Consider the following 115,343-nt stretch of genomic DNA (forward strand, 5'->3'; position numbering starts at 1 on the left):
CGCTGTGCTTAAAGCATGCCAAACAGAACGGTGTTCATTTTATGACGGGCGACCTCTACGTACATTTGCCTGCTGTTCGCCGCTTTATTGCTTGCGCTCGTACGATGCTGGCTGTGCAGCCTGCCTTGTACATCGAGGCTGCTTGCGCTACACAGGTGTCCTTCCCGCTCATGCACATTTTACAGGAAGCTCTCCCTTCTATTCGTCCGTGGAAAATCAGTCATGTCATCAAGGATGAGGGGCCGTTTCAAGTGTTGATCGGACAGCTAGGCAAAATTCCGATTACGCTACGCGCCCACAATGAAGTCGATCCGGATGATCCAGACAACCATCTGCATTTGCTGCATCGTTTGACGATTGGTGTAGCTGGCGGGAGCTTGTCGCTTACAGACACGCATGGTCCCGTCGTATGGCAGCCGCGTCTGCACGTACCGGATCTTCCTGACATTCATGGTGAGCTGACAGTGTCTCCACCTGCACACATGCTGGAAAACAGTACACACATACTGGGACCACAGGAGACGCCGACCTATCGGGACATTCTTACGAAGCAGTGGCCGCAAGCTATCGGACGAGATTTACTCATCATGCGAGATAGGATCATGGGGCAGGTCGATAAGGCTGCGATGGAAACGCGCGCGCAGCAGGAGCTATTGTGCTCACGACAGTGGCAAGAATGGACGCAGGCATTGGGATATCCCGTGTTGCGCTCCCATGGCAGTCATGAGCCGTTGACGTTAGCGTCCCTCGAACAAGCAGCCTGGAGCATTCCGGACGACGAATTCCACGACACTGCCTCACCTAATGATGCGACTTTGGCGGAAAATAACGATGCCTTTGCATGCACGGCGTCTGCCGAGAGCGAGCTAAAAGGGATCGATGCCGTGCAGGTAAATACGTGCATTGAGCGCCTGGATGCAGCAGCGGTGGCCTCCATGCTGCTTGCACTGCAATCCCAAGGGGCACTGACAGCGGGACAGCATTCCTATACAGCGTCAGACATTTTCACTGCTGCAAACGTAGCAAAACGTCATCAACCAGTCATCAAGCGCTGGCTGCACATCTTGACGGATCGTGGCTACCTGAAATGTACCACTGACGAGTATCAATGCGGCATTCAGATGACGCGAGAGGAAGTAGAACGACGGTGGGATTTAGCCAAAAACGCTTGGAATGGCAAGCTGGGCTCACCACTCGTCATGGACTATCTCAAGGACAATGCGGATCGGCTGCCACAGCTGATGGATGATACCCAGCAAGCTGCTTTGCTGCTATTTCCTGAGGGTCGCATGCATGTTGCCAATGCGCTTTATCGGGACACCCTTGTGGCGCGTTATTTGAACAAGTCGGTCGCAGAAGCAGTAGCGCGGATCGCGTCTACGATCTACTCGCTTCGTATCCTGGAGGTAGGAGCTGGGACTGGAGCAACGAGTGATGTGGTTGTGGACCGCCTGAGGGCGTCTGTTTCCAAAGGACTGAATGTGGAGTATGTGTACACGGATGTGTCCCACTTTTTCTTATCCTCTGCACGGGAACGCTACAAAGAGTGCCCGTGGATGAAATATCAGGTAGTTGATATCGACAAAGATTTGTTTGCACAAGGTCTCACAGAAGGCAGCTTCGATATCGTAATTGCGGCAGGGATGTTGAACAACGCGCGGGACACGGATGAAGTCATCCAAGGGCTGTTGAAGACCCTTGCTCCGGGAGGCTGGATGATTATTACGGAGCCAACTCGAGAATTCGTAGAAATGCTCATCTCCCAAGCTTTCATGATGACTCCACCAGTAGATGATAGGAAAAATACGCAATCGACCTTCATGACTGTCCAGCAGTGGCTCGATGTGTTTCAGCGAGCAGGCGTCAAGGAGCTTGCGGTTTTGCCTAAGGAGTCTCACTCATTGGCACCACTTGGACAAAAGCTGTTTCTCATCAAGAACAACAGCGATGTTGGCGTAAGTCAGCAGCTTTCCCCAACCGAAAACGAAATGGCCAAGCTCATTTAAATAGGAGAGTGTGCAAATGCCCCAAAACCTCAAGACGAATAGCGTCGAGCTCTTGATGCGCCTACGCAGAGATGGAATTTTTTTATGGGAGGAAAATGGGAGCCTGCGTTACAGAGCCCCAAGAGGAACGCTTGCAGCCGATGACTTACAGGCGTTAAAAGAACAGAAAGCAGACATTCTTGCTCTTTTGCGAGCCGAATCCCAACCGGTGAAGGTGGTACCAGATCCAGCAGCGCGATTTGTGCCTTTTCCCCTGACAGATGTGCAGTCTGCTTATTTGCTGGGCCGGTATGAGCTGTTTGGCTACGGTGGCGTGGCGTGCCATATCTACATGGAGCTGGACTATCCCGAGCTTGATCCGAAACGGGCGGAGGATGCGTGGAACCTGCTCATTGCAAGACATGACATGCTGCGCGCAACCATTGATCAGAACGGTCAGCAGCGCATTCTGGAGAAGGTTCCGCGTTTGACGATTACCTATACAGATACAAGTGACATGGATGAGCAAGAGGCAGGAACAAGGCTCGATGACATACGCGAAGCGATGGGACATCGCGTGTATGATACAGCCAAATGGCCGCTGTTTGATATCGGCTTGACGAAAACGAGCGACAGGGCTGTACTCCATGTATCGATGGAATTTCTCATTGCGGATTGGGCGAGTATTTGGCTCTTGCTGGGTGAGTTTGAGGCCCTTTACAAAGAACCGGGAAAAACATTGCCCACGTTGCCGATTACGTTTCGTGATTACGTATTTGCCGAACGCAGCCTAAGAGAGACTACCGCGTATGGCAGAGACAAAGCGTACTGGCAGCAACGGATCGATGCATTGCCACAGGCTCCAGACCTGCCAATGGCGAGACAGCAGACCCAGAATGGAGACGCACGCTTTCGTCGTCGCTTCATTCGGTTAGATAATGCTTCGTGGGATGCCTTCAAGCGGCGTGCCCAGCAGCGAGGATTGACGCCAACCTCCGCAGTGATGACAGCCTTTGCCTCTGTGATCGAGCGCTGGAGTCGAAACCGTGCGTTTTGCCTGAATTTGACGTTGCTGAACAGACAGCCGCTGCATGAGCGAGTCCATGAGATTGTCGGGGATTTCACATCCGTCAATTTGCTTGCGGTTGATTGGGGATTGGAGCGTTCTTTTCAGGGGCGGGCGAAAACCATTCAAAAGCAATTGTTTGAAGATTTGGATCACCGTTTGTTTTCTGGCGTGGAGGTCATGCGCGAGCTAGCGCGCAGGCGCGGGCGTGAAGCCGCTCTGATGCCAATCGTATTTACGAGCGCGATTGGGTTAGTGGAACCAGCGGAAGGCGGTCAGCTACAGGGTAAAATTGCTGGGCATGGCATCAGTCAAACACCGCAGGTTTTCATCGATTGCCAAGCCATGGACAGCTCGGCAGGCTTGCAGGTGAACTGGGATGTGCGGGAGGGTGTTTTCCCTCTGCATGTCGTTGACGACATGTTTGATACTTTTGCAAAATTACTGCAATCTTTGGCGGGCAGTGAGCAAGTGTGGGAGGGAGCTGACGAAATTGCGTTGCCAGACTGGCAGCGAGAAGAGCGTCAGCAGGTGAATGCGACCACCGCAGCTTTACCAGAGTACGCCTTGCATCAGCCAATCGTCACGCAAGCAATGACGACGCCAGATCGTCTAGCCGTGATTGACAGTGAAGGACAGATTTCCTATGCAGAACTGGTGAAACGAGCTGCCGCAGTAGCAGGGAAGCTGAAAGAGCTGGGCTGCCGCGAGCAAGACCGCGTGGCCATCGTGATGGAAAAAGGCGCGCATCAAGTCACAGCCGTACTCGGTACATTGTTTGCCGGAGCCGTCTATGTACCTATTGATCCGAAGCAACCCGAGGTGCGGCGACTGGCCATGATGGAACAGGCGGACATCCGTTATGCCTTGACGGTATCTGCCAACCAGTTGCAATGGTCAGACTCTATTCAAAAGATTGCAGTAGATCAAGTAAGCCCACAGCATGAACCATTGATACTGCCTGACCTAAACCCGGATTTGCCTGCGTACATCATCTATACGTCTGGCTCCACGGGACAGCCCAAAGGGGTCGTCATCAGCCACCGTGCAGCAGCGAATACAATCGAGGACATGCTTCGCCGTTTTGCGATCACGGAAAATGACCGCGTACTTGGCCTTGCCCAGCTGAGCTTTGATTTATCTGTCTACGATATTTTTGCCACGCTCTCTGTTGGTGGTGCGGTTGTGTATCCTCATCCCGATCGTCAAACGGACCCGTCCCATTGGAGTGAGCTGATAGCCGGGCATGACATTACCGTGTGGAATTCCGTGCCGGCCCTGATGCAGATGCTGGTCGCGTATTTGGATTCTACGCCAACTGTCAAAGTTGACAGGCTGCGACTAGCCTTGCTTTCCGGTGACTGGATTCCGTTGACGCTGCCTGATCGGATGCAAAAATATCTGCCTTCTGCACAGATCGTCAGTCTCGGCGGTGCCACGGAAGCATCGATCTGGTCAAATTACCATCTGTACAACGGACTGGAAGCAGACTGGAACAGTATTCCGTATGGCCGCCCGCTCGCCAATCAAGGCTTCCGCGTCCTCGATTCACAGATGCGCGATTGCCCAGTGTGGGTGATCGGGGATCTGTATATTACCGGAGCTGGCTTGGCGGAGGGCTATGTGGGAGATCAAAGGCTCACGGAGGAAAGGTTCTTCTCTCATCCTATGGATGGAGAGAGACTGTACCGAACGGGTGATTTGGGCCGCTACACACCCAGGGGCGAAATCGAGTTTATTGGTCGCGAAGACAATCAGGTCAAAATCAGAGGGCATCGGATCGAGCTAGGTGAAATTGAATCGGCCCTGCTCAAACATCCTGCTGTCGCCGCAGCTGGTGTCGTGCTGGATGGAGCGAGTGACGAGCCTGTTTTGCTTGGGATTGTGGAGGGCGCCCGCAGGATGGACCTTGACCTTGAAGCGGAAAGAGCAGAATTCGCGATGCTCGTAAATGGGATCGGTGAAGAAACGGGCATTGAGGTCAATCAGCGTATTGTTATGCTTTTGCAACAGATTGCGCGACAGCATACGAGCAAGCCTCTACGGATATTGCAAGTCGGCCCAGGGAACGGGGCATTGACAGAGCATGTCTCGCAAGCGTTGGAAGGCTATGATGCAGAGTATATAAGTATGGAAACAGTAGAAGAAGAGTATCGGGCACAAGGACTGGCACCGAACTCGTTCGATGTGGTGTTCGCTGCGGGAGCGATAGATAGCTCCGACATGGGCAAGCTGAAAGAGCTGATTTGCCCGGGTGGGTGGCTCATTCTTGCCAAGTGGACAGAGCCGTCATGGATAAGTGAGTTGCAGAAGGAAGAAGACGGTCTTTTGTTCGTTTTGCAGAATGAGGGAGAGAGTCATCTGCTCGCTCATCGCGTGAAGCTGGACAGGGTGAGGGTCAGTGGCGCAGAGCTGGAAAAATTCCTTTCCCTACACCTGCCTGCCTATATGCTGCCTGCTCATCTGCAAGTCGTAGATGCATTGCCGCTTACCGGAAATGGAAAAATAGATCGCCGCGAGCTGGCAAAATGGCGCCTTGCATCGTCGTTCGGACAAAATGCTGCTATGGACGCTACAGAGGTGGCTGAATCTGATCCATTGGAAGCGCAGCTTGCTCACGTCTGGGCAGAAGCATTGGGAGTCTCAAGAATCGGTCGAACACAAAGCTTTTATGAGTACGGTGCAGATTCCCTCATCATGGCGCAGGTTGCCGGAAAGCTGCGCGACAAGCTGGCGGAGGACTCGACGCACGCTGCCATCCCGTTTGATATCTTGCTCCGGCAAATGCTCAACTTCCCGACCGTGGAAGCACTGGCTGGTTTCATACACATGCGCAATCAGGAGATGCAGCAGAGTGAGGAAGTCGCATTTCTGAAAAAACGTAACAAGTCGAGCAATGCCGTGCTGATTCCATATGGCGGTGACGAATCTGGGCCGCTGCGGGTTGTGTTCCATGCCGTTTTGGGGACGATGGACAGTTTTCGTCCATTGATTGAACAGCTCAAAGCCCAACAGACAGGAAGCATCGTCGGGATCGCTATTGACGATAGTGAGCGTTATTGCGAGCTAGAGCCGTCCGAGCTGATAGAAACCGTGGCAGATGATTATGCCGAATGCTTGATCGACATTTTGCGTGAAGCAGAGCAAAGGCCTGTACAGCTTATCGGCTATTCCTTGGGCGGATTGATTGCCATTGAAGTGGCGAGAAGACTCGGGGAGCAGGGCGTCTCTATTCTGGACCTGGTCTTGATCGACATTCCTCCGATCCTGACAGAAGTGAGCGACGATCTCTTGATTGAGGCACTGTTTGTTCCGAACCTGAACATCACGCAGGAACAGGCTGGTTTTGGAAAAGTGGATGAGCACGAATTCGCCCGGGCGATTTTGCAGCTTGTAGAAAAATACGGGGATTGCATCCCACAAGGCTCAGCGTGCACCATCGGTGGAGACGAGGGGCTAGACCAGGTGGGAGAGATGTTCCGCAAATTATCCGCGTTTGACAGAAGAGAACGCTTCACTGCTTATGTTCATGCGCTAGGCAAAGCATCAGGGGAACAGATGCCAGTGGAAATGGCAGAGGGCTTGTGCAAAGTGTTTGGGCAGAGCTTTAAAGCAGCTCGCTATACTCCTTTGCCATATATGGGAGACATTCGCTTCCTGCTGGCTCGTGAGCCGTTTCAATTTTTGCCAAGCACGAGCGAAGAGACCATCGCTTTTTGGCAAGATATATGTATTGGAGAAATGGAAGTGACAGAAATCGCCGGCAACCATTATAGCTGCATGGTAGGAGAGAATACGGTCAAGCTGGCGGAGCTGTTAGCAGTACCACTCGGCACCAAATAACTTCTTCGTTTAGCAATCAAGACAGCGGTAGACAAGGACGACAAAATAACGTCCTTTGTCTGCCGCTGCTCTTTTTCCTCACCGCAAGAATCACTCCTAAAAAATAGAAACCCTCATTTGTTCATCACGTATTACTACAGTGAAACCCAGCCCTAACAAAGTGAGGTGTCGTACATTGGCAATAGAGATATCGAAAGTAAGTACTTCAAGAGGGAAGGTACAATATCATTGTAGCGGAAACGGCAAACCCAATATCGTTCTCATTAACGGTGGTTCAGGACCCATAGAAGGCTGGATGAAAATACTATCGGATCTTTCAGAGACTTCATCTGTCTTTTCCTATAATCGTCTTGGTGTTTCGGGGAGTGATAAGCCGCAAGAACCCCAAGATGGACTTACGATTGTAGAAACGTTACGGGAGACATTAAAGATAGTAGGTTTTGAACCCCCATTTTTGCTAGTCGGACACTCATTAGGGGGATTATATGCAAATTTATATGCCCGGCTTTACCCCAACGAAGTAGCTGGCGTTGTCTTTTTAGAATCCAGCCATCCGAAAGATATCGGTCTTGAAAAATATCAAGGTAAGGTAGTCAAAACAATAAACAAAATGCTCTCCATGTTTGATTCCTTGTCTCCCCATAAACGATTCAATGAAGTTCATTTTGTCAAAAAAACAGTGGAACAAATCCATGCAATCGAATATTTTCCCGACATACCTGTTTACGTGATTACAGGTGGAAAAGAAAATCGCATGATGCCAGAGGAAGTACGCAAAAAACGAATCGAGCATCAGTTGGAACTGCTTTCATTATCTAGCAACAGTAAACATATCCTCGCTGAAAAAAGTGGGCATTTTCCTCAATTTACCGAGCCAAGAGCCGTCATTGATACGATCAAAGACTGTGTTGAACAAATACAACCAAAAATGTTGTAGCCCACCTGCCAAGCCGCGCTTTGCTACTCATTTGTCAGCCAGTTATTACATATCCTTTGTAGCAAATGTGTAACGGAGCTTTTCTCCTATTCATGATATCCTGAAGATAGCAGCAATTCCGATCACGCAGAAAGGAAGAGGTCCATGTCAGCTGAGAAAGAGTCCCGACTCTGCCAACGCTCCAAACAGATTCATAACCGAACGTTTGTCGTGACCTGCAAAGAGTTTTTGGTGAAGCAAGCAGACTTTCTGTTGGACGTATTCGCCGATGTAGAAAACGAGAATGGTCCTATCAAGAACGGTGCGAAAATTCAGGTAGGCTGGACCATTCTGCTGGTTTTCGAACGGGATGGGTATTTGGAGATCGTGGCACCCGATTACGACGCGAATCCCTTTTCTGAAACAACTTCTGACCTGTCTGTGTCCTTGGTCGTGCAAATGGCGCAAAACAACTGTTTGCAAACCGTGCGAGCAGAAGGGGATGCTGCTTTGTTCCAAGACAAAATTGTGGTGGCAAAAGGTGCATTTGAACAAGAACACGTCTATTTGCAGCGTGCAGAAGATGTTCGAAAAGGTGACTCCGGGTGGTATCTCGGGCCTGTGGAAGGCGAAGTAGACAGTGACCAGCTAGAATCATACTACGTTTACCAACTGCTAAAGCTACGTCCGTCTCTTTTGCAAGCATTGGCTCTGCCACGAGGCTACATTGTCGTTTTCCAAGGAGATCAAATCGAAGCAGTCTTGGACGAGCACGATGAAAATGTATGGCCGACACTCCATTAGCGGCTACTATTTAACGCCGCCGATACTTTATTCACGAGCTGATCCGCTTGCCGTGTCGTTTCGGGCAAACGATAGTTGGGAGAGAGCTTGGTGATCCATGCGCATGCAGTTGGCAAAGAGATTCCGTGTCCGATTGAGACGAATATTGGTTTGATATTCGGTTGTGTGCGCAAGACTCCGCCGATGATCTCACCTTGATCAATCAAAGGGGAATACACGCCTCTTTCCTGTGCTGGTTCTTCGTATTCTCCTAGCAGTCTCGTTTTTCCACAGCCAATGGTAGGAATGTCAAACAGGACGCCCAAATGACTGGCTAGTCCGAATCTTCGGGGGTGAGCGATTCCTTGCCCATCACAGACGACGAGCTGCGGTGTTGTTTTTAGCTCCTTGAATGCACGTACCAGTGGAGGCAGCTCTCGAAAAGAGAACAAGCCAGGAATATACGGGAATTCGACGGTGTCTTGAATGACGACAGACTCTACGACTTGCAGGGAATTGGCGTCGAGAATCACGACACCAGCGACTAACAAATCAGACTCGGCATGATAGGCGACATCTACTCCGGCGACGAAGCTTACGTCCGCTAGTTGATCTTCTTTTTTCACTTGCTGGGATAGTTGTCGCTGTAAGTTGATGGCCTCTTGCTCATCAATGTTCCAAGGATGTTGGATAATCGGCTCCATCTGGTTACCTCCGGATGATAGAAGATTTGTTCATTATATCCAATGAAACCATTGCGCTCCAAGTCTTAGGAACAATCCTGAGAAAATACGTTGACTTCTCGGATGAAAAGCACTATTTTGTAACCGACCGAATGATCATGTTTGAGATGGAACGAGGAGGGCTCGTCGTGAAAATCGCAGTAGTAGGAAGCATCAATATGGATCTCGTAACCCATGTACATCATTTGCCCAAAGCAGGAGAAACGATCGCAAGCCATCACTTCGAGCTGATCCCGGGTGGAAAGGGAGCAAATCAGGCAGTAGCAGCGTCTCGCCTGGGGGCGCATGTCTCCATGATTGGAATGGTAGGAGAGGATGAGAACGGCCGGGTCATGCTGGGAGGGCTAACGGATGCGCACGTTCACATAGAGGGGATCAAATGCTCGGGTACGACAGGCATGGCTTTTATCAATGTCAGTGATGATGGAGAAAATAACATCGTGCTCGTTCCTGGAGCGAATGCGCTCGTTAGCACCGAGCATATTGCAGACAATCTGTCTATTTTAAAGGACAGCGACATCGTATTGCTCCAACTGGAAATCCCGATGCATGTCGTGGAATACACAGTCAAAGAGGCTGCTCGACTCGGCAAGCTGGTCATTTTAAATCCGGCACCTGCACGCGAGCTATCCAGTGAGTTATTAACCCATGTACATACCTTAACCCCAAATGAAACAGAGCTTTCTATTCTCACAGGAATGCCTGTATCTACGATAGACGAAGTGCATGCCGCAGCCCAAAAGCTTTTGTCTGGGGGACCAAAGCGCGTCATCGTGACGTTGGGGGAAAAGGGCGCTCTCATAGTAACCGCCGATGAGGCGACCCATATCCCGGCTTTCCGCGTAGAGCCAGTGGATACAACTGCGGCAGGCGATTCCTTTACAGCAGCTTTTGCGGTTGGGATCACACAAGGAATGACAGAAACGGAAGCGGCCACTTTCGCCAGCAAAGTAGCAGCGATTGTCGTGACAAGGAACGGTGCTCAACCATCCCTGCCTACTTTCGATGAAGTACAAGCATACTCTTTTTAATGATGGAGAGGGATGGAGAAGATTTAGAGACGATATAATCAATGATCAAGCCTATTTTGAGAGGTGATTTTCAAAATGGGCTTTTTCTATAGGCATGGTTTACAGTTGCGGATATTTCATTTATTGACCGGACGGTACATAATGTGTAAGATTTCCATAACAGTTGGAAACGAAAGGAGGATTCCGTTGAGCAAACGCGGCAGACCTCGTGATTTTGATTACACTTCGATTGTAGATGTGGCCATGAAAACATTTTGGTCAAAAGGCTACAATGGTTGTTCGACGCATGATTTATGCAGCGATACTGGACTAGGTAAAGGCAGCTTGTACAATACGTTTGGCAGCAAACAGGACCTTTATCTAGCGGTGGTGGAACACTATCACGATACTGGGATTCGTGAACAGCGGGCATTATTGGAAAGTCCGGGTTCCGTGAAAGAACGGTTGCAAAATTTTTTAGCTTGGGCATTAGTGGAAGACTTTGAATCAACGAATCCAAAGGGATGTTTGCTGATCAATGCGGGATTGGAACGGGCAAAAGACGATCCCAAGATTGAAGAAATAGTCTCCAGACATGTTGAGCTTCTAAAGCAAACCGTGGAAAAAGTGATGGAGGAAGGCTTGCGAACGGGCGAAATCTCCAAAAAACGATCTGCTTTGGATTTGGCTAGCCTATTTTTAAGCAGTTACTACGGCTTCCGTGTGTTGAATACATCCACACAGAATCGGAGATTGGCTGAACAAATCATGAATGGCACCATGGAATCTATCTTCGGCGCGTAATGCGCTCTTTTTTTGAGTTATTTTTGTACCGATTGTTACAATAATGAGTAAGGAGTGTTCCTTCATGCCGTCAATGATTTATTTGTTAGCGGTAGCGATTTTTGCGATGACGACTTCTGAATTTATGGTGGCCGGGATGATGAATGAGCTTGCCGATGATTTCGGTGTATCGATCCCCTCCATCGGGTATTTCATTACGGCGTATGCGGGTGCAATGGTGATAGGAGGTCCCATCCTAACAGCAACTCTTTTGCATATTCGCCGAAAGCAAGGGCTGCTTTCTTTGGTTGCCGTCTTCTTTCTTGGCCAATCGCTGGGAGCAATGGCTTGGAGTTACGAGTCGATGATGCTTGCACGTATCATAACGGGTATTGCTTCATCCGCAGCGTTTGGCATCTCCGTCAGTATTTCAGCTAGCTTGGTTCCCCCTCATTCACGAGGAAAGGCAGCTTCGATTGTTTTGGCAGGCCTAATGATTGCCACTGTCATCGGACTCCCTCTGACAACCGTGATTGCACAATATTTCGGCTGGAGAATGAGCTTTTGGGCTGTTGCAGTAGTCGTATTGCTATCGGGGATTTTGATTCAATGGTTGCTCCCTTCCTCCGCACAAAAGGACCAGATGAACGGAAAGGATGAGCTTTCAAGTTTTCAAAATCCGCACCTTTGGGCCGCGTATGCAACGAGTATGCTGATCATTGGCGGTACCTTCGCAGCGTTTAGTTATTTTACTCCGATTCTTACGGATGTAACGGCATTTTCGGATGCGAGTATCCCGTATTTGCTCGCCCTTTATGGGATAGCGACCGTGATCGGAAATATCGTGATTGGCAGACTTGCTGATCGTTTTACCATGCGAATCCTTGTAACGGGATTAAGCATACTCTTAGCGGCATTGGTTCTGTTTGCCGTAGGCGCCGAAAATCAATGGATTGCTGTGCTGTCCATTGTTCTGATTGGCTTGACGGGTGTAGCGATGAATCCGGCCATGATCGCACGAGTGATGAATACAGCAGGCAGTGGGACGATGGTAAACACTGTGCATACTTCCTTTATTACATTGGGTGTTGCCATTGGTTCTTCCTTAGGCGGGATCGGGATCAGTAGTGGCTATGGGCTTGTTTCACCATTGTGGGTAGGCGCTTGTTTAGCTGTTATAGGGTTACTTTCAATCGTTCCCTATCTGCAAAAGAGCAAAGTGTAAAAAACCATACAATCCCTCTTGAAAGTCAAAGAAGGTCAAACTATAATAAGGTCAACGAAGGTCAGGAAAGGTCAAAGATCTTCTGAATTCCAAAACAACGCTTTTGGGGGGATTGAATATGCATTGTGAAATCTGCAAACAACGAGAAGCAACTGTGACTGTTCATATACGCTTACAAAATCAGCAACAAAAATACGATCTGTGCCAGGATTGCAAAACAAAGCTGACCAACAAAATGGGAGTGGGCATGGGCTTTAGCCCTTTCTCCTCCTTCTCAGGACTGGATGAGTTCCTGCAAGGCTTTGCCCAAGGCCGGGTGAACCCGGGCAAATCTTCCGGCCAACCTCAGCCACAAGCACCAGAGCGTGGTGGAGGCATCCTCGATGACCTGGGTCGTAATCTAAACGATGCGGCACGTGCCGGACTGATAGACCCTGTGATTGGACGCGAACAGGAAATTGAGCGTGTCATTGAGATTTTGAACCGACGGAACAAAAACAATCCGGTTCTGATCGGGGAGCCAGGGGTCGGGAAGACGGCGATTGCGGAGGGCCTCGCCCTGCGTATTACGGAAGGGCAAGTACCGACCAAGCTGAAAAACAAGCAGGTGTACATTTTAGATGTCGCCTCTCTAGTTGCAGGGACGGGAATTCGCGGACAGTTCGAGGAAAAAATGAAGCAAGTGATTGCCGAGCTGCAAAAACGCAAAAACGTCATCCTGTTTGTGGATGAGATTCATCTCTTGGTGGGAGCAGGCTCTGCGGAAGGATCCATGGATGCAGGGAACATCCTGAAGCCTGCACTGGCTCGCGGTGAGTTGCAGCTGATTGGGGCAACTACGTTAAAAGAGTATCGCGTGATTGAAAAAGACGCTGCTCTGGAGCGCCGCCTACAGCCAGTCATGGTCAAGGAACCAACCGTAGAACAAGCGATCGAGATTTTAAAGGGATTGCGTCCAAAATACGAAGCATTCCACCAAGTCGTTTACTCGGATGATGTCATCCGTGCCTCCGTGGAACACTCCCATCGTTACATCCAGGATCGATTCTTGCCTGACAAGGCGATTGATCTCATGGATGAAGTGGGCTCGCGCTTGAACCTGAGATCCTCCGCAGTTGATACGGTAGGGCTACATGAGCGGCTGGCGCAAATCAATCAGGAGAAAAAGGAAGCGACAGAGCAAGAGGCATACGAACGAGCTGCCCGTTTGAGAGACGAGGAAGCGGGCATTTTAGAGAAGCTGGATCAGATCGAGGGCAAGGAACAACGCGTACAGGTTGACGTCACGGACATCCAAGCCTTGATCGAGCAAAAGACTGGGATTCCTGTTACCAAGCTGCAAAGTGATGAGCAGATGAAAATGAAAAACCTAGCAGCTCATTTGGAAGCAAAAGTCATTGGTCAATCCGAGGCGGTCACACAAGTAGCGAAGGCGATTCGTCGCAGTCGTGCAGGTCTGAAACCGAAAAACAGACCGATTGCTTCCTTCCTGTTCGTCGGTCCGACAGGCGTAGGGAAGACAGAGCTGTCCAAAGCATTAGCAGAGGAGCTGTTTGGTACTCGTGATTCCATGATCCGCCTCGATATGAGTGAGTACATGGAGAAGCACTCGGTATCCAAATTGATCGGTTCTCCTCCTGGTTACGTCGGTCATGAAGAAGCAGGTCAGCTGACAGAGCGCGTACGCCGCAACCCGTACAGCATTATCCTGCTGGATGAGATCGAAAAAGCACACCCGGACGTGATGCACATGTTCCTACAAATTCTGGAGGATGGTCGTCTGACAGACAGTCAGGGTCGTACGGTGAATTTTAAGGAGACAGTCATCATTGCGACGAGCAATGCCGGTGTGAGCGAGCGTAAAATCTCCGTTGGCTTTGGAGCAAAAGCGCCCGAGCCTGCCACTGTGCTGGATTCTTTGGGAGCGTACTTCAAGCCGGAGTTCCTGAATCGCTTCGACTCAATCATTTCCTTTGCCCATCTGGAAAAACAGGATTTGGTCAAAATCGTCGATCTGCTACTGCAAGATGTAAGGGGCAATCTGTCTGAGCAAGGAATGGAGATCAGCGTGACAGATGCCGCAAAAGAAAAGCTGGCTGAGCTGGGCTACAACCCTTCCTTCGGGGCACGTCCATTGCGTCGCGTGATTCAGCAATATGTCGAAGATGGCATTGCGGATCTGGTGATGGAAGAGGACAATGTGACATCGATGCTGATTGATGTAGAAGATGAAGGAATTCGTGTCAAAAAAATATAACCAATCGTAAAAAAAAGAAACCCCATATGTTTGGGGTTTCTTTGCTATTTATTCATGACTTTCTCATTGATGCCATTGCTGACGCCCGCGTTTTCCATTTTCAGCTGACGGCGCTTGGTGACAATTTTCTTCACCCATAACCCGACCAAGATGAGCGGCACCACGGTGAGAAAGATATAGAGAGAAACGTCATGGACCATATTTTCCGCCATTTTGCCGTAAAAATAAAACAAAAATCCAACTGCGTAAAATTTGACTGCCCGTCCAATTGCCGCATACCCAAGCAATTTCCACAATGGGAAGTTCAAGCAACCCGACATGATTGTAAAAACTTTAAACGGAATGGGTGTAAACGAACCGATGAAGATCGCGACTTCGCCTTTCTTTTGAAACATCACTGTGGCAGAATCAATCCATTCCTTCTTGAGGATTTTGTACAGAACGGATTTGCCTAGTACTTTACCGATAAAATAACCGACGGGTGTCCCTATCAGACAAGCGATGTAGCCTACCGTTGCAATCCACAATGCCTGCGAAGGGTCAACGAGGCTGAGTGGCACTTGAAGAAAGAAGGCAGGAACGGGAAAGATGACTGCGTCTGCAAAAGAATGGATGAACATTCCCAAATAGCCGTATTCCATTAAGAAATCTAAAATGTTCTGAAACATCTATTTCTCCTTTGTCATTCTATCGTTAACTGCCAGTCATCAACTTTGGAGGCCTTTGTGCGCTTTATCGGAATATTCAGCATCACGCCGAGTAAGCCCAACAAAATACATGTGTCTAGATGCGATTCTACTTCAAACTGGCCGACTATGGAACGAATTTTTTTGAATTGGGATTCACTTACTATACAACGATATACCGCATTCGATGCATTTTGAAACCATTTTTTTTGCATATTTTTTTTACAAAGCCGCCATCATTCTGCTAAACCATATTCCTGTATTTGTAATACGTTGTAAATCGTTAATAGGTTACGTAAACAATCATTTCACATCCGCCTGGGCTTTGGATCAACTCAACAGCTCTATTATGGAGATTTTTTGGTTGTCCAAAAACGCACTCTCGCCGGATTTTATCTACGACTTAAGGCGGAGAGGTTATCGGTGAATACGGCGTAACACATCCATCAACACCTCAATCCCTTGCTCAATCACTGCTTCCTTGGCATAGGACACATTCAGCTTCAACATATTTTCTTCCGGAAAGCCCATCAAGTAATTTTTGTCAGTAGCATCCACGAGGATCGAGCGTTTTTTGAGCTGGCTGATAACAGCAGGGACCGGGATGGAATCGTTCAAAACAATGTGCGTATGAATCCCCGGATACGCAAAGGGCTGAAAGGTGAACAGATGCTCTTCATTCGCCGCAAAATGGTTCAAGGACGCCATCAGCAGGTTGGATCGCCGTTGATAGGAACTGCGTATTTTTTGCTTGTGACGCTCGAACATTCCGCTTTTTAGGTAAATTTCCAACGCAGCTTGAGATAGCATGGAGCTGTCGATATCCATGAGTCGCTTGTGCTGGTTGAAGGAATCCTTTAGCGCGTCAGGTATAACGGCCACACCCAAACGCAGCCCGGGAAAAATAATTTTGGAATAGCTTTTTAAATAGATGGTGCGAGAAAAGCGATCGTAGGTAAAGAGGGGATCAGCTTTGCTGTCATGCTCTAGGTCTGCCATGTAATCGTCTTCTACAATATAGACGTCGTACTGTTGGGCAAGCTCTACAATGCGCTGTTTATCCTTTCGGCTGTACGACGTACCGAGCGGACTATGATAGCGAGGCATCGTATAGAAAAACTTGATCTCTCCCGTTCGGAAAATAGACTCCAGCTCTTCTAAATCGATTCCTTGGGCAGTGCGTTTGATCCCGACGACAGGATGCTTGCGTACTTGCAAGCTTTCAATGAAAAGATGGTAGCTGGGCTGCTCAATCAGAACCGTTTCCTTGCCATTTGGAAAAGGAAGACTGCACAGCAAGGATAGAGCTTGTTGGACACCGGAGGTAATGAAAATATTACCCGGGTCCGTAAAAACCTGATGGTTCCCAAGCAGCTTGGCGATGACGGCAATGAGCGACGGCAAGCCTTGTGTGGTTCCATATATGAAAAGGTCGTTTTTATAGGTTTCAATTGCTTTATTGATGCAGTGTTGAAAATCGACATAAGGAAAGAGGTCAGGATCGGGAGCAGAGGTCGCAAAATCGATCATGGACGTATCTGCGGGTTGGATCTTCCTTTGTTTTTTCACGACGTAGTAGCCGCTTCGGTCGACCGAGTAGATGAGGTGACGCTTTTCGAGCTCATCCAAAGTGCGGATTACAGTGCTCTTGCTGCATTGGTAGCGAGAGGCGAGCTCCCGAATGGAGGGAAGCCGGTCTCCGTCTCGATAGGAGAGGCTTTCAATCAATGTTTCAAGTTCATTTTGAAGCTGCAAATATTTGTGCATCCAAAAAACATTCCCTTACAGCCGGATTTGTATCGGTACAGTTACTCCTTTTTTGCATTGTAGCACGATTAATCCCCCATTACTATTAACCTAAGACGGCCGTCTGTAAAAAGTCCCCAGTAGGAGAGATACATACGATGAAAGACGAACAAAAAGCGATTCTTGCGGCATTATTGAATGCAGGGATAACCGGCTTGTCGTTCTTGTTTCTGAAAATGGCACTCGCTGTAACCAATCCGGTTGATACTTTGGCACACCGTTTTACCGTGGCATTTATCGCTGCATCCATACCGATCGTGTTTGGGTGGATCAAGCTGTCCATCAAACCAAAAGACATGCTCACGATTATACCGCTAGCCATGCTGTACCCTATTCTGTTCTTTACCCTTCAGGCGTTTGGACTGGTGTATACCACTTCGTCTGAAGCGGGGATTATTCAAGCAACCGTTCCGATTTTTACTATGATCATGGCGGCATTCTTTTTGGGAGAGTCTTCTACGTGGCTGCAAAAGCTGTCCACGCTTTTATCCGTAGGAGGTGTCGTGTACATTTTTGCAATGAAGGGGCTCAGTGTAAGCTCAGGCTCAGGGAGCAGTATCGGTACCATTCTCATCCTGTTATCCGCGTTTTCTTTGGCGGGGTATAGTGTTCTGGCTAGGAAAATGACAAAGTCCTTTCATTATATAGACATGACGTATATGGTGGCGTTACTCGGATTTTTGTTTTTTAACGGCTGGTCAGTCATTCGCCATAGTGCAGAGGGGACCTTGTCGACGTATTTTGCCCCTTTCGCCAGCTCGGCGTTTATCATCTCGATTGTATTTTTGGGGATACTGTCCTCGCTCATGACGTCTTTTATGACCAACTTTGCCTTGTCCAAGATGGAAGCATCCAAACTTAGCGTGTTTAACAATTTGTCTACACTGGTTACCATCGTGGCAGGCGTCATCTTTTTGCAGGAACAACTGGCATACTACCATCTTATTGGCGCGGTGATGATTATTATCGGAGTGATTGGGACGAATTTCCTAGGGGCAAAAGCGAAAAAACAGAATCGCACGCCTCAACCGAAATCCACCTCTGTGTGAGAAAATAAAATGGATACGCAACAGAGCGAATGTTTATTCATTGGCTCTGTTTGTTTTTGTGGAGGAATCGCTCTTACTTGCTGGTCGCAAAAAAATCATTCCAGACTTGGTGAAACTGTTTACAAATCGTATCATACACGATATAGTTACCTAGATTGTGAGTATAATGACATATGGTGAGATGACGGAATGAAAAAAATTATACATCTGGATTCAATTGAAAAGAGATTTGCAGATACTGTCGTCGTCCCCTCTTTTTCTCTCTCCATTGAAGAAGGGGAGTTTTTGACGTTACTCGGCCCGAGTGGCTGTGGGAAAACGACACTGCTGCGAATGATTGCTGGCTTTGAGCAGCCAACGACTGGGGAAATTTTCCTGGACGAAAAGCCACTGAAGGCTGTGGCGCCGTATCAGCGCGATATGAACATGGTGTTCCAGCAATATGCTTTGTTTCCACACATGACCGTGGAGCAAAACATCCTGTTTGGTTTGAAAATGAAAAAAGTAAACGCAGCTGAACAACAAAAGCGTTTGGAGGAAGTACTTCAGTACGTCCAACTGACAGAATTGCGGAAGCGCATGCCAAAGCAGCTGTCTGGCGGACAACAGCAACGCGTAGCAATCGCACGGGCGATTATTAACAACCCACGCGTTCTGCTTCTGGACGAGCCTCTAGGTGCTTTGGACTACCAATTGCGAAAAAGCTTGCAGCTCGAACTGAAAAACTTGCAGAAAAACTTAGGGATAACGTTCATTTACGTCACCCATGACCAAGAAGAAGCGATGGCAATGTCCGATCGCATCGCGGTTATGAACAAGGGACGAATTGAACAGATTGCTTCTCCAGCAGAGATTTACAACTCCCCGCAAACCTTGTTTGTGGCTACCTTTATTGGGGAAAACAACATTTTCCGGGAAAGCGGAACGAATGCAGCCGTACGTCCAGAAAAGATCAAGTTGTACCCGGTTGACTCCGATAAGGACAAGCACAAGAAGCTGGGCACCATTGCTGACGCGGTGTTCCTCGGCAATTTGCGTAAGGTATTTATCCGCCTCGAGGGGCAGGAAATGACCGTAATGGCACACCAGTACGCAGGTGACGGTCTGGACTGGCAGGTGGGAGATCAAGTGGCCATTGGCTGGGCACAGACGGACGAGGTGATTCTTCCTTGTTAAACAAGAAGCCGGTAAAACTGCTCGCGCTTCCCGCCCTTTTGTGGATGGGTGCGCTTTTCGTCCTGCCTATGCTTATGATCGCTATACTGTCTTTCCTCAAAAGAGGCACATACGGGCAAGTTGTCTATGAGTTTACGCTGAACAATTACATCCGTATTTTCGATCCGCTGTATGGCCAAATTTTTTGGGATACGCTGGTCGTAGCGGTTTTAACAACTGTATTTTCGATCTTGTGCGGCTATCCGTTAGCGTATTACATTTCACGACTGGAAAAATCGACGCAGCAAATATGGCTTTTGCTCGTGATGATTCCGTTTTGGATCAACTTCTTGGTCCGTTCCTATGCGTGGGTAATCATCCTGCGTTCGCAAGGTGTAATCAATACGTTCCTGCAATCGCTGGGCATTATTTCGGAGCCGCTGCCGCTTCTGTACAATTCGGGTTCTGTCCTGCTCGGGATGGTGTACACACTCTTGCCGTTCATGGTACTGCCGATTTATGTGTCGCTGGAGCAGATGGATCGTCGTAAGCTGGAAGCAGCGTATGATCTGGGCGCAACGCCTTGGAAAGCTTTCTGGCATGTGACTCTGCCGATGACCAAGACGGGTGTCGTCACTGGGTCGATCCTTGTATTTGTTTCTTCCATCGGGATGTTCGTCGTTCCGGATGTCATGGGAGGAGCGAAATCGGCTCTGATCGGAAACGTCATTCAAAATCAATTTTTGTCTGCGCGTGACTGGCCGTTTGGTTCTGCCTTGTCCATCGTGCTGATGCTATTGTCCATGCTGTTGATTCTTCTTTATTTCCGCGCTACCAAAGCGAGTGAGACAAAGGAGGAATCAGCATGAAAACATTACGTCGAAACGCACTATCTGGATACTCGTGGCTGATGCTGGTCTTTTTGTATCTGCCCATTTTGATCCTTGTCCTTTATTCGTTCAATGATTCACGGATCAACGCTACGTGGACTGGTTTTACGTGGAAGTGGTACGTTTCTTTGTTTGAAAACAGGCAGGTCATGCAAGCGCTGATGAACAGTTTGACGATTGGGGTTATCAGCAGCGTTATTGCAACGGTTTTGGGTACGGCTGCCGCTCTGGCGGTCAAGCATTATTCGATTCGTTGGAGCAACATCTTCAACGGGCTGATGTACTTGCCGATCGTCATCCCGGAGATCATGATGGGATTGGCTTTACTCGTGCTGTTTAGCCAGGTACAGATGGAACTAGGGAAAGTGACCCTGATCCTGGCTCACGTTACGTTTAGCATGCCGTATGTGATGGTCATTATCTCTGGCCGTTTGGCTGATATGGGCAAAGAATTGGAAGAAGCGTCTCAAGATTTGGGAGCAACTCCTTGGGAGACATTGCGCTATGTGACGCTGCCTCTGATCATGCCAGGGATCATCGCAGGCTTCCTGATGGCGTTTACCCTGTCGCTGGACGATTTCATTATTTCGTTCTTTGTGGCTGGTCCGAATTCGACCACATTGCCACTCTACATTTACGGGTTGGTCAAGCGAGGCGTTTCGCCAGAAGTGAATGCACTCTCGACACTTTTGATCGTGAGTACAGTGCTGTTGGTTGTGGTGGCAGAGATTTTCCGCCGCAAAGACTCGAAAAATAATCAATCCATCTTTTAGATACATCATGGAGTTTTCATAAAAGCAATCCGATAACTGATTTGGAGGTTGAGAGGAAAAAATGAAACGTTTCAAGTCCTTGATGATCGGCGCTTTGACCGCCGTACTTGCGGTGACTGCTGTAGGCTGCTCATCGTCATCTGAGCAAGAGCAACAAGTATTGAATATTTATAGCTGGGCAGACAACTTCGACCCAGACGTCATCAAAGATTTTGAGCAAAAATTCAACGTCAAGGTTAACTATGATGTATACGGCAGCAACGAAGAAATGCTGGCAAAAATTCAAGCGGGTGCATCCGGCTACGACCTGATTCAACCTTCCGACTACATGGTAGGCACTATGATTCAGCTGGGCCTCCTGGAAGAGTTGAGCAAAGCCAACATCCCGAACATGGGCAATATCGTGTCTACGTTCAAGACACCTCCTTATGACAAAGAAAACAAGTATTCACTCGTATATACATGGGGAATTACCGGGATCGCTTACAACAAGAAATATGTAAAAGAAACCCCGACAAGCTGGAACGATCTATGGAATGAAGCTTACAAGGGCCGTGTCATCATGCTGAACGACCCGCGTGAGGTTATGGGAATGGCATTGATCAAGAATGGCTTCTCCAATAGCACGAAGAACACAGAGGAACTGGAAAAGTCCTTTGCTGATTTGAAAAAGGTAGTACCGAATGTTGTTGCTTTTGACACAGACAACATCAAGCAAAAGATGATTGCTGAGGAAGCATGGATTGGAACGGTTTGGTCCGGTGACGCCGCTTTCATTCACGCACAAAATCCAGATGTGGAGTACGTCATTCCGAAAGAGGGCGCAACGATCTGGGCAGACACGCTGGCAATTCCAAAAGGCGCTAAGAACAAGGAAATGGCTGAGAAGTTCATCAACTACTTGATGGACCCAGAGGTCAGTGTGAAAAACTACGAGTCTATTGGCTACAGCAATCCGAACGAAAAAGCATACCCACTGCACAGTGAAGAATATCGTTCCAATAAGATGGTCTTCCTGGATACAGCAGACATTGCACGTGCAGAGTGGCTGGTGGATGTAGGAGAAACCTTGCAGCAATACGACCGCTACTGGACTGAAATGAAGAGCGGCAGATAAATAGTGGTGAACGAACCGAGATGGAGTATTCCGTCTCGGTTTTTTGTTTTCATTTTGTCTGGGAGCGTACTCTTCGGCTGGAAAGGGGAATAGAGAAAGGACATTGGAAAAATAATAAGGGGACACCATATATTGGGGTAAACATAAGATGACAACCAACATGATTTCTGAATCCGTTAGCGAGACGCGAGAAAGATTATGGGATCACATGCGAAATCCGCGATTGGTGTTTCGTAATTTTTCTTGTGGAACCAATAGCTTGTTGTTAGCCTACCTCCCCTATCTAGTGGATACGGTCATTCTCCAGCAGGTGTTGCTTCCCTATTTGGAAAGACTACCTGACGAAAAGATCGTTCCTGATACGATTTTGGGGAATGTTCCTGTTGCTCATGTCACCCAAACCTTGGATTACAGGGAAGTCAGCGATTATCTCGTGAGGGGATGGATTTACCTTCAAATAGAAGGAACGGCGTGCGGGATTCTTCTCTACGTAGCAAGAATACCGAGTCGTTCTTTGGGAGAGGCTCAGGTCGAAACCCAGATATTCGGTCCCCAGGTTTCTTTTACGGAAGCCTTGGAAACCAACTTAGGGATGCTACAGGGATATCTGTCGACTGATTTGCTTACCAACGTATCCATTACGATTGGGAAGCGCAGCATGACAAATGTGGAAATATGTTACATGGAGGAACTGGCTGCTCCTGAAAATGTTCAAACCGTCATTCAACGTATAAGCGATCTAGATATAGACGGTGTGATTGACAGTGGAAAATTGGTTCAACTGATTGATGACAATACGTTCTCTATTTTTCCGCAGTTAATCCTAACAGAACGACCTGATCATGTAAGTGAAGCCCTGTTGGAAGGAAAGGTTGTTGTGTTTGTGGAGGGGAGCCCGTTTGCTATCGTCGGTCCCAGTTCCTTCGTTGACTTTTTCAAGTCCAATGAAGATCTCTATGTCCGGTGGCAAATGGCTTCCTTCATCCGATTGTTACGTTTCTCGGCCCTTTTTGTCTCTTTGTTTTTTACAGCTACTTATGTGGCTGCACTTACGTTCCATTATGAAATGATTCCCTCTGCTCTCCTTGTATCGCTAGTAAAGTCTCGTTCCAAGGTGCCTTTTCCCCCATTGTTTGAAGCTTTGCTGCTTGAGATGATTATTGAATTCCTGCGGGAGGCTGGAGCAAGACTTCCTTTCAAAGTTGGGCAAACGATAGGGATCGTCGGCGGTATCGTAATTGGACAGGCAGCCGTTGCAGCGGGTTTTACCAGTAACATCTTGATCATGATTGTGGCACTCAGTGCATTAGCTTCGTTTACTTTTCCTTCCTACATGATGAGTACGGCAGTACGCATCCTCCGCTTTCCGATTATCCTGTTAGCTGGAATTTGGGGAGGCTTTGGTATTATGCTTGGCGCGTCTTTTCTATTGATACACATCCTACGTCAATCAAGTCTGGGACGTCCGTTTTTTCTACCCTTCTTCCCTTTTCGCTTGCAGGATTTTAAAAACAGTCTGATCCGGTTTCCTTTTGACTCTCTCGGCAAGCGTCCGGTTATGACACGTTCTCCTGACGATACCCGTGCGCCTGATGAAGTCGGGAAAAAGAGACCAGTTCAGTAGTTAGGTGTTGAATGTGAATGTCACTGTCCACTTTTCGTCGGAACAGCCATATGGCTATCAGCGTATCGCTTGCGCTATTTATGGTTCATGGCAATCAGGTTGGAATCGGCATAGCTGGCGTACAACGGTTTATTTATGATAGGGTGCAACAAGACGCTTGGATTGCGGTCATAATAGCAGGCATTATGACACATATAGCAGCGTGGTTCATGCTAAAAATCTTAGCGAAATTCAAAGACATGGATTTGTATGACATTCATCAAAGTGTATTTGGAAAATGGCCGGCTCGCGTTCTCAATTTCATCTTTATCGTATATATCATGGGGTCTGCCTTAACAATCTTGAGAGGGTACATCGAGATCATTCAGTCATGGATGTTTCCAGAAGTGCCTTCTTGGATATTAAATGCCGCCTTGCTTTGCCTGACCGTTTATGGAGTGACGGGTGGCATTCGGGTGTTGGCTGGCATTAGCTTTTTTTCTGTTGGATTGACGATTTGGCAGCTGCTGCTCATGGCTTATCCCATGCAATACGCCGATTTTCATTTATTGCAGCCAGTATTTCATCATGATATTGGAGAGTTATTGGACGGTGCGAAGAAGATGTCTTTTTCTACTATCGGATTTGAGATTATTTTGTTCATCTATCCGTTTGTGAAGGAAAAGAAAATACTACCGCGGTATGTACATGGTGGGTTGTTTATGACTACCTGCTTGTATGTTGTCGTCATGTTGGTTACACTCTTGTACTTTCAAGGCGAACAGCTTCAGCATCTGATCTGGGCAACGTTCATGATGATGAAAATTGTAGAGTTTCCGTTTTTGGAGCGTTTTGAGTTTGTGTCCATTTCACTGTGGATGCTCGTCATGCTGGATAATTTGCTGATGGACTTGTGGATAGCCATGCGGGGGGTTCACCATATTAGTGGGGTCAAGGAAAGAATGGCCCTTTTCGGGATTGTTGGTGTCATGTTTTTTGCTAGCAACTTTTTGGAAACACGCCAGTCGATTAATCTCATCACGGATATTTTCGGAGGAGTAGGTTTCTATATCATTTTTGTTTATCCGATTGTGCTTTATGTAGTGATTCGGCTGTTTCGGAAAGGAGCAGTCCGGACATGAAAAGGTTACGGTTGCTTGTTCACTACTTATTAGTGGTCGTGTTATTGAACGGCTGTGGGGAGCAACATGTATTAGAAAAATTGGGACTGGCGGTTGCAGTGGGATACGATCTTAGTAAAGATGGACAGCTGTTAGGTACCACGGTATTTTATCAAATTGACCCGGAGGCACGTGAGTTAGTCACTGTGATTTCGGGCACAGCGCATACAAGCAAAGGACTCACCCTGTCACAGAACAGGGAGTCTTCCAAAAAAATTGTAGGCGGTCAAATTCGCGTCGTGGTCTATCACGATGAGTTAGCGCGCAAAGGGATCCTTTCTCTTGTGGAAAACTTAACGCGAGATGCCTCCATTGGAAGCAATGTATATCTAACAGTATCCAAAGGACGAGCTTATGATATTTTGACACATCGGTATCCCGAGAATAGCAACATTGGAATTTACCTGTACCAAGCCATACGACAGAACGTCGAAGGAGAGAATATGATCTCCTCGAAACTTCATGAGTTCATGAAAGATTATTATGCAGTCGGGAAAGATCCTGTGATGCCTTATATCGAAAGAGTAAAGAATGAATTGCATATTAATCAAATTGGTTTATTTCGAGATCAAAAACTGGTGGCAGAGATTACAACAAGGGAAGGATTTTTCCTCAAGGTATTACGTGAGCGTTACAATAAGGGAGAATTGGAAATAAACATTTCCCTCGATAAAAAGCGTCTTTTTACTGTCATTGAACATATCTCAAGCAAAAAGCAAATTAAAGTGCTGGATTTGGAGAAACCAAGATTTTCTGTGAAAGTCAAGATGACAGCGCAGATTCAGGAAATGGCTGAAAAAATTGATTTATCAAAGCCTGAGCAGTTGAAAAAGGTACAAAAAGCAATCGAATTGGCGGTAAAAAAAGAGACGGAACATTTACTGGAAAAGTTAAGAAAACACGATGTAGACCCGGTAGGATTTGGAGAAATCTACAATATAGCCAGTCAAAAGAGCGGGAAAAAGAAATTGAGTAAAGATGAATGTCGGGAAATCATGAAAAGGGCGAAATATGAGGTGGATGTCGAGATCAAGGTTTTACGTACAGGCGTCATTGGGTAAAAGGAACAAAAATACATAGCGCGGGATTATCCCGATTTTCTACAAATCGCCGATGTATTGACCGAACGGATTACAGGCGCCAAAAAAGTCATCCTGCCTGACTCAGCCCATATCCCACCGATGGATCAACCAGAGGTATTTAACAAACTCGTCCTGGAATTTCTCGCACAAAGCATTGTAAGATCATTCTAATACAGTTTGAAAAGGCATGGATCGGAGAGAATTACCGCTCATGCCTTTTTTTGTTTTCAACACTTTGCCACATCAGATAGCCCGATGGAGCCATATAGATTCTCGTACTATTTTGATAGGATTAAGGTCGAAATAAGGAAGCAGGTGATAGGGTGACATACAACATCAGACATTATGCGGTTGTGTTTTTGCTTGCCTTCTTACTTGTACTGACAACGGGTATGACAACTGCTTACGCCCATGCTGGCTTGATGAGCAGCTCACCGCAAGATGGTGAGGTACTGAAGGCGAATCCAGGACAAATATCTGCGCGGTTTACCGAAACATTGGAGCCAGATCTTGTTAACGTGCGTCTATTTGACTGGGATGGCAAGGAAATAAAAGTGGAGCGGCCGACATTGCAGCCGGGTGATGCCTCGCAGCTGAATGCGAAACTGCCAACCGATTTGGCTGAAGGGACGTATTCGGTTATCGTGTCTGTCGTTTCCGAGGATGGACATCCGATCGAAGAGAAGCTCACGTTTTCCATCGGACAAAAAAGTGCAGTCGTGGTTCCGCCAAATGAGCAAAAAGCAGATTCAAGCTACTTGATCATGTACCGCTATTTGGCTCAAGGAATTATTCTCGTAGGTGGCGGCTTGTATCTGGTAGCGTGGGCAGCACAGCGTCATAGCTTGCCTTCACTTGCCCAGCTCATCGGGATTGGCAGACAAATTGGATGGAGTTTGGCGATCATCGGACTTATATTTTTGTGGTTCTTGTATGACGAATCGTTAACCGCTGTATCACTTACGCAAGCACTGTGGCAGATGGACGGGAACTTGCTCAGTCAGTCTCCGTTTGCGATTATGCTTCTGGTGTCCTTTGTATTACTGTTATTGATCGCGATCCCCAATATGGTGTCCGGCTGGTATGTGGGAATCTGGATTCTTTTGATCAGCGCACAAGCTTTTGGTGGTCATGCATGGGGCATTGCCCCTGTCTGGCTGTCCATTTTGCTGAGACTGTTGCATGTATTGACGGTCGCAGTGTGGATAGGAGCACTTGTCTACTTGCTACTTACAGTCAAAGTGGCTGAAAGAGGACAGGAGTCGTTCAAGAGGTTCTTTTTGCAGACAGTTGCTGTGGCGGCAGTGCTTGCTGTCGTGACGGGTGTTGTTATGCTCAGCGTGCAGACGGATCTCATGAATATTTTCCAGAGTACAACGGCATGGAGCTATCTGTTATACGGAAAAATAGCAAGTGTCTGCCTCATGCTTCTTCTAGCCTTTCGGCAAACAAGGCGCTGGCGGACGAAAAATTCCTTGCAGCCTGCTTACTTGCGTTGGGAGATTGTATTCGGGATTATCGCTGTTCTGGCTGGACTTTGGATGAGCCAAATCAACTACCCGACTGCGACGACAAATAATCAGGCCGTGATTCAAACAGATTCAAACTAGGGAGGATTTCATACGATGAAAATGAAAAAATGGATGAGCAGTGTACTGGTAGCAGGTGCAGTTTTGACGTTGGCGACAGCAGCACAAGCACATGTGAACGTATATCCGAAAGAGGCTACTACAGGCTCCTATGAAAAATACACCGTGCGTGTTCCAGTAGAAAAAGACGTCAACACGACAAAAGTGAAGCTGGAATTCCCGGCAAATGTGAAGGTAAATTCCGTACAACCGATTCCGGGCTGGACCTACGAGTTCGAAAAAGATAAAGACGGTGTGAACACAGCACTTGTGTGGACAGCAACAGAAGGTGGAATCAAGGCGCATGAGTTCCAAGAGTTCACGTTTGTTGGGGCAAACCCGAAAGAAGAGGGCCAATTGGCTTGGAAGGCTTATCAGACCTATGCAAATGGTGAGGTTGTGGAATGGACAGGGGACAAGGATTCCAAAACGCCAGCGTCTGTCACTACCATTAAGACTGGTGTAGGCGAAGCAGGGCATGAGCATGGACAAGAACAAAAGCCGGCAACCGCTCCTGCCGGGGAAGCGGCGAGTGCAGGCAGCAACAATACCTTGCCATTGGTACTTTCTGGTTTGGCGTTGCTGATCTCCATCGTTGGTCTTTTTAGAAAAAAAGCGTAAGTGCTTCATAATCAAGCTGTGCAGTGTGTCCAATCATGCTGCACAGCTTTTTTCCATTGTGTGGCAATTAAAATAATTCTATAATAGCTATAATTACTTTCGGAGGTGTATATCACATGTTAAAAACACTATTCAGAGCAAGCAAGTACACAGGAAGGAAAAATAAGAACGGCAGCATGACGCGTACGCATTTTGCACAGTAGAGGATTGTAGAGTAACGATCCGTATGTGAAAACGGAACGCGTCATCTGCCTAAAAAAAGGTGGATACTGCTTCCATGTTCATGAATGCGACAAAAGTATATATGATCAAAAGTTTTTTGACTTCCCTGGCCAATACGACCATGTTCACGACCTATGCGCTTTACTACATTGTGACACTGGGCTTTAACCCGTTTGAATTGCTATTGATCGGGACGGTATTGGAGTTATCCGTGTTGGTGTTTGAAGGGATAACAGGTGTAGTGGCGGATACGTACAGTCGCCGTCGCTCTGTCATTATCGGGATGTTTTTGCTGGGAATCGGATTTGCGATGCAGGGGATCGTTCCCACGCTTGATGCTTGGGTACCGTTGATTTCTGTCTTCGGCTTGGTGCTGTTTTCGCAAATCATCAGTGGTCTGGGGTATACGTTTATCAGTGGAGCGGATACTGCATGGATTGTGGATGAGGTCGGAGAAGAGAAGATCGGTACGATTTTCATGAAGGCTAAGCGCTACTCCTTGTTTGGAAATCTGCTCGGGATCGCACTTAGTGTGGCGTTGGCAACACTCGCTCCCAATTTGCCTTACCTCATAGGTGGCCTCATGTATCTGGGGCTTGGTGTCTTTCTGTTTCTGTTCATGAAGGAGACCGGTTTTGTTCCTCGTGAGCGTGAGCAAGGTGCATCCCACGTGAAGGAAATGATTCAGACGTGGACTTCGGGCGCCAAAGTGATTCGTAGTCAGCCGATTCTCATGCTGATCTTGTTCGTGACGCTATTTACGGGTGCAGCTTCTGAAGGGTATGACCGTTTGTGGGAAGCGCATTTGATCGGAGAAATTGGCTTTCCAGAGCTCGCTGCTATTTCGTTGCCAATGTGGTTCGGGATCATTGCCGCACTCGCTAGCTTACTTGGCATCATCGTCGTAGGTATTGTGGAAAAAAGGCTGGATGTGAACAATGAGCGGGTTGTCCTTGTGGGGATGTTCACGTTGACGGGGCTCAAAATTGCAGCGATGATTGCTTTTGCCTTTTCCCCGAGCTTTGGCTGGGCGTTAGTAGCATTGCTGTTGATCGGTGTGATCCAGTCATTAAGCAGTCCGCTGTATGATACGTGGCTGAATCTGAACATTGAGAGCAGTGTGCGAGCGACGGTTTTGTCGATGATGGGCCAGTCCAATGCCTTGGGACAAACGGCAGGTGGTCCGGCTGTCGGATGGATCGGGACCTGTTTTTCGATTCGCGCTTCGTTGGTTGCGGCGGCCATCTTGTTGGCACCGATTTTGATTGTGTTCGGACGTGCGCTTAGAAGGCGCTGAGTTGTAACAAGCATAAGGCATGTGTCCATTTTTAGGGCGCATGCCTTTTTTGTTGAGGCAATAGCTGGGTGGCGAAGCGCAACGTGACTGAGGACTTTTTTGGTATAATCAAGAAAAAATAAACCTTCAAAATAGAGATAGGTGTGGAGCATCGTATGGAAGAAAAATTAACAGTCATTAAAGTTTTTGCTGGCACAAGTTCACAGGGAACAGTTTTAGAAGAGCTTCCTGCAGAATACCTAAGCGATCAAATCTTCAAATTATGTGCATCTCCAGGGCTAGCTCTCGGTCTTGCGAAAGGAGATACAATAAAACTCGATCCCAACGGCGATTTTGAATTAATAAAGCATGGTGGAAATTTCTGTATTCAAATTTACAAAGAGCAGCCTATCAAAGAAAAGATAGAAGCAGTTGAATCTTTAGTCAAAAAAGAACTTTCAGGCTCTCTAGATGGATTTTATAATGGTTCACTCGCGTTTACTGCTCCAATCAGTAATGGATTTGATGCAACCAATCATACGTTCAATAAAATTAGAGACGTACTAGAAGCAGAGTACTATTACTCTAATATTTACAAGAATCCATATGATTTTGAAGATGAAGAGTTAGTTAGTTGGGCGGAAGATCTGGATTAATCGTCTGAAAACGTCAGTTCTTCAGCAATCTGCACTATCTCTGGGATGGGGACTAGTATGTGTTTATGGGTCTCTTTTTCTTTTGTAAAGGGGAACTTGCGAACGAATGTTCTCTTTTGGTATGATGATCTCAACAACATGAAGACACATTTTGTGGTGGTGACAGCCTGATGATTCAGGAGCTGAGAAGGTACGCAACCCAGCAGCAAGCAGTGGAGATCATCTATTTGAAGAAGGATGGAGAGGCTAGCAGGCGTACGATCCGTGTGGTGAATATCGATGAGAACAAAGGGAGCTTGAAAGCATACTGTTATATGAGGAAGGCGTATCGTGCGTTTGCGTTGGATAACATTTTGGCGATCGCACCTGTGTCTGGACATTTTGCCGGATGAAAAAGAATCACACCCCACGCCCCCAGCCTATTCCAGACATACTATGTTATACTAAATAGGTAAACAACTTCAAAAAAGAGGAAGGGCGGGGACAAACAATGGAGTTCTTCATTGTCATCGTCATCATGTTTTTGATCGTAGTATTTGTCTTAGCGTCCAAAGCTGCAAAAGGCGGAAGTGGGCGCTCTCATTCCTCTTCAGACAGCGGGGGCGGAGCCTTCTATGTCGACAGCAATCACAATCACCATCATCGAAATCACGACTCAGGCGATCGTTGGGATAGTTATGACAGCGGAAGCGATAGCGGTAGTGGTGGAGACAGTGGTGGTGGCGGAGATAGCGGAGGCGGCGGCGGGGGAGATTGACTCTGTTGCATTTTGTTTCATTATGGTACAATAATTGGGAAATATGATTCCAAACCTGAATGGTAGGTTTGCTAAAGGAGAGATGTTTTATGGTAGTCATCAAATTTGTTCAGAGTGTCGTAGTCGGGGTCACAGGAATCCTCCTTTCAAGCGAACAGTAATACCGTTCACCAAATGAGGATTCGACTGTGACTGGTTCAGGCTGATAGCCGTATATTTAACCAATTGCAGGGGGAATCCGCAGTGAATCAACTAACCAATCAACAAGTATTGCAATCTATGGGCTGGAATGAGTATTTTGCTAATCATTTTGCCCCTTATGCCGAGCAAGGCTACAGTGTGGGACGTATCACACTCGAACATAAACGTATTTATCGTCTGTGGAGTGAGCATGGCGAACTCTTGGGCGAAGTAACGGGCAAGCTTCGTTATGAAGCCATCGGACGAGAAGATTTTCCAGCTGTCGGGGACTGGGTAGTAATCAGTGCTCGTCCAGAGGAAAAGAAAGCCTCCATCCACGGACTTCTTCCACGTAAGAGCAAATTTTCCCGTAAAGTAGCTGGGGATACTGTGGAAGAGCAGATTGTGGCGGCTAACGTCGATACCGTTTTCCTTGTGAATTCCTTAAATAATGATTTAAATCTGCGCAGGATAGAGCGCTATCTCATTCTTGCGTGGGAAAGTGGAGCCAATCCAGTGATTGTGCTTTCCAAAGCTGATTTGTGTGACGATCTGGATACATGTATGGCAGAGATAGAATCAGTCGCAATCGGAGTGCCTGTTCACGTAGTCAGTGCTGAGCAGGGAGAAGGACTGGATCAGCTCGCGCCTTATCTGAGCGAGGGCCAGACGATTGCCTTGATGGGTTCCTCTGGTGTTGGCAAATCCACGTTGATCAATAAATTGAGCGGAGCAGAGATGCAAAAAGTCAGTGGCGTGCGTGAAGGTGATGACCGTGGTCGCCATACGACGACACATCGCGAACTGTTCCGATTGCCGAGTGGTGCTCTGATGATCGATACCCCGGGCATGAGGGAGCTGCAGCTCTGGGAGGCAGATGAAGGCTTCCGCGGTGCCTTTGACGATATCGAGTCCATTGCGGAAACATGCCGTTTCAATGATTGTAAGCATATGCGTGAGCCTGGCTGTGCTGTTCAAGCTGCCATCCAATCTGGATCATTGGAAAAAGCACGCTTTGACAGTTACCTGAAGCTTCAACGCGAATTGGCACATTTGGCGCGTAAAGAAGACGCAAGGCTTGCTGCCGCTGAAAGGGATAAATGGAAAAAGATCAACGTTCAAATGCGGGAGAAAAAACCGAAGCGATAAACACGAGAGCCCTTGAGAAATCAGGGCTCTTTCTTTTATATGGACAAGTAAGCGCTTCCCTTTACTTTCAAAAATTAACGCTTGCTCACAACGCGGGAATTGTGATAGATTTGGTCAATACTCGTTATTACACTTCGAAATAAATAGATAGGTAGCTCGTATAATTTTGGGAATAAGGCCCATCCGTTTCTACCAGGTGACCGTAAATCACCTGACTACGAGTGAAAGTGCGTCTAGGGTTCCGTCTCTTTCCTATTCCAATAATAGGGTTAGAAGATAGCTGGTCCGAGCGACGCAGGCACGATTGATGTGTCACACCTAAGGGATAAAAGCCCAGAGGGACAGTTTCACTTGGCGTTGGTTTGTTACGTAGCCCGCTTGTGACACTGTCCGCTCTGGGCTTTCTATATTTCAGCAGGCCACAGGCATAAAAAAGTGGCCGGAACCATATCCGAGGAGGAAGAATTGATGAAAGAATTACAAGAGCGCATCGTACAGGACGGCAAGGTACTGTCGGCATCCGTTTTGAAGGTGGATGCGTTTTTGAACCACCAGGTAGATCCACAATTGACGATGAAGATCGGACAGCGTTTTGCCGAGCTGTTCGCTGGTGAAAAAATCACAAAAGTCGTGACGATTGAGGCAAGTGGAATTCATTTTGCTATGGCGACTTCCTTTGCGTTGGGTGTTCCCTTTATCTATGCGAAAAAGAAAAAAGCTGTCACGTTGACAGAGGAAGTATACTCTGCTCCTGTTCATTCCTTTACCCGTCAGGAAACGTATCAAATCAGTGTTTCCCGTCAATATTTGTCCAAAGAAGACCGCGTATTGATTGTCGATGACTTCTTGGCTACCGGAGCTGCTCTGGTGGGACTTACGAATATTGTCAAAGATGCCGGTGCTCATCTCGTCGGGGTTGGCGCTGTTATTGAAAAAAGCTTCCAGGAAGGCCGTGGTCTCTTGGAGCAAGCTGGCGTACGAATCGAATCATTGGCACGTATTGAATCGATGTCACCAGAAGGCATTCACTTTATTGAAGAAGAGCCTGCACGCGTATAATCAAAAAATTAATAGGAGGTAAGGGTTCACTCATGCTAGCCAAACATAAGATTGTTACTTTGGGCTTACAGCACATTCTTGCCATGTATGCAGGAGCCGTCGTCGTACCGTTGATTATCGGTGGTGCTTTGAATCTGACTCCTACGCAAATCGCTTATTTGATTGCTGCCGACCTTTTCACATGCGGAATCGCGACGCTCTTGCAAGTCCTTGGCACGCGTTATACAGGGATTCGCCTTCCCGTTGTGCTAGGCTGTACGTTTACAGCAGTAGGACCGATTATCGCGATTGCTTCTACGAGTAATCTAGCCACCGCTTACGGTGCCATCATTATATCGGGTATATTCGTTGTTTTGGCAGCTCCACTGTTTGGCAAGCTGCTGCGCTTTTTCCCAACCGTGGTACAAGGTTCAGTCGTTACGATCATTGGACTGTCGCTCATTCCCGTTGCGATGAACAATGCGGCTGGCGGACAAGGCATGCCGGACTTTGGACAACCGCACAATTTGCTTTTGGCTTTAGGAACGTTGGTTATCATTTTGCTTATTAATCGTTTCTTTACCGGATTTATTCGTGCGATTTCCGTATTGCTCGGTTTGATTGTCGGTACGGCTGTAGCTTACATGATGGGGATGGTCAGCTTCGCGAGTGTAGCGGAAGCCTCTTGGTTTAGCGTGGTTGAACCATTTTACTTCGGTACACCACAGTTCAGTATTGTGGCCATTGTAACCATGATTCTCGTCAACATCATCAGCATGGCTGAGTCCACAGGTGTTTACTTTGCGCTCGGTAAAGTGACCGATACAAAAGTAACGGATCAAGATGTAGTCAAAGGATTGCGCGGGGAAGGGGTCGCAATTGTACTGGGCGGCATTTTCAACGCATTCCCTTACACGGCTTTTTCGCAAAACGTTGGACTGGTTTCCTTGACTGGCATTAAATCGCGTGACGTGATGATTGGTGCCGGTGGAATCCTGGTAGTTCTCGGATTACTGCCGAAGCTGGCTGCTTTGACAACAGTTATTCCTAACGCGGTATTGGGTGGAGCGATGATTGCCATGTTCGGGATGGTAGTTGCATCTGGTATCAATATTCTCTCGCAGGTTGATTTGAATAAAAACGAAAATCTGTTGATCGCTGCTTGCAGTATCGCTGTTGGACTAGGCTCTGCTGCAGTTCCAGCGATGTTTGATCAACTGCCTACTTTGGCAAAAATGATGCTGCAAAATGGTATCGTGACAGGTTCTTTGACGGCCGTCATCTTGAATATCTTGCTCGTTCATACGAATAAAAAAGTATCTCAGACTGCTCCGGCAAATGTAACTGTTTCGGAAGCGTCTTAACCTTATCAAACAATGAACCGCCACTTCCTGATTAGATAGGAGGTGGCGGTTTTTGCGTTGGAAATGTGGCTGTAGTGGAGAGAAGAATATTTCCAGTCTAGGCTCCAGGCTCCGTCCCGCTGGGGGTCAAGACTGCCCGCTCCGAAGGGACTCGCGGGGAAACGCAAAAGTGGTAGCCGCTTCGTAGCGCGAGCACGGTTGCGTTTCTGTTGCCCGCGAATCCCTTCTCCGCTCGGTAGGACTCCACAAGTCGCTACGTCTGGAAATATTCTTCTCTGGCGTATCTGATCACATTCTTCAATCTTTTAAGGCATTAATAAATCGGATAAAAGGAAAGCTCGTAGAGGAAACAGGAGAAAAAAGCGAACAAGGTTTTTTCCCGTGACACGGTTGCGTTTCTATTGCCCACGAATTGCTGCGAAGCTGAGTCGGACTCGACATGTCGCTACGTCTGTTTTCATTCCTTAAAAGCCCCTTGAAAAAACCACTGGCTCGCCAGGAAACAGGAGAAATAAGCGAAGATCTTTGGGACACCAGCCGAGGCGCAATGGAAAAAGAGAAACACGCCCTTAAGCGTCCACCTCTGAGAAGCCTCCCTGAACCTCTACTTTGGACGCGATTTCGCTTTTTCCATGGAGCCGTGCAGTCCATCCCCCTAGCAGGTGGCCCAAGAAGCTGGAGCGTTTTCTCCTGTTTCCTCCCACCACGACAGCTCGAACAAGAGCTTTTAAAAAAGGCTTCCCCGCAATGACAAGCGTCCAACAGTGCTGGCCAAGTTTTACATACGATGACCATGTAAAACAAACTACCTCCAGAAAGGAAGGGGTGCCATGGCAACCTTTCAGGAAGCACTCCTGGCCAAGAAGCATTTGGTCAATAGGTGGAAGCGAATGCCGGGCGTAATTGGCATCGGGATTGGCTACGCAAACGGGAAAAACAAAAAAGGCGGCGCCTGCATAGTGATGTATACCGTCAATGCGAGTGCCGCCGTGAAGAAGAGCTGCCCGAGTTGCGTCCTTGTCAAAAGACAGGTGGCGACAGCCCATGTATCCGTTCCTGTTCGAACGGTCACCTCTGGACAGTGCCATTGTCATCCTGCTGTACGTCCCTCTGCAACGAATTATCGCAGCAGAATCAGACCTGTGATCGCTGGATATAGCATCGGCTACCCAGGGGCGTCCGGAACGGCTGGGTTAATCGTTGCCCGAGGAGGCCAACGGTTCGTGTTGAGCAACAATCACGTACTGAATCGTAACAATACGAGCGGCTATACCGAGACCATCCAGCCTGGAGGAGCAGACGGCGGCCGTTCAGGAAGAGACCGAATCGGACGATTGTATCGCTATATTCGGCTTCGAAAAAATGCAGGCAATCGAATGGATGCAGCGATTAGTATCCCTACTTCGAATCGACTCCTTGCCCCTCGTTATGCAACAGTGGGCAGAGTACCAGGTGTGATTCGTTCGTATGGCATCGGGCGCAGATTGAAAAAAGTGGGCCGTTCATCAGGGCTGGCATGGGGAACGGTTGAATCCATCCACACCGATATTGATGTCAGTTACGGGAACTACGGAGGACTGGGGACCATCCGTTTTCAGAATCAGACGGTCATTAGAAGTCCGGTTCCCATCTCCTTGCCTGGAGATTCTGGCTCTGTTTGGCTGACTGCGGGCAACTATGCGGCAGCTGTGAATTTCGCTGGTTCAGCCAATGGCAGACTCTCGATTTCGTATCCGGTTGTCTGGGCATTGCAAGCGTTTGGCGTCGGGGTAGCAAGAGCAGCCGGGACAACTGGCAGGCCAGTTGCCAAAGCCAAAAGAGTCAGGAGAAACAACGCTCGTACGAGACCACTTTCTGCCACTGAGTTAAACCGTGTCCAAACAAAAAAAGCTGCCTCCAAAAGGCAGCCGGGCAAGAAAAAGACGAATAGATAATAACATTAGGAAACTTCTTCGGCTAACTGATCCAGTACGTGGAGAATTCGTTGTGAGATATCTTCTAGCGTATCAAACGCAGCTTCTGCTTCCTCTAGTTTTCCTTGCTTGACGAAGTGGTAAATCCGTCGAACAGTTTCGTGGAACTGTCGATGAGGCGCATCTAATTGCTTGAAAGAAGGCAAGGTGCTCAATGATGGATTGTTCAGGGCTTCGACATACCAAATCCCCAAGCGGCATTGATGATGGTCGACGAGTTCTTTTTCATCAATGTGGTGATACCCAAGCATGAAGTTGTACAGCCACCATCTCCATAAGAGATGGTCAGTTTTGACGATTCGCAAGTAATGCTTGGTCTTTAAGTGGCTCGTTTGCGTGATGCTCAGCTTGTGCAGGCTGTTAATGCCAGCGCCAACATCATAGACGTTTTTACCTGCATTCGAGACGTGCGAAGAGACTTGCTCCATATTCGTCTGGACTTGCGATATGCGCATTGAAATATCATCTGTGGCAGCAGACTGCTCTTGTGCCAATGCTGCGATGTGTCCGGTGGAATGCCCGACAGTCTCAATATTTTGCACAATATCTCCTAATATCCCAATCGCATCACGTGTCTGAATCACTTTATCGCTAAAATGGTCGCTCATGAGAGTGGCCGTTTCTTTTACCTGGACAGCTTCATTCTGGACATTGTTGATTGTGACTGTAATGCTTTGAACGGATTGCTTGGTCTGTTCGGCGAGCTTTCGCACTTCATCTGCTACGATAGCAAAGCCGCGTCCGTGTTCGTTGGCTCGCGCTGCCTCAATCGACGCATTCAACGCAAGAAGATTGGTTTGATCGGCAATATTGCGTATGACTTGGACGACCTGGGAAACTTCTGCAATGGACGTCATTAATTGAGAAATTTTTGTTTGCATCTCTTGGAATTCATCTGCCATGGAAAGAAAGCTGGTCAATGACTCTTGGATAATATCTTTGCCCATCGTCGCTTGCTCAATAGTAGTGGAAGCACTCTCTGCGACAGAGACGGCTGATTGAGCCACTTTTTGCACAGATTCGCTTAGTTGTTCGGCAGCAGATCCCACATTGCCAGCTTCCTCAGTCGTATCCTCAAGCGTGTCCAGCACATGCTTGAATTTATCGATCTGAATCACTAATTCCAGAACTTCGCCCAGGCGATCAATGACTTTGTAATCATTATCCTCCTGATACGATTGGAGGACGATTTGCGAATCAAGCGTGATGATCTTCATGAGTGCCAACAGGACGGATGATAGTTCTTGAGGACGTTTCGAATAGGTGTTGACGATTGCGGGAATCAAATATTCATAGACCCGCAAGTAAGAGCCCGTATACCATTCTGGCGCAAGTCCAATTTTGCTGTGGACCTCTCCAATTTTCTTACGCCCGGCTACATAGGCGTCGTCTAGCTTGCCATGTGGAAGCGATTGCAAATAGTGACGAAAGGACACGGCCAATCGATCAACCGTCGTATGCGTTTCGATGATCTGCACAAGATGGGAGTATTCGCGAAGCATGTGGTAATGACGCTCTGTAATAGCCTCTAGGTGTTCTGTTAGGAGTGGTTCAATTTGTTTCAACCGATCAAGGTCTGTCTGACTCATTTGCAAAAAATGAACTTTCCCCTGTAGCTGATCGGGCATTTGGATATCGCTCTTTTGAATTGAGGCGGAAACGGTTTGAGCGCCACGCTTACCAAACATAAAATCCCTCCATATTTTACGAAAAACGGGCCTATTCATAAAAGAAATAGGCCATAAGTGCTTTTTAGATTATAGCACTGACGTATGGAGCTGAATCTTTGGAACTATTGTGATTTTGTGAAAAGTATATTAAGAAATGGGTAACGTCATCGATTATTCAAAAAAGGTCATATGATGCTTTTCGTCCCGGTAATAAGCAAGACGGTCCTGGAGAGTGCCTGTATGTAATTCGAACTTATGCCCATCAGGGTCAGTGAAATAAATGGAGCGTTTATCCCGTTCCGAACGATCCCGTCCATGCAAAATGGTAACGCCATGCTTTTCTAAATGAGCATGCCACTCATCAAATGACTCTTCTGTGATGGTGAAGGCCATGTGTGTATAGGAGTGAGCAATTTCATGGCGTGGGATGTCTGGTTCCTCATTCAGCGCCAACCAGTAGCCATTCAGGTCAAAGTAAGCCAGCTTGCGACCTCGTACTAGTGGTTTAGCATGTAGGACATCCCGGTAAAAACAAAAAGATTTCTCCAGATCTGAGACAGAGAAAAGCAAATGATTCAATCCTTGAAGTTGCGGCAATACGTCCCCCACCTTTTTTTAGCAATAAGTTTGCAGCTATTGCTATTGTATGGGGAAAACAGGCAAACCACCAGTCTACCCCCGGGTCTGCCTGCCATTTGTTTAGGATTGGCTTTGTTGAGCTTGTGCTTGGGTTTGCAGCGTGGATTGGACTTGGGACACCATCGTTTGCGCTTGGGCAATTTCCTGAGACGCTTGCTTCAAGGCTTCTTCGGCGAGCTGTGGATTGGCTGCAGATTGCTCGATTGCTTGCGTAATCATATTTTTTGCCAGCGTGGTGGCTACCTCTGCTTTTTTAAGCGAGTCGGTGTTAATTTGGCTAGGCATGATGTACCTCCTGCGGATTTCGATGATGGGAACACCGTATTAATTTGCCCCGCACGCAACGGTTTATGTATAGGGATACGCGTCCAACCGTTTTCCTCCCGCGATGCATAGTCTGACAGGGGGAGGGACGTCATATGAAAAAGCAATGGGTGCAAGTCATTCGATTGGCAGAGCAGGCTTTCTTTACGATTATCTTTTCCGCGCATAAGCGGGTGGGGGATCGCGGAATCATCTTGCCGAAGCGGTTTAATTCCAAGTTGAAAATTCGCCGTTTCTTGCAAAAATTCATGACCCCTTGTCTGGCAAATCGAGTGATCGGCAATCTTGATTTGCGGCGAATAAATGGACGACTCGCGATCCCTGTAGGGGATACGATAGGGGCGCCACCGATTGTAAAATCAAAGGTCCTGTCTTCGGGTAGTAGATGTGCGACGCTTGTGGTATGGTTTGCCTTCGATCCAAGTGATCGATTTTTCCGTGTGTACCAGTTGAAAAAGCTTCCGAATGGGCGCTGGATCGTTGTCGGGCGTCATCCGCTGGACTATCCGTTTAATCTTCCGCAGGATTTCCTAAAACGACAAATACCATGTGGAAAAATATGTACAACATGGAGAGGGGAGGTAAAAACTAGGAAAAAATGACTATATTCCAAAAAAATCCGGTATTGCTATTGGTTCAATTTGCCTGTATAGTATGTAAGTGTTGCAATACTTATCGGAAATTGTCGAATGAGAGAAGGTCCGATTTTGCTGGCAATCGGGAAGTAGCTCAGCTTGGTAGAGTACTTGGCTTGGGACCAAGGGGTCGCAGGTTCGAATCCTGTCTTCCCGACCATGTTTTATTTTGAATAGGCCGGTATGGCGGAATTGGCAGACGCGCGCGACTCAAAATCGTGAGGGAAACCGTGGGGGTTCAAGTCCCTCTACCGGCACCAGCAATCTATACATATGGTTTTCGTTATAAGGTGGGGAACAGTGAGTAGGCCTGTTTCTCACTTTTTTTTGTTCTTAAAATCATCGTCCATTATACCGACAATAGTTAGGGAAGATCGCATGGAAGCAGCAGGACAAACAAAGCCTGCCAAAGGAGAGGACGACAGTGATTAAGGTAATGATAGTGGAAGATGAGAAACCCATCCTTGATCTCATGAAGCATGTAATCGGACAAAACGATCACTATACCATCGTCGGAGCTTTCACACATCCACTGGAGGCGTTAGCTAGTCTATCCGATCTGTGTCCTGATGTTGCATTTTTAGATGTCGAGATGCCGAAAATGAATGGACTTGAGCTTGGATCCAAAATAAATGAGCTGTCTGAGCATACAAAGATTGTTTTTACGACAGCGTATAAACAGTATGCACTGGATGCGTTTAAGGTGTATGCGTTTGACTATATTTTAAAACCAGTAACGCCTGCGGCCATTGAACGAGTGACGAATCGGTTAGTGAAACAGCTGCAAATGAAAGCACCGATGAAACAAGTCGAAAAGAACGTGTCCATCCAATGCTTCGGTGGTTTGGATGTTCGTAATGGAAGTGGTGAAGTGGTTCGTTGGCCGACGAAAAAGAGTGAGGAGTTGTTCGCCTACTTTCTCTGCCATCCCAAGCAGGATATCAGCAAGTGGCATCTGACAGATCTGTTATGGCCGGAGATGGACGAGAGCAGAGCTACGCATAACCTGCACAATACCATGTACCGACTGAAGAAAATCATGAAGGAGCAGGAACTCTGCATCGATATACAAAAAACGGGTGAAGGCTATCTATTTCACCCGATGGATCAGACGTACGATTTATTGGCATTCCAGCAATTCGATCTCTCTTCGTTAAAGGATAGGAAAAGCGCAGGAGGAGCCGAAAACTTGTGTGCAATGTACAAGGGGGCCCTTTTTGATCGCAAGGATTTCTTGTGGAAAGCCCCTCTGGAAGAACGGTACCGGAAAAAGTATACGGAGCTGATGTGCAAACTGGTATCGCTCGACATTGCCTCAGAGGAGTTACCAAGGGCCGTGCGCAGGCTAGAAGAGTACTTGGCGGTGTACCCTTTGCACGAGGAAATGAATGTCGCTTTGATGGATATATACGCAAGAAGCGAGCAAAAACAGAAAATCGTCCAGCACTACGCCAGGTTCGCTGATGCCTATCGGCAAGAGTGGGAAACGGATCCACCCGAGGAGATAAGTCGGTGGGTATCGCGCGTAATGGGACAGTGAGACAGGAAGACATGATTCTTCCTGTCTTTTTTTGCCCTCGTAACGTAAGACATCTGATCGTGTGAGAAGTTTGGGAGAAAGAATTGCTATCATTCCAAGAAAAAGGAAGAAGGCGAGTTTCATGCAGTTCACCATTTTGTCTGTGGGAAAACTCAAAAATGATGTCCTGCCACGTGTGGAAGCGTACAGCAAACGATTGGCCGTCTATTGCAGGATGAACATCGTCGAAATTCCAGAAGGAGCCTGCAAGGAAAGCATGAGCAGCTCTGAGATCGAACAAGTGAGGCTCTCGGAAGGACGAAACATTCTCGCACAAGTCAAACAAGAGCAGTATGTCATTGCCCTCACTGGAGAAGGAGAGCTGTGGACCCCGAAGAGGTTGTCTGTGCAGGTAGAAGATTTGTCAGCGGAAGGGCGAAACGAGATTCTCTTTGTCATTGGTGGCTCATTTGGTTTATCAGAGGAAGTATTGGTCAGGGCAAATGAGCGGCTGGCATTCCCGAAGAAGGCGTATCCGCATCAGTTGACGCGTTTAGTCGTATTGGAGCGCTTGTACAGAGCGTTGCGAATCAGTTTGGGAGAGCCGCTGTGATAGTCTAGTTCAACAAGAAGATGATAATCGGAAAAAGGAGTCTCGAACTATGAGGCTCCTTTTTCTTTGTACGTAATAACATTGTGAGATTTTTGTGAGGGGGAAATGGTACTCTTAGAACAAGAAGATCGTACATATTCGAGCTCTGTCGGGGAAGGGGATACATTTTTGGAGCGAAGGAATTTCCTGATGACTGCCGGGATTGGATTGGTTTTTTTACTTTCCATAGCGGTATTTATCGGGATCTATATACAAACTTTTCCTAGTCGGGACATGCCTATGGCGAAGCGGGGAGTGCTCGATTTGTCGAGCTGGGATTTTCAAAGCCAAGGCATAGTCAATTTAGATGGGGAATGGGAGATATATCCAGGTGAATTGCTTTCACCTGAAGATTTTCGACGAGGGCAACATGCAAATGTCTCATATCTGGTCGTGCCTGGAACGTGGAAGGGAGACAGTGTCATCGATAGTATCGACCGGAAAGGTGCTGCAACCTATCGATTACATGTAAAGCTTCCAGAAGACGGGCAAATCTACGGATTGAAAACAAAGAGCATTCGGATGTCCCACCGATTATTCCTAAACGGAAACGAAGAAGGTGCGAGTGGACATCCTGCCGTAGTGAGTGAAGCCCATCAACCAGGGAATACGCCATATACCGTGTTTTTTTCCGGAGATGACAAGGATCTGGAGATTGTCATTCAAGTGGCGAATTTCATGTTTTTCACCGGGGGGATTGCGAGTTCGATCCAACTGGGCTTGGATGAGGATATTGCCATTCTAAACAGCACCCTGCTCGGCACGGATATTGCTTTTGTGGTAACACTGGGGATCATGGCTGCGTACCATCTTAGCTTTTATTTTCTCCGCATGAGGGAGAGAACCTATTTGTTCAGCGGCAGCTATATGATTGTTCTTGGCATTTATCACATGGTTTTTGGTGAGAAGATGCTGCTGCAGCTTTTTTCTTCGATTCCTTTCACAGTTGCGTACAAGGCACAAGATGCCTCCCTATTTGCGAGCACAATCTTGCTCGCCCTATTTTTCTGTTCCATTGATACGAGGGTTCTATCCCGCAACTGGCTGGTGAAGCTGACAGCACCCATTTTTCTCTACATCCTTGTCATTCTCGTCTTGCCCTACTCCTTCTATACGAATCTGAAAGGGCCTCTCTTGATTTATGTGCAAATCATTCATTTCTTCATAATGGGTAGGCTGATTTATTTATCTGGCAAGAGTCAGAGGGACTCGTCCGACCGAAAAGAATTGCTGCTTTTCATTGGGGCGAGTATTTCCATGTCGGTCAGTCTCATTGATGGTCTTCTATACGCTGAAAACATCGTGCCCACTGATCTTGCGGGAAAAATCGGCATCCTCTATTTCATTACCTTCATCAACATTCTTTTGGCAGTTCGATTCACGAATGCGTATGAAAAAACAGAAGTTCTATCCCATCAATTGAAGATTTCCAATCAGATCAAAGATGAATTTTTGACGCATACTTCGCATGAGATGAAGACACCGCTGCACGGGATTATCAATATCACGTCCCATTTGCTAGAAGATGAGAGTCATATGTTGTCCTCCAAACAAAAACAAAATCTTTGGCTCGTCAAGGATACATCGATCAAGCTATCCATGCTGGTTGGTGATTTACTCGATGTTACTCGCCTAAAGCACGGGGAGCTGCGCCTCCATTTTTCGATTGTGGATATCAAGGTCATCACCCAAATTGTCTTTGACGTACTGCAATTCGAACTGCTGGGGAAAGATGTCCGGCTGGAAAATCAGGTCCCCGCTAACATTTGGGTGTATGCAGATGAGAATCGGCTTCGTCAAATCATGTATAATCTCGTACACAATGCTATCAAGCATACGAATGTAGGCTCGATTAAGGTAACAGCGGGCGTGGTGGGGGGGCAGGTTCGTATTTCCGTTGAGGACACGGGGATAGGAATTTCACCGATTAAGCATGAAGCCATTTTTGATTATTTTGAGCAGGTGGATCAGCTATTGCCACAGGATGGGTATACAGGCATGGGTGTAGGCTTATACATCAATCGCAAGCTGGTTGAACTCATGGGAGGGGAAATTTGGGTAGAGAGCTCGGAGCTTGGCAAAGGCACCCGTATGACATTTACGCTGGAGACGGGGCATCAGCAGATGGTCACGCAGGAGCTTGCCGCAACGGCTCAGGAGAGACATCGGGAGGCCAGTGAACAGATTCCCCTCAACATTTTGGATGATCACCAATACACCATCATGATTGTCGATGACGAGGCATCCAACATTCACACCTTACTGAACATCCTTTCTAAGCATCGCTATAATGTGATTTCGGCTTTTTCGGCAAAAGAAGCCATGAAGAAAATCAAGGAGCATCCACAACCTGATCTCGTCATACTGGATGTGATGATGCCAGGAGTATCGGGGATTGAGCTGTGCCAGCTGTTGCGAACGCAGTATTCGATTCTCGACTTGCCGATCCTGTTTGCTTCGGTCAGAGATACCCCTCAAGACATTGCACTCGGCTATAGAGCAGGGGCGAACGACTATGTGACCAAACCGTTTGATGCGGAGACACTCATTGCCCGCGTGCAGACACTGATCTCGATGAAAACCTCCATTCAGGAGGCAATTCGCAATGAACATGCGTTTCATCAGGCTCAAATCAAGCCGCATTTTCTCTACAACGCTTTAAGCAGTGTCATTTCTTTCTGTTATACCGATGGGGAAAAGGCAGCGTATCTCATCACCATGCTCAGCCAGTATTTGCGCTACATTTTGGATATGGATCGAACGACGCTGTTCGTTCCGTTATTTCGGGAAATGGAGCTCATCCATGCTTATGTAGAGATCGAAAAGGCTCGTTTTGGGGAAGGCTTCGACTTTGTGTGTCACGTGGATGAAGGGATTCTTGACAAAGAGATTCCTTCCTTAAGCATCCAACCGTTCGTAGAGAATGCGATCCGACATGGATTGTTCGAAAAGGACGAAAAAGGTCACGTGACGCTTACAATTGTGGACGGAGGTCATTACATCAAGGTCATGATCGAAGACGATGGGGTCGGTATTGCAGATGATCTCCTGTATCAAATGTCAAAAGGCGAGAATCAAAAAGGAAGCATCGGCATCCAAAACATCCGCAGACGATTGGATACCATTCCTGGTGCTACCTTGAGTATCACCTCTGAAATGGGAAAAGGGACCAAAGTCGTCATGTATATACCTACTTCTGAGGGGATGCATGCTACAATAGCGTAGTATAGAAGGAAAAGGAGGCGAGAACGTTGAGGCTTGCAGGAAAACAAGTGGTTTGCTTCGTTGAAAGTGAATTTGAGGATCTCGAGCTCTGGTATCCGGTGATGAGACTGCGAGAGGAAGGCGCTACCGTCCATTTCGTCGGCCCGAAGGCGAATCACGTCTACATAGGGAAGTACGGTGTACCGTGTGAGGCTGACAAAGCGATGGCAGAGGTCAATCCTGCCGACTATGCAGGTGTACTCGTTCCAGGAGGGTGGGCACCTGATAAGTTGCGCCGCTATCCGGAAGTGCTGTCGTTTGTGATTGCGATGCACGAGGCGAAAAAACCGATTGGCCATATTTGCCATGCGGGGTGGGTGCTTGCTTCCGCAAAAATTTTGCGCGGGGTAACCACGACATCGACGCCAGGCATTAAAGATGATATGGAGAATGCAGGCGCGATTTGGGTAGATGAAGAGGTCGTAGTAGACGGTCACATTGTTGGTTCACGTAGACCGCCTGATCTGCCTGCGTATGCCAAAGCGTTTGCTGATTTGCTGGCACAACAAGAATAAAAGAAGGAATAAAGGGCTTGCTCGAAATACTGAGTAAGCCCCTTTTTTGACGTTGATAGAAGTTTTGTTACGAATTGGAGTCATTCCGTTTCTTCCAGGGAGGATCGCCTATCTCGTGAATTTTGTTATTGATTTTAAAAAAAAGAAAGGGAATCAAAAACGCCAAGACCGTCCCTGTGAAGGTCAAATACGGAGGGACTACGCCTAAAAATTTAAACATGGGATCACCTGTTGTTTTGGCGTTCGGTACGGTTGATTGCACCGATATTGCGTAGATAGACCTTTGCTTGAACCGTTATCTCACTTTTTTCATACAGACGCTGTCCTTTTTCCCAATCCTGCCGAATCTTTTTCCATAGCGAAAAATGATGCTGCTTCAGATAACTGCCAAGCTTGATGACATCCACTTTCATCTGCTTATGGACCTTCCTGATGGTGTCATTACTCATTCGCTCGATTTCTTCGGCAAACACTTTTTCAAGCTTCTCCATTGCCGTGCTATTTAAGGAATCCATTATGGCGTAAGACTCGGCCAATGTGCCTTCACATTCGATTTTTATCGTGAATTTCATGTGCTGCTGATCGCGTAAATCTTTTTCAATGCTATGTTTGATTCCTTGGATGTTCATCGAGACAAGGTTGTTTTTAAACTTGCCTTTTACCATCCCTCCGCTAACTTTTCCCGTGAGAAAATTCAGTCCCTCCGTCTCTTCTTCCCCGAGAAAACCTATCATCTGATTGTCATGGGTAAAAACAGCGGCGCCTGCTAATTTTACCTCCTGCTCATGGGGTCTGATGCGCGGAACCACAAAACTGTACGGACTGAGAAGCTCCTCGTGGACATCTCCTAATCGGACCTCTGGAAGCATGCGGGAATTTTTATTGACGTTTTCTCCAATCGAATTGACGTAAATAGCGGGCAGCTTCTCTGTTTTCGGTTTGACTTCCAATACTTCTTTGGCAGGACCATTTGAGATAAATACCTTGCTACTTCGTCTGGAATCCGGATCACGCAGATAGAAATCGAGTGCTCTGGCAAAACCGTTTTTCGTACGGGCGACGTCTTCGGAGACGATCAGGATTTTCATATGCTGATAAAACGGGGTTCTGCTGGTCCGGGTAGCCAATTCGCGAGAAATCTCGAAAAGAGAATTCCCCTCGGATATGAGGTTGTGGTAAGCCTCATTGGCTGTGTTTTGACCACCGCCGCTTCCTTGGCCGATCAATCCGCCGGGGACGACGAATTGATGTGTGACGAGAAAGCGTTCTTTTACTTGAGGTTTGTCTGGAGCCTCTTGTTTGGCTTGCTGCTCGGCTTCTTTCGTACGAGGTTTATCAATCGCTACGCCTACCACAAATCCTCGTTCCTCAATTTGAACCTGATCCCAGCAGCCAGCCAGCAGTGTGGAAAGAAGCAAGCCGATGCTACAGACAATGAGTCGTCTATTCATTGCTTTTGACACCTCGCAAAACGGCGATTACGAGCAGCAATATGGGACATAAATAGACGACAGCGATCCCGAAATAGGTGACACTGTCAGCGAACGTAAAGAAGTCGACCAGGTTTTGTGGAAGCATCGCGACAAAATAAATGACGGGAGAGAGGATCAGGACCCACACGGTTTTGTGCACATTAAAAAACATGGACGACAAGTTCAGCACCGTAATATCGAGCCACATTGCACAAGTGTTGAAGATCGTCATGATCCAGATGGTAAAGAAGATGGATTCCACCCGTTCAAAAAAGCCCCCAGGGATTTCTACCTCTTTTGCCAGCTCAATGGTTGGATAGGTCAAATTCGTTGCAACGTCAGCAGAGAATACACCGATGATGAACATGTAGATGGTCGTGTAGAGCAGAATAGGGATCGAAAGACCTAACGTAACAGCCCGTGTACCTTCTTGGGGATTTTTCATCAACATGGCATAGAAAAGAATGATTTCAAAGCCGGAATAAGACAGCCCGACATCTTTGGAACCTGCCAAGAGAGAGCGCCAGTCCGAAGAGAAGAAGGGACGTATATTTTCGACCTCAAATAACTGAGTCGTAAAAAGCAAGACAATGAACATGACGACAAGAACCACAGGCAAAAACAGCAAGTTGAGCCGCAGCATGGCAATACGTGATCCAACGACGGAATATTGAACGATCAAGAGAAAGGAGAGCGTGATCATTTCCACCGGAGTATTGTAGAACAGGTACTGCTTGGCGATGTTTCCGATTGCCCTGATTTCAAACGAGACAAATAGCATCGTGTAAATACAGACGAGAAAGGTCAAGATGTAGGCGATCGGTTTGCTCGCAATGATGGAGCTGTATTCAAAGAAGGTTTTTCTCGGAAACCGAGCCGCCAGCTTGGCAAGCAGCCAGCCAATCAGACACGCACAAAGACCGCTGATCACGACGGAAATCCATCCATCGAATGCTCCGGTCGCCTTGGCTAAGGAGCGGGGAAAAGTCAGGATGCCGACGCCGATTGTGACTGAGGCAATGTTAATCCCCATATGATTTTTGCTGATCATTTTCTCCGCCAAGGTTTGTGCACTCACTTACGACCCTCCTGTATTCATTCGGTTTTCATCTTTTGTGTGAAGGGCATCTGGTCGGGTTTTCAAAAAGGTAACAGGTGCGCGCAAAATCATATCCTTCCAATCCCTCGGCATATGTGGAGCAAGAGGCGCCAAATAAGGGTACCCGATGCTGGTCAGATTGGATAAATGAATCATGATGGCAATCAAGCTTAACACCACGCCATATATACCAAAAATGGCTGCCATAAGCATGGCGAAAAAACGAATCATTCGAAAGGCGATGGCAAGGTGATAAGAAGGGATGGCAAAAGAAGCGATGGCAGTGAGGGCGACGACGATGACCATGACAGGACTGACGATGCCCGCAGAAACCGCTGCGTCACCAATGACGAGACCGCCGACGATGCCGATGGTCTGGCCGATCGGTTTCGGTAAGCGTATTCCGGCTTCCTGCAACAGCTCCATCGTCGTCACCATCATGATCGCTTCTACGAAGGCCGGAAACGGAACCCCATCACGTGTGGCTGCAATCGAGAAGGCGAGATCAGACGGGATCAAGCCAGGGTGAAAGGTGACGAGAGCGATATAGAAAGCGGGCGAATAGACGGCCAGAAAAGCTGCCAAATACCGCAACAGCCTAGCTAATGAACCGACAATCCAACGCTCGTAGTAATCCTCTGGTGAATGCAGGAGCAAGCCAATCGTCACAGGCAAAATGAGCACCATGGGAGTGCTGTCCACCAATATCGCGATGCGCCCTTGAAACAATGCTCCACTGACTTTGTCGGGACGCTCCGTATTATGAATCTGCGGAAAAGGCGACAGAAAATCATCTTCAATCCATTGCTCGATAAAACCGGACTCTTCTATCTCGTCAACATCGATCGTAGAGATTCGCCGTCTCACTTCATCCAGTAGTTCTGGATCAACGATGTTTTCAATGTAGGCGATGATCACATCTGTTCGGCTGCGTCTGCCTATGATGGACCCTTCAAAGCGCAAGTTCGGGTCTTTGATACGTCTGCGTATATGAACGGTGTTGTCTCGGATACTCTCCGTAAAGCCGTCCCGCGGACCTCGCACCAAGCCTTCGGAGACCGGCTCTTCAATGGAGCGAGTTTTCCATCCCTTGCTGTCGACAATAATGACTTCGGTCGATCCATCTACAAAAATGGCTGTGTCCCCGGAAAGAATGCCTTCGAGTATTTTTGTCAAATCTGTTGCTTTCGATATTTCAACGACAGAAAGGACTTCCTCATATAGCATCTGGACAATCTCATCTGGTTCAGTCGGTACTACTTTGGAAGCAGTCGAGATCATCAACTGGATTTGTCCGAGGACTTGCGTATCCAGCATATCGCAGTTCGCCAATCCATCAATCGCAATAACGGCACAGGAATGTTTAGTGTTGCCGATCGTAAAGGAACGAATTAATAAGTCGTGTGGGCTGCCCAGCACGGTCTTGAACGTCTCCATATTTTGCTGCAAACTGGTCGATAGCGTAAGCGTAGGATCATTTCGCTGCTGCAAACGCTGTGCGATAAGAGAGGGAGTTTTCTTTTGGCGACGCTGGGACAAAAATCTGCGCATCATTTGAAGTTCCTCCCGTTCAGAATGCGAATATCATGTTAGTGCGATTTTTTCCAGATGGGAGGAAAATTATGCGGAAGAATAGGCGAATGCTAAATCTTTCATAGTTTTGAATTGAACTCATCTGTGACCTATGTTACATTCGGCATGGTAGAATAGAGAGTAGTAAAAGGAAGTTCATGAACAGGTATTAGTAGAGAGAGTAGGAATGATGGAGAAGGGTGGAATAGAAGTGCTTGACAGTCAAGTATTGATCCGGGAAACGGACTTTTCCCGACTGGCACATATATGGGAAGAACTCGCGGAAGTAATGAAATCGCAGGGAGACGAAACCACGTCACACAAGCTCATTCAACTGGCCGCGAAAACAAAGCGCGCTGAGTTGAATATTGCGTTTTGCGGACATTTTTCCGCTGGAAAATCAACGATGATTAACACGCTTCTGGGTGTCAATTTGCTGCCGTCCAATCCGATTCCGACTAGTGCGAATGTCGTCAAGATTCGCGGCGGAGAAAAAGCGGCTCGCGTCTTCACCATGAACAACGGAGTCCTTACATTTGATCCAGATACGGAGATGGAGAAACTCAAGCAGTTTGCTGTTGACGGAGATACGGTAGAATCCGTAGAGGTTTCCTATCCGGGAACATTCCTTGACGAATACGCCAGCGTGCTCGATACCCCGGGCATTGACTCCACGGATGCGGCACACAAAATCGCTACAGAATCTGCGCTGCATTTGGCTGACGTCGTCATTTATATGATGGATTATAACCATGTTCAAGCCGAAGAGAACTTCAACTTTACGAAGACCTTGAAGGACCGTGGCAAGCCAGTCTATCTGGTTGTGAACATGATTGATAAACATATTGATTTCGAATTGGATTTTGATAGCTATAAGGAAAGTGTCGAGGAGGCATTCGCGACCTGGAACATTCATCCGGATGGTATTTTTTACACGTCGCTTGCGGAGCCAGATCATCCTGAGAACATGTATGCGGAATTTAAGGGCATGCTTGCACAGTTGATCGCTGATCGTGAAAAGCTGGTCGACACGAGCGTTCGCAGTGCTGCCGAGCATTTGATTGACGAACACATCCAAGTAGTAAGAACAAGCCAGGCAGATCAACGCCAGCAGTGGGAAGCCCAGCTGGATGGTCTGGAAGTAGAAGGCATCGACAGTCGTAATGCAGCGGCTGTGCAGAAAGCGCTTGAGCAGGAGGAAGCCACAGCAACGGCTCTAGAGCAGCGTGCTGAGGATGCCCGAATGCAGATGGAAAAAGAGCTGAGTGTACTTTTGGACAACGCTCGTTTGACTTATTTCAGCACGAACGAAGCAGCACGAAGCTATTTGGAGAGCCGCAAGCCGGGCTTCAAGGTGGGATTGTTGTTTGCAGGCAAGAAGACAGAGGAAGAACGCGCACGTCGCGAAGAAGCCCTTCTCGTCGAGTTCCGCGAAAAAGTGGCGGGAAATCTCGACTTCCATTTCAAAGAATGGCTCGGCAAGCAGCCGCAAGTGTTTGATTTGCGGAGCGAAGAATATCACGCCAGCGTTCACGCGACCAAGATCGAGATTACGGGCGAGTTCCTGAGCAAGCACATCAAAGAGGGTGCGGCTTCGAGTGAGTACGTCCTGAACTACTGTGCGGATATTTCCAGCGGGATGAAGCTGGAGTACAGACGCGTGGGCCTGTCCTTCATTGCACAAGTGGTTGAAATGATCAAAGAGCAGGTGCGTGTAGAAAGTGCAGCTCAAGGTGAGCGCCTTGGCGTATTACGTGAAATGGCAGCGCTGCATCAAAAGCTGACAGGACTGGCAGCGAGAGAAGAAGAAACCAAGGGTCGTCTGTTGGCGATTATGCGTGGAGGAGAACAAGTAGCATGAATCAACTACGAGACAAACTAATTGCGGCAGCAGAGCGTCTGCGACGCGCAAGTGAAGAAGTCGTTTCCGTACCAGGGATGCAAGCACAGGCACAGGCGATGCTGGATCGAGCAGATCGCCTGACTGCCAATCGTTTTACCGTTGCACTGTTTGGTGCTTTTAGCGCAGGAAAATCCTCGTTTGCCAACGCCTTGATGGGCGATCTTGTGCTGCCTGTATCGCCGAATCCGACGACAGCGGCGATCAACAAAATTATGCCGCCTACGGATGAACGCCCGCATGGAACTGTGCGTGTCGTTTTGAAGGAGCGCGAAGCAATCGAGCAGGATGTTATCCGTTCACTCGCTGTGTTTGGACTGATTGCATCTGATCTGGATGGGGCATTGGCTGAGCTGGGCAAGATCGACGTCGCACAAATCCCGCCTACGGCAAAACCGCACTACACCTTTTTGAAAGCTGTTACAAAAGGATTGCCAGAAATGGCAGCTCATTTGGGTGGAGAACTGCTGGTGGATATGCAGGCGTTCAAAGGCTTTGTAGCCAAGGAAGAAAAAGCTTGTTTTGCGGAATACATCGAGCTGTTCTATTCCTGCCCACTGACTGACCAGGGCATCGTACTTGTCGATACGCCTGGTGCGGATTCCATCAACGCACGACACACAGGCGTGGCGTTTGAATACATGAAAAACGCGGATGCGGTCCTGTTCGTGACGTATTACAACCACGCCTTTGCACAGGCTGACCGCGAATTTTTGCTGCAAATGGGGCGCGTCAAGGATACGTTTGAAATGGACAAAATGTTCTTTATCGTCAATGCTTGTGACCTCGCAGCAAACGATGAGGAATTGCAGGGTGTCCTTACCCACGTAGAGAAAAACCTCCTCTCGTGCGGCATTCGCCTCCCACGTATTTATCCAGTGTCCAGCCAGACTGCTCTGTTGGCACGGATGCATGAAAAAGGCAAGCTGGCAGCTTCTGCCGAGAAAGTATACCGCCAGCGCACGAATACGGCTGAAGGCGAGCCGCTGATGCCGGCAGATGAAGCATTCAAGTTCTCGGGAATGGCGTCGTTTGAAGCAGAGTTCCTCCGTTTTACGATTGAAGAGCTGACGCAAATTGCTGTGAATGCTGCAATCGGTGAAATCCGTCGCGCCCATGATACCATGACAGAATTCATGCGTATGGCACAGTCCGGAGAAGAAGAGCGTCAATTGCGCAAAGAAGCAGCAAGCAACGCCAAGACACAGGCTCTGTCAGCTGTTGAAGCAATGTCTACCGCTTCGTTCGAGCGCGACTTGGCAAAAGAGCGCGAGGAGCTGCTCTACTACGTTCGCCAGCGCTTGTTCTTCCGTTTCAATGAACTGTTCAATTTCGCTTTTAACCCAGCTGTCATTAAGGACGATGGACGCAACATGAAGCAAGCCCTGCAAGGATGCTTGACTGATCTTCTGCGTTCGATCAGCTACGACTTGGCGCAGGAGCTGAGAGCGACTACCCTTCGCTTGGAGAAATTCACGAACAAGCAGGGGACAACACTTGTTGCGGCGTGGCAAAAAGATGCACAAGGCTACGCTGCAGGGTTGACATTGGCGCCTTATCAGCAGCGGCAGGTGGAAACACTGTCCTTTGCTAACGAACTGCCAGTAGCTGAATCTGCATTTGCATCTGCGATTTCCTTGTTCAAAAACACCAAAGACTTTTTCGAGCAGGATGGCAAAGGGAAAATGCGTGAAGAACTGGAAAAGCGCATGCAAGAACCAGTGAGCGGGTATGTAGAAATCGGAAACAAGCAGTTGGATGAGCAGTTTTCTACGCTGTTCCAAGAGCTGGTGACAAGTGAGCGTAATCGCGTCATCGACCAGATCAACGAGTACTTCACAGGCCTGTTTGCGGCTCTTGAGATGAACATCGATCTCGACGAGCTGGCGGCAAAAGTGAGTCGTGTGGCGGCTGAGTTGGAGTAATAGATTTTTCAACAAGTAAAAAGGGCAGTCCCTACGTCTTGTTTAGACCAGGGATTGCCCTTTGTTATTTCCGATTCTCCCATTCCTCGCGCAAAATCCCCATCTTAATCGCATCGTAATATTCACCGCGAACAATCCTTGCTTTACGTACTCGCGCTTCTTCCACCATTCCCATGTGAGCAGCCAGCTTGATCATCCGTTCGTTGCCAGACCACGTACCAATGCCTAAACGGACAGTATCCATGTGGGTAAACAAGTAGTCGATCCACATCCGAAACGCTTCCCGGCCATAACCATTCTGCCAGTAACGGGAGTCGTAAATGACGATTCCGATTTCGCACCAGTTCGTCTCCTCGGATACCCAGTAGCGACCGACACTACCTATTAACTCGGCGTCAATCTCAATCATCAGCTCGGTTCTTGGTGCATCTGTCCCGACGAGAGCGAGAGACTCCTGGTAGCGTGGGAGAGCACGATACTCTTCTTTTGTGTACGGATCAAGAGGTTTATAGGGGCCATTCCAATTGAGATGTTCACGATCTTCTGCTTCGTATTTCCAATAGTAGATCGTATCGATATCTTCTGCTCGAATATCTCGCAAAATGACCTTTTCTCCTTGCAAATGAATACGCATGACTTGTTCTCCTTTCGTGTGGGTGAATCTGGTACAATCATTGTAAAAGAGAACTGCTCCTATATACAGTGACAGTTTGAGAGAGATAGATGGGCACAGATTGGAGGGCCGCTGATGGAGTACATGCCGATTATGGATGCACAGAGCAAAGAACCTCTGTATCAGCAGCTATACAAGCAATTGAGCAAACGGATTGCATCAGGAGAGATACCGTCCGGAACCAAGATGCCGTCGATCCGTCAGTTGATGAAAGCAAGTGGCGTCGGAAAAAATACGATTGAGGCAGCCTATCAGCAACTGCTCGCAGAAGGCTACATCGTGAGCCGGGAGCGGAGCGGCTTTTTTGCTGCTGAGATCGAGAGATGGTCAGAGCCAGTGGATCAGGATGAGGAGAGTGCCTTGTACTCGTCCATCTTGAAAAAGAAAAAAGGGGAGCATCTCACCTGTCGCTACAACTTTCACGGCTCTGTCATCGATACGAAGTCGTTTCCTTACGCTACATGGCGCTCCTGCATGCTGGAAGCGCTGGATGTCTATCCGGAGGACTTTTCTTTTTACGGGGATAATCAAGGAGAGTGGGAGCTGAGAGAGGAGCTCAGTAAATATTTGCGAAGAGCACGTACGCTCATTTGTCGGCCTGAGCAAATCATCATCGGTACCGGATTACAGCAGGCTCTCAGCTTTTTATGTCTGCTCTTGGCAGATCGGCATCGTGTGGTTGCAATCGAGGAGCCTGGCTATGCAGATGCACGGATCGTCTTTTCCCATCACGGTTATGAGGTCGTGTCAATCCCGCTTGGGGAAGATGGGCTGTCCATAGAAGCCTTGGAGAAAAGCAACGCAACGGTCGTGTACACGACGCCTGCCCATCAATTTCCGTATGGGATGGTCATGCCAATCGGTCAGCGTCAACAATTGCTGCAATGGGCAAAGAGAAAGAACGGAATCATCATCGAAAATGATTACGATGGCGAATTCCGCTACAATGTCCACCCTACACCATCTCTGCAAGGAATGGATCGGGACGGATGTGTGGTTTATATCGGCAATTTTTCCAAAGCATTTTCTCCAGCACTTCGCTTGGATTACACGGTACTTCCGAGGCAATTGCTCGGGCGATATTTGGAAGCATTCCAGGCGTATCCTTCTCCGGTTTCCCGCCATTTGCAACGGAGCATGCAGTTGTTCATGCAAAAGGGCTACTGGGAAAAGCATGTCCGAAAAATGCGCACCGTCTATCACCGCAAGCATGATGCATTGCTTCGGGCGATACAGACCTACATGCCCCAGGAAGTCCGAGTATTGGGACAGTCAGCAGGGCTGCATATTTTGCTGGAGGTAGATACTTCCCGAACGGAGAAAGAGCTGATCGAGCTGGCGCGTGCGGCTGATGTTCGCGTTTATCCGAGCGGCCATAACTGGGCCAATGATCCGACGAATGCACGGCCGCGCATCATCGTTGGATTTGGTGGAGTGGAGGAACAAGACATTGCGATAGGAATCAGTCGTTTGGCAGAAGCTTGGTTTTCGTTATAATCTGCGCATTTGCCGAATCTTCTCGTTCTTATCCTTGTCATCACCTTCTTCTTCCTCTGACTCTTTCTTTTCGATCTTTTGTTCATGAAATTCAACTGGCGTTTGCCCAAATACGCGATCTAGCGGGGTGTAGTATTGCTCGACTGGTTTCTTTTGGACAAAAAAGCGGTAGCAAGCCATCCCGAGCATGCCAAAAATCAAAAGGGATACACCAATAATCAAGCCGGACATCATCATCAGTTTTTGTCCCTCCTTTTTGTGAGGTTATGGATGATTTACGATGAGGGTCTCAAATAGTTTCAACAGAAAAAAGCAGCCTATGGCGCGGGACAGGGCAGTTGTCCAGCGCATAGGCTGCTTGGCTTTTGTCGGCAAGGATTATTTCATGCTTTTTTGGTACTCATCAAACTGAGCGGTTACCTCATTCGAAGGCTTGCTGGTCAAATGGCTGACAACCACGATGGCGAGCAGGCTAATGGCAAAGCCGGGAACCATCTCATAAAGGAAGTCCTTCAGCACATCAAAACGAGTCCAGATGATAACGGTAAGCGCGCCAGCGACCATTCCCGCGAGAGCACCCCATTTGTTCATGCGCTTCCAATAGAGGGAGAGCAGAATGACAGGCCCAAATGAAGCACCGAACCCGGCCCACGCATATCCGACGAGATCGAGGATCGTGTCATTTTTATTCAAGGCGAGCAAAAAGGCGACGACAGATACAAGCAATACGGACAAGCGGCCAATCGTGACCAGCTCTTTGTCAGTGGCAGAACGCTTGAAAAAGGTTTTGTAAATATCCTCGGTCAAGGAGCTGGAAGTGACGAGCAGCTGAGAGGAAATCGTACTCATGATCGCTGCCAAAATCGCCGCCAGCAAAAAGCCGGTAATGAGTGGATGGAACAGGATCGTACCCAACTGTATGAAGATCGTCTCAGGATCGCTCAACGTCCAGCCTTGCTTGGAGTACAGGGCGATACCGACCAGACCTGTCAGCATGGCGCCAGCGACGGAGAAAATCATCCAGCCCATACCGATGCTGCGTGCTTTTTTGATCTCACTCGTGGACGTGATCGCCATAAAGCGAACGATAATGTGCGGTTGTCCGAAATAACCGAGCCCCCATGCAAACAAGGAAATGATACCGAGCAGGCTCGTCCCTTTAAAAATATCGAGCAAAGAGGGATCGACAGCGTGGATCTCCGTAAACGTTTCTCCCAATCCACCTGCTGTAAGAACGGTCACGAGCGGAACGAGAATGAGCGCGATGACCATAATGAGTCCTTGTACAGCGTCCGTCCAGCTTACAGCGAGGAAGCCGCCAAACAATGTGTAAGCAATGGTGACCAATCCGACAATCCATAGTCCGGTTTGATAGCTCAGGTGGAAGGTGTTTTCAAACAACACGCCTCCAGAAACGAGACCGGAAGAGACGTAAAAAGTAAAAAAGATCATAATAACAAGTGCCGAGACAAGACGAAGCATCCGAGACCCGTCCCCGAAACGATTTTCCAAAAAAGCGGGAATCGTAATCGAGTTGTTGGCAACCTCCGTATACGAACGAAGGCGGGGAGCGACATACAGCCAGTTGGCATAAGCTCCGAGAGTTAGACCGATGGCAATCCAGGATGCGCTAAGACCTTGGGCAAACATGGCACCTGGCAGCCCCATCATTAACCAGCCACTCATGTCGGATGCACCTGCACTGAGAGCGGTTACAGTTGGACCGAGCGACCGACCGCCGAGCATGTAGTCTGTCAGATTAGAGGTACGCTTGTAGGCATAATAGCCGATCAAGAGCATACCTGCCATGTACACAATAATAGATGCGAGTAGCATATTCATGGGCATCACCTCGTTGTGTTTAGTATTTATGAATTTTATATGAACATCTTACACGTTATCATGCCCAATTATAAAAATCTATAAGGAAACACAGAAAATTTTGTAGAGCCTCAATAAAAAGTTTTTTAATAACACGAAAAAGCCCGCGATGATTGATCGCAGGCTTTTCTTGAAACATTTTCCAAATTACTGAACTTGAACCTGACCGTTTCCGTCGAGTGTTACTTTGAATTCCTTTACGACAGTAGGCTCCGCACCTTGGTTGTTCAAATCGTGCTTAAGCACTTTGAAAGTACCATCGGCAGAGAGCGTGCCTGTATATTCAACACCAAACATGTCAGATTTGTAAAAGCTGAAGTTCGCTAGCTCGGTCTTTTGCAATTCTTCTACGAGCAACTGACCATCTCCACTGAACATGGCATTACGCAATGCTTCAGAGGATTCGTATTTTTGTTGGAGGTATGCTTGCAGCTGTTTGGCGACTTCAGACTCCGCCAGTTGCTTGCCGGCTTCCAGAACTTGTTGGCCCGCTTCGACAGCCTGTTTGCCTGTCTCAATCGCTTGTTGACCTGTTTCTACTGCTTGCTGAGCGGTTTGGACCCCTTCGGATATTTCCGAGCAGGCAGTGAGCAGCAGCGCGCATGCAATAATCAATGCTTTTTTCATGTGATTCACTCCTTTCTGGCGTGACGATTCATACTTTATTTATTTTACCGTATATCCACTGACTTCGCATCCGCATATGATGAGGTAAGCGTAAGAGCTGCATTGATTACAGGGAGGAAACACAATGATTCAAGGGAAAGTAAAATGGTTCAGCAAAGAAAAGGGCTATGGGTTTATTGAGCGCGATGGAGGACCAGATGTATTCGTACACTATTCTGCGATCACGGGGTCAGGTTACCGGAATTTGGAGGAAGGCGAGCAGGTGGTTTTTGAGATTGTGAATGGACAGCGGGGACTGCAAGCAGCCAATGTAGCGAAGAAAATCGTGTAAAAGAGGTATCATCTTCTAAAAACACATGACGAAGGAATTCCTTCGATTTCAAAAACGCCGTCATACCTGTACAAGGCAGACGGCGTCTTATTTATGTCACGTAGCTTTCGGGATTGTGATCAAAGGTTGTTGTAGAGAAAGACTGACAAAGCTATAACCAGAGCGATTGTAATGATGCCGTAAATGATCAACAGATTGCGGGAACGTTGTTTAAAGTCCCGCACTTTAGATTCGGATGGGTTAATTCCGATTTTTATCGTAACGACGAGACCTATAAGAACAAGTACAATAATAGCAATAATGAAAGGCAAAATACTCATAACAGCCAGTCCTTTCTGTATGGCACAGTCATCCTGCTGGATATACACGAGGATGCATACGGTAGCTTACCTCGATCATATACCGACCGCACAAAAATGTTGCCATCCACTTGGGGATTATTTTGCCCATCCACTTGCCATGAATGCATCCGCTAAGCGCGCAACTGCCTCAGGGATCTGATCGAGGGTAGCTCTGCCAAAGGTGAAGCGGACATATCCTTGCTCTGCCCCGAAAAGATGTCCTGGAACGAAGACAACTCCCCGTTTGACTGATTCTGTGAGAAGAGTTTCGCCGCTCCATTCCCCTTTGAATTTACACCACAGGTGAATTCCTCCTTCTGAACCGACCATTTCTACTTGATCACCGAACTTGTCTTGAAGAGAAGAAACAAGCTGATCGTGCCGTAAGGACAGCTCTGTTCGCAAAAGGTCGATATGACTCGCAAACTGAGGCGATCCGAGAAAGCGATTCGCTAGCCATTGCGGAAAAATGCTGTGTCCAAAATCAAACTGCTGTTTCGCATCTGCCAGTCTTTCCATGACAGTAGGGGGCCCGACGATCCAGCCGATCCGCAGACCTGAGGCGACAATTTTGGTCAAAGAGCTGATGTAGAGTACTGTTCCGTGTTGATCCAGCGATTTTAAGGTTGGGACGGGTTCTCTCGAAAAACTGGTCAAGCTGTATGGATCATCCTCGATGATCGGAATCCCGTTTTCATAGGAGAACGCGAGCAATTCCTGACGCCGCTCCAATGAAAGCAGTGTCCCTGTCGGGTTTTGATAATTCGGATTGAGAAAAACCATTTTGATGCGGTGCTGTCGGTGCAGCTGGGCCAAGTGCTTCGGGTCGATTCCGTTCCGGTCGACAGGCAGCGAGAACGTACGCAAGCCAGCGGAATGAAAAAGCGGCAAGGAATAACAGTAAGACGGCTCCTCAATGGCAACCGCATCCCCTGGCTTTAACAGACATTGAACGACGAGATGAAGAGCCTGCTGCGCGCCTGATGTGATCAGGATCGAGGTAGCAGGTGCTGCGATGCTTCGCCATGTTTTCATATGGAGACTCAATGTCTCTCGCAAAGCCCAATTGCCCTGCGGATGCTCATAGCCGAGATGAGCCGGGAAGTCATCGGGGGTCATGAGCTGCTGAAGCGATTGATTGGGGATGAGATCGATCGAGAGCTCGCCACTCGCCAAATCGATTAACTCATTTTCCTGTGTTTCACGGCGGATTTTGCGAATCAACGGTAAATTCGGACGAAACGACCCTGACTCCGTCAAATGACGCCAGTTCGGAACGCGGGTCCGTGCCAGTCCCCAAATATCTTGGCTGACGATGGTGCCACTTCCTTGTATGCGCTCGATCATACCTGCTGCTTGCAGCTCATCGTATGCAGCGACGACAGTAGAACGGTTGACGTTCAGTTCTTTGGCCAGCGTGCGCTCCGAGGGCAAATAGCTACCAGGACCGAATTCACCACTGCTGATTCTTTGCTCGATTTGCTCTGCTATTTGTTTATATAAGGGCTTTGTAGCCACAGAAGATATGCCATCCATACGAATCCCGCTTTCTACATTTATCCATTTATTATATCATGACATTCCGATCTTTCATTTTTGTCTGGGTCAGGTAAAATAGATGAGATGGAAGGAGAGATGGACGATGAAACAATACCTGGATTTGTGCCAGCGCATTTTAGATGAGGGTGCCACAAAAGAGGATCGGACAGGCACCGGAACGACCAGTGTTTTTGGGCATCAGATGCGTTTTGACCTGAGTGAAGGTTTTCCAATGGTCACGACGAAAAAGCTGCATATGAAATCGATCATCCACGAATTGCTCTGGTTTTTATCGGGCGATACCAATGTCCGCTACTTGCAGGAAAACGGCGTGCGGATCTGGAACGAATGGGCCGACGAAAACGGAGATTTGGGCCCGGTATACGGAAGCCAATGGCGCTCCTTTACTGGACGCGACGGCAAAACAGTGGACCAGATTCAATGGGTCATTGATGAGATCAAACGCAATCCGGACTCTCGCCGCTTGATCGTTAGCGCGTGGAATCCGGCTGAATTGGACAAGATGGCATTGCCGCCTTGTCACCTGTTGTTCCAGTTTTACGTAGCGAATGGCAAGTTATCCTGCCAGCTGTATCAGCGCAGTGGCGACACGTTTTTGGGTGTGCCGTTTAATATCGCTTCCTACGCTTTGCTGACGCATATGGTGGCGCATGTCACCGGACTTGAAGTGGGCGATTTTGTTCATACGATCGGTGATGCTCATCTGTATCTCAACCATATCGAGCAGGTCAAGCTGCAGCTCACTCGCGAGCCGAAACCACTGCCGAAGCTCGTGCTTAATCCAGAAGTGACTTCGATTTTTGACTTCAAATACGAAGATATTGAAATCGTCGGCTACGAATCACACCCGCACATCAAAGGCGAGGTGGCCGTATGATCAGCCTGATTGTTGCCTATGCCCGTAACCAAGTCATCGGAAAAGATGGCGACATGCCGTGGCACCTTCCTGCCGACTTGAAAAATGTGAAGGAATTAACGACAGGCAAAACGATCGTGATGGGACGCAAAACGTTTGAATCGATCGGCAAGCCGCTGCCTAACCGCAGAAATGTCGTCCTGACACGCAGTCAGGATTTTCACCCTGAAGGTGTAGATGTCGTCCATACGAAGGACGAAGTGCTCGCAATGGGTGATGTCATCATCTTTGGTGGCTCGGAAATTTATCGTCAGTTCCTCGATGTCGTGGATCGTCTGTACATTACGGAGATCGATTTGGAAACAGAGGGCGATACGTTTTTCCCAGCATGGGATCGTGATGCGTACACTTTGGTGGACAAGCGTGAGGGTATCGTGGATGAGAAGAACGTTTATCCGCATGCGTTTTACGTGTATGAGCGAAAAAATAGCTGATTGTGGAAAATGCCTCGTTGCTGAGGCATTTTTTTTGTTCTTTTTTCACCTCTTTTGCTAGGTCGCTCGTCATGTGAATACTCGACATATGTATGGAACCACATGCATATAAACGATAGAAAACAGCAGGGACGAACCCAAGGAGGTGATCGGGATGAAGGTAGACTTTCACGTCCATCTGGAGGAAGGGCCGTATTCGCTGGACTGGTTGCTCAAGCAAGCGGAATCATTGCGCCCCCTCGTGGAGCATGCCGAAGTGAAGGGGAGCCGAAAATGGGCAAGTATGCTGACCAATGGGTTGGCAGAACGCCTTCAACAAGGCCCGTATTCACGAGATTGGCTGGAATTGTATCGATTACGTGCCAAACAGGCGGGGATTCAGCAAGTTTGCGTGGTCGAGCACTTATACCGTTTTCTAGACTATCGGTCGTACTACGAACAGCATGTGCACATCGGCTCTGATCGCTTGGGGACCGCGCAGCGCAAATGGCTGAGTCAGGTCGCAAATGACTCACTGGACAGCTTTGTTGTTTTCCTGCAAAAAGAGCGGCTTCGTTGGGCGGAGGATGGGATTGAGCTGCGTGTGGGGATTGAACTGGATTATTTTTCAGGTGGAGAAGAGACGCTGCGGCATGTCATCAATCAATATCCTTGGGATGTGTGCATAGGGGCCGTGCATTTTCTGGAAGGCTGGGGCTATCCGATCCACGATGCACGAGAACGCTTTGGAAGACAGGAGCTAATCGGATTGTACAGCCTTTATTTTGATAAGCTGGAGCAGGCGATCGAATCGCAATTATTCGATGTCATTGCCCATATCGATGGCATCAAAGCGTTTGGTGTGCGACCGGATGAAACTGCCCTATTGCCGTATTATCAGCGTGTGGCCCGCGCTCTTGGACGCAGCGGAATTGCGACAGAAATCAATACAGGCTACGGTCTGGCGAGTCAGCTCCGGGAATTTTCGCCCAGCTATCGTTTTTTGGAAATTTTGTTCCAGAATGAGGTGCCCATCACATTGGCGTCTAGCGCTACTGCCCCTGATCAAGTCGGTCAGCAGTTGGACGAGGCTCGAGCCCAGTTGAAACGGGTAGGCTATACGAGCTTTGCGGTCTTTGAGAAGCGAAAACGCAGCATGCTCGCTCTGGATTAGTCAAGCTCCCCATTTGGTCCATGATTCTGCTATGATGGGAGAAGAATGGGCATTCAGGGGGAGGAGTAAGAACCATGGCCTTGCAGGAACAATTAAAAGAGCTACTCAAAGAGATGGAGCCGCAAATCATTAGCTGGAGGCGTCATCTACACCAGCATCCCGAGCTTTCCTTTCAAGAGGAGAAGACCCCAGCCCTCATTGCCGAAATATTAAGAGGACTTCACTTTGATGAGGTTCGCACAGGCGTGGGCGGTAGAGGAGTCATCGGCGTTTTGCGCGGAGGGCGCCCGGGTAAGGTCGTCGCGTTGCGTGCGGATTTTGACGCACTGCCGATTCAAGATCAAAAAGAAGTGCCGTATAAATCTACCGTCCCTGGCGTCATGCATGCGTGTGGTCATGATGCGCACACTTCCCAGCTATTAGGACTCGCTTCTGTTTTGGCAGCACATCGTGAGCAGTTTGCCGGTGAAATTCGCTTTGTCTTTCAGCATGCGGAAGAGGAAAATCCGGGCGGAGCTACCCAAATGGTTCAGGATGGTGCAGTAGATGGCGTCGATGCGATCTTTGGCGTTCATCTCTGGTCGATGTTCCCTGTGGGGAAGGTATACATTAGCGCAGGTCCCCTGATGGCGAATACGGACGACTTTTCCATCGAGATCAAAGGAAAAGGGGGACACGGTGCTGTTCCAGAAGAAACCGTCGACTCCATTGTGATCGGTTCACAAATCGTCGGTCATCTCCAAACGATTGCCAGCCGCAACGTCAGCCCGTTAGAAAGTGTGGTCGTGACCGTGGGGACGTTCCACGGCGGAGACAGTACGAACATCATCGCAGATAGCTGTCGTTTGACAGGGACTGTCCGCACCTTTTTGCCAGACGTCCGCGATCGTGCGGAGCAGCGCCTGACAGAAATTGCGGAGGGGACAGCTGCCATGATGGGAGGCAGCGCTACAGTTGTCTACGATCGAGGGTATCCAGCCGTCATTAACCATGAAAAAGAAGCAACGATCGCACAGGAAGCAGCCATTGCTGCATTCGGAGTTGGTCGCGTGGAATCGATGAAGCCGTTGATGGGTGGCGAGGACTTTTCGTACTACTTGGAAAAGGTGCCCGGCGCTTACCTGTTCGTAGGAGCAGGCAATCCAGAAAAACTGGCGACATATCCCCATCATCATCCACGTTTTGATATCGACGAGGATGCCATGTTAATCGCAGGCGAGCTCTTGGGACGAACAGCCCTGCACTATTTGGAAACACATCAACGATAAGAAAATTCATGAAAGATGCGCTTTTGCCTACATAGGACAAAGGCGCTTTTTTTGCTTTCAACCATAAGCTATACGAGGCTAGCTAGAAAATCGAACAAGGGAGGGAGTGGCCTTTCGGTGAGAAAACGGATAGGCGTACTGACCTACCGAGGAGAATCAGGCTTTGTCGAGCCCGGCTTTTTACGAAGGCTGGTTGAGGAAGGGAGAGAATTGGGGGCAGAGGTTTTTTTGTTTAGCCCACAAGATGTCCAGTTTGCAGAAAAGCGGATCAACGGTTTTGTACCAGATGGCACGAAGTGGAGACGAGAGCGTTTTGCCTGGCCCGATATCGTCATCGACCGTTATCGCTACTATCCATTGCCCAAGCATCGTGCCTATTTGCCATTTCGCAAGCAAGACTTGTTTCGTTATGCGAATAACCGCTTCTCGAACAAATATGCCGTACATCAGATTTTGATACAAGATCCTGAGCTACAGCGCTGGCTTCCCGAAACACTCCCCTACGACAGAAAAACGCTTGATGCGATGCTTGCCGATCATCGTCTGGTTTACTTCAAGCCGACAAACGGCACAGGTGGCAGAAGCATACTGCGTGTAGAGAAACGAGCAGGTCGCTACCTTTTGCATGGCAGGACCAAGAAGCAAGCCAAAAGCTGCGAAAAACTGGCGACGCTCACAGAGGTGTGCGAGCGGCTGGAGCATTGGATGAAGAATGAGAAGAGCGGAAACGAGCAGTTTTTTCTTCAACAGGGGCTACGGTTGTCATTGGTTCCCAAGCGAACAGTAGATGCTCGCATGCTTGTGCAAAAGGACGGGAAGGGTCAGTGGTGTTTGACCGGGATGGGCATTCGTGTTGGGCCGATACAATCGTCCACCTCGAATTTGCATGGGGGAGGAACCGCTTTGCCTGCGGTTTCCTTTTTGGTCCAACGATTTGGTCAGGAAATGGCAGAGCGGATTGTGCTGGAATGCAAGGAGCTCGCGATCAAGACTGTCACACGCATTGAAGAGCATTTCGGCCTGATGATGGAGTTTGGCTTTGATCTGGGGATTGATATTCACGGGAATGTTTGGATTATCGAAATCAATCCGAAGCCAGGCAGAGAAATTTTCAAGCAGTTGCGTCAGCACCAGCGATATAAGATGGCGGTTCGACGGCCGTTGGAGTACGCGTTGTATCTCGTTAATAAGAGCAATCTGACCGAATGAGGGATCTTCCATAGAGGAAGGTCTCTTTTTTTGGTATTTCCGTTTCTTTTCAGAGGGGGACACGGCATAATAATAAAAAAATGCACAAGAGGTGAAACGCACATGCAAAAACAATCATTTTCCATCGAACTCGACGAGGAGTTGACACTGCGAGGAGACATTCATACGGAGGAAGCGGCAGGTACAGCACAGCCACTGCTACTGTTTTGCCATGGTTTTAAAGGCTTCAAGGATTGGGGAAGTTTTCCCTATGTAGCCGATGAGCTGGCCAAGCAAGGCATTACCACGATTCGCTTTAATTTTAGCTGCAATGGTGTAGGGGAGAGCTTGACGGAGTTCGACGAGCTGGAGAAATTCGGGCGCAATACGTATGCGCGTGAACTGGCTGATTTGCAAGCGCTGACGGAACGGATTTTGTCAGGCGAGCTTCCTGTACCTGATTATGTGGACAAAACGAAGCTGTACGTATTGGGACACAGCAAGGGCGGCGGTGACGCGATTCTATTCGGAGCGAACAACCTGCATGTGGCAGGGATTGTGACTTGGAACGGAATTGCTCATGTCGACTTGTTCGACGAGAAGCTGCGCCAACAAATAGAAGAGACAGGCGTCGGATACATAGCGAATGCGCGGACTGGTCAAGATATGCCAATCACGAGAGTCGTGATCGAGGATGTGGATAACAATCGCCAGAAATACAATATTTTGGAACTGGTTTCTGCGATGGAGCAACCACTGTGCATCATCACAGGTGAAAAAGATTATGTCCGTCTGGTAGAGGGTGCAAAAAGAATTCATCAGGCTGCCAAAAACAGCGAGCTGCACTGGATAGAAGGCGGAGATCATACATTTAACACGCGTCATCCGTTTGCGGGTACATCGGCTCCATTGGAAGCAGCGATCAAGCAAACCGTCGCATTTGTCCGCACCCCACGGACATAGAAAAAACCTCTATTTTCCTGCGTTTTCTTTCCATTTGGGCTGTGGTATACTGGGAATCGTCTAACGGTTAGAATGATGTGATTATTCAGAAAAATAACGGAACAGGTGGAGAAGAAACATGAATAGCAAGGTGTATCTGTATGATACGACCCTGCGAGATGGTACGCAGGGAGAGGGGATCAGCCTGTCGGTAGAAGACAAGATAAAGATCGCACTGCGGCTGGACCAGTTTGGTATTGATTTTATTGAAGGCGGTTGGCCGGGCAGCAATCCAAAGGACATGGCTTTTTTTGAGCGTATCCGGGAGATTTCGCTGCAGCACGCAAAGGTAACGGCTTTTGGCAGTACCTGTAGACCGAATGTAGCTGCTTCCGATGATGACAATCTGCAAGCGTTGATCTTAAGCGGAGCCTCGGCAGCGGCGATCTTCGGGAAATCCTGGGACTTGCACGTGACGGATGCTCTCAAGACGACATTGGAAGAAAACGTGCGCATGGTCGCTGATTCGGTCGCATTTTTAAAAGAGAACGGACTGACGACTCTCTTTTTGGCAGAGCATTTCTTCGATGGGTACAAGGCGAATCCGCGCTACGCATTGCGAGTGCTGGAAGCGGCAGAAGAAGCTGGAGCTGACTGGATCGTTCTCTGTGATACAAATGGCGGGACACTGCCGCATGAAGTCTATGATATTGTCAAAACGACTGTGGGCCATCTGCGGACGCCTGTAGGCATTCATCCGCATAATGACAGCGGAGTGGCAGTTGCCAATGCACTAGCTGCGATTCAGGCGGGCGCACAGCAAGTACAAGGAACCATTAATGGCATCGGTGAGCGCTGTGGGAACGTCAACCTGATCTCAGTGGTTCCGAATTTGCAGCTCAAGCTCGGCCATCACTGTGTGAGCACTGATCAATTGCAGGAGCTGACACAGCTCTCGCGCTATGTAGCGGAAATTGCCAACATGACGATGCCGAACAACCAGCCGTTTGTCGGGTACAGTGCTTTTGCTCACAAGGGTGGTATTCACGTAAGCGCCGTTATGCGCGATCCGAAAACGTACGAGCACATTGAGCCGGAAAACATCGGCAACAAACGTCGCGTACTCGTTTCTGAGCTCGCTGGCCAAAGCAATTTGCTCGCCAAAATGGAAGAGCTGGAGATCGATCTTTCGTTGGATCGCGAAAAGGCGAGAGAAATCATTACACACATCAAAGAGCGCGAATTCCAAGGCTATCAATACGAGGGAGCAGAGGCTTCGCTCACGCTGATGCTGTTGGAAGCCTCCGGCAAGCTGAAAAACCTGTTCAATCTAGACTCCTTCAAGATCATGCTGGAAAAGGCAGCCGTCCAATCGATCACGTCGGAGGCGACTGTGAAGCTGCGTGTAAACGGGGAATCTGTCCATACGGCTGCTGATGGCAATGGTCCGGTGAATGCGCTGGACAATGCGATGCGAAAAGCGTTGGAAAGCTACTACCCGTGCATTGCAAAAATGCAGCTGGAAGATTACAAGGTGCGTGTCTTGGACGAAAACGGCGCGACTGCCGCAAAAGTACGCGTCCTGATCGAATCCTCGAGCAACGGCGAAAAGTGGAGCACAGTCGGCGTCTCCACCAACGTCATCGAAGCAAGCTGGGAAGCGCTGGCAGACAGTATCCGTTACTTGCTTTGGAAAGAAGGCTGCGAGGAAGTGGGAAGCCTTGCTTCCTCCGGGACGCGCGTAGGGATTGTGAATCATTAGCAAAGTGAACCAGCCCAGGCAGATGCCGTCGGGCTGGTTTTCCTTTGGTGTACAAGTTTTAGAAAGCACCATTGTGTGACTGATGTACTTGCGACCTGTTGACTAAGCCATACAGATAAAGCAACTAACTCCTGTGCTTGATAGTTACTCTGTCGCTGAACGAATCCTTTTTCTGTGGTTAGGTGTTCTAGAACATGAGGAGACATTAGCGTTGTAGCGGTGCCTCATATAGCCGTTTAATAATTATTTCTGTTACCTTTATACATCTAAGCTGTTGATGATAGCTAATATTTGATGATCTGTCCATTTGCCATTAATCTTTATATTTTCTTTCGCTATACCTTCTTTTTTAAACCCTACTTTTTCTAATACACGAATAGATGCTAAATTGTCAGGCATAGCTCCTGCTTCAATTCTATGTAGTTTTAATTCTCTAAAAGCAAAGTCTACAACAAGTTGAAGAGCTTCTGTTGTATAGCCCTTTGAATTATACTCCTTATCTAAAGTAAATCCCGTATAACAGCTTTGGAAGTTTCCCCTAGCAATTTGAGTTAATGAAATGTCTCCGATAAGTTTATCAGTTGCTTTTAAAAAGATTCCAAAAGCATATACTTGCCCTTCATCTGTCTTTTTTAATACCTGTTCAATGCGTATTTTTTGATGTTCTTCTGTATAAAAGGCTTCTGGGAGTAATGGGCAAACTCGTTGAAAAAAATCGCGATTTCTAGTATGTAATTTAGCTAACTCGCTGGCGTCAGAAATCTTGTAAAGTCGAAGATATATTTGTTCTCCTACTAGTTTCATAAAACCCCTCCGATATCCTTTTACTACAATTTTATCATGGTTAATGAAATGTATTCATTTCAAGTTAACATAATGGCACAATATCAGTAGTCAACAATGGATAGAATTTTCGTTATGGGGGGATTTTGATTTTTTAGGTTGATAGGCATGTGGTGGTACCCCTTCCCTGAGAAACTACCGCCCGTAGGGTGGCTTTGGCTCGACGGTCCCCTATTGGAAGTGGAGACGGACAGTCAATCCACCATGTTGACCCAAACCAGAAAAACCTTCGGTCACGGTTGTGCAGAAGAAACCGGACGATCAATCAGCTGCCGTAGCTTCGTTTCCGTGGCAGAATTTGGGTCAGGCGTGTAAATGCTACACCGCAAATCTGCGCTCCCGGAGACTTGCAGCGAAGTCAGATGAAAGAGCATTTTCCCTGCCTTTGCATGACGGAATTCCAGTAAAACCTCCGGGGCTGAGCTGACACGGCTCTGCTCCCAAAGGTCGTGAAAGTCGGGATGAACCTGCCGCATCTCACTTAAAAACTGCTCGTACCACTCATCCTCTACATACTGACCGTAATTGGCGCGAAAAATCGCAAGAAAGCCGCTGACGAAATGCTCCCAGTTGACGGCCAGCCGTCGTAATTCCTTTCGCGTAAACACCAGGCGGATCAAATTGCGCTCTTCATAAGGGATTTGTTCGAAATCGAGAAAGACATGTGCGGCTGCCTCGTTCCAGCCCACAATATGACTGCGCCGATCTGAAATGATGGTTGGACACGAGCGCAACTCTTTTAAGATTCGTTTCAGGGCAGGATTGATCTTCGGCGGTTCATCTTTTTGCACGTTTTGCCCGATTCCCGTGCCTGTCTCTAGTGCCAGCGCATACAAATATTTGCGCTCATCGACGGTAAGCTGCAAGGCTCTCGCTACCGCATCTAGAACAGAAGGAGAGACCTTGATGTCGCGGCCCTGTTCCAGCCATGTATACCAGGTGGAGCTAACCCCCGCGAGCTGAGCAACTTCTTCTCTTCGTAGTCCGGGGGTTCTTCTGCGCGTCCCAGGAGCCAGCCCGACCGATTGTGGCAGGATTTTGGCGCGCTGCGCTTTTAAAAAAGTAGACAGTGCCTGCAAACGCGTTTGCTGATTCATGGTACACTCTCCATTTCCTCAACTGGTTAAGTTTGTTAGACTAGTACTCATTATACTAGGATAAACAACAACTTGTAATAGGATAACGCATGTGACAAGATGATTTCCATAAGGCACTCGAATTGGAGGCTATTCATGGAAAAAGTCGTTGTCACAGGTATGGGAGTGATCTCCCCGATAGGGAACACAGTGAATCAGTTTTGGAACAGTCTCGTGCAAGGGAAGTCTGGTATCTCGCCTATTGATACTTTTGATACAGCACGCAATAAAACGAAAATCGCAGGTTTGGTGCGAGATTTTGATCCGGTGGAGCGTTTTGGGCGCAAAGAAGCGCGGCGAATGGATCGCTTTTGCCAGTTTGCCCTTGCTGCTGTAGAAGAAGCACTAGAGGATGCAGAGCTTCGGTTGGACGAGTTGGACCGCGAGCGAATCGGGGTATATGTAGGCTCTGGCATTGGTGGGGTAGCGACACTGCTTGAGCAGCATGATGTCCTACGTGAGCGAGGTCCTGAGCGGATTAGCCCGACGCTGGTTCCTATGCTCATCTCTAATATGGCAGCAGCGATGATCAGCATCAAGTACGGTCTATACGGTCCGACAATGTCCCCTGTTACGGCTTGCTCGATTGGGAATACGTCCATCGGTGAGGCTTTCCGGCTCATTCGGTCGGGCGGAGCGGATATCGTCATCGCTGGTGGTTCTGAGGCAGCAGTCACGGACATTTCTCTCGCTAGCTTCAGCAACGCGACGGCATTGTCAACGAGAAATGATGATCCAGCAGGAGCGAGTCGGCCTTTTGATGCCCAGCGGGATGGATTTGTGATGGCAGAGGGTGCCGGGATTGTGATTTTGGAATCAGAATCACACGCCAAGAAAAGAAACGCCCGTATGTATGCCGAGGTGATCGGCTACGGGGCAAGCTCTGACGCCTATCATATGGTAGCGACACATCCAGAAGGAATCGGTCCCTACCGTGCGATGAAATGGGCTCTCCAGGAAGCAGGGGTGCAAACGACAGACGTGGATGTTATCAGTGCGCACGCGACCAGCACAGAAATCGGAGACTGTTCCGAGACACTGGCAATCAAAAAGCTGTTTGGCGAGCATGCGTACCGTGTACCGATCACCGCCAACAAATCGATGACGGGTCATATGTTTGGTGCAGCTGGGGGGGCGGAGGCGATCGCCCTGATTAAGAGCCTACAAGAAGGAATCATTCCCCCGACGATCAATCAGGAGGAGCAAGACCCGGACTGCGATCTGGACTATGTGCCAAATACAGCACGTAAAGCCGCGCTCGACATCGGCATGTCCAATTCCTTTGGCTTTGGCGGTCATAATGCAGTCATCGTGTTGAAAAAAGTGTAACGAATAGAGTCTGTTTCCGTAGTCTCCGGTAGACTATGAGAGCAGGCTTTTTTCATTTCGGTAAAAAATGTGAAACGTTTTACAGTCCTGATTTCTCTAACTGGGGAGAAAAGGAGGGGAGAAGATTGAACAAAAAGCTTGGTCTCGTTGCACGCGCCAAGACCGGTGATTCAGAGGCATTCCAAATGCTCATGCACCAGGAAAAAGCATATCTGTACAAGATGGCTTTCGTCTACACGCGCAACGAAGAGGATGCGCTGGAGGTTTTTCAAGAAACGGTCTATAAGGCTTTGATCTCCATTTCAACCGTAAAGGACGATCAATATTTTACGACATGGCTGACGCGAATTTTGATTAACACGGCGATTGCCTATTTGGCTAAAAAGCGAAAGGTGATTTCGCTGAGTAAAGACATGATCGAAAATATGCGAGATACAGAAGGTGTAAGGCTGGAAGAACGAATAGACCTTTTGGAAGCAATGGAAGAGCTCGAAGAAAAGTATGTAACGGTTCTCTTGCTGCGATTTTATAAAGACTATTCTGTAAAGCAAATCGCTGCCTTGCTAGATTGCCCGGAAGGCACCGTGAAAACGAACATACACAGAGGTCTAACTCTATTAAGGAAGAAGCTGAAAGGGGAGTATTTCCATGAGAGAAAAAATTCATGCCTATAAAGAGCAAGTAGATCGCATTCCGGTCCCTACAGAGAAGCTGGACGACATTATCACCAAAACGGTTCGAGAAGCATCGCCACAAAGAAAACGCCTAAACAAAAGGAAGCTGGTGTATAGCACAGGGGCTGCAGTCGTTGCTGTAGGTATCTTGTTTAGTTCAGCGACTGTCTCACCCGCTATGGCGAACCTCGTCTCCAAGGTGCCTTTGATCGGATCGATATTCGCTACTTACGGTGACAGCGGATTGAAGCAAGCGAGTGAAAAAGGCTTAACGACTGTCATCGGCGAGTCGCAGGACGTGGGTGGCAATGCGATTACCGTCAATGAAGTCTACTATGATGGGACACGCTTTACGATTGGGTACACATTAGAAACGAAGGAAGCAGTCGGAGAGCATTATTTAGGCTCCTCACCAGATTTGACAGTGAACGGGGAAGCGTTTGGATACGCAGGAAGCAGCAAGCAAACACAAATCACTCCGACGCTTGCGACCGGAATTGTCGATATCGACGCAATTAATGGCTTGCCTCAAGAGTTCAAGCTAGGGTTGAGCTTTCAGGGGGAGGACGGTAAGAAGTGGAGCTTCTCCCTACCAATCAGTGAACGTACAGATACGAAACGCATTCCGATTAATCACCAGCAACAAGCTGGAGGCATTGACCTGACCGTTTCGGATGTCACAATGGGTCCAGCAGGGTTGGTTGTGAGCTTCCAGGCAGTAACCGAGGAAATTGGGTATTTATCGAGCTATTTGGAATTCAAGGTGGTTGATGAAAAAGGGAACGAGCTGGGAGCGTATTCAGGCGGCAGCCAAGGTAAAAAGTCCGACGGCAAAGAGTATCTCACGGGTACAAGACGTTTTGACCCGGTGACAGCGGATGTAAAAGAATTAACGATCACGCCATATATGTCATTGCCTACGAACGGTGGCGGTGTCGAAATCGATGGTAAAGGGAAAGAAACCCTGATCCAATCGGCAATCGAGACGATACAAAACCATGGAAAGAACATCAAGTTCAATACGTTTACAATTTCCTTACAAAAATAAAACCACATAAAAAAGCGTCCCTCCACGTACTGGAGCGACGCTTTTTTACTTGATCAGGGCAAAAACTAGGATTGTTTTCTCATTGCACCCAGCTCTTCAACGATGGCGGTCATTTCATTGATGCCAAACGCTGCTTTTTTCTGCACCATGTTGTACAGGTACAGCAAATCCTCGTAATGAACGAGATCGAAATCCTCCGGGCGCATCACCGCTGTATTCGCCATGTTCAGCTTTGCTTTGATGCCCTCAATGATAATGGCAAGGTTTTCTACAGTAGGTTGATTCAGGTCAGCCATACTTTCTCTCTCCTCTCGACAAAGCTGGTATTTATTTCGTCAGTTGCCCACGTGTGACGCCCAATTGGTTGGTAGCCTTCAGGGTACGCCATACGTGTGTACCGCTAACTTCTCCGCGCAATGCCTTGCGATACAGACTGATTACCTCTTTCACGCGCTCTGGCTCTTCTTCCAAAAACTCGATGCGGTAGCTGCCGACATTTAGAGAGCGGAACTCACTCAAGTACTCAGCACCGGACTGGTCAATCGCGTTATAAACGGTATTGCGGCAACCGGTATCGACACGTATAGGGTGAGAGAAACCGACGCGGTCTTTCAAGGAAATGCGGGAGGTCTCACATGGAGTTCCGCAGTTTGTATGATCAGTACCTTCACTCATAAATGTGCAGTATACGCAGTGCTCGGTGTGGAACATCGGCATGTGCTGGTGGATAACCAGCTCCATGTTCGCAGCATTCGAGCGGCTGAGCAGATCGACCATCTGCTGGATGTTCAGATCGTACGATGGCGTGACGAGCTCAAGACCTGATGCAAGGAACAGCTCAACTGCCTTGTGGTTCGCGACATTCAAGGAGAAATCGCCAATCAGCGGAATGTCGATTTCATCACGTCGGGACAAGTAGTAATAGAGTGCTCCCGTATTGCGCACCAGAATAGCGTCTGGCTTGCTTTTCGCGATCAGGGCAAGGACACCGTTTTCATCCGGCATATGAATGCGCATCGTAGCAATCCCGATCTTTTTCCCGTACTTATGGGCCAGCTTAACACCCTCTGGATACTGTTTGACAAATTCAAAGTCAGCGTAGAGGAAGTCCACATCTGTTTGCGCAGCTGCTTCCAATTGCTCAAGCGAGCGGCACAGTGCTGTCAGGAGCGGCTTTTCCACTGGTTTTCTCGTTGGTACGTCCGCGTATACATTGATATCGTGATGGTGGTAAATCGGCGGCTTGGAACGCAGGAACACGAGCTGTTCTACTGCGTCACGACGCATGCGGTTCAATTCACTGACAGGTACGATGAGATCCCCTTCGAGATCGACAGTCAGATCGTGAGCTTCCAGGTGGAAAATGGTTCCGCCCAGACGGCTTAGTTGATCGTGCAGCAACTCAGCCGTCAGAGGACGCTTCAAAGCAGTCTCCAGCAGTACCTCAGAAGGAACACTGACAGCGTGATTCGCCTGTTTATCCACCCAAGTGACGCTGAGCTTTTCACCCAGCTTGCCGCTTACGTGAACGGACAGCGGGAAGGTGCGATAAGGCTTTTCCGTCTCGAACGTTTTGCGCAGGCGACGATCCAGCTCAGGATCGCTCGTCTTCCATACGCGGTCACCGACGTGAAGACGCTTCAGATTCACGTCATTGCGTCCCATGACGATTTCGTACAGGCCTTTGGAAACTTCGCCTTCTACTTTTTTACTGCGGATCAAAATATCGTAGATGCGACCGCCTTCTTCTTTTTGTGTGGGGTCACCCGCGTCGAACACGATTCCGTCTCCGCGTTTGACAGGAGCAGTGATTTCTACCAAAACGCCTGTAGGAAGCAGTTTTTTCACAGTTCCCAAAAACACACCGCGGCTTTTCGGGAACGATCCATCTACGAGCTGCTTGTTGTTTGTCCCGGTCAAAAATCCGTGTGTAAACCCGCGAGAGAAGCTTTGTTGCAGCTCACGTACTTCTACCTCGGATGGTCCCGTATCTTGTCCGGCAAAATAACGCTCGATGGCGGCATTGTATTTGCTCACGACGTTTGCAACATACTCAGGTGTTTTCAGGCGGCCTTCAATTTTAAAGGAAGTCACGCCAGCCTCGATCAGCTCAGGAACCAAATCGATAGCAGCCAAGTCCTTCGGGGATAGCACGTAAGCGATATTCCCCATTTCCTTTTGCACACCGTCTACCATCAGGTCATACGGCAAACGACAGGCTTGGGCACACTCCCCGCGGTTTGCCGAGCGTCCACCCCACATTTCCGAGGTCAGACATTGTCCGGAATAAGAAACGCACAAGGCACCGTGGACGAATACTTCCATCGGCAGCTTTGCTTTTTCTCCGATTTTTTTGATCTCTTTTAATGAATTTTCACGACCGAGTACGACGCGTTCCATATCAAACGGCTTCGTGAACTCCACCGCTTCTGGCGAAGTAATCGTCATTTGTGTAGAGCCGTGAATCGGGAAGTCTGGAGAAATCTCACGGATCATCTTTACAAGACCGAGGTCTTGTACGATCACAGCGTCTACTCCAGCGTGAATACAGGCGTCAATCAGCTCGCGTGCATCCTCTAGTTCATTTTCAAATACGAGAATATTAAAGGTAAGGAAGCCCTTTACCCCGTACATGTGCAAATAAGCCATAATCTCAGGCAGTTCCGCCATTTGAAAGTTCTCAGCACGAGCACGCGCGTTGAACTTTTCTACTCCAAAAAAGATGGCATTGGCTCCGTTGGCCACGGCTGCCTTCAAACAGTCCCAGTTACCAGCAGGAGCCAACAGCTCGATATCTTCACGTTTTATACCATTTCGCATGTGTATGTCATTACCTCCAAGGTCTTCAAACAAGCTCTTCTTCATCATAGGGAAATGTGCTGGTCACCGCAACAAAAACATCCTTTCTGCCAGATGTTGAAAATGTGCCTTCCAGAAAGACACCTAGTGATGGTATTCTGTAAGAAAAATCGAAATATTCTAAGAGCCAGGGGAACCGATATATGTTAATCATCAAAGACATTTTGCTGCAATTACTGTTCGTTATCGTCCCTGTTTTGCTGTATAGAAACGTTTGGCTGGGGCGATCAACCTCGAACAAGATGAGCGTCAAGTCATCAATGGTTATCGTTTGTAGCTCGATCAGTGTCATTTTTGCCATGAGCTTTCCAGTACAACTCAGTAATGGTATGGAGTACGATTTACGCTCGATACCAATCATTATTACCATTTTATACGCTGGGTATATCCCGGGCATTTTGACGATTTTGGTGATGTTTGTCGTAAGGATCGTTCTGGGTGGCGATGGTGTTCTCATAACGATTCTTGGAACCATGGTCTATGCGATCATACCGTTTTTGTTGGTCAATCGTTGGTATGACTACTCTTTACGAAAAAAACTAGGGGTCGTCCTCTTGATCGGATGCTTGAAGCAGCTATCCATCTTCGGTGGAGGGATGGTTGTTTTGATCTGGAGAGGGTTCCCGTTGTCCATCATTAACAATTATTTGGAGCCGCTAGTGGAAATCGGCTACCTCAGTTTGATCGTACAAGGTGCGGCTGTTTATTTCATCGAGTTTATTCGAGAATCTCATATTATCCGCAAGCAAGTCGAACGTTCGGAAAAGCTGAACCTGATCAGCGAGCTGGCAGCAAGTGTCGCCCATGAAGTGCGTAATCCACTCACGGTGGTACGAGGCTTTGTCCAATTGTTGCGTGAGGAGACGAATCCGAAAAACATTGAATATATCCGATTGGTCTTAAATGAACTCGATCGGGCTGAATTTATCATTTCCGACTATTTAAATCTGGCCAAGCCTCATTCTGAGACGCTAGAGCGACTGGAGATTGCGCATACCGTGAAAGAAGTGACCGCCATCATGTCCTCTTACAGCGTCATGAACCGAGTGGAAATCGCCTGTGAGACCGAGCCGGGCCTATTCGTTGATTGCAACGCCGTTAAACTCAAGCAAGCGTTGATGAATCTGATGAAAAACGGTATCGAATCGATGGGACTAGGTGGCGTACTGCACGTCACCGTACAAGCAGCCGGGAACTATCATGTGATTTCGATCAAGGATGAGGGAGAGGGGATGACGCCAGAGCAGATTGAACAGATTGGGCTGCCTTTTTATTCTACAAAGGAAAAAGGGACAGGTCTCGGATTGATGGTAACCTGCCGGATCATCGAGGCGATGCAAGGGACGATTTACTTTCAAAGTGAACACGGGCACGGAACGCAGGTGACGATTCAACTGCCTGCTGTGTATACGACCGAAAAAGGAGGCGAACATGGACAAAGACCAAGAGGTGTGGGAGCGACTCTTTCATGAGTTGGCAGTAATCAGAAGCGAATTAAAAGCGTTCAAGCTCGAAACACGTGCAGAGCTCTATCAAATCAAAAGCGAGCTAAAAGAATGGCAGCAGCGAGAAGAACAGCGAAGGCTCCCGAACGAAGGGGAATAAATCATGCGACGTTCCGCAAACCGATGGTGGAAAAAAACAGGAAAAGCTATTTTCGCAGCAGGCTTGGCTTTAGCGCTTGCTGCATGCGGACAACCACAGGAAGCCGCAAAGCCTGCCACACAACCAACGACAGAAGCTACACCAGCTAATGCATCTGAGCAACCCGAACAAGTACTCAGATTGAATAACTTTACAGAACCGCTTTCTCTTCATCCCGGACTCATTTCGGATGTTTGGTCATCCAATGTTATTTTTCAGACGTTTGAGGGGCTGACACGCATTGACGACAAGGGCGTTCCACAGCCCGCCATGGCTCAGGAAATCAAGGCATCAGATGATTTGTTGACGTACACCTTCACGATTCGCGACAATGCGAAGTGGTCGAACGGCGATCCTGTAACCGCGCACGATTTTGAAAACGCCTGGAAATGGGCGCTCGATTCCAAAAACGGTTCCCAGTATGCCTATCAGTTGTTTTATGTAAAAAATGCAGAGGCGGCCTTTGCTGGCAAAGCGAAGCCCGAAGAAATCGGGGTCAAGGCAACAGATGACAAGACACTGGTCGTCCAACTAGAAAACCCGACGCCGTTTTTTCTGGAGCTGACGGCTTTTTACAGCTACTTTCCGCTGAATACCAAAGTGGTGAAAGACAATCCGGACTGGGCGAAGGAAGCAGGACCAGCCTACACCTCGAATGGACCGTTCAAACTCGCTACGTGGGAGCATAAAACCAAGCTGACGCTTGCGAAAAACGAGCATTATTGGGACGCCGACACTGTCAAGCTGACCAAAATCGAAATGAATATGATCAATGACGCGAATACAGAGCTGTCTATGCTGGAGGGCGGCGATCTCGATTGGGCAGGTGCTCCGACTGGCAATCTTCCGCTCGACGCGATGCCGACCTTGAAGGAAAAAGGATTGCTGGTGATCACGCCAAAAGCCGGTACGTATTGGTATGAATTCAACACAGAGCAGAAGCCTTTCCACAACAAAAAAATTCGCCAAGCCTTTTCATACGCGATCAACCGGAAAGACATCGTGGAGAACATCACGCAGGGAGGGGAATTGGTTGCGACAGCCGTGGTGCCGCCTACGATGTTTGCTGAGAACGAGCAAGGCTTGTTTACAGACAGCGACATAGAAAAAGCCAAGCAGTTGTTGGCGGAAGGCATGAAGGAAGAAGGGTACGCCAGCGTCGACCAACTCCCGTCGATTACACTGTCCTATAATACGGAGGAAGCACAGACCAAAATCGCGCAAGCTGTACAGGATATGTGGCAAAAAAACTTGGGTGTGCACGTCAAGCTGGAGAATCAGGAATGGAATGTCTACTATGAAAACGTGAAAAACGGGAAGTACCAAGTAGCACGGATGGGGTGGACGGGGGATTTCAACGATCCGATCAACTTCCTGGAAATATTCCGAACGAAGGAAGGCAACAACCATACTCGTTGGGAGAATCGTCAATATGCCGATCTATTGGCGGCTTCTGCCAAGGAGAAGGATGCTGCCAAACGAAAAGCGATCTTGCAAGAGGCTGAGAAAATCTTGGTGGACGAAATGCCAGTCATTCCGTTTTACTTTAAGTCTACGGTGTATGCGCAGAACCCCAAGTTGAAAGGCGTAGTCATTTCAGGTTTGGGATACGCGCAGTACAAATGGGCGTATTTCGAATAAATCATAAGTAGTCACATTCGAAGGGCTGGTCAGTCGGATTATTCCACGACCAGCCCTTCGAATACGATAGAGACCTTCTCTTCCATGATTTCTTCGAGTGCCCAGGCGCCTTCGCTGCGTACCCAATCATAAAGAGCGTTATAGTAAATGTTTTCCAACATGTTCGCAGCGACAAGAGGGTTGAATTTGCTTTTCAATTGATTCTTTTCTTGCGCTTCTTCAATCAGGTCAGCGAATAGTTGACGTAATTCAAAGTACATGTTCTTTTCATTCTCAAGCACTTTCCGATGTTTCATCGAGGATTCTACGACGACTTTGATGAAATCGAAATTGGTGATGGTGACTTCATTCATGATCTTGTAGATCCGCAGAACCTTCGACTTGCATTCGTCACCATAATCCCACTCTTCCCGGCGCTCCTCGATTTCATGCAGACGCTCATATCCCCAGTTAGCGAGAATGGCTTCCTTTGAAGTGAAATGCAGAAAGATCGTACCGCGTGCAACATCCGCTTCTTCGGAAATCATGTCGATTGTGGTTGCTTCAAAGCCGTGAGTTTTGAAGAGCTTGATGGCAGCATTGAAGATTTTTTCGCGAGTTTCGCGCTTTTTCCGTTCCCGTCTCGTCGTCAAGTATGTAGCACCTCCTTATAAACTCGTACGCTTGATTATAACACAACGGTTACCTAACAAAAGAATAGTTCATGCAATTACGCATAATTTAGGTGAAAAAAGGATAGACTTCTGCGAAGCTCGAATGTATATTTATATACTATAATGAATAAATATTAAATCATGCCAGGCTCGAAATGCATGGGGTGGAGGAGAGTAAAATGGGTGTTGCAAAGGCTCTGGCAGTACGTCAGGCTACGATGAAAGACGTGGATGCCATGTTGGAGATTGTTAATGAATATGCACAGCAAGGCTTGATGCTGCCACGTACGAAGCTGTCTTTCTTAGAAAACTTGCAATCCTTTATTGTCGCTCATGATGGAGATTCGGTCGTAGGTGTCGCAGGCCTACATATTTTGTGGGAGGATCTGGCTGAGATCCGCTCTTTGGCTATCTCGGAAAAAGCGAAGGGGATGGGCGTAGGGAAACATCTGGTTCTTCATTTGGTTGAGCAATGCCGTCTTTTGGGAATTAAGCGTGTACTGGCGCTTACTTATCAACAAGTGTTTTTTGAAAAGTGCGGGTTTTGGGTGGTTGCCAAGGAAACACTGCCGCAAAAAGCTTGGAAGGATTGTATTAACTGCTCCAAACTGCCGATGTGCGACGAAATTGCTATGATTTTCGAAACAGCCTGATACATTTGGTCTAGCCTTCCTTTTTCCTTTTCTGGTACTATATTCATATAAATAGTAGAAATATAAACAATATTCTACAAGTATACCAGAAAAAGAGATTGGCAAAAATGGGGGGCTTTTCCATGAAGCTGGGCGCTCGTATATTGCTCGTTCTACTACTGGCAGGAAGTGTACCGTTGACGGCAGCGGGAGTGTTTGCTTATCAGGAATCCAAGCAGGAATTGTTGAACGGAAGTGCCGCGACACTGGAAGCGCTGCGTCACAGCAACAAGGAACAGGTGGAAAATTACTTTCGCGAGCGAGCTAGGAACGTGGATACGTTGGCTGCATCGGGAACAGTAATGTCTGCCCTTTCTTCGTTTGAGGACGTGTGGCGGCAAGGACGAGAATCGCCTGCTTATGAAGAAGTGCAAGCGCGGTATACGAACGAATTGAAGATGGAGGTCGCTCGCTACGGCTTCGTAAATGCCTTACTGTTAAATGCACAAGGGGACATCGTGTACGAGACAAAGCCGCAGGTCGATTTTGGTACGAATCTCCTGACAGGTCCACACGCTGACTCTGTACTTGGCCAGACTGTGCAGCAAGTCAGGAAAACCCAAAGCGCAGAAATGTCAGATCTAGGCATTTACGAACCATCTGGAGTGGCGCCAGGAGTATACATTGCAGCACCGATCTACGAACGAGGCTACATCATCGGGCAAATAGCAGTCGAAGTATCCATGAATTATATTTCTAGAATATTCAACCAACGAGAAGGGCTGGGGGAAACCGGGAAGATTTACTTGGTGGGTGGTCCAGACAAGCTGATGCGCTCGCAACTTGGAAGTGGGCCCAATACGTTGTTACAGCAAAAAGTAGATACGCCCATCGTTGATCAGGTCTTACTCACCCAACAATCTGAAGGAACGGTTGAAAGCATGGACTACTTGGGACAGCAAGTGCTCGTGTCCTATGATCAGGTCAAAGTGGGAAAGAAGACGTGGGCGATTTTGGCAGAGATGAATATGACCGAAATACTGGAGGGCCCAACGCGCATTCGGGATGCCATGATTGCTTTTAATGGTGCCGTCCTCTTGCTAATCGTCATCATCTCGTTATTTACAGCAAATTGGCTTCGCCGCTCGTTTCGCGGCATGCTTGCCGTGGCAGATCGGATTGGGCATGGGGATTTTTCGCGAGAGATTCCTGACAAGCTATTAAAACGAAAAGATGAACTAGGGGAGCTGGCTGGATCTCTCGTCACGATGCAGAAGCAACTGCGCAAGATTTTGTTTCAGATTCAGCAAGCAGCCGCTTCCGTATCCGGTGCGGTGCGAAATATTCAGGGAAACACCAGTGAGATTGCCGCTTCCAGCCAGCAAATTGTCCTCGTCGTCGATCAAGTGGCTGCATCTGCTGACAGCCAGGTAGAAAAAATGGGACAAACCTTGAATCTGGCTGTTGATTTGACGAAAGATGTGGCGGTTGTAACGGAAAATGTAGAACGGGTGACTGTCTCTGCGGAAGAAATGAAGCAGCATGCACACGCTGGCAGACGCGCGATCGCAGATGTGATGGACAGCATGGACGAAATCAATCGTTCGGTAGAAACGGCAACGGATGTCATACATGTATTGGAAGGGCGCTCGAAGGACATTTCGAGAATTATCTCTGTCATTACAGAAATTGCCCGACAGACCAATCTGCTAGCCTTGAATGCTGCGATTGAAGCAGCAAGAGCAGGAGAGCATGGCAAGGGATTTGCAGTCGTCGCAGGGGAAGTGCGTAAGCTGGCGGAAGATACCAACAGTGCTGCCCAGCAGATCGTAGGCATGATTGGAGACGTACAAAAGGATACGAGGGAAGCAGTCGCCAGGATGGCCGAGGGTGCCCAAACGACCGCCCGCGGCATGAAGACAGCACACCAATCGCAAGAGATGTTCCAGCACATCGAGGAAAACATCCTCGGGGTGTCGCAAGAAATTAACGGTGTCAGTGAGGCCTTCAAGCGTATGGCGCCAGATTCCCAACAAGTAGCCGTTGTCGCTGGGGAAGTATCCTCCGCATCGATGCAAGCGGCTGCCGGTGTCCAAAGCATCTCGGCTGCGGTAGAGGAGCAGAGTGCAGCGATGGAGCTCATTGCAGATGCTGCGACTCAGCTGGCCATTCTAGCAGAAGAGCTGAGAAGCTCACTTGCAGCCTTTGTTTCGCGCGAAAATTAAGAAAAAAGGGACGGAGCAAAAGCCGGTGACAACTGCCTTTTCTCCCGTCTCTTTTTGTATTTTGGAAGGATATCTCACACAAAATGTTGAATGATAAGGACGATGGAGAGTTTCAAGCCGGAGGGACGTAAGCGTGCACAAACTAGATTGGGAACTATATCTGCTACCGTTCGAACAAGCTGTAGAAGAAATCAAAGTCAAAATTAAAAATATCCGTAACGAGCTGCGCAAACGCAAGGAGCATTCACCGATTGAGTTTGCGGTGGGCCGGGTCAAATCGATCCCGAGTATTTACAACAAGGCAAACCGCTTGCAGTTTCCGATTGATGAGAATATCTGCTGGGAAATTCGCGATATCGCGGGCATCCGCGTCATTTGCCAGTTTATTGATGATATACCTGCAGTCGTTGAGATGATCCGCAACCGCGGAGACATGCGTGTGTATTTGGAGAAGGATTATGTCTCTACCCCAAAAGAAAGCGGATATCGCGGCTATCACCTTGCCGTGGAGTATCCGATCATGATGGCGGGTGGGCAAGTGACCATTCCGGTAGAAATTCAGATTCGCACATTGGGAATGAATTTTTGGGCGACGATTGAGCACTCGCTGAATTATAAATACGAGGGTATTATCCCATCCGATATACGTCAAAGATTGTTCGAGGCTGCCAAGGCGTCCTACAAGCTGGATAGCGAAATGAACAACATCCGAGACGAAATTAAAGACGCCCAAGCAGAATTTACGAAAAAAGAAGTGCCGATGGAGTCATTATTATCGTTAGTGGAGCTGGATCTCGACGTCGATGCGGCAATGGACGAGGGAAGTATGAATGAGAGGACTGGAGAAGAGAATGACAAGCGTTAATTGGCTGGAAGAAACAAATAAACGCAAGGACGAACTGATTGCGACGACACAACAATTTTTGCAGATTAAAAGCGTTTTGGACCCCGAAACAGCACGGGAAGGCGCCCCTTTTGGAGAAGGGATTCGGCAAGCGCTTGACTTTGCGTTAGGCGTGTGTGAAAAAGCAGGCATGACAATCAAAGACGTCCGCGGGTATGCAGGGCACGCTGAATTCGGACAAGGTGAGGAATTGATCGGCATTCTGAGCCATGTCGATGTCGTACCAGAAGGCGATGGCTGGAGTACGCCACCGTATGCAGCCGAGATCGTGGATGGACGCATGGTGGCCCGTGGTGCAATTGACGACAAGGGACCGACGATGGCGGCTATTTTCGCAGCGAAGATCGTGATGGAGCTGGGATTGCCGCTGTCGAAGCGCGTGCGCTTTATTTTCGGTACGGATGAAGAATCGAGCTGGCAGTGTGTGAACACGTATTTTGAAACGGAAGAAATGCCGACGATGGGCTTTACACCAGATGCAGACTTCCCGCTGATTTATGCGGAAAAAGGCTTGACCGATCTGTCGTTGCGTCAGACGCTTGCATCCTTCCAAAGCCTCGGAATACCTGCTGCGGAAAATGTGGCGGCAAAGCTCGTTTCTTTACAGGCTGGCTTGCGCATGAACATGGTTCCAGATAAGGCTGTAGCAAAGCTTGCGCCAATCGGCTTGAATAGTGAGGCGATTGCACAAAGTTATCGCCAACACCTGGAAGCGACTGGCTTGAAAGGCAAAGTGGAGGAGCAGGACGGTCTCGTAGTGCTGCACATGGAGGGCGTTTCGGTTCACGGAATGGACCCGAGCAAAGGTGTCAACGCGGGTACCGAGCTCATTCACTTTTTGCGAACCATGTCCTTGGATGAACGCGGAACTGTATTTGTAAGCTTGGCTGATCGTTATTTGCACAAGCAGCATTACGGTGAAGCACTCGGCATCGCGCATGATGATGAAGAAATGGGTGCGCTCACACTGAACACAGGTGTGATCGAGTATGACGAAAAGCAGGATGCGCTTTTCCGTCTGAACATCCGTTACCCACATTCTGTTGCCTTCGAAAAATGGTCGGCCGTTCTTGCTGAACGTTTCAGTGAAGGGGCATTTATGCTCGAAGTGGCTGAGCATCTGACACCGCACCGCGTCGACCCAAATCATCCTTTAGTGACAACACTGCAACGTGTTTATACGGAACAAACAGGCGAGGAAGCTGGCATTATTGCAATTGGCGGCGCTACCTACGGCCGTTCGTTGGATGTTGGGGTAGCATTCGGACCGCTTTTCCCAGGGCGTCCTGATAGTGCCCACCAGCGAGATGAGTACATTATCGTGGATGATCTGATCAAAGCGACAGCGATTTACGCGCAAGCGATCTATGAATTAGCGAAGTAGGAATAGCCAACGGCTGGACACAAGTGCCAGCCGTTTTTATTTTTGCGGAAATCAGGAGAGACAAAAATCTTTGCAAATGCTGGAAGTCAGTACTATAATGCAAGTAACGATTGATCGGTTAATCATTCATAAGCAAGGAGCCTGTATAGTATGCCACTTTCAGAAGAACAAGTGCTAAAAATGAAGCAAAAGCGGGAAACGATCCTCCAGCAGGCAGTTCTCTTGTTTGCCGAGCACGGCTATGATGATACCACCATTGCAAAAGTCGCGAAAGCATCAGGAGTGAGCTTTGGCAGTGTTTTCACGTACTTTGAAAACAAGGATCTGCTCTTTCATGCAGCTGTCACGGAGCCATTACAAGAGCATTCGGTCAAACTGCTTAACTTTGATCCCCAAGCATCTGAGCCATTACTGGAATTAGAGAGAATGGTGGCCAATCACATCAAGATCTTCGCCGCGTTCGATTCGTACTTGCGTCTGGTCGTACAAGTAGTCGGCTACTACAATCGTTTTGCCGATTCTTTTGCTGAGCTAGATGCGTTTCACAACACCTTTCGTACGAGAATTGCCGAGCTTTTGATCAATGGACAAGAGAAAGGGCTCTTGCATGTCCAAGATCCCAAATACGTGGCAACAGCGTACATGAGCCTGTTAATTGGTCTGCGTGTGAATTTGACCGATGAGCCACAAAGCAACATGTGGGAAAAATTCGTTCCGTTTGCCATGCAGCTTTTTGGACCGAAGAATCGCTAGCATTCTCCATCGGTCTTTTTTTTAGAATACAAATGATTGATTAATCAATCGTTATAAAGTGGAGGAGTGGTCACGATGAGTTTTTGGAAGTTCGACAGCAACATCCAGATCAGACTGATGTTACAGTTTTTGACGACGATGGCGAGCATGAGTGTGACCCCGTACTTGATTATTTTTTTCTCCAAGCAATTGGGGACGGTTGTAACGGGTTTTATGTTTTTAGGCGTGATGGCAGCAAGTGTCGCAGGCTCATTTGCAGGGGGATATATGGCGGACAGGATCGGGCGAAAAAAAGTCATCGTTGCATGTGAATTGGTCATCTTCCTCAGTTTTCTTGGTGTGGCCTTCGTCAACTCGCCCTGGCTGCAGTTTCCCTATGTGACATTTATTTTGTTTCTATTCAATAACTTCAGTTTGGGGGCGTCGAGTCCTGCTTACCAAGCACTCATCATTGATGTGAGTCAGCCCGAGAATAGGCGAGCGATTTTTACTGCTTCCTATTGGTTGAATAATCTGGCGGTAGCGATTGGAGGATTGGTGGGTGCTTTTTTGTTCGACGAGCATTACTTTTCCCTATTTCTCGGTGTGGCTGTAAGCATTGCGATTTCGCTCGCCATTACGATCCTGTTTATCAAGGAAACGTATGTGCCAGAAAAACGTGCACGCTCGGCGTCTGGCAAACAAAGACAAAAAGATTCGAGTTTTATGGCAGATGTCATGGGAGCTTATAAAGAAGTGCTCAAGCATTGGATTTTTCTGCTGTTTACCATAGCGAATTTGCTCATTATAGCGGTAGAGGAGCAATTGACCAATGTTATAGGCCTTCGTTTAGTGCAAGAAATCCCGGAGCCTGAGCAGTTATTTTCGTTTCTTGCCATTCAGGTGGATGGGATGAACTTGTTAGGCTTATTAAAAACAGAAAACACGTTGCTGGTTGTTTGCTTGACCGTTTTGGTCTCCTACGTGGTGAAGAGCTTCAGAGATAGGGCCGTGCTCCTGTCAGGCTTGGTCCTGTACTTTTGCGGGTATGCATGGATTAGCTTCAGCAACTCTCCCGCTGTCTTGCTCATTGCCATGTTCTTCGCGACATTGGGGGAAGTGATGCACATTCCGGTAAAACAAGCGTTACTCGCCAATATGGTGCCGGATCATGCGCGGAGCACGTATATGGCTGTTCATTCTTTGTTTAGCATCGTGGGGGTCAGCAGTGCAGGTGTGTTTATTCTTGTCAGTGCGTGGGTTCCCACTATTGCGATCACCGGAATTTTTGTAGGGATGGGACTGATTTGTCTCGTGTTATTTCATCGGATTACAAAAAAAGTTGGGCAAGAACAAGAAACTGCTACGAAGGCCACCCAATCAAATGCGACAGCATGAAGAAGCACTCGAGCGCATTCGGAACACTGGTTGGGGAAACAATATCAAATAGGGTGTAGGAAATTTGGAAATGAAAGGATTTTGTAAGCGGTTTCTCGAAAGCATAAAGGGAATACGTCAGTATCGAAAAGGAGATAAATGATGGACGATCTCACGAAATTGATCAAGGATTTGACGGAAGCGGACGGAGTACCTGGGCACGAGCGCGAGGTCAGGGTGAAGATGGAGGAGTACTTACAGCCTCTCAGCGACGAGCTGGTAAAGGATCGGCTGGGTGGGGTACTCGGGAAGAAGACGGGGGCAGAAAACGGTCCGAAAATTTTACTCGCGGGACATTTGGATGAAGTGGGCTTTATGGTGACGCATATCACGCCAAAAGGGTACTTGCGTTTTATCCAGCTGGGCGGATGGTGGACGCATAATATCCTCTCACAGCGAGTGAAGGTCAAGACACGCAAAGGCGAATATCTCGGGCTCATTGGTTCAAAGGCACCACACGCTCTGGAAAAAGAAGAGCGGGAAAAAGTCATGAAGCTCAAGGATTTGTACATTGACATCGGGGCAAAAGATGAAGCAGATGCAAAGGAAATGGGTGTTCGCCCAGGTGATTGGATTGTTCCTGACAGTGATTTTACGACGATGCGCGGCGGAGAGCTGTGGGTCGCAAAGGCGCTCGATAATCGAGCGGGGTGTGCGCTGGCAATCGAGGTGCTGAAACGTTTGCAGTCAGAAGAACATCCAAATGTGGTATACGCCGGTGCAACCGTGCAGGAAGAAGTTGGGACTCGCGGTGCTGGCACAGTAGCGAATCTGGTTGAACCAGATATTGCTTTTGCTGTCGATGTTGGACTCGCATATGACACGCCTGGAAATGAATCGTATCCGATGACCTGCAATGTGGGGGACGGTCCGCTCGTCATGTTATTTGATGCCACGATGATTCCGCATACCGGCTTGCGCGATCTCGTATTCGACACAGCAGAGGAGCTCGGCATCAATATCCAAGTGGATGCCCTCGCAGGAGGCGGAACAGACGCAGCGAAATTCCATACAAGCGGCATTGGCTGCCCGTCTATTGTCGTCGGCTTTGCGACACGGTATATTCACAGCCATAATGCGATTATGTCAAAAAGTGATTTCGAGCAGGCTGCCCAGCTGCTGACAGCTGTCATCAAGAAACTCGATAAGGAAACGGTTCAACAACTGCTCGATAGATGAGATAGGCGAAACCCTCTCCATGCATGTATGATTGCGATGGGGAGGGTGTTTTTTGTGATGCGAAAAGCTGGTTTAGTGATCACAAGTCTTGAAGAAAAATACCCGGGAGTTGAACGGTTTAGTTGTTTTTTCGAGAGTACTCCTTTAGTATAGGTAGGATAGGATTTCGCAAGGGCAATAACCTGCCTAGGATGAATTTTGATTGATGAGAGCCGATTTTATCGCATCCACTGTCCATGCAGTCATGGTGTGGCGAATCGGATCGCTTGTGAAAGGAAGTGGAAGTTATGGCAAAATCGTTTGCGTCTTTTGGTTTCCGTCCGGAGCTGATGCAAGGGATTCAAGACCTGTATTATAAAGAACCGACACAAATTCAAGAGGAAGCCATTCCTCTCATTATGGAAGGCAAAGATCTAATCGGACAAGCTCAGACAGGTACGGGTAAAACAGCTGCATTCATGCTGCCGATCCTGAACGCATTGGAAGAGGGAAAACGCGACATTCAAGCGCTCATCCTCACCCCGACACGTGAGCTTTCCATTCAGATTGCAAAAGAAGTAGAAAAGCTGGGCAAACACCTGAATGTGAATGTACTCTCCCTGCACGGTGGAACGGATATTGACAAACAACTGAGCAAGCTGAAGGAAACGGTTCATGTTGTTGTAGGAACACCAGGACGTGTACTGGATCATATGAAGCGCGGATCGCTTCACTTTGGACGAATCTCCACACTCGTGCTGGATGAAGCCGATAAAATGATGGAAATGGGCTTCTTGGAGGATGTGGAGCAAGTAATCGTCCACACGCCTTCTCAACGTCAGGTGCTGTTGTTCTCGGCTACGATGCCTGATCTGGTAAAAAGACTGGCGCACCGCTTCATGAAGCAGCCACCGCATATCAAAATCGAGGGCAAGCAAAAAACGGTTGAGCGCATTGAGCAATTTTACTATGTAGTCAACCAGAGCGATAAGACAGACGCTCTCGTCGATGTACTGGAGCAAGAGCAGCCGTTCTTGACCATTGTGTTTGCAAATACCCAAGTACGTGTGCAACAGCTTACGGCCCGCCTGCAGGAAAATGGCCTCTCGGCGAAAGCCCTGTACGGTGATTTGTCTCAAAACAAGCGGGAACAATTGATGAAGCAATTCCGTGAGATACGTTTCCAATACTTGATCGCAACAGATATCGCTGCTCGTGGACTCGATGTAGAAGGTGTAACACACGTCATCAACTACGATTTGCCGAATGACGTGGACAGCTACATTCACCGCGTTGGTCGTACTGGTCGTGCGGGACAAAAAGGAAAAGCGATCTCCCTCATTTCTCCTCGTCAGAAAAACTTGATGGCTCGTTTTGCCAAAGCGACGAAGGCTTCGATCGAAGAAAGAATTATGCAGGCAGGACGCCATCTGGATGCCGGACGTCGTCAGCGCGCAGAAGAACGGGAAGCTCATTTTGTTGAGCTGCGAGTGCAACAGGCGAAGGAGCAACAGAAGGAAAAAGACAAAGAATTCACTCCAGTACGTGATGCCTTGAAGAAAAAGACGAAGGTAAAGCCAGGCTACAAAAAGAAGATGGCGCGTGAGCTGGGAGAACTGCAAACGCAGTACGAGAAAAACCGTAAGAAGGCTGAAGCGATTGCGGCACGTAAAGCGGGTAAATCCGTGAAGCCAGGCGATGCCAAAAAAGCGGGAAAAGGTGGAGCAGCACGCTCTGCGAAGGGCGGAAAACCGTTTAATCAATCCTCATCCGCTGGGAAAACACGTGGAAGATAAGAAATGAAGAGGCTGTCCAGATTCGAAAAGGATCTGGGCGGTTTTTTTTTGTAGAAACGCCTTGGTGTATGCAACAAGGAAGTTCTTGACTTTATACCCAACTAGAAGGTTTATACTCAGATCGAAGTAATGGGAGAGAAGGTGTGGAATTGTTCAAAATCAGCGAGTTTTCCCGACTGAGTCGAATTCCGCTGCAAACGTTGCGCTATTATGATCAGATTGGGATTCTAAAACCAGCAAAAATCGATGATACGACCGGGTACCGATATTACTGTGCCGAACAGCTTCTGCAGATCAATCGAATTGTCATCTTCAAAGAATTGGGGTTCTCATTGCAGCAGATTGCGCAATTGCTTCACGAGAATATACCAGCCGAACAAATTCGGGGCATGCTGAGGCTCAAGGAAAATGAAATCCAATCCCTGCTGGAGATGGAAATGTCAAAGCTTGCCCGTATTAAAGAACGGGTGCAGCTTGTTGAACGGGAGGGGAGGATCGAGAAGGAGCATGAGGTTGTTCTGAAGCAGGTAGATGACATGCAATTGATTTCCTATTCAGCATTGGGTGCTGCTGAAGATATTCCTTGGCTGTTTCAAATATTCGATAGTTTGCTTGATGCCAGCCTGAAATCATCCTTGACTGGTCCCAAAACAGTGCTATGGAAGGAAACCGGAACGAAGGACCAGCTTTTCGAACTTGGGGTGGGCTACGCTAGTAAAACAGAATCTGTCAAACTGCCTGAGCAAATGGAACGAAGCTTCTTGCCTGCCGAGACAATGGCTACGCTACTATTCCGTTCGGATTCGACCTTTAAAGAATCAGCTTGCCTGGATCTGGCTACGTGGATTGAACAGCATGGTTACTGTATTCGAAGCGAGCAGCCTGGCAGAGAAATCTATGTTCCCTTATCAGAAGAGCCTGGAGTTGAGCTCATAGAAATCCAGATTCCAATTGAACCAAGGGGGCAAAGTGAGCATGGGAAATAAATGGGTTGTCTATATTCTCGCTTTGGCAGTTTTCCTGATTGGGACGGTGGAGTATCTGATAAGCGGCATCATTCAAATGGTGGCAGCTGATCTGGGTGTCACGACGTCGTCTGCCGGATTTCTTGTCACTGCATTTGCCCTTTCTGCGGCAGTAGGGGCTCCCATTGTCATCGCTGTTACGATCCATCTTGACCGAAAAAAATTATTACTCATGATGCTTGGCATTTTTATTTTGAGCAACTGGCTGGTCTATGTGAGTCCTTCATTTGAGATGATGCTGGTAACACGCATGATCCAAGGACTCAGTGGAGGAGTTGCTACTGTTGTTGCGATGGCGGTATCTACACGGCTAGTTGAAGAAGGCAATCGTGGACGAGCAATCGGCATCATTTTGATGGGATTGAGCAGCTCGCTTGTACTTGGCCTCCCGGTTGGCACTTTTTTAAGTGAAGTGATTGGCTGGAGACTGCTGTTTATTTTTATTGGAGTGCTGAGCTTGGTTCCGCTGCTTGTCATTTATCAAAAAGTCCCGCTTATAAAAGCGCAGGAGGCTGTAACACCGCGGGCACAGCTGGCTGTTATAAAAAATAAAAAGATTCTGGCAGCGGTTGTTATCACGCTGTTGTACATCGGTGCTTATTCAACATTGTTTACCTATATTGCGCCTTTCCTGCTAACCAAGGCAAAGCTTTCGGCATCCGAGATTTCTGGGATTCTGTTTCTTGCAGGCATTTGCAGTTTTATGGGGTCAAAAATTGGGGGGGTTATCGCAGATCGCAAGGGGCCGAAATTTACGATTTATTTTGGACTCTCCCTTCAGGCAAGTATGCTGCTTTTGCTTTCGGTCATGGATGGAGTGATAACTGCCCATATCGTGATCATCATGCTATGGATGTTCGCCACATGGGCAACGTCTCCAGCCCAACAGCTATATCTGGTTACCCAGGTGTCCCGTTCGCCGGATATCGCGCTTAGCATCAATACATCCTTTATTCAATTTGGCTTCGCTTTGGGATCATGGGTTGGGGGACTGGTGATCAGCAACTCCTCTTTGGAGCATCTAGGCTGGTACGGATTTGTTATTGCGTTGCTGGCACTATTGCTCGCGATCCGTGTTTACTTTAAAGAAGGAGCAGCTATCAGCGTAGGAAGATGGCGTATGATGCCTTCTCGTCTCTCTCGGCAGCATTATTTTAGGAAAACGCCCGAATTTATTGTTCCTGGGGCTGGTAGCTTTGTTGGCCGCGTATTTGGCTCGATTTTTCCGCCCGGGTTGGCTCAACGTTTTTCATGGGCTCAGTGGTATTTTTCTGATTGGGTTTGCGATTGTCCTTTACGCAAAAAGCGGTTTGATGCCGCCATACTGGCCTTTTTAAAGGAGTTCGGAATGACTGTATCGAATTTTAATAGAATACAGGAATTGCGAGAGAAAATAGTGTTTTCCTCCCATGTGATTTGGGTAATAGATAGGAAGATAGAACCCTTTCTTGTAAAAGTACCATAGTACAGGGTGTGAGGAGAACCAGTGATGACGACGGATACGTGCTTGAAATGCGGCAGTCCGATGGGCCGGGGAGAGTACAGTTGCCAGGTTTGCGGAGAAAACGAAATACAAGACTACCAGATGATTCGCAATTACGTGAGAACGTATCCGAATTCGAATGCGATGCAAATTGCCAACGCAACAGGAATATCTGTTTCAAAAATATTGCGTTATATTAGAAATGGCTCTTTGACCGTAGTAGACAATCCGTCCCACAGAGGGCGATCATAAGAAAAAGAGAAAAGCCCACAAGCACTCACGAATGCATTTCGTGTAGCTTTGTGAGCTTTTTTTTATTTATGATGCAAATCTACAACCAGCGTAGACCCTTTGGATAATGATTTTTGAGTTGCCCCTCAGATTGCTTGCCCCAACCGATGGAGAATCCATCTACTGTAACCAGCGTCCAGCCACTTTCACCGTCACACGTGAGCGCTTCTCCTTTTAAGTACCGCAACATTTCAGGATCTTCTGCGCCGTATGAAGCGACACGGGCTGCCTCCGCAGGAGAGAGGGCGAGTGCCAATGCGTGTGCAGGTTCAAATCTGTTCTTTTTTACAGTTCCTAGATGCAGACCGACGCGCGCGACCTTTAGCTTGTCCCAATCGAGCTCAGGAGCAGGTGAGTAGTAGAGCTGCTCGCCGAACAAAAGAAAAGCGGATTCATCATCGAATGGTTGGGAGAGCGCCGGGAGTGCTTCGTCCGCGAACGTACGCCAGACTGCCAAGGCTTCTTTTCGACCTGCCGGAGCTGATTTTGCCGCACGCTTTTCTTTCCGTTTCCCGGAAGGTTCATGAACTTCTGCGGTCTCACTCTTTTGCAGCTTGGCGAGGTAATGACCTTCTCCTTGTAGACGATGCGGCCACAATCTGGCTGTCTGAGTGAGCTGCTCGTTTTGTGGCGACGCCCATTCTGGTTGACCAGCAGAAAAGCAATCTGCATGTGGCAGCGAGACGATCTCAAATTCGGGATGACTTCCCAGGAAGTTCACCAGTGACTGCTCATTTTCTAACGGAGCAAATGTGCAGGTGGAGTAGACCAATGTTCCGCCTGGCTTCAGCATCGCAGCGGCCGCCTCGAGAATATCGCCTTGCATGACATGGCACTCGGTTACTTTTGCAGGGCTCCAGTCTTCGATTGCTTCGGGTAGCTTGCGGAACATTCCTTCGCCAGAGCATGGAGCGTCTACTAAAATTCGGTCAAAAAACTGAGGGAATCGCTCCTGTAAGCGTTCAGGCGTTTCGTTGGTCACGACGGCATTGGTCACGCCGCAGCGCTCCAGATTTTCTGACAAGGCTTTTGCGCGAACAGGATGGATTTCGTTTGCCACGAGCATTCCTTGTCCACGCAAAAACGCTGCAAGCTGCGTCGATTTCCCTCCTGGCGCTGAACACAGGTCGAGGATTCGCTCACCAGGTTGTGCACCGAGTGCTTCGGCAGCGGACATCGCGCTTGGCTCCTGCAAGTAGTACATGCCAGCGGAGTGAAAAGGATGCTTGCCGGGACGATCTGGCTCTTTGTAGCGAAAACCGTTTTCGCACCAAGGGACTGCTTCCAGAGCAAACGGCGAGATTTTCAAAAAATCGTCACGCCCCACCTTCAACGGATTGACTCGCAAGCCGTGTGTTACAGTCTGATCATACGAGGAAACGAATGCCTCATAATCGTGTCCGAGCAAGGTTTGCATGCGCTCGGTAAATGATGTTGGTAAATTTTTTGTCATAACAGCCTCCGATGTCAGATTTTGGCCCCATGTGAAAGGAAAAGATAGAATCATGGCGAATCATAGAGAATGAGGTGAGAGCATTATGGAAGGATCCCGTGCAAAACGCTACCGCTCCCGGCGGAGGAATGACTCGGAAGTAAGCCGGTTTTGGATCATGGGGTTGCTGTTCTCACTGCTGGTGCTCGCTTTTGAATTCTTTATCGAAATACCCGCCGACGCAGATTGGCTGATCGATATGGAGATGGCTTTGTTTTCTGCCAGCTTTACGTTACTTGCCTTTTATCTGCTCGGGCTTACCTTTGCCTTTTCTCGCCACCAAAAGGCAGGGAAGATCAATCACCAAATCATCATCTATGTATGGTTGGGTGCGATCTTGTTTCACTTGTTCCTGCTCATCAGCAATTTGTCCAATCAGCATGTGTACAAAGCAGGGATCATTCTATTTTTAGGACCATTGTTTTTAACTGTCTACCATTTTATCACGTACTTGGCAGCTTTGCGCGAGGAGCGTGAGGAGCAGGAGGCAGCTACGACAGCTACGCTTGAGCGTACGGCCTACCAGATGATTCTGGAGGGTGGGCGTGTATATAGCGAGCTGAGTCGCCTGAAAACAGAATATCCAGAAGTGGAGCAAATGCTTCGTGCCAACGATTTTCACGATAAACTGGAGCGCTATGCTTTGGAAATGCAGCAGTATTTGCAGGCGAAGCATTTTGAGCGTAAAGACGTGGAGCTCTTGGAGGGTCACTATTATTTCTTGGAAAACTTGCTGAGCTTGGCGAACCAACATCCGGGAATAATCGAGTCCCGCGTATATAGCCGCCGAGGTGACAATTGATGGGGACAAAGGAGAGAGAAGCGGATGTTTTGGAAAAAAGACAAAGGCCTAGCAGAAAAAGAGACAGCAGCGACGACAGTGGCAACTCCCACAACCACAATGGCAGGACACCAAGACGCTTGGAAACATGAGCTTCGCGGTATTTACGAACAGATGGGTGCGATTCTCACGTCGAACCAAGCGATGAACGCCGAATCCGAGCAAACGGTGCGATTGGTGACGAGGATGAAGCGTGTTGTAGATAATATCCAGGTCATTAACGAGCGGGATGATGAATCTGCGAGCCAACTGTCGGATCGAGGAGAGCGCTTGACGGACATCTGTAAACAATCGGTAGCTCGTGCAGATGAAGGTAAGAAGGCGATGACGGACGTTGTGGAAGTCATGAGCCTGCTCGACAAAGAATCGGTCCATACGTCCAAGTCCATGAGCCGCTTGGAAGAGCGCTCTTCGGAAATTACGAGCATCGTCAAGGTGATCAGCGACATTGCCAATCAGACCAACCTTCTCGCTTTGAATGCAGCGATAGAAGCGGCACGTGCAGGTGAACAAGGCCGAGGCTTTGCTGTAGTAGCGGATGAAGTACGGAAGCTGGCCGAGATGACAGCGAACTCGACCAAGACGATTGCAGAATTGATCGGCAAGATTCAGGAAGAAACAAAAGAAGCGTTGTCCAACAGTGAAAAAAGCAGCAGTGCGATCAAAAATGGACTTTCTATCAGCAAGGATGCTGCGGAGAAGACGGATCAGATCGTGAACGCTTTCCAGGCACTGAATGTCGAAGTGTCAGGTGTGATGGAAATCATCGCGCACCAAAAGCGATTTGCAGACGATGTGTCCCAACAGGTAAGTGATGCGAAGGGCTTGCTGGAAGAGCTGAATGAAGGCCTGACCAAGCATGTGAGGGACGCAAACGCGGTAGAGCAAATGCTCGCGACGAGCGTAAAGGATGTCAAAAAGATATTGTGATCATAAGGAAGAAGAATCAGGAGTCCGTATCCCAAGAGATGCGGACTTTTTGGTATTTGTTCAATTTGGTTCACTAAAATTTTACATTTTTCTGTTTGACTATTAGGAATTGAGTACTATAATCAAAGTAAGATTCTCCATAACTTTCCTTTTTTCGACAAAATCATACCAGCATTCGCTATGAATGGGCAAACCCATTGAAAATTGGGGACGCAAAGCCACGGGCCTAATGTACACGTTACGATGGCAGCCGGGTTGCCGACTAGCAGTGTATTTTGCTGTTTTAGTTTTACGGCTCCTTTCATGCGAAGGGGGCCTATTTACTTTACAAAAGGGAGAGGTTAAAGCATGTCAATCCTTCAAACACTGGACAAGCAGTACATCAATGGGGAGTGGCGCGACGGACTTGGCGCAAAGACATTGCAAGATATCAACCCTTATAACGGGGAAGTCATTGCAGAATTCAAAATGGCAAATTTGGAGGATATCGACGCGGCTTACAAAGCGGCAGCCGACGCGAAAAAAGAGTGGGATGAAGTGAATGCCTATACCAAATCCCGAATGTTGGAGCGTGCTGTTCACTATATCGAAGAGAATGAAGAAGAAATCATTCAGATTATCATTCGTGAATTAGGTGGAACCCGATTGAAGGCATTTTTTGAGATCGGGCTTGTGAAGGATATTATTCGCGAGGCGGCTACGTTCCCGGTACGCATGGAAGGAAAAATTCTTCCTTCTCCCGTAGACGGAAAAGAAAATCGCTTGTATCGGATTCCCGCAGGAGTTGTCGGCGTCATCAGTCCGTTTAACTTCCCGTTCTATCTGTCGATGAAGTCCGTAGCGCCAGCTCTTGGCACGGGCAACGGCGTCGTCCTCAAACCACATGAGCACACGCCAATCACGGGTGGGACTCTCATAGCGAAAATTTTTGAAGATGTAGGTCTGCCAAAAGGCTTGATCAACGTCGTTGTGACGGATATTGCTGAAATTGGCGATGGTTTTGTCTCCCATCCGATTCCGCGCATCCTTTCGTTTACAGGCTCTAGCCAAGTAGGAAGCCATATCGCGCAAGTGGCAGCGAAGCATTTCAAAAAGGCGATTTTGGAGCTGGGCGGCAATAGTGCACTGATTGTTTTGGAGGATGCGGATCTCCAGTATGCCGTCAATGCAGCGGTATTCAGCCGCTTTACTCACCAGGGTCAGATTTGCATGTCGGCTAACCGGGTTCTGGTTCACCAAGATGTATACGATAAATTCCTCGATCTGTATGTGGAAAAAGTATCTGGACTCAAGGTAGGCGACCCAAATGATCCTGACACGGTAATCGGTCCACTCATCAATCAACGGCAAGTCACCAACCTGATGGCAACGATCGATGAGGCGATACGCGAAGGAGCCGTTCCTGCACTGAAAGGGGAAGTAAAGGGCAACGTGGTCGAGCCGATCGTTTTGACAGGAGTGACCACAGACATGTCGATTGCATCCAAAGAGCTGTTTGGTCCGGCTGTTTGCATCATGTCGTTTGCTTCTGAGGAAGAAGCGATTCGCATGGCGAACGAGACCCCATTTGGATTGTCCGGGGCGATTCATACACGCGATCTGGAGAGAGGTGCCCAGATGGCAAAACGAATGGAGACCGGCATGATTCACATCAACGATGGAACGATCAATGACGAACCAATCGTGGCGTTTGGTGGTGAAAAGCACTCCGGGTTGGGACGTTTGAATGGTCAATGGAGTTTAGAAGAGTTCACTACGCTGAAATGGATTTCGGTTCAACACAAAAAGCGCCAATTTCCGTACTAATGCCAGCAAAATATAGAGGTGAAGAGGGTCATGAACGGTTACGTGGAATGGAACGAAACAGAAGCTTCCGAAAAGGGGAAAAACGCAGAACTGCTCGAGGCGTTCATCAAGGTTGCCCCTTATTTAAATGATTTACTCACCGATGACATTACCATTGGGGTCTACGACACGGAAAAGTTATTACGTAATGTGCCTGCCCAAACATTTGCGCTGCAAGTCAAGCCAGGTGATCCACTCCAAGAAGGAGATGTGATCACCAACGCGATTCGTAAAAACACCAGGCAGGCGATGATGGTCCCCAAAGAATTATTTGGTTTTCCTCTCGTCGCACGGGCGATCCCCCTGCATGATCATACGGGAAAAGTCATCGGCGGTGTCGGCATTGGATCCAGTATGGAGCGAGCCAATGAGCTATATGAAATTGCCTCAAATCTCTCGAGTGTCGTCGAGCAGGTCAGTGCCACCACACAAGAGATGGCCATGCAGATCGGGAATTTGAACGAGCAAATGAAGGCAATCTCAGAGCAAGCCAACGATGTGAGCCAAAGTACGACTGAGATCGAGCAAATTACTCTCGCCGTGAAAAAAATCGCTGATCAAAGTAACATTTTGGGACTGAATGCGAGCATTGAGGCTGCGCGGGTAGGAGATGCTGGGCGTGGATTCGCTGTCGTTGCGAATGAGGTTCGCAATATGGCAACGGATTCGCGGGCGAATGCAGACAAAATCAAGCAAACCACAGATTCCATCCGGGATTTGATAACCCTGCTGCAAAATTCGATTGCATTGATTAATCAAACCATGGAGAGTCAGGCAGCTGCTACGGAGGAAATTTCTGCGACGATGGTCGAAGTGAGCGACAATACGCAAAAGCTGGCAGGGCTTTCCCAAGAAGTGTTTGAAATAAAGTAAGCCCATACATGTAACAAAATTCCCCTCTCAGGAGTCTAACTTTAGAGAGGGGAATTTTTCCTTTAGTTCTTTTGTGTGGTGGGTAGCGATTGCTCCAGCATATAGCGATACACTGGGACTTCATCGCCCTTTTCAAGCGGCAAGAAGTTAAAGGTGACGTAGCTGTCTACTGATTCCGGTTCCAAGGCCAATGCTATGAAGTTGGCGTTTGGCTGGGCCATGCTGAACACGTAGCTGCCCGCAGGAAAGGTTTTCGTTGTTTCTGTTACATTTGCAGTCACTTGGTTGGTGAAATGCCCATTCTCGTAAATCGTATTCACCTTGTTTTCCAAAATGGTGTAGCTTTCTACCGCTATGGTCGTTTCTTTTGATAGCTTGATTACTGAAACACCGAGCAATTCTAGCTTGGCTGCAACGTCATGGTAGCCAGGAGGCATGAGATAAGCAGTGGGACGCTCTCGTTCGAGCACGGGATAGGCATCCGTAGAGCTTACCCAGTCGATGGGGGTAGACACTTTTTTTGCCTTGGCTAGATCGACCACTTCGAGAGATTGACCCGGTACTCGCTTATTCTCACTCAGGATGACGAGTTTGTCGTTGTCGTTTGCCTTTTTGCCTTTTTCCGTGATTTCTGTGCGTGCCTGCGTCACGGCGGACTTGATTGCTTTGGCGTTGGCCGCTGTTGATTGGATGACAGCAGCGTGAGTCATGGCCTGGCTGTATACACGGCGCTCAAAATCGGCGCGTCCAATGCCGATGCCGCGTGTTTCCACCAAAAACGTCAACGTGTTTTTCAATCCCAAGGCATTGCGTCCGATTCTCGTCTCTGTGCTGCCTTCTGTTGCGGTCACTTTTCCGTCCTTGCCTTTTGCCAGCGTATAGTATGCGTGATGAGAAAGTTGCTCCTTATCGAGTGCTTTTTGAACGTCAGCCAAGAGCAGGTTGTCTGACATGTTGCGCAGGTTGGCGGGGATATTCAAGTTTTTCGCAGAGGAGATCAGAACATCGTAGGAAGAGATTGCGCCTTTTTCCCCAACATCGTGAAGCTGGCTGGAAGAGACGCCGTATTCATGGGCGTCAAGCACCACATCAGGTTGATAGGCATTGATGGCTTGGTGAACGGCTTGCACCTCTGGATATTCTACCTTCATGTAGTCGCGGTTGGCATCCAGCTCTGTCGCGATGTAACGTTTGAACTGGTAGGAGCCATCGGGGTTGATGCGAGGAACAATCGCAACGTTTACTTTATCCAGGAGATCGGTGCCAAGTTTTCCTTCTGCCAGCCATTTGGCGATCACAAGAGCAGATTCACCAGAGGCGGGTTCATTTCCGTGGATTTGTGCCTGTAGCCAGATGAGTGGCTTCTCCTTGTTTTGTTTGAGCTTGCCGTGGTCTTTGCTGAATAGGAGCAGGGGGATATCGCGACCTTCCAAGGATGTACCGATGGATAGCAGCTTGATTTCCTTGTTGCCTGTAGCCAATTTGCTTATGTAAGCCATCATTTCTTCCTGGGACGTAAAAGCTTCTTTTCCTTCTTGAAAGCCGGGTGTCCCAAACTGGATAGTTGGCTTGGGAAACAAGCTCTCAATCTGTGCAGGCTGTACATAGGTTGGACCTATTCCGTAATAAGGAATGTGGGGTTGTGGTTCAGCTTGGGTGGCATGGATGATTGAGGGGCTGGTGAACAGAGATATTACGAGTGCTGTAGAAACAACGTAGCGTACTTTCTTGTCCATAAAATCCCTCCTGCGAAATAGAATTAGACACCTATGATTAATTTATCAGATTATTATAAAAATAATAATCGTTACGAAATATTCATTTTAAAGTAGGACTTTCGGTTCTCCTTTAATAGAATAGGGGGATGACATGGTCAGAAAAATCAGCAGAATGCTCCTTTTGATGACGGCCATCGCCGTAAGTAGTTTCTTTCCGAGCGATATTTCTGCAAACGAATGGAAAAAACCAACAGAAACAGAGAATGTTGAGCACCTGAATGGCGCGATTCACCAAAAACAAGAATTTCGATTCCCAGATGGTGTCACGTATTGGGCCCATAAAATGACAGGTCAGCGCAATATGATGCCCTACGTTTTCACCATCCCAATTCAGGGCAACAGTCAGAACATAATGTTCCGCTATCGAGCTTATGATGAGTCGAAGAAACCGTATTGGAAGGTTGTCACGCTTGATCAAGTCCAGACGCTTCCGCTTTCCTCTGGTTTTGTAGAGACAGAGGGCAGGTATATTTGGTTAGGTAAGCCCATTACCTACGTGGATAATGGTAGAGCTACGATTGAAGAAAAGCCGGCATTGTCGGTGCCAGTCGAAGTAAAACAGACGTCTTCTGGTGTCGAGCTGGTGATCAAGCTGCCGATGAAAGCAGGTTTTATCAGCGAAATGTGGGCGCTCGATTCGAGAGATCCGCTCGTTCCTTGGGGAGAACTATCGATTGACAGCGTCTGGCTTAACTTGGACGTTACGGAAAAGGCAAAATGGCTGTACGATGGGTATTACTATCAAAGCCCTTCAACGTACGAGCCGACATCGGAGTCCTCTTTTTGGCGGATTCCTGAAAATTATGTCCTTCGCTCCTTTTTATATACCGGAGGAAGCAAAGCTGCCCGGGATATGGGCTATGTGATGCTGAAAGCGAGCCTAAAGCAGCAGGAGCCTGAGGGATACTGGAAGACGCAGCCGCGCTCCTTGTGGTTAAGTGGCGATTACGGGATACCAGAGGGCTTTTACGATACGAGATTCAACACAGGAGCGGCTGATCTGATGCTGCGGGGCTGTGATCAGTATCAAGATAAGGACTTTTGCCAATCTGCGAAAAAATATGTTTCTTACTTTCACAATCACGCAGCCATGAACCGTTTTGTCATCGCTGGTGTACAGCAAGGGTGGCTAGTTGCCGACTACGCGACAGCAACGAATCCAATGATTCAGACACATGTTTCTTTGAATCATCAGTTGGCGGAAATCAATTTTCTCTACAAAAGCTACCTGCAATTCGGGGACCAGACAGACAGAGACTTAGCAGACTCCATGCTCTACGGTGTGGTCAACCTCGGAGCACAGTGGATTCTCGGAAATGGCGATTTGCATTACGCTTATTTTCCGGACGGGACATTCGGCAGGCCGGACTATCCGTTCTTGACTTACAATGACTTGGTCGAAACGCAGCGCTTGTACCGTCAACTGCACGGGATGGATGAGATGACGCTTGCCATGTTGATTGACAGTAAATTGATGTGGATGCAGCTGAATAATGTTCAGTACCGTTAACAGATAGAATTGTGACCCGTAGGAAGGACACTTTATCAGAGTGGCTTTCCTGCGGGTTTTTTGCATGTACCGGCAAGTTCATTTAATCTATTTTCCGCAAAGCGAACAGGGTCAAAAAGCTGACAGCCTCCCGCAGCTCTACGCTTAAGCGGCCTGCGATGTCTGGCGTAATCCCTTCTTTGTATATGGGTTCCTCGCCCAACAGAGTGAAGCCATTTTCGCACGCCAACTGTTTGGCTTCCCAGGGCATCATCGTATTTTGGATCGTTGCCTCTTCATAGAGTCTGCGATAGCTATGTGCGCGTGGGCCAGCTGTAGGACCGAGGATACCCAAGACGAGAATTCCTCCGGGTGCGAGCACGCGGTGAAGCTCCTTGAGTGCCTTGAGCGGAGACGGCGTGAATTCCACAACGTTAATCGAGAGCACACCGGAGAATGAATCATTGGCAAAAGGAAGCTCGCTGATGTCTCCTGTCTGAAAATGAACAGAGCCTGGGGAGGAAATGACCCGGTCATGAGCAAGACGAATCATTTCCCCGGCAATGTCGACGCCCTCCACCTGGTATCCGTGCTCTGCAAGCTTGCAACTGGCATAGCCGTCACCACAGCCTGCATCGAGAACAGGTCCCGATCCGACAGGTACATGCTTCATAAAATAGGGGAGGATGGTGCTGCGGCTGCCCTTTTCCCACATGTGCTCACTTCGTTTGCGCCAGTCTTCCGCAAATTGATCCCATTGCTTGGCGGCTTGTTCCGTCCATTGGTTCATCATTGTTCACGCCCTTCTCATCGATTGAACAATACCGTTATGAAGAAAAACTCCGGTCGAAGTGGCCGGAGCTTTTCAAAGAAGTTCTTTTTTACGTCAAACGGTCGGGGATATGTGCGACCAAGTCAGCAATTTTTTTATTCTTCAGGGTTTGCAACATTTGCTGCTCGGCGTCAGCCACAACCTGTTGAATCAGACAGGCACTATCATGATGGAAGCTGCATTCAAACAAGGAGGTTGTCCCTTCAATGGCTTGGATAACATCCAGAAACGATATGTCGTCCTGGTTGCGTTTGAGCTTGTATCCGCCATTTGCGCCAGAGACTGAGTGGATTAACCCAGCCTTGACCAGTTTCGTCAGCATTTTGGAAAGGTACGTTTGTGAAACGCCTAGTTTCTCTGCCAGAAGCTGAACACTAACGGGCTTATCAGGCGCTTCTGCCACCAGATAGAGCATCGCATGGAGGGCATAGTCTGTTGCCTGTGAATACTTCATAAGACACCTCAATCATGGACTTAATACATCCATCATAAAGTGAATCGGAAGCATGAGCAAGGGGAAGAGTGATTCGAGCTGTCATCTACACTTTCGGTGCCCATTTTAGGAAGGTGCAACTTGACACCAAAAATTATTAAAGGATATTATAGATACGATAAGTCTGTGAATGAGTTGCTTGAAATGATCCAAGTACAGCGAGTTATTTTTTTGTCTCTATTGAAGATATTAAGGGTCTGTAATGGTCGTTTTTGGTAACTATTCAACTTAAAAAGGGGAGGAAAGTACAAATGAGCATTTGCCACACGACAGATACTACGTTTCAACATGATGTAAAAAGCGAAGGCTATACCCTCGTCAATTTTTGGGCACCTTGGTGCGGGCCATGCCGCTTTTTTGGGCCGATACTCGAATCGTTTGACGGGGAGCATAGCAGCGAAGTGAGAGTCCTAAAGGTCAATGTCGATGAACAAACGGAGATTGCCAATCAGTATGGCATTATGAGTTTGCCAACGACCATTTTGCTCAAAAACGGGGAATTGATCGACAAAGTCGTAGGAGCGGCCCCTCTAGCGGATCTGAAACAATTTGTTTTCAAACATAGGTAGTAGGAAAACGCAGCGAAAGCCATCGGTCAACTTGATCGGTGGCTTTTTTGGTATCCAGTTGTTACTCGCATGCGTACTTTAATGAATAAAAGCGTTTGAGCGGTTTCGCGTTGTTTCGTGTTCTTGCATGAGGAAGCGCTTCCAATGTACTCTCAAGATAACGACAAAATAATCCCAATTCACAAAATAATGTCAATAATTGAACAGGAAAGCGGAGGGGTAGGCAATGAGCAATACCGATTTTTTCCCGATTCAGGACTGGGATTACCTGGAGTTTTATACAGGTAACGCCAAACAAGCTATGCACTATTTCACAAATGCGTTTGGATTTGAAGCAGTAGCCTATGCGGGCTTGGAGACAGGTTCTCGGGAAAAGGTTTCCTACGTTTTGAAGCAGAAGCATATGACGTTCGTGATCAGTGGGGCGCTTACGCCTGACAGCCCGATTGCGGAATTTGTGAAAAAGCATGGGGACGGAGTCAAAGACGTTGCCCTGCGCGTAGAGGATTGTGAGCAGGCTTACCGGGAGGCCGTTTCTCGCGGAGCCATTCCGATCATGGAACCAACTGAGTACACGGACGAATTTGGGACGGTCAAAAAAGCGATTATCGGTACGTACGGCGAAAACATTCACTCCTTTATTGAACGGAAAAATTACAACGGACCATTCTTCCCAGGCTATAAAGCTTACCAATCTCCAATCAAAAGTGAGAGTACAGGTATCATCGGCATCGACCACATCGTGGGTAACGTTGAGATCATGGATGAGTGGGTAGAATACTATCAAAAGGTCATGGGCTTTACAGCCGTACAAAATTTCAGTGAGGACGATATCTCGACAGAGTATTCTGCGCTCATGTCCAAAGTAATGCAAAGTGGAACCGGACGCATCAAGTTCCCGATTAATGAGCCGGCAGAAGGACGCCGCAAGTCGCAGATTCAGGAGTTTTTGGAGTTCTACAAAGGGCCAGGTGTACAGCATATTGCCATCCTGACCAACGATATCATCGACACTGTATCGAAGCTGCGTGATAACGGTGTAGATTTCCTCATGGTGCCAGATGCGTATTACGAAGATTTGAAAGAGCGTGTAGGAGAAATTGACGAAGACATCGAGGCGCTGAGAAAGCTGGGTGTCTTGGTCGACAGAGACGACGAAGGCTATCTCTTGCAGCTGTTCAGCAAGCCGATTGTAGACCGCCCGACGCTGTTTATCGAAATTATCCAGCGCAAAGGAGCTCGAGGCTTCGGGAATGGCAACTTCAAGGCACTATTCGAGGCGCTGGAGCGCGAGCAGGAGAGTAGAGGTAATCTGTAATTCATTGATGTAACGAGCATGACAAGACCATCTCAGGCTGAATAAGCTGAAGGGATGGTCTTTTTCTATTTGCGAAGCAGAAAAAAATAAAATCTCATGAACTATTTACCCACCTCAATCATCTATACTAATAGGAACCAAATATTGGGTATAAAAGGGGGCTTATGCAATGTGAGCATCAAGAGAGAAGTTCAGCAGGACATTCAGCTAGCACAGGACGGCAGCGTAGAAGCTTTTGCTCGAGTCATTCAATTGTATGAGCGTACCTTGTATGGCTTGGCACGAACCTATGTCGGGCGGGACGAGGATTGTGCGGATGTGGTGCAGGATACGATGATGAAAGCATTCAGAGCCATCCGAACACTGCGAGAGCCTGCTTATTTCAAAACATGGATGATCCAAATTCTCATAAACGAATGCAGACAATGGCAGCGAAAAAAGAAACGAAGTCCAACCGTAGAGCTGTCTCCGCTACAAATCGAAGAGAAAGCGGTACAGGCCCCCTATGAAGCTATTGAATTAACAGAGGCAGTATGGAAGCTGGAGCATGAGCTGCGCATCGTCGTTTGGCTTCATTATTACGAGGATTTGCCGATCAAGCAAGTCGCCTTGCGAGTAGGTGTCCCGGAAGGTACCGTGAAATCCCGGCTGCACCGGGCTCGCGTGCTGCTTGCAGAAGAGCTGGAATCCTCCCAGGAAAGGAACGTGGACTATGACCCGACTTTTGTGCGGAAGCTGAGTCTGACTGACTTCGCTCCGCTATCAGCCGCATAAGTACACAGATGTCCAAAAGAGAGAGAAAGGGCCGAAATTGCGATGATTCATCGATTGGAACCAAATGATTATGCAAAAATCAGGACGCTACTGTCACCTGATAACGTGAACGATTTGACCATCCATGCGATTATTAATGGGACAAATCGAGGAGCGATTTACGTAGATGATGTGGAGCAGCCCCGGACAGCATTGGTCGATCAAACCGGCGTGATCAGTATTTTCGTAGGGGATGCTGCCAATGAAGCGTTCGCAGCGGATCTGGGTGCCTTTATCGAGGGGGAATTGCGCAGATATACGACCGAATCATGCGGGGGCACTCATTTTCTGGCAGTTGTCCCAGATGAATCGTGGGAAGTGGCAGTGACCAAAGCTATCTCGCATCGAGAGATCGAAACGGATTGGGAGTATTACTACCAGTTCAATCCTGAGCAATTCCAAGCGCGAAAGGACAGCTATCGCCCTCTGCCTGAAGGGTACACTTTGAAAAAAATCGACGCAGGTGTCATCGAAAACGACCCTGACAACATCTTGATAGAAGTTGTAGAGGAATTCTATCATTCGGTGGATGATTTTTTGCAGTGGGGTGTAGGATTCTGCGTATGTAAAGGAAATACGATTGTGAGTGCCTGCCTGTCTTGCTGCATCCATGAGCATGACCATGAAATTAGCGTGGAAACGTACGAGGAAGCAGACATGAACAAAGGCTTTGCTACGCTTGCTTGCGTGGCGTACCTGGAGCATTGCATGGAACATGGACTGACACCGCACTGGACCACACTGGAAACCAATGAGGAGTCAGTACGTTTGGGGACAAAACTAGGATTTGAACCGAAAGAAAAGTGTAAAATACTGGAGTTCGAATACTAAAACGATACGGGTATCTATGGGTTGTCGAAATCACTTCGGCAACCTTTTTTACTAGGAAAGGAAGAGAATCAAGAGGGAAAAACGAGGTGAAAAGTGAATATTTTGATTAGTTATAGAAACCAACAGGATTCTTCGGGCAGGAGAGAGATAAACCAATGAACATGGCATTAATGGTTCCGTTGACGGAGCGGACGGCTGTTTTGATAGTGGCGGCCTTGCTTTTTACGCGTGTACGCGCATTCCGCAGCATATTGAACCAGCAAGCGACGTGGCGAGAAAAGGCACTGATGGTCGTCATTTTTTCCGCTATTTCCATACTGGGTACATATAATGGCATCTGGTATCAGGATGCGATTGCGAATTCACGTGTGATCGGGACTGTCGTGGCAGGCTTGCTGGCTGGTCCATGGGTAGGGTTGATGACAGGACTGATTGCGGGGATTCATCGCTATTCATTGGGGGGCTTTACGGACTTGGCTTGTGCTATCTCGACGATAGGTGAGGGCTTGTTTGCGGGATTAATCTATCAGTTCCGCCGTAACCGCAGCAAAAAAATCGGGTGGACGACAGCACTTGTCGTTGGTTTCTTGGCGGAGTGGCTGCAAATGGGAATTGTTTTGCTCATCGCTCGTCCTTACGCTGACGCATTGGCATTGGTGCAGGCCATTAGTGTACCGATGTCTGTCGTCAATTCGGTCGGAATTGCTATTTTGATCATTATTATTGATTTGGCCAAAAAGGAAGAGGATCGGATTGGCGCGCTCCAAGCCCAGCGAACGCTGCAAGTAGCGGACAAAACACTGTCTTACTTGCGTCAAGGGCTGACGTACGACTCTGCTCAAAAAGTAGCAGAGGAAATATTGCGGACGACGCGTGTAGCAGCAGTAGCGATTACCGATACGCGCTCTGTACTTGCGCATGTTGGCGCAGGCTCGTCCCATCACGTAGTGGGAGAAGGCATAACGACCAAGGCGACCCGTGAAGTTTTATCGACCAAAGAAGTGAAGATTGCTCAGACGAAAGAAGAGATTGGATGCAGGGAGACGAATTGCTCCTTGCGCTATGCGATCCTTGTCCCCCTGATGCGAAGACGTGAAGTGGCCGGCGTGCTCAAGCTGTATCAGGATCGCTCACGCAAACTGTCAGCAGTGGACTTGGAACTCGTACGCGGATTGGGGAACCTGATATCGAGTCAGCTCGAACTGGCTGAGCTTGAGAAGCAGTCCCGTCTGTTGGCAGATGCAGAAATCAAAGCCTTGCATGCGCAGATCAATCCGCATTTCTTGTTCAATGCGCTCAATACGATCGTTTCGTTTATTCGCTTCCGGCCCGAACAGGCCCGTGAACTGTTGATTCATTTGGGGGAGTACTTCCGGCGTAATTTGCATGACTCTGGCGGATATGTCAGTCTTGCGCGTGAGCTGGAGCATATCGAAGCGTATTTGGCCATCGAACGTGCGAGGTTCGGGGACAAGCTCCATGTAGAGTACGACATCGAGGATGGCGTAGAGCGTTTTACCGTGCCGGGACTGATTTTGCAGCCGTTGGTAGAGAATGCAGTCAAGCACGGGCTGTTGCCCAAGCGCGAAGGGGGAACTGTAGTGATTCGTGCACGCCGCAAAGAAAAGCAAATCGTCGAACTGACAGTGGCAGATAATGGGGTCGGAATGGAAGTGGACCCATTCGAGCCAGCCCTAGATGAGAAGAGTACAGGGCGGCAATTATCTGGGATCGGTCTTGCCAATGTAAAAAGCCGTCTCCAGTCGATCTACGGAGAACCGTATGGAATCGTGATCGAGAGCAAAAGCGGGAGCGGCACAACATGCACCATACAATTACCGATAGGGGTGAACGTCAGTGCTCAAAGTGTTCATCGTCGATGATGAGACGCCTGCCAGAGAAGAACTGCGGTATTTGCTGGAGCAGTTTTCGGAAGTGTCCGTAGTAGGAGAGGCGGGCAGTGGGGAAGAGGCGTTGGAAGCGGTGCTTCAGACAGAGCCAGATGCGGTCTTTTTGGACATCCATTTGCAGGACAGGGATGGGGTCGACGTGGGGCAGGAGCTTCTGGAATCCATGGTCAATCCACCTGTCATCATCTTTGCAAGTGCGTATGAATTTCATGCGGTCCGAGCATTTGAGGCGGAAGCCGTCGATTATATCGTCAAGCCGTTCAGTGAAATGCGACTGGAAAAGACGATGAATCGGGTACGAAAAATGAGGAGGAAAAGTGAGCCTGCATTGGACGCGTCACCGCTGCTAGAGGAAAGGCTACAGTCCCTTCTGCAAAATGTGCTGGTCGATACTCAGCCGCGTCGTGTCCCGGTGGAAAAAAACGGAAAGATCATACTGATTGATCCAAACGAAATCGTCTATGCTACCTTGGAAGGAAGGCATGCGAGCATTTATACAGCAGGTGAGCAATATGCGACTACGTTTACGTTGCAGGAGCTGGAGAGCAGGCTGTCACGCCAGCAGTTTTTTCGGACGCATCGCGCTTTTATTGTCAATTTATCCAAAACGGCAGAGCTCGTCCCTTGGTTCAAAGGCTCGATTCATCTAGTCATGCAGGATCATCGCAAAACAGAAGTGCCTGTCAGTCGTAATGTCGTGAAGGAATTGAAGAAACGTCTGGGGTTTTAATGCAAACAGACCAATCCTGCTCTCGTTTGGGAGAGTAGGGTTGGTCTGTTTTTTCGAATGCTTACATGGGATAGTCATCGTTTTTCTTACGTGTCACCATGATCCCGCCCAATACGATCAGGATCAAGCCGAGGATGCCGCCTACTTGGGTAGACGCCAGATTCGCGATCAGAAATACGATGGCAAGAACGGTGAGGATGCCAATGGGGATCAAGAGAGCGGGTTTGCGATTGCCGAATATGTACAGCTCGGTAAGCCCCACGGCAGGACCAATCAGAAAGAAGGGCCACGTCGTGCTCATATCCCCATGAAAAAATAGCTGGCTGAAAAAGAAGAGTGGGGCATAAACGAGCAAGATCCCGCCTGGCACGAGCAATCCAGCGCGATTCGGTTTTGGGTTCATAAAAAAGAAAATATGAAACCCGATTCCTGGGATGAGAAGGAAGACTGGCCAGAGCAAGTCCATTGCGAGCGGTACGTTCAGGTAGGTAGCCAGAACAAAAATCGCTCCGATTCCGATAATAATGTAACCCCCGATTCGTCGCATGTGCGTATTCTCCTTTTTGATTTCGATACCAATTTATGTATAACTTTAACATATTGTGGTGGAGATTGGATCAGACTCTGGGCGGAGACTTTCTACGTCCCCAAATTGAATGCGTTTACACTCAAACGAGGATGGTGCAGCCTGTGCTTGTTTTTGTACGGTTCAGCCATTTTTTATGTTGGCAAGTTGTCCGATATGATACGTTTTTCTAAGGTTTATTGCCTGAATATTTCATAAATAGAAGGAGGCGACTTGGATGAAGAAATGGTTTCTTTCCCTCTTGATTTGGGGCGGGATAGCCGCATTGGGTGCTGTCGGGTTCGGGATGATAGCGCTCTGGCAAGGGGAATCAGTCAACTCGTTCTGGCTACTGACTGCCGCATTTTGCACTTATGCTGTATCTTATCGTTTTTACAGCAAATTCATAGCCAAAAAACTAATGGCGCTCGATGACAATCGCGCTACTCCGGCAGAAGTGAACAACGACGGCAAAGACTTCGTGCCGACGAACAAATGGGTGTTGTTTGGGCACCATTTCGCAGCGATTGCAGGTGCAGGCCCGCTTGTAGGTCCTACGCTGGCTGCGCAAATGGGATATTTGCCAGGAACGATCTGGATTATCGTCGGGGTCGTGATCGGTGGAGCGGTGCAGGACTTCATTATTCTGTTCGGATCGATGCGTCGCAACGGAAAGAGCCTCGGTCAAATTGCCAAGGAAGAGATCGGTCCTGTAGGTGGAGCACTCGCTTTGATTGGGATTATTGCCATTATGATTATCCTGATTGCTGTTTTGGCCATGGTTGTAGTTAACGCTCTTGCTGAATCACCGTGGGCTACCTTCACGATATTTATGACCCTACCTATCGCGATATTGATGGGATTGTACATGCGGTATATACGACCCGGGCAGGTATTGGAAGGCTCGATTATCGGGCTTGCCCTGCTGTTCTTTTCCCTCTGGCTCGGTCAAATCGTTGCTGCATCGCCAACATGGGGACCAGCTTTCACGTTTTCCAAGGTACAGCTTGCCTGGATGATTATTGTGTACGGCTTTATTGCTTCGGTTTTGCCTGTGTGGCTGCTGTTAGCTCCGCGCGATTACCTCAGCTCATTCTTGAAAGTAGGGACGATTGCGGTATTGGCGGTGGGAATCGTGCTGACACTGCCACCATTGCAAATGCCAGCACTGACAAAGTTCATTGATGGAACTGGCCCTGTTTTCGCAGGAAATCTGTTCCCCTTCTTGTTTATTACCATCGCATGCGGAGCTGTATCGGGATTCCATTCACTCGTAGCATCTGGAACGACGCCGAAGATGATCGCGAAGGAATCGCATGCGCCACTGATTGGTTATGGCGGGATGCTGATGGAGTCTGGCGTCGCGGTTATGGCGATGATTGCAGCGTGCGTCCTGACTCCCGGTGTCTATTTTGCGATCAACTCACCTGCCGCAGCAATTGGCGTGGATGCAGTCCAGGTTGCGACGACGATAACGGGCTGGGGCTACACCGTAACCCCTGACCACTTAACAACGCTCGCCAATGACATTCAGGAAAAGACGATCCTTTCCCGGACGGGCGGAGCGCCGTCACTGGCAATCGGGATGGCGACGATTTTCTCGGGTGTGTTGGGTGGCAAGGCATTAATGGCATTCTGGTATCACTTTGCGATCTTGTTTGAGGCTGTCTTTATTTTGACAACGATCGATGCGGGAACGCGTGTCGGACGATTTATGGTACAAGACATGCTTGGCAACGTCATTCCGAAAATGAAGGAAGTCAACTGGCTGCCAGGTAATCTGATTGGTTCTGGGATCATTACCATCGGATGGGGATACTTCCTGCTCCAAGGTGTCATGGACCCGTTGGGAGGTATTTACACCCTATGGCCGCTCTTTGGTATCGCCAACCAGATGCTCGCCGCGATTGCGTTTACGGTGGGAACGACGATTATTTTCAAAATGGGCAAAGCCGCCTACTCGTGGATCACACTCGTACCGATGGCTTGGCTGACGACGGCTACGCTGACAGCGGGCTGGCAAAAGCTGTTCCATCCTGATCCAAAAATCGGGTTCCTCTCGCATGCAGAAGCATTCCAAAAGGCATTGGATGCCGGTACGCTACCAAAAGGAGTAAAGACGGTGGAAGCTGCACAAAAAATGATCTTCAACGACCAGATCGATGCGGTGGTATGTGCGATCTTCATGGTCATTACGATTGGGATCATTCTCGACGGAGCGCGGGTATGGATCAATATTCTCCGCGGCAAGCACTATCCGTTGCAGGAGTCGCCGTACATCAAGTCCAAAGGAAATGTATTTGACGGGAAAGGACATCACGTAGCATGAGGCGCAAGCTAAGGGCCATGCGAAAGGCAATGCGCAAAGTGAGCTCTGCTATTAAAACGATTTTCGGAATGCCCGACTATGATCGCTATCTCGCCCATTGGTATGAGACCCATGGGGCACCGGGTATCTTTCCGATGACAGAGCGTGAGTACTACATGTACGCATTGACCGAACGATTTGAAAAAGGCGGCGTAACGCGCTGCTGCTAAAGTGGTTATGTAAAAAAGGGTGTCTCCACGGTCAGAAAATGACGAGGAGGTACCCTTTTTCAATAATCCGGGCGCCGGGTGAAGCAACGACATTTCAGGCGTTTTCCTCATGGCTAACGTGTGGTGTAACAGCAGGTAAAGTATGGTACACTAAAAATATAGCATGGCCGATTTTTAGCACGAGCTGTCTCATCATTTTCGAATAATACGTCGAAGCTGCTCTTTCTAGATGAAAGGGGCGTGCTTTGCGAAAAAATAAGTCAAGTTTTAGGTGGCGATACGTGTGCAAGCATCAACACTGGCGGCTCTCAAGGAGCTTGCTTTGCAATGCGCCCGTTCAGCGGGTGAGCTGAGTCTGAAGCGAATGAAGGAGCCTTTTACCGTCGAGTATAAAACATCAGCCTCCGATCTTGTTACAGCCGTAGATAAAGAAGTGGAGAATCACGTCATTCAGATGATTCTTGCACGCTTCCCTGATCACGGCATTCTTGGAGAAGAGAGTGCACATGCGGAGGACTACAAGCAGTATGATACACTTTGGGTCATCGACCCGATTGATGGCACGACCAATTTTGTTCATCAGCAAATCAATTTTTCCGTTTCCATTGCCGTTTACCATAAGGGAGAGGGAATGGTCGGAGCGGTTTACGATCCTTCCAGAGACGAGTTGTTTTATGCCGTAAAAGGGGAAGGGGCTTTTCTCAATGATCGTCCCTTGCAGGTGAATCGAGCAGTAAGCCTGGAACAAGCTTTGTTATGCACGAGCGTATTTTGGAACAAGCGTGCTGAGCAGATCGGTATCGACTTGATCGTGAAAAAGCTTGCTGGGAAGGTTCGCGGAATGCGCCTGCTAGGAAGCGCCGCTCTGGAGATGGCGTATGTGGCTGCGGGTAGACTGGATGGCTACGTCAGTATGCAGCTCAATGCGTGGGATTTCGGGGCAGCTCGCATTATTGTAGAGGAAGCGGGCGGCCGGGTGACGAACATGACGGGGACACCACTGCCGTACGACCAAAAAAGCAGCGTGATGGCTTGCAATCCGACTTTTTATGAGGAGTTGCAGCAGTTCCTGAAATCGGAACATACCGATGTACCTTCACAAAATTAAGTGTCACAAGAACCCACCGGACATGCGCGTCCAGTGGGTTTTCTTTTGCTATGCAGATTGGGTTTTCGTTTGGACGTCGGTTGCATATGCTATAAAAGCATAGCCGGAAGACGAGCAGCGACTGTATTTGTTGCGAAGTCGGCTTGTCCGAATAAGGGGGGATAACCATGACCCTGATCGAGGAAAGTGTAAAGTTGATCCTTCAGCATCAAGCGAGTACGGGGGCGTATCTCGCTTCACCCGCATTTATCCACTATCAGTATGCGTGGCTCCGCGATGGAACATTTACGGCCTACGCGATGAACCGTACCGGCAACCATGACAGCGCCCGCAAGTTTTACCAATGGTGCGATGATGTGATCCGAAAGCATGAGGCAAAGGCAAGAGCAGCCATTTCGGCAGTAAAAACAGGATTAGACAAAAATGATGCGGGGAACGACCGCTTTTTGCATACGCGCTATACAGCGGACGGAGAAGAAGTAGCAGGCGAATGGGGCAGCTTTCAGCTCGATGGCTACGGGACATGGCTGTGGGGGCTGGCAGAGCATGTGCGGATGAGCGGGGATCATGACTTGGTTCACGAGCTGAAGCCATCTATTGAACTGACGATTGACTATGTAGTGGCGTGCTGGCAGCTCCCTAACTTTGATTGCTGGGAAGAGGGAGGAGACCGAATCCACCCAGTGACGCTAGGAGCCATTTATGCCGGGATCAAGGCGATGGAGCCTTATTTGTCCGACCGAGCTTCCGAACTTGCTCAAGAAGGAGAGACCATTCGCCAATTCATACGCGAGCATGGTACAGCCAACGGGCGATTGATAAAATCTGTCGGGGACCATTCTGTAGATGCAAGTCTGCTCTGGTTGGCACTGCCGTATGGGATCGTCGATGTGGATGATCCGCTTATGATCCGAACTG

General features: G+C 48.3%; 98 protein-coding genes, 2 tRNA genes, 1 pseudogene and 2 riboswitches (2 of these 103 running past the window's edge). Of the genes and pseudogenes, 76 read left to right on the forward strand and 25 right to left on the reverse strand.

Annotated features, from left to right (window positions below):
* The 4 genes from ACFVS2_RS16460 to ACFVS2_RS16475 all read left to right on the forward strand — a co-directional run.
* A protein-coding gene (locus ACFVS2_RS16460) for a Gfo/Idh/MocA family oxidoreductase (protein WP_390235668.1) crosses the window boundary here: on the forward strand, window positions 1-2,006 show its 3' portion. It extends 322 nt beyond the left edge of the window; 2,006 of the gene's 2,328 nt are visible here — the last part of the coding sequence; its start codon lies beyond the left edge, outside the window; it ends in the stop codon at window positions 2,004-2,006.
* 16 nt (window positions 2,007-2,022) lie between these two features.
* Window positions 2,023-6,894 carry an amino acid adenylation domain-containing protein gene (locus tag ACFVS2_RS16465; RefSeq protein WP_390235671.1) on the forward strand — a complete coding sequence of 1,624 codons (4,872 nt, stop codon included), beginning with the start codon at window positions 2,023-2,025 and terminating at the stop codon, window positions 6,892-6,894.
* 175 nt (window positions 6,895-7,069) lie between these two features.
* Window positions 7,070-7,831 carry an alpha/beta fold hydrolase gene (locus tag ACFVS2_RS16470; RefSeq protein ID WP_390235674.1) on the forward strand — a complete coding sequence of 254 codons (762 nt, stop codon included), beginning with the start codon at window positions 7,070-7,072 and terminating at the stop codon, window positions 7,829-7,831.
* Window positions 7,832-7,975: 144 nt separating this feature from the next.
* Window positions 7,976-8,614 carry an immunity protein Imm33 domain-containing protein gene (locus tag ACFVS2_RS16475; protein ID WP_390235676.1) on the forward strand — a complete coding sequence of 213 codons (639 nt, stop codon included), beginning with the start codon at window positions 7,976-7,978 and terminating at the stop codon, window positions 8,612-8,614.
* On the opposite strand, the gene nfi is transcribed toward ACFVS2_RS16475, so the two are convergent.
* A complete protein-coding gene (gene nfi / locus ACFVS2_RS16480; protein WP_173618707.1) occupies window positions 8,611-9,297 on the reverse strand; it encodes a deoxyribonuclease V in 687 nt (228 codons plus the stop codon). The two genes, ACFVS2_RS16475 and nfi, sit on opposite strands and share 4 nt — an antisense overlap.
* A 167-nt stretch (window positions 9,298-9,464) precedes the next feature.
* Here nfi and rbsK point away from each other — a divergent pair, with 167 nt between their 5' ends.
* From rbsK to ACFVS2_RS16500, 4 genes are all read left to right on the forward strand, one after another.
* Window positions 9,465-10,367 carry a ribokinase gene (rbsK, locus tag ACFVS2_RS16485; protein ID WP_390235679.1) on the forward strand — a complete coding sequence of 301 codons (903 nt, stop codon included), beginning with the start codon at window positions 9,465-9,467 and terminating at the stop codon, window positions 10,365-10,367.
* 186 nt (window positions 10,368-10,553) lie between these two features.
* Window positions 10,554-11,150: a TetR/AcrR family transcriptional regulator gene (locus tag ACFVS2_RS16490; protein ID WP_390235681.1), complete on the forward strand. Its 597-nt coding sequence runs from the start codon at window positions 10,554-10,556 to the stop codon at window positions 11,148-11,150.
* 64 nt (window positions 11,151-11,214) lie between these two features.
* Entirely contained in the window at window positions 11,215-12,354 is a 1,140-nt protein-coding gene (locus tag ACFVS2_RS16495; protein ID WP_390235683.1) for an MFS transporter, read from the forward strand.
* 118 nt (window positions 12,355-12,472) lie between these two features.
* A complete protein-coding gene (locus tag ACFVS2_RS16500; protein ID WP_390235685.1) occupies window positions 12,473-14,611 on the forward strand; it encodes an ATP-dependent Clp protease ATP-binding subunit in 2,139 nt (712 codons plus the stop codon).
* A gap of 44 nt (window positions 14,612-14,655) precedes the next feature.
* Here ACFVS2_RS16500 and ACFVS2_RS16505 read toward each other — a convergent pair whose 3' ends face one another.
* On the reverse strand, window positions 14,656-15,279 hold the full coding sequence (locus ACFVS2_RS16505) for a YqaA family protein (protein WP_390235688.1): 624 nt from the start codon (window positions 15,277-15,279) through the stop codon (window positions 14,656-14,658).
* 435 nt (window positions 15,280-15,714) lie between these two features.
* On the reverse strand, window positions 15,715-17,064 hold the full coding sequence (locus ACFVS2_RS16510) for an aminotransferase-like domain-containing protein (protein ID WP_390235691.1): 1,350 nt from the start codon (window positions 17,062-17,064) through the stop codon (window positions 15,715-15,717).
* Between the two features lie 137 nt (window positions 17,065-17,201).
* Between ACFVS2_RS16510 and ACFVS2_RS16515 the strand changes: the two genes are divergently transcribed.
* The 18 genes from ACFVS2_RS16515 to ACFVS2_RS16600 all read left to right on the forward strand — a co-directional run bounded on the left by ACFVS2_RS16515 (window position 17,202) and on the right by ACFVS2_RS16600 (window position 36,778).
* Entirely contained in the window at window positions 17,202-18,152 is a 951-nt protein-coding gene (locus ACFVS2_RS16515) for a DMT family transporter (protein ID WP_173618700.1), read from the forward strand.
* Window positions 18,153-18,341: 189 nt separating this feature from the next.
* Window positions 18,342-19,328: an ABC transporter ATP-binding protein gene (locus ACFVS2_RS16520; RefSeq protein ID WP_390235693.1), complete on the forward strand. Its 987-nt coding sequence runs from the start codon at window positions 18,342-18,344 to the stop codon at window positions 19,326-19,328.
* 44 nt (window positions 19,329-19,372) lie between these two features.
* Entirely contained in the window at window positions 19,373-20,176 is an 804-nt protein-coding gene (locus tag ACFVS2_RS16525; protein ID WP_390236222.1) for an ABC transporter permease, read from the forward strand.
* The gene (locus ACFVS2_RS16530) at window positions 20,173-20,970 is read left to right on the forward strand and encodes an ABC transporter permease (protein ID WP_173618698.1); all 798 of its coding nucleotides are present in this window, start codon (window positions 20,173-20,175) and stop codon (window positions 20,968-20,970) included. Before ACFVS2_RS16525 ends, ACFVS2_RS16530 begins: the two co-directional genes overlap by 4 nt.
* Window positions 20,971-21,031: 61 nt before the next feature.
* Window positions 21,032-22,087: an ABC transporter substrate-binding protein gene (locus ACFVS2_RS16535; protein WP_173618697.1), complete on the forward strand. Its 1,056-nt coding sequence runs from the start codon at window positions 21,032-21,034 to the stop codon at window positions 22,085-22,087.
* 148 nt (window positions 22,088-22,235) lie between these two features.
* A complete protein-coding gene (locus tag ACFVS2_RS16540; protein ID WP_390235696.1) occupies window positions 22,236-23,711 on the forward strand; it encodes a spore germination protein in 1,476 nt (491 codons plus the stop codon).
* Window positions 23,712-23,728: 17 nt separating this feature from the next.
* Complete coding sequence (locus tag ACFVS2_RS16545) at window positions 23,729-24,832, forward strand: GerAB/ArcD/ProY family transporter (RefSeq protein ID WP_390235698.1); 1,104 nt, start codon at window positions 23,729-23,731, stop codon at window positions 24,830-24,832.
* Entirely contained in the window at window positions 24,829-25,932 is a 1,104-nt protein-coding gene (locus tag ACFVS2_RS16550; protein WP_390235700.1) for a Ger(x)C family spore germination protein, read from the forward strand. The genes ACFVS2_RS16545 and ACFVS2_RS16550 overlap by 4 nt, the downstream gene beginning before the upstream one ends.
* 344 nt (window positions 25,933-26,276) lie before the next feature.
* Window positions 26,277-27,563, forward strand: coding sequence for a copper resistance CopC/CopD family protein (locus ACFVS2_RS16555; protein WP_390235703.1), 1,287 nt, complete (start codon window positions 26,277-26,279; stop codon window positions 27,561-27,563).
* Between the two features lie 15 nt (window positions 27,564-27,578).
* Entirely contained in the window at window positions 27,579-28,202 is a 624-nt protein-coding gene (locus ACFVS2_RS16560; protein WP_390235706.1) for a YcnI family copper-binding membrane protein, read from the forward strand.
* A 277-nt stretch (window positions 28,203-28,479) separates the two neighbouring features.
* Complete coding sequence (locus tag ACFVS2_RS16565; protein WP_390235708.1) at window positions 28,480-29,721, forward strand: MFS transporter; 1,242 nt, start codon at window positions 28,480-28,482, stop codon at window positions 29,719-29,721.
* Between the two features lie 155 nt (window positions 29,722-29,876).
* Window positions 29,877-30,356 (forward strand): DUF4265 domain-containing protein, encoded by a 480-nt coding sequence (locus tag ACFVS2_RS16570; RefSeq protein WP_390235711.1) that lies wholly within the window; start codon window positions 29,877-29,879, stop codon window positions 30,354-30,356.
* A 170-nt stretch (window positions 30,357-30,526) separates the two neighbouring features.
* Window positions 30,527-30,748: a WYL domain-containing protein gene (locus ACFVS2_RS16575; RefSeq protein WP_390235714.1), complete on the forward strand. Its 222-nt coding sequence runs from the start codon at window positions 30,527-30,529 to the stop codon at window positions 30,746-30,748.
* A gap of 98 nt (window positions 30,749-30,846) precedes the next feature.
* Window positions 30,847-31,113 carry a hypothetical protein gene (locus tag ACFVS2_RS16580; RefSeq protein ID WP_007725051.1) on the forward strand — a complete coding sequence of 89 codons (267 nt, stop codon included), beginning with the start codon at window positions 30,847-30,849 and terminating at the stop codon, window positions 31,111-31,113.
* A 243-nt stretch (window positions 31,114-31,356) separates the two neighbouring features.
* On the forward strand, window positions 31,357-32,442 hold the full coding sequence (gene rsgA, locus ACFVS2_RS16585) for a ribosome small subunit-dependent GTPase A (protein WP_173618687.1): 1,086 nt from the start codon (window positions 31,357-31,359) through the stop codon (window positions 32,440-32,442).
* 136 nt (window positions 32,443-32,578) lie between these two features.
* Window positions 32,579-32,680: riboswitch (purine riboswitch) on the forward strand.
* Between the two features lie 230 nt (window positions 32,681-32,910).
* Complete coding sequence (locus ACFVS2_RS16590) at window positions 32,911-33,501, forward strand: xanthine phosphoribosyltransferase (protein ID WP_056489798.1); 591 nt, start codon at window positions 32,911-32,913, stop codon at window positions 33,499-33,501.
* Window positions 33,502-33,533: 32 nt separating this feature from the next.
* On the forward strand, window positions 33,534-34,844 hold the full coding sequence (locus ACFVS2_RS16595) for a nucleobase:cation symporter-2 family protein (RefSeq protein WP_007725043.1): 1,311 nt from the start codon (window positions 33,534-33,536) through the stop codon (window positions 34,842-34,844).
* Between the two features lie 830 nt (window positions 34,845-35,674).
* Complete coding sequence (locus tag ACFVS2_RS16600) at window positions 35,675-36,778, forward strand: chymotrypsin family serine protease (RefSeq protein ID WP_390235719.1); 1,104 nt, start codon at window positions 35,675-35,677, stop codon at window positions 36,776-36,778.
* A 5-nt stretch (window positions 36,779-36,783) separates the two neighbouring features.
* Here the strand turns inward: ACFVS2_RS16600 and ACFVS2_RS16605 are convergent, their stop codons facing one another.
* The 3 genes from ACFVS2_RS16605 to ACFVS2_RS16615 all read right to left on the reverse strand — a co-directional run bounded on the left by ACFVS2_RS16605 (window position 36,784) and on the right by ACFVS2_RS16615 (window position 39,411).
* Window positions 36,784-38,505: a protoglobin domain-containing protein gene (locus ACFVS2_RS16605; protein WP_390235721.1), complete on the reverse strand. Its 1,722-nt coding sequence runs from the start codon at window positions 38,503-38,505 to the stop codon at window positions 36,784-36,786.
* Between the two features lie 153 nt (window positions 38,506-38,658).
* The gene (fosB, locus tag ACFVS2_RS16610) at window positions 38,659-39,084 is read right to left on the reverse strand and encodes a metallothiol transferase FosB (RefSeq protein ID WP_390235723.1); all 426 of its coding nucleotides are present in this window, start codon (window positions 39,082-39,084) and stop codon (window positions 38,659-38,661) included.
* Between the two features lie 102 nt (window positions 39,085-39,186).
* A complete protein-coding gene (locus ACFVS2_RS16615; RefSeq protein WP_007722024.1) occupies window positions 39,187-39,411 on the reverse strand; it encodes a hypothetical protein in 225 nt (74 codons plus the stop codon).
* A 134-nt stretch (window positions 39,412-39,545) separates the two neighbouring features.
* Here ACFVS2_RS16615 and ACFVS2_RS16620 point away from each other — a divergent pair, with 134 nt between their 5' ends.
* The 7 genes from ACFVS2_RS16620 to ACFVS2_RS16650 all read left to right on the forward strand — a co-directional run bounded on the left by ACFVS2_RS16620 (window position 39,546) and on the right by ACFVS2_RS16650 (window position 46,035).
* On the forward strand, window positions 39,546-40,052 hold the full coding sequence (locus ACFVS2_RS16620; protein ID WP_390235726.1) for a hypothetical protein: 507 nt from the start codon (window positions 39,546-39,548) through the stop codon (window positions 40,050-40,052).
* 116 nt (window positions 40,053-40,168) lie between these two features.
* Window positions 40,169-40,245 (forward strand) — tRNA-Pro (locus ACFVS2_RS16625).
* 17 nt (window positions 40,246-40,262) lie between these two features.
* Window positions 40,263-40,345: transfer RNA gene (locus tag ACFVS2_RS16630), tRNA-Leu, on the forward strand.
* 164 nt (window positions 40,346-40,509) lie between these two features.
* The gene (locus ACFVS2_RS16635; protein ID WP_390235727.1) at window positions 40,510-41,625 is read left to right on the forward strand and encodes a response regulator; all 1,116 of its coding nucleotides are present in this window, start codon (window positions 40,510-40,512) and stop codon (window positions 41,623-41,625) included.
* A 121-nt stretch (window positions 41,626-41,746) separates the two neighbouring features.
* Window positions 41,747-42,217, forward strand: a complete 471-nt coding sequence (locus ACFVS2_RS16640; protein ID WP_390235729.1) for a 23S rRNA (pseudouridine(1915)-N(3))-methyltransferase RlmH — start codon at window positions 41,747-41,749, stop codon at window positions 42,215-42,217.
* A gap of 168 nt (window positions 42,218-42,385) precedes the next feature.
* On the forward strand, window positions 42,386-45,481 hold the full coding sequence (locus tag ACFVS2_RS16645; protein WP_483862253.1) for an ATP-binding protein: 3,096 nt from the start codon (window positions 42,386-42,388) through the stop codon (window positions 45,479-45,481).
* Window positions 45,482-45,507: 26 nt separating this feature from the next.
* Window positions 45,508-46,035 carry a type 1 glutamine amidotransferase domain-containing protein gene (locus ACFVS2_RS16650; RefSeq protein WP_390235733.1) on the forward strand — a complete coding sequence of 176 codons (528 nt, stop codon included), beginning with the start codon at window positions 45,508-45,510 and terminating at the stop codon, window positions 46,033-46,035.
* A gap of 224 nt (window positions 46,036-46,259) precedes the next feature.
* Here the strand turns inward: ACFVS2_RS16650 and ACFVS2_RS16655 are convergent, their stop codons facing one another.
* From ACFVS2_RS16655 to ACFVS2_RS16665, 3 genes are read right to left on the reverse strand one after another with little or no spacing between them, the layout of a single operon-like run.
* A complete protein-coding gene (locus ACFVS2_RS16655; protein ID WP_390235735.1) occupies window positions 46,260-47,486 on the reverse strand; it encodes a Ger(x)C family spore germination protein in 1,227 nt (408 codons plus the stop codon).
* Window positions 47,479-48,585, reverse strand: a complete 1,107-nt coding sequence (locus ACFVS2_RS16660; protein WP_390235737.1) for a GerAB/ArcD/ProY family transporter — start codon at window positions 48,583-48,585, stop codon at window positions 47,479-47,481. Before ACFVS2_RS16660 ends, ACFVS2_RS16655 begins: the two co-directional genes overlap by 8 nt.
* Window positions 48,586-50,160 (reverse strand): spore germination protein, encoded by a 1,575-nt coding sequence (locus ACFVS2_RS16665; RefSeq protein WP_390235739.1) that lies wholly within the window; start codon window positions 50,158-50,160, stop codon window positions 48,586-48,588. It lies immediately after the preceding gene.
* Between the two features lie 205 nt (window positions 50,161-50,365).
* Between ACFVS2_RS16665 and ACFVS2_RS16670 the strand changes: the two genes are divergently transcribed.
* Window positions 50,366-52,039 (forward strand): dynamin family protein, encoded by a 1,674-nt coding sequence (locus ACFVS2_RS16670; RefSeq protein ID WP_390235742.1) that lies wholly within the window; start codon window positions 50,366-50,368, stop codon window positions 52,037-52,039.
* Window positions 52,036-54,003: a dynamin family protein gene (locus ACFVS2_RS16675; RefSeq protein WP_390235744.1), complete on the forward strand. Its 1,968-nt coding sequence runs from the start codon at window positions 52,036-52,038 to the stop codon at window positions 54,001-54,003. Before ACFVS2_RS16670 ends, ACFVS2_RS16675 begins: the two co-directional genes overlap by 4 nt.
* Window positions 54,004-54,067: 64 nt before the next feature.
* Here the strand turns inward: ACFVS2_RS16675 and ACFVS2_RS16680 are convergent, their stop codons facing one another.
* On the reverse strand, window positions 54,068-54,637 hold the full coding sequence (locus tag ACFVS2_RS16680) for a GNAT family N-acetyltransferase (protein WP_390235746.1): 570 nt from the start codon (window positions 54,635-54,637) through the stop codon (window positions 54,068-54,070).
* A 114-nt stretch (window positions 54,638-54,751) separates the two neighbouring features.
* Between ACFVS2_RS16680 and pdxR (ACFVS2_RS16685) the strand changes: the two genes are divergently transcribed.
* The gene (pdxR, locus tag ACFVS2_RS16685; protein ID WP_390235748.1) at window positions 54,752-56,173 is read left to right on the forward strand and encodes a MocR-like pyridoxine biosynthesis transcription factor PdxR; all 1,422 of its coding nucleotides are present in this window, start codon (window positions 54,752-54,754) and stop codon (window positions 56,171-56,173) included.
* On the opposite strand, the gene ACFVS2_RS16690 is transcribed toward pdxR (ACFVS2_RS16685), so the two are convergent.
* The 3 genes from ACFVS2_RS16690 to ACFVS2_RS16700 form a co-directional block, all read right to left on the reverse strand.
* Window positions 56,168-56,410: a DUF3951 domain-containing protein gene (locus ACFVS2_RS16690; protein WP_390235750.1), complete on the reverse strand. Its 243-nt coding sequence runs from the start codon at window positions 56,408-56,410 to the stop codon at window positions 56,168-56,170. The genes pdxR (ACFVS2_RS16685) and ACFVS2_RS16690 overlap by 6 nt on opposite strands.
* Window positions 56,411-56,551: 141 nt before the next feature.
* Entirely contained in the window at window positions 56,552-58,015 is a 1,464-nt protein-coding gene (gene putP / locus ACFVS2_RS16695; protein ID WP_173618670.1) for a sodium/proline symporter PutP, read from the reverse strand.
* A 186-nt stretch (window positions 58,016-58,201) separates the two neighbouring features.
* A complete protein-coding gene (locus tag ACFVS2_RS16700) occupies window positions 58,202-58,681 on the reverse strand; it encodes an outer membrane protein assembly factor BamD (RefSeq protein WP_390235753.1) in 480 nt (159 codons plus the stop codon).
* Window positions 58,682-58,805: 124 nt separating this feature from the next.
* Between ACFVS2_RS16700 and ACFVS2_RS16705 the strand changes: the two genes are divergently transcribed.
* A complete protein-coding gene (locus ACFVS2_RS16705) occupies window positions 58,806-59,012 on the forward strand; it encodes a cold-shock protein (RefSeq protein WP_048034192.1) in 207 nt (68 codons plus the stop codon).
* A 119-nt stretch (window positions 59,013-59,131) separates the two neighbouring features.
* On the opposite strand, the gene ACFVS2_RS16710 is transcribed toward ACFVS2_RS16705, so the two are convergent.
* Entirely contained in the window at window positions 59,132-59,332 is a 201-nt protein-coding gene (locus ACFVS2_RS16710; protein ID WP_047071580.1) for a hypothetical protein, read from the reverse strand.
* A 117-nt stretch (window positions 59,333-59,449) separates the two neighbouring features.
* Window positions 59,450-60,889 carry a MocR-like pyridoxine biosynthesis transcription factor PdxR gene (pdxR, locus tag ACFVS2_RS16715; protein ID WP_390235757.1) on the reverse strand — a complete coding sequence of 480 codons (1,440 nt, stop codon included), beginning with the start codon at window positions 60,887-60,889 and terminating at the stop codon, window positions 59,450-59,452.
* Between the two features lie 106 nt (window positions 60,890-60,995).
* Between pdxR (ACFVS2_RS16715) and ACFVS2_RS16720 the strand changes: the two genes are divergently transcribed.
* The 7 genes from ACFVS2_RS16720 (at window position 60,996) to cimA (ending at window position 68,576) form a co-directional block, all read left to right on the forward strand.
* Complete coding sequence (locus ACFVS2_RS16720) at window positions 60,996-61,790, forward strand: thymidylate synthase (protein WP_173618667.1); 795 nt, start codon at window positions 60,996-60,998, stop codon at window positions 61,788-61,790.
* Window positions 61,787-62,263: a dihydrofolate reductase gene (locus ACFVS2_RS16725; protein WP_173618666.1), complete on the forward strand. Its 477-nt coding sequence runs from the start codon at window positions 61,787-61,789 to the stop codon at window positions 62,261-62,263. Before ACFVS2_RS16720 ends, ACFVS2_RS16725 begins: the two co-directional genes overlap by 4 nt.
* A gap of 154 nt (window positions 62,264-62,417) precedes the next feature.
* Window positions 62,418-63,416 (forward strand): histidinol phosphate phosphatase domain-containing protein, encoded by a 999-nt coding sequence (locus tag ACFVS2_RS16730; RefSeq protein WP_390235759.1) that lies wholly within the window; start codon window positions 62,418-62,420, stop codon window positions 63,414-63,416.
* Between the two features lie 74 nt (window positions 63,417-63,490).
* Window positions 63,491-64,684 carry a M20 metallopeptidase family protein gene (locus ACFVS2_RS16735; RefSeq protein WP_390235761.1) on the forward strand — a complete coding sequence of 398 codons (1,194 nt, stop codon included), beginning with the start codon at window positions 63,491-63,493 and terminating at the stop codon, window positions 64,682-64,684.
* 117 nt (window positions 64,685-64,801) lie between these two features.
* Window positions 64,802-65,893, forward strand: a complete 1,092-nt coding sequence (locus ACFVS2_RS16740) for a YheC/YheD family endospore coat-associated protein (protein WP_173618663.1) — start codon at window positions 64,802-64,804, stop codon at window positions 65,891-65,893.
* Between the two features lie 102 nt (window positions 65,894-65,995).
* Window positions 65,996-66,835 carry an alpha/beta hydrolase gene (locus ACFVS2_RS16745; RefSeq protein WP_390235764.1) on the forward strand — a complete coding sequence of 280 codons (840 nt, stop codon included), beginning with the start codon at window positions 65,996-65,998 and terminating at the stop codon, window positions 66,833-66,835.
* 118 nt (window positions 66,836-66,953) lie between these two features.
* Window positions 66,954-68,576, forward strand: a complete 1,623-nt coding sequence (gene cimA, locus ACFVS2_RS16750; RefSeq protein ID WP_390235766.1) for a citramalate synthase — start codon at window positions 66,954-66,956, stop codon at window positions 68,574-68,576.
* 258 nt (window positions 68,577-68,834) lie between these two features.
* Here the strand turns inward: cimA and ACFVS2_RS16760 are convergent, their stop codons facing one another.
* Complete coding sequence (locus ACFVS2_RS16760) at window positions 68,835-69,380, reverse strand: GNAT family N-acetyltransferase (RefSeq protein WP_173618660.1); 546 nt, start codon at window positions 69,378-69,380, stop codon at window positions 68,835-68,837.
* Between the two features lie 272 nt (window positions 69,381-69,652).
* The gene (locus tag ACFVS2_RS16765; RefSeq protein ID WP_390235769.1) at window positions 69,653-70,516 is read right to left on the reverse strand and encodes a helix-turn-helix transcriptional regulator; all 864 of its coding nucleotides are present in this window, start codon (window positions 70,514-70,516) and stop codon (window positions 69,653-69,655) included.
* Window positions 70,517-70,651: 135 nt separating this feature from the next.
* On the opposite strand from ACFVS2_RS16765, the gene fabF reads away from it, so the two are divergent.
* The 3 genes from fabF (at window position 70,652) to ACFVS2_RS16780 (ending at window position 73,606) form a co-directional block, all read left to right on the forward strand.
* Window positions 70,652-71,884 carry a beta-ketoacyl-ACP synthase II gene (gene fabF / locus ACFVS2_RS16770; RefSeq protein ID WP_390235771.1) on the forward strand — a complete coding sequence of 411 codons (1,233 nt, stop codon included), beginning with the start codon at window positions 70,652-70,654 and terminating at the stop codon, window positions 71,882-71,884.
* A gap of 125 nt (window positions 71,885-72,009) precedes the next feature.
* Window positions 72,010-72,558: a sigma-70 family RNA polymerase sigma factor gene (locus ACFVS2_RS16775; protein WP_390235773.1), complete on the forward strand. Its 549-nt coding sequence runs from the start codon at window positions 72,010-72,012 to the stop codon at window positions 72,556-72,558.
* Window positions 72,533-73,606: a DUF4179 domain-containing protein gene (locus ACFVS2_RS16780; RefSeq protein WP_390235775.1), complete on the forward strand. Its 1,074-nt coding sequence runs from the start codon at window positions 72,533-72,535 to the stop codon at window positions 73,604-73,606. The genes ACFVS2_RS16775 and ACFVS2_RS16780 overlap by 26 nt, the downstream gene beginning before the upstream one ends.
* Window positions 73,607-73,671: 65 nt before the next feature.
* On the opposite strand, the gene ACFVS2_RS16785 is transcribed toward ACFVS2_RS16780, so the two are convergent.
* The gene (locus ACFVS2_RS16785; protein ID WP_015892616.1) at window positions 73,672-73,902 is read right to left on the reverse strand and encodes a DUF1128 domain-containing protein; all 231 of its coding nucleotides are present in this window, start codon (window positions 73,900-73,902) and stop codon (window positions 73,672-73,674) included.
* 31 nt (window positions 73,903-73,933) lie between these two features.
* Entirely contained in the window at window positions 73,934-76,426 is a 2,493-nt protein-coding gene (locus ACFVS2_RS16790; protein WP_390235778.1) for a U32 family peptidase, read from the reverse strand.
* Window positions 76,427-76,608: 182 nt separating this feature from the next.
* On the opposite strand from ACFVS2_RS16790, the gene ACFVS2_RS16795 reads away from it, so the two are divergent.
* The 3 genes from ACFVS2_RS16795 to ACFVS2_RS16805 are packed head-to-tail and all read left to right on the forward strand — an operon-like array spanning window position 76,609 to window position 79,750.
* Window positions 76,609-77,937, forward strand: coding sequence for an ATP-binding protein (locus ACFVS2_RS16795; protein WP_390235781.1), 1,329 nt, complete (start codon window positions 76,609-76,611; stop codon window positions 77,935-77,937).
* Complete coding sequence (locus tag ACFVS2_RS16800) at window positions 77,897-78,070, forward strand: hypothetical protein (RefSeq protein WP_007722836.1); 174 nt, start codon at window positions 77,897-77,899, stop codon at window positions 78,068-78,070. Before ACFVS2_RS16795 ends, ACFVS2_RS16800 begins: the two co-directional genes overlap by 41 nt.
* Before the next feature lie 3 nt (window positions 78,071-78,073).
* Window positions 78,074-79,750, forward strand: a complete 1,677-nt coding sequence (locus ACFVS2_RS16805; protein WP_390235784.1) for a peptide ABC transporter substrate-binding protein — start codon at window positions 78,074-78,076, stop codon at window positions 79,748-79,750.
* Between the two features lie 38 nt (window positions 79,751-79,788).
* Here the strand turns inward: ACFVS2_RS16805 and ACFVS2_RS16810 are convergent, their stop codons facing one another.
* Window positions 79,789-80,382 carry a TetR/AcrR family transcriptional regulator gene (locus ACFVS2_RS16810; protein ID WP_173618652.1) on the reverse strand — a complete coding sequence of 198 codons (594 nt, stop codon included), beginning with the start codon at window positions 80,380-80,382 and terminating at the stop codon, window positions 79,789-79,791.
* A gap of 200 nt (window positions 80,383-80,582) precedes the next feature.
* On the opposite strand from ACFVS2_RS16810, the gene ACFVS2_RS16815 reads away from it, so the two are divergent.
* From ACFVS2_RS16815 to ACFVS2_RS16865, 11 genes and pseudogenes are all read left to right on the forward strand, one after another.
* Window positions 80,583-81,056, forward strand: coding sequence for an N-acetyltransferase (locus ACFVS2_RS16815; RefSeq protein WP_007722846.1), 474 nt, complete (start codon window positions 80,583-80,585; stop codon window positions 81,054-81,056).
* A 122-nt stretch (window positions 81,057-81,178) separates the two neighbouring features.
* Window positions 81,179-83,260, forward strand: coding sequence for a methyl-accepting chemotaxis protein (locus tag ACFVS2_RS16820; protein ID WP_390235786.1), 2,082 nt, complete (start codon window positions 81,179-81,181; stop codon window positions 83,258-83,260).
* Between the two features lie 133 nt (window positions 83,261-83,393).
* Entirely contained in the window at window positions 83,394-84,125 is a 732-nt protein-coding gene (locus ACFVS2_RS16825; RefSeq protein WP_017250656.1) for a GTP pyrophosphokinase, read from the forward strand.
* Window positions 84,112-85,548, forward strand: coding sequence for a dipeptidase PepV (pepV, locus tag ACFVS2_RS16830; RefSeq protein ID WP_390235789.1), 1,437 nt, complete (start codon window positions 84,112-84,114; stop codon window positions 85,546-85,548). Before ACFVS2_RS16825 ends, pepV begins: the two co-directional genes overlap by 14 nt.
* Before the next feature lie 150 nt (window positions 85,549-85,698).
* Window positions 85,699-86,301, forward strand: a complete 603-nt coding sequence (locus ACFVS2_RS16835; protein WP_390235792.1) for a TetR/AcrR family transcriptional regulator — start codon at window positions 85,699-85,701, stop codon at window positions 86,299-86,301.
* Between the two features lie 75 nt (window positions 86,302-86,376).
* Window positions 86,377-87,678: an MFS transporter gene (locus ACFVS2_RS16840; RefSeq protein WP_390235795.1), complete on the forward strand. Its 1,302-nt coding sequence runs from the start codon at window positions 86,377-86,379 to the stop codon at window positions 87,676-87,678.
* A 141-nt stretch (window positions 87,679-87,819) separates the two neighbouring features.
* Window positions 87,820-88,896, forward strand: coding sequence for a M42 family metallopeptidase (locus ACFVS2_RS16845; RefSeq protein ID WP_390235798.1), 1,077 nt, complete (start codon window positions 87,820-87,822; stop codon window positions 88,894-88,896).
* Window positions 88,897-89,183: 287 nt separating this feature from the next.
* Complete coding sequence (locus ACFVS2_RS16850; protein ID WP_173618646.1) at window positions 89,184-90,671, forward strand: DEAD/DEAH box helicase; 1,488 nt, start codon at window positions 89,184-89,186, stop codon at window positions 90,669-90,671.
* A 149-nt stretch (window positions 90,672-90,820) separates the two neighbouring features.
* A complete protein-coding gene (locus tag ACFVS2_RS16855; protein ID WP_390236224.1) occupies window positions 90,821-91,657 on the forward strand; it encodes a MerR family transcriptional regulator in 837 nt (278 codons plus the stop codon).
* Window positions 91,647-92,768: pseudogene (locus ACFVS2_RS16860) on the forward strand (MFS transporter); the annotation flags it as partial. The gene ACFVS2_RS16855 and the pseudogene ACFVS2_RS16860, both read left to right, overlap by 11 nt.
* 417 nt (window positions 92,769-93,185) lie before the next feature.
* A complete protein-coding gene (locus ACFVS2_RS16865) occupies window positions 93,186-93,431 on the forward strand; it encodes a hypothetical protein (protein WP_007722886.1) in 246 nt (81 codons plus the stop codon).
* Between the two features lie 79 nt (window positions 93,432-93,510).
* On the opposite strand, the gene ACFVS2_RS16870 is transcribed toward ACFVS2_RS16865, so the two are convergent.
* On the reverse strand, window positions 93,511-94,923 hold the full coding sequence (locus ACFVS2_RS16870; protein ID WP_390235802.1) for an RsmF rRNA methyltransferase first C-terminal domain-containing protein: 1,413 nt from the start codon (window positions 94,921-94,923) through the stop codon (window positions 93,511-93,513).
* Between the two features lie 85 nt (window positions 94,924-95,008).
* On the opposite strand from ACFVS2_RS16870, the gene ACFVS2_RS16875 reads away from it, so the two are divergent.
* The 4 genes from ACFVS2_RS16875 to ACFVS2_RS16890 all read left to right on the forward strand — a co-directional run bounded on the left by ACFVS2_RS16875 (window position 95,009) and on the right by ACFVS2_RS16890 (window position 99,451).
* Window positions 95,009-95,764 (forward strand): hypothetical protein, encoded by a 756-nt coding sequence (locus ACFVS2_RS16875; RefSeq protein WP_173618643.1) that lies wholly within the window; start codon window positions 95,009-95,011, stop codon window positions 95,762-95,764.
* A gap of 24 nt (window positions 95,765-95,788) precedes the next feature.
* On the forward strand, window positions 95,789-96,733 hold the full coding sequence (locus ACFVS2_RS16880; protein ID WP_390235805.1) for a methyl-accepting chemotaxis protein: 945 nt from the start codon (window positions 95,789-95,791) through the stop codon (window positions 96,731-96,733).
* Window positions 96,734-96,910: 177 nt separating this feature from the next.
* Window positions 96,911-96,996, forward strand: a riboswitch (cyclic di-GMP riboswitch).
* Between the two features lie 85 nt (window positions 96,997-97,081).
* Complete coding sequence (gene yfmT / locus ACFVS2_RS16885) at window positions 97,082-98,539, forward strand: benzaldehyde dehydrogenase (RefSeq protein WP_390235808.1); 1,458 nt, start codon at window positions 97,082-97,084, stop codon at window positions 98,537-98,539.
* A gap of 30 nt (window positions 98,540-98,569) precedes the next feature.
* The gene (locus ACFVS2_RS16890; RefSeq protein ID WP_390235811.1) at window positions 98,570-99,451 is read left to right on the forward strand and encodes a methyl-accepting chemotaxis protein; all 882 of its coding nucleotides are present in this window, start codon (window positions 98,570-98,572) and stop codon (window positions 99,449-99,451) included.
* Window positions 99,452-99,513: 62 nt separating this feature from the next.
* Here the strand turns inward: ACFVS2_RS16890 and ACFVS2_RS16895 are convergent, their stop codons facing one another.
* Entirely contained in the window at window positions 99,514-101,187 is a 1,674-nt protein-coding gene (locus tag ACFVS2_RS16895) for a M14 family metallopeptidase (RefSeq protein ID WP_390235813.1), read from the reverse strand.
* Window positions 101,188-101,320: 133 nt separating this feature from the next.
* On the opposite strand from ACFVS2_RS16895, the gene ACFVS2_RS16900 reads away from it, so the two are divergent.
* Window positions 101,321-102,739, forward strand: coding sequence for a hypothetical protein (locus ACFVS2_RS16900; protein ID WP_173618638.1), 1,419 nt, complete (start codon window positions 101,321-101,323; stop codon window positions 102,737-102,739).
* An 82-nt stretch (window positions 102,740-102,821) separates the two neighbouring features.
* On the opposite strand, the gene ACFVS2_RS16905 is transcribed toward ACFVS2_RS16900, so the two are convergent.
* Together ACFVS2_RS16905 and ACFVS2_RS16910 are read right to left on the reverse strand one after the other, a co-directional pair.
* Window positions 102,822-103,508, reverse strand: coding sequence for a class I SAM-dependent methyltransferase (locus ACFVS2_RS16905; protein ID WP_390236227.1), 687 nt, complete (start codon window positions 103,506-103,508; stop codon window positions 102,822-102,824).
* Between the two features lie 91 nt (window positions 103,509-103,599).
* Window positions 103,600-104,004: an RrF2 family transcriptional regulator gene (locus tag ACFVS2_RS16910; RefSeq protein WP_390235815.1), complete on the reverse strand. Its 405-nt coding sequence runs from the start codon at window positions 104,002-104,004 to the stop codon at window positions 103,600-103,602.
* Between the two features lie 290 nt (window positions 104,005-104,294).
* Here ACFVS2_RS16910 and trxA point away from each other — a divergent pair, with 290 nt between their 5' ends.
* The 6 genes from trxA to ACFVS2_RS16940 all read left to right on the forward strand — a co-directional run bounded on the left by trxA (window position 104,295) and on the right by ACFVS2_RS16940 (window position 110,214).
* Complete coding sequence (gene trxA / locus ACFVS2_RS16915) at window positions 104,295-104,612, forward strand: thioredoxin (RefSeq protein WP_173618636.1); 318 nt, start codon at window positions 104,295-104,297, stop codon at window positions 104,610-104,612.
* 226 nt (window positions 104,613-104,838) lie between these two features.
* Window positions 104,839-105,930, forward strand: coding sequence for a 4-hydroxyphenylpyruvate dioxygenase (gene hppD / locus ACFVS2_RS16920; RefSeq protein WP_370642684.1), 1,092 nt, complete (start codon window positions 104,839-104,841; stop codon window positions 105,928-105,930).
* A 171-nt stretch (window positions 105,931-106,101) separates the two neighbouring features.
* Window positions 106,102-106,704, forward strand: coding sequence for an RNA polymerase sigma factor (locus ACFVS2_RS16925; RefSeq protein WP_390235818.1), 603 nt, complete (start codon window positions 106,102-106,104; stop codon window positions 106,702-106,704).
* A gap of 42 nt (window positions 106,705-106,746) precedes the next feature.
* Window positions 106,747-107,574 carry a GNAT family N-acetyltransferase gene (locus ACFVS2_RS16930; RefSeq protein WP_390235820.1) on the forward strand — a complete coding sequence of 276 codons (828 nt, stop codon included), beginning with the start codon at window positions 106,747-106,749 and terminating at the stop codon, window positions 107,572-107,574.
* Between the two features lie 155 nt (window positions 107,575-107,729).
* The gene (locus tag ACFVS2_RS16935) at window positions 107,730-109,457 is read left to right on the forward strand and encodes a sensor histidine kinase (RefSeq protein WP_173618633.1); all 1,728 of its coding nucleotides are present in this window, start codon (window positions 107,730-107,732) and stop codon (window positions 109,455-109,457) included.
* Complete coding sequence (locus ACFVS2_RS16940) at window positions 109,432-110,214, forward strand: LytR/AlgR family response regulator transcription factor (protein ID WP_390235822.1); 783 nt, start codon at window positions 109,432-109,434, stop codon at window positions 110,212-110,214. The genes ACFVS2_RS16935 and ACFVS2_RS16940 overlap by 26 nt, the downstream gene beginning before the upstream one ends.
* Window positions 110,215-110,275: 61 nt before the next feature.
* Here the strand turns inward: ACFVS2_RS16940 and ACFVS2_RS16945 are convergent, their stop codons facing one another.
* Complete coding sequence (locus tag ACFVS2_RS16945; protein ID WP_007722938.1) at window positions 110,276-110,761, reverse strand: hypothetical protein; 486 nt, start codon at window positions 110,759-110,761, stop codon at window positions 110,276-110,278.
* Window positions 110,762-111,017: 256 nt separating this feature from the next.
* Between ACFVS2_RS16945 and ACFVS2_RS16950 the strand changes: the two genes are divergently transcribed.
* The 4 genes from ACFVS2_RS16950 to ACFVS2_RS16965 all read left to right on the forward strand — a co-directional run.
* The gene (locus ACFVS2_RS16950; RefSeq protein WP_390235825.1) at window positions 111,018-113,108 is read left to right on the forward strand and encodes a carbon starvation CstA family protein; all 2,091 of its coding nucleotides are present in this window, start codon (window positions 111,018-111,020) and stop codon (window positions 113,106-113,108) included.
* Entirely contained in the window at window positions 113,105-113,317 is a 213-nt protein-coding gene (locus ACFVS2_RS16955; protein WP_017250626.1) for a CstA-like transporter-associated (seleno)protein, read from the forward strand. The genes ACFVS2_RS16950 and ACFVS2_RS16955 overlap by 4 nt, the downstream gene beginning before the upstream one ends.
* A 283-nt stretch (window positions 113,318-113,600) precedes the next feature.
* A complete protein-coding gene (locus ACFVS2_RS16960; RefSeq protein WP_390235828.1) occupies window positions 113,601-114,425 on the forward strand; it encodes an inositol monophosphatase family protein in 825 nt (274 codons plus the stop codon).
* A 167-nt stretch (window positions 114,426-114,592) separates the two neighbouring features.
* Window positions 114,593-115,343 carry the 5' portion of a glycoside hydrolase family 15 protein gene (locus tag ACFVS2_RS16965; RefSeq protein ID WP_390235831.1) on the forward strand. 332 nt of this gene lie beyond the right edge of the window, so only the first 751 of its 1,083 coding nucleotides appear in the window; it begins with the start codon at window positions 114,593-114,595; the stop codon falls past the right edge of the window.

The organism is Brevibacillus sp. NPDC058079 (assembly GCF_042885155.1).
GTDB lineage: Bacteria > Bacillota > Bacilli > Brevibacillales > Brevibacillaceae > Brevibacillus.

Bases quoted from the DNA above. Each gene is read 5' to 3' on its own strand.
- ACFVS2_RS16935 (WP_173618633.1), top strand. From the start codon at position 107,730: ATGAACATGGCATTAATGGTTCCGTTGACGGAGCGGACGGCTGTTTTG.
- ACFVS2_RS16700 (WP_390235753.1), bottom strand. From the start codon at position 58,681: ATGAAAAAAGCATTGATTATTGCATGCGCGCTGCTGCTCACTGCCTGC.
- ACFVS2_RS16905 (WP_390236227.1), bottom strand. From the start codon at position 103,508: ATGAACCAATGGACGGAACAAGCCGCCAAGCAATGGGATCAATTTGCG.
- ACFVS2_RS16910 (WP_390235815.1), bottom strand. From the start codon at position 104,004: ATGAAGTATTCACAGGCAACAGACTATGCCCTCCATGCGATGCTCTAT.
- ACFVS2_RS16605 (WP_390235721.1), bottom strand. From the start codon at position 38,505: ATGTTTGGTAAGCGTGGCGCTCAAACCGTTTCCGCCTCAATTCAAAAG.
- ACFVS2_RS16600 (WP_390235719.1), top strand. From the start codon at position 35,675: ATGGCAACCTTTCAGGAAGCACTCCTGGCCAAGAAGCATTTGGTCAAT.
- ACFVS2_RS16800 (WP_007722836.1), top strand. From the start codon at position 77,897: ATGGACAAAGACCAAGAGGTGTGGGAGCGACTCTTTCATGAGTTGGCA.
- ACFVS2_RS16665 (WP_390235739.1), bottom strand. From the start codon at position 50,160: ATGATGCGCAGATTTTTGTCCCAGCGTCGCCAAAAGAAAACTCCCTCT.
- ACFVS2_RS16870 (WP_390235802.1), bottom strand. From the start codon at position 94,923: ATGACAAAAAATTTACCAACATCATTTACCGAGCGCATGCAAACCTTG.
- ACFVS2_RS16560 (WP_390235706.1), top strand. From the start codon at position 27,579: ATGAAAATGAAAAAATGGATGAGCAGTGTACTGGTAGCAGGTGCAGTT.
- ACFVS2_RS16840 (WP_390235795.1), top strand. From the start codon at position 86,377: ATGAGTTTTTGGAAGTTCGACAGCAACATCCAGATCAGACTGATGTTA.
- ACFVS2_RS16465 (WP_390235671.1), top strand. From the start codon at position 2,023: ATGCCCCAAAACCTCAAGACGAATAGCGTCGAGCTCTTGATGCGCCTA.
- ACFVS2_RS16705 (WP_048034192.1), top strand. From the start codon at position 58,806: ATGATTCAAGGGAAAGTAAAATGGTTCAGCAAAGAAAAGGGCTATGGG.
- ACFVS2_RS16710 (WP_047071580.1), bottom strand. From the start codon at position 59,332: ATGAGTATTTTGCCTTTCATTATTGCTATTATTGTACTTGTTCTTATA.
- ACFVS2_RS16735 (WP_390235761.1), top strand. From the start codon at position 63,491: ATGGCCTTGCAGGAACAATTAAAAGAGCTACTCAAAGAGATGGAGCCG.
- ACFVS2_RS16945 (WP_007722938.1), bottom strand. From the start codon at position 110,761: ATGCGACGAATCGGGGGTTACATTATTATCGGAATCGGAGCGATTTTT.
- pdxR (WP_390235748.1), top strand. From the start codon at position 54,752: ATGGAGTACATGCCGATTATGGATGCACAGAGCAAAGAACCTCTGTAT.
- ACFVS2_RS16640 (WP_390235729.1), top strand. From the start codon at position 41,747: ATGCAGTTCACCATTTTGTCTGTGGGAAAACTCAAAAATGATGTCCTG.
- ACFVS2_RS16510 (WP_390235691.1), bottom strand. From the start codon at position 17,064: ATGCACAAATATTTGCAGCTTCAAAATGAACTTGAAACATTGATTGAA.
- ACFVS2_RS16690 (WP_390235750.1), bottom strand. From the start codon at position 56,410: ATGATGATGTCCGGCTTGATTATTGGTGTATCCCTTTTGATTTTTGGC.
- ACFVS2_RS16820 (WP_390235786.1), top strand. From the start codon at position 81,179: ATGAAGCTGGGCGCTCGTATATTGCTCGTTCTACTACTGGCAGGAAGT.
- ACFVS2_RS16730 (WP_390235759.1), top strand. From the start codon at position 62,418: ATGAAGGTAGACTTTCACGTCCATCTGGAGGAAGGGCCGTATTCGCTG.
- putP (WP_173618670.1), bottom strand. From the start codon at position 58,015: ATGAATATGCTACTCGCATCTATTATTGTGTACATGGCAGGTATGCTC.
- ACFVS2_RS16515 (WP_173618700.1), top strand. From the start codon at position 17,202: ATGAAAGACGAACAAAAAGCGATTCTTGCGGCATTATTGAATGCAGGG.
- ACFVS2_RS16530 (WP_173618698.1), top strand. From the start codon at position 20,173: ATGAAAACATTACGTCGAAACGCACTATCTGGATACTCGTGGCTGATG.
- ACFVS2_RS16525 (WP_390236222.1), top strand. From the start codon at position 19,373: ATGGGTGCGCTTTTCGTCCTGCCTATGCTTATGATCGCTATACTGTCT.
- ACFVS2_RS16500 (WP_390235685.1), top strand. From the start codon at position 12,473: ATGCATTGTGAAATCTGCAAACAACGAGAAGCAACTGTGACTGTTCAT.
- ACFVS2_RS16540 (WP_390235696.1), top strand. From the start codon at position 22,236: ATGACAACCAACATGATTTCTGAATCCGTTAGCGAGACGCGAGAAAGA.
- ACFVS2_RS16955 (WP_017250626.1), top strand. From the start codon at position 113,105: ATGAGGCGCAAGCTAAGGGCCATGCGAAAGGCAATGCGCAAAGTGAGC.
- ACFVS2_RS16575 (WP_390235714.1), top strand. From the start codon at position 30,527: ATGATTCAGGAGCTGAGAAGGTACGCAACCCAGCAGCAAGCAGTGGAG.
- ACFVS2_RS16785 (WP_015892616.1), bottom strand. From the start codon at position 73,902: ATGGCTGACCTGAATCAACCTACTGTAGAAAACCTTGCCATTATCATT.
- cimA (WP_390235766.1), top strand. From the start codon at position 66,954: ATGAATAGCAAGGTGTATCTGTATGATACGACCCTGCGAGATGGTACG.
- hppD (WP_370642684.1), top strand. From the start codon at position 104,839: ATGAGCAATACCGATTTTTTCCCGATTCAGGACTGGGATTACCTGGAG.
- ACFVS2_RS16765 (WP_390235769.1), bottom strand. From the start codon at position 70,516: ATGAATCAGCAAACGCGTTTGCAGGCACTGTCTACTTTTTTAAAAGCG.
- ACFVS2_RS16725 (WP_173618666.1), top strand. From the start codon at position 61,787: ATGATCAGCCTGATTGTTGCCTATGCCCGTAACCAAGTCATCGGAAAA.
- ACFVS2_RS16835 (WP_390235792.1), top strand. From the start codon at position 85,699: ATGCCACTTTCAGAAGAACAAGTGCTAAAAATGAAGCAAAAGCGGGAA.
- ACFVS2_RS16615 (WP_007722024.1), bottom strand. From the start codon at position 39,411: ATGCCTAGCCAAATTAACACCGACTCGCTTAAAAAAGCAGAGGTAGCC.
- ACFVS2_RS16895 (WP_390235813.1), bottom strand. From the start codon at position 101,187: ATGGACAAGAAAGTACGCTACGTTGTTTCTACAGCACTCGTAATATCT.
- ACFVS2_RS16620 (WP_390235726.1), top strand. From the start codon at position 39,546: ATGAAAAAGCAATGGGTGCAAGTCATTCGATTGGCAGAGCAGGCTTTC.
- ACFVS2_RS16505 (WP_390235688.1), bottom strand. From the start codon at position 15,279: ATGTTTCAGAACATTTTAGATTTCTTAATGGAATACGGCTATTTGGGA.
- ACFVS2_RS16865 (WP_007722886.1), top strand. From the start codon at position 93,186: ATGACGACGGATACGTGCTTGAAATGCGGCAGTCCGATGGGCCGGGGA.
- ACFVS2_RS16745 (WP_390235764.1), top strand. From the start codon at position 65,996: ATGCAAAAACAATCATTTTCCATCGAACTCGACGAGGAGTTGACACTG.
- ACFVS2_RS16570 (WP_390235711.1), top strand. From the start codon at position 29,877: ATGGAAGAAAAATTAACAGTCATTAAAGTTTTTGCTGGCACAAGTTCA.
- ACFVS2_RS16760 (WP_173618660.1), bottom strand. From the start codon at position 69,380: ATGAAACTAGTAGGAGAACAAATATATCTTCGACTTTACAAGATTTCT.
- ACFVS2_RS16545 (WP_390235698.1), top strand. From the start codon at position 23,729: ATGTCACTGTCCACTTTTCGTCGGAACAGCCATATGGCTATCAGCGTA.
- ACFVS2_RS16790 (WP_390235778.1), bottom strand. From the start codon at position 76,426: ATGCGAAATGGTATAAAACGTGAAGATATCGAGCTGTTGGCTCCTGCT.
- ACFVS2_RS16845 (WP_390235798.1), top strand. From the start codon at position 87,820: ATGGACGATCTCACGAAATTGATCAAGGATTTGACGGAAGCGGACGGA.
- ACFVS2_RS16475 (WP_390235676.1), top strand. From the start codon at position 7,976: ATGTCAGCTGAGAAAGAGTCCCGACTCTGCCAACGCTCCAAACAGATT.
- ACFVS2_RS16495 (WP_390235683.1), top strand. From the start codon at position 11,215: ATGCCGTCAATGATTTATTTGTTAGCGGTAGCGATTTTTGCGATGACG.
- ACFVS2_RS16875 (WP_173618643.1), top strand. From the start codon at position 95,009: ATGGAAGGATCCCGTGCAAAACGCTACCGCTCCCGGCGGAGGAATGAC.
- ACFVS2_RS16590 (WP_056489798.1), top strand. From the start codon at position 32,911: ATGAAAGAATTACAAGAGCGCATCGTACAGGACGGCAAGGTACTGTCG.
- ACFVS2_RS16580 (WP_007725051.1), top strand. From the start codon at position 30,847: ATGGAGTTCTTCATTGTCATCGTCATCATGTTTTTGATCGTAGTATTT.
- ACFVS2_RS16675 (WP_390235744.1), top strand. From the start codon at position 52,036: ATGAATCAACTACGAGACAAACTAATTGCGGCAGCAGAGCGTCTGCGA.
- yfmT (WP_390235808.1), top strand. From the start codon at position 97,082: ATGTCAATCCTTCAAACACTGGACAAGCAGTACATCAATGGGGAGTGG.
- ACFVS2_RS16670 (WP_390235742.1), top strand. From the start codon at position 50,366: ATGATGGAGAAGGGTGGAATAGAAGTGCTTGACAGTCAAGTATTGATC.
- ACFVS2_RS16565 (WP_390235708.1), top strand. From the start codon at position 28,480: ATGTTCATGAATGCGACAAAAGTATATATGATCAAAAGTTTTTTGACT.
- ACFVS2_RS16535 (WP_173618697.1), top strand. From the start codon at position 21,032: ATGAAACGTTTCAAGTCCTTGATGATCGGCGCTTTGACCGCCGTACTT.
- trxA (WP_173618636.1), top strand. From the start codon at position 104,295: ATGAGCATTTGCCACACGACAGATACTACGTTTCAACATGATGTAAAA.
- ACFVS2_RS16780 (WP_390235775.1), top strand. From the start codon at position 72,533: ATGAGAGAAAAAATTCATGCCTATAAAGAGCAAGTAGATCGCATTCCG.
- pdxR (WP_390235757.1), bottom strand. From the start codon at position 60,889: ATGGATGGCATATCTTCTGTGGCTACAAAGCCCTTATATAAACAAATA.
- fabF (WP_390235771.1), top strand. From the start codon at position 70,652: ATGGAAAAAGTCGTTGTCACAGGTATGGGAGTGATCTCCCCGATAGGG.
- ACFVS2_RS16930 (WP_390235820.1), top strand. From the start codon at position 106,747: ATGATTCATCGATTGGAACCAAATGATTATGCAAAAATCAGGACGCTA.
- ACFVS2_RS16595 (WP_007725043.1), top strand. From the start codon at position 33,534: ATGCTAGCCAAACATAAGATTGTTACTTTGGGCTTACAGCACATTCTT.
- ACFVS2_RS16950 (WP_390235825.1), top strand. From the start codon at position 111,018: ATGAAGAAATGGTTTCTTTCCCTCTTGATTTGGGGCGGGATAGCCGCA.
- ACFVS2_RS16795 (WP_390235781.1), top strand. From the start codon at position 76,609: ATGTTAATCATCAAAGACATTTTGCTGCAATTACTGTTCGTTATCGTC.
- ACFVS2_RS16890 (WP_390235811.1), top strand. From the start codon at position 98,570: ATGAACGGTTACGTGGAATGGAACGAAACAGAAGCTTCCGAAAAGGGG.
- ACFVS2_RS16655 (WP_390235735.1), bottom strand. From the start codon at position 47,486: ATGAATAGACGACTCATTGTCTGTAGCATCGGCTTGCTTCTTTCCACA.
- ACFVS2_RS16880 (WP_390235805.1), top strand. From the start codon at position 95,789: ATGTTTTGGAAAAAAGACAAAGGCCTAGCAGAAAAAGAGACAGCAGCG.
- ACFVS2_RS16815 (WP_007722846.1), top strand. From the start codon at position 80,583: ATGGGTGTTGCAAAGGCTCTGGCAGTACGTCAGGCTACGATGAAAGAC.
- nfi (WP_173618707.1), bottom strand. From the start codon at position 9,297: ATGGAGCCGATTATCCAACATCCTTGGAACATTGATGAGCAAGAGGCC.
- ACFVS2_RS16805 (WP_390235784.1), top strand. From the start codon at position 78,074: ATGCGACGTTCCGCAAACCGATGGTGGAAAAAAACAGGAAAAGCTATT.
- pepV (WP_390235789.1), top strand. From the start codon at position 84,112: ATGACAAGCGTTAATTGGCTGGAAGAAACAAATAAACGCAAGGACGAA.
- ACFVS2_RS16550 (WP_390235700.1), top strand. From the start codon at position 24,829: ATGAAAAGGTTACGGTTGCTTGTTCACTACTTATTAGTGGTCGTGTTA.
- ACFVS2_RS16850 (WP_173618646.1), top strand. From the start codon at position 89,184: ATGGCAAAATCGTTTGCGTCTTTTGGTTTCCGTCCGGAGCTGATGCAA.
- ACFVS2_RS16900 (WP_173618638.1), top strand. From the start codon at position 101,321: ATGGTCAGAAAAATCAGCAGAATGCTCCTTTTGATGACGGCCATCGCC.
- ACFVS2_RS16520 (WP_390235693.1), top strand. From the start codon at position 18,342: ATGAAAAAAATTATACATCTGGATTCAATTGAAAAGAGATTTGCAGAT.
- ACFVS2_RS16680 (WP_390235746.1), bottom strand. From the start codon at position 54,637: ATGCGTATTCATTTGCAAGGAGAAAAGGTCATTTTGCGAGATATTCGA.
- ACFVS2_RS16720 (WP_173618667.1), top strand. From the start codon at position 60,996: ATGAAACAATACCTGGATTTGTGCCAGCGCATTTTAGATGAGGGTGCC.